The sequence below is a fragment of the Proteus sp. fly-1089 genome (assembly GCF_040138965.1).
Lineage (GTDB): Bacteria > Pseudomonadota > Gammaproteobacteria > Enterobacterales > Enterobacteriaceae > Proteus > Proteus vulgaris_B.
The window spans coordinates 1216450-1331792 of sequence record NZ_JBEETS010000001.1; the positions used below are offsets into that span (position 1 = coordinate 1216450).

A 115343-nucleotide genomic window follows, 5' to 3' on the forward strand; every position below is an offset into this window, starting at 1 on the left:
GAGTGAATGTAGCCAACAACGCTACGGCTTGAAGTATGACGAGTAATACTCTAAATAATTTAAGATGTAGATAGGCGGCAAATGAACGAATCGCTAGGAGCATACATAAGTATGTGACTAGTGCGAGTGAATGTAGCCAACAACGCTACGGCTTGAAGTATGACGAGTAATACTCTAAATAATTTAAGATGTAGATAGGCGACAAATGAACGAATCGCTAGGAGCATACATAAGTATGTGACTAGTGCGAGTGAATGTAGCCAACAACGCTACAGCTTAAAGTATGACAAGTAGTGTGACTAGTGCGAGTGAATGTAGCCAACAACGCTACGGCTTGAAGTATGACGAGTATGACAAGTAACATTAAAGTTTTTGATTCTATAGCCGATATAAAGAACCAAGATGATAGGCGAAAACACATAGGTTGTTTTACAATGGCTTCATCTGACTATTAATTGATGCCTAACAAAGGATTTTCCTATGAGTATTGAACGCGCAAATCCACTGCTTCCGATTAACGCAATTGCACAACGTAACCCAGGTGAAGTTACACAGGGCTCACGTAAATCGGGAACAACTGAACAAAAAACTGCAACAGGTGACACTTCGGTTAAATTAAGTGAAGCACAGAAAAAACTTGTTCAGCCTGGAAATAAAGACATAAACGTTGAGAAAGTTGCTCGCTTAAAAGAAGCAATTGCCAACGGAACCTTAACCATGGACAGCGGTAAAATCGCGGATGCTCTTTTCCGTGAAGCTGCTGAAAGCATAACTCAATAATATTTTAATGATTATGATGGAAGAACTCCGCCAGACTTTAGATCTTCAATTATCACAGCTCAATACTATTGCCAGTATTCTACGTGCTGAACAGCAGTTATTGTGTGCAGGTAACATTGATATCAATGCACTTCACGAAGTTACTGAACAGAAGAATTTTGTCTTGTCGGCTTTAGGTCATACAGACCAACAGCGTCATACGCTAAGCTTACAAGCCGGTGTAGAAAAACCTTACACCGGGTTACCATTCTTATCTGATTTATGGATACAGATAATGGATATTACGGCGGAGCTAAAACATCTTAATCAACATAACGGATTACTATTAGAGCAACATATTTCTCGTAATAGTGATGCTATCCGTTTTTTGCAGAAGAACCACAGCCCAACCCTTTATGGTTCTGATGGTCAAGCACAGCGCTCTACATTAGCTGGGCGAAAAATTCAGGTTTAGGTTTTCTCGATAATTATTAGAATTCACATGATACGCCATCAATCTTGATGGCGTTTTTCTTTATTGATAAAACGTTATTAACTTTAAGCCACTATACATCACTATTATCTATCTTCTTCTCGTAACACTTTATTTCTCTTATCTACATTTTCACTATTAATTGAGCCTTTATTTCTTTATTATTCAAATTATTACTACACTTTTCATAACATCATCAAACCACCTATTTATTGATGTACCAGCTTTACCCTTTATCATAAATAAAAGCGCGAACACATCCCTCTTCATGTCTATCAATATAAAAAAGGCCACTTAATAAAGTGGCCTTAGCGGTAGATAACGGTATATCAACGAAAATGATTAATGTGGTTGCCCACCAATCATTGATGTCATACGGATCCGACGACCTTCACTAATTTCCATATTCGATAACACCGCCAATTGAGGCAAACTACGCCTTAAGAAGCGTGAAAGTAATGAACGCAATGTGTGATTCACTAATAATACTGGTGCACCACCAGACATCTCTTGATGGCGTACAGCATCTGCCGCTTGTTGTTCAATATTTTCAGCAAGACCCGGCTCTAATCCACCACCACTTTGCATTGCTTGAACCAAAATACGTTCTAAGCTTGCATCTAAACCAATCACCTGGATTTCATCTTGATCACCAAACCAGTGTTGTGTAATCGCACGGCGAAGTGCAACACGAACCACTGCCGTTAATTCGGCCGGATCTTTTTGTTCTGGTGCATGCTCTGCTAAGGCTTCTAATATGGTTCTCATATCACGAATAGGCACTTGCTCAGAAAGCAGATTTTGCAATACCTTATGCAACACCGTGAGTGAAAGCATATCTGGGATCATATTTTCTGTCATTTTAGGGAGCTCTTTACTGACCCTATCAAATAACATTTGTGCTTCTTGGCGACCAAATAGTTCTGATGCGTATTTCGTTAATGCATGGTTAAAGTGCGTTGCAATAACGGTACTTGCCGCAACAACGGTATAGCCTTGAACCTGAGCTTGCTCTCTTAAACTGTCATCAATCCAAACCGCGGGTAAGCCAAAAGCTGGCTCTTGAGTGATATCACCGTCTAAAGAGCCGACTGCATTACCCGGATTAATTGCTAGCCAACGCCCCGGATGCGCTTCTCCATGACCAATTTCAACCCCTTTCATCAGAATACGGTAAGAAGAAGGTCTTAACTCCATATTGTCACGAATATGAACAACAGGAGGAAGGTAGCCTGTCTCTTGAGCAAACTTTTTACGAATACCACTAATTCGTCCTAATAACTCACCATTTTGGCGGTTATCTACCATTGGAATTAAACGATATCCCACTTCCATCGCTAATGGATCTTCCAGTTGCACATCTTCCCATGACGCTTCAACAACACGGTTTTGCTTCTCAACTTCTTCCATCTCTTTTTGTTGTTGCACTTCAGGGTTAGCGTTACGACGTAAAATATACCAACCCAATCCACCTAATGCTGCAGTGAAGAAGAGGAAAACAAAGTTAGGCATTCCCGGGACTAAACCTAACAAGCCTAACACCCCAGCTGTTAACATCAGTACACGAGGATTATCAAATAGTTGAGTCACCATTTGTTGCCCAACATCTTCATCTGTTGCAACACGAGTAACAATAACACCCGCTGCTGTTGAGATAATCAATGCTGGGATTTGAGCAACCAGACCATCACCGATGGTTAAAAGAGTATAAGTCGTTGCTGCATCGTTTAACGCCATTCCGTGTTGAGCGACACCGACGATAAGGCCCCCCACCACGTTAATCACAAGGATCATTAAGCCTGCGATGGCGTCACCACGAACGAATTTACTCGCACCATCCATTGAGCCGTAAAAGTCAGATTCTAATGAAACTTCTTTACGACGTTTTTTAGCTTCATCTTCGTTAATAATGCCCGCATTCAGATCAGCATCGATTGCCATCTGTTTACCCGGCATTCCATCTAATACAAAACGAGCACCCACTTCAGCAATACGTCCCGCACCCTTGGTGATAACCATAAAGTTAATCAAAATAAGGATGATAAAGACCACAATACCGATAGCAAAGTTACCGCCAACAAGGAAATGGCCAAAGGCCTCAACAACGCGCCCAGCTGCTTCTGGCCCTGTATGTCCTTCCATTAAGATGATACGCGTTGAAGCAACGTTTAATGATAAACGTAACAACGTGGTAAACAGCAAAATAGTCGGGAAAGCAGCAAAGTCTAAAGTACGCTTTGTAAACATTGCCACTAACAGCACCATGATCGAAAGTGCGATATTAAAGGTAAATAATAAATCCAATAGAAAAGGTGGCAATGGCAATACCATCATTGACAGTATCAACAAGATAAGCACTGGCCCTGCCAGTATCTGCCACTGAGAACTTTTCCAATTTCCCGGCAAGCGGAGTAATGAGGCCAAATTAGCCATGACGATTATCTTCTCCAGCAAAGTCCAGTGCGGGAGGCACTGGCAAGTTCATAGGTTGTTTAGGTTTTAAACCACCTTCGGTTTTCCATCGTTTCAGTTGATAAACCCATGCAAGTACCTCTGCAACCGCGGCATAAAGGGTTGAAGGTATTGCATGGCCTATTTCACTGTGACGATATAACGCCCTAGCAAGCGGTGGTGCTTCTAGAAGCGGAATTCGATTTTCTGCACCAATCTCTTTAATTTTTAACGCAATCGCCCCGGCACCTTTCGCTAACACTTTAGGTGCGGTCATTTTGTCGTTATATTGCAATGCGACAGCATAGTGTGTTGGGTTCGTAACAATGACGTCAGCCTTCGGTACATCAGCCATCATTCGACGGCGAGACATAGCATGTTGTTGCTGACGAATACGCGCTTTAAGTTGAGGATCACCCTCTTGCTGTTTAAATTCGTCTTTAATTTCTTGGCGCGTCATACGTAGCTTTTTCAGATGGCTACGGATTTGGAAAATAATGTCGAATGCCACCATCGGGATCAGCATAAAAACCGTAATATAGACAGCAAAAATCAGCAATTGCATCGCATTGGCTAATGCACTAAGCGGAGGAAGTGTGATCAGATGAAGAATATCGTTCCAGTTGTGCCATAAAAAAACGGTTGCAGCGATCCCCACAAAGGTTGATTTTAGTATCGCTTTAAATAACTCTGCTAACGCATTCATTGAAAATATGCGTTTTAACCCAGAAATAGGGTTCCATTTTTTCGGATCAAACTTAATAGATTTACTACTAAAATTAATCCCACCTAATAAAGCAGAACCACCAATTGCCACAAGTACTAAACCAAAAAATACAGGTGATAACGCAAAAACAGCTTGTTTAATCAAGCTACCAAATCGAGGGATCAACAAATTCTCATTACCAATAAGGTGATGATTAAACGTAAATCCTTCCGTTAACATGGCATGTAGCCCACGAGTGATAAATCCACCACTCATCCACAGCAAACTCACACCACCCAAGATCATTAAAACGGATGAAAGCTCTTTAGAACGGACAATTTGTCCATCCTTTTTAGCTTTTTCCCGTTTATGGGGTGTGGGGTCTTCTGTTTTTTCGAGATCGCTATCTTCAGCCACAGTCTGTCCGATTTAGATAATGAGATTAAAAGCATGAATGAAATGACTCTAAGCATGACAAATTCAGAGGAAATTGATGGGCTGAACAATCGCAAATTTACGGGGCTTTTTGGGCTATGGCGGTAGGAGATTAGAAACCAATCTAATGATAAAAATAACAATAAAGGCAGTATTATCACTAATTATAAGGAAATCAGCGAAATTCACAGAAAATAATGTACTTTCTTATATTGTTCCTGATTTAAGCAACATCGAAAGCCGCTTAAAAAAAGCGGCTTACATTTTCTTCAATAGCGTGGGCTATCAAAGCGTTATTACGTGATTTTTTATCCATAAAGTACACCATCCTAAAAGAGCAGAGCATAGAGCGAATGCGTCCTGCATATCTCAACGTCCTTATCGCCCTAAAACTCATCACAGGTTAAAAACCTAGACTTTCTAGCAAATCATCAACTTGATCTTGGTTTTTGATCACACCAGCGTTGTTTTTATTAACCTGTGGACCATTTAATAAAGAATCAGTCTCTTTTTTCACATTAGACTTTTCAAGTTGCTCTGGTGGCAGGTTTTCCATTAATACCATCACGAGTTGCTTTTCAATTTCTTGAACGACACTCATCATGCGCTTAATCACCTGACCTGTCAGATCTTGGAAATCCTGTGCCATCATAATTTCCAGTAACTGACTGTTAGTAAAAGCCGTACTCTCAGGGATATCCCGCAAATAATTGCGGGTATCTGTTACAAGAGAGCGTACATCTTTCAGCTCTTCTGGCTGTTCAAACCATTGGTCCCAACGTTCAGTAAGCTTAGTCGCATCGGCACTTAACGCATCCTGTTTAGGCTGCGCAGCTTCGACACAGTTCAATGTACGCTCAGCTGCCTGAGCGGTCATTTGAGCAACATAATCCAATCGTTCCCTAGCGTCAGGGATGGCTTCTGCTGCTTCGGCTATTGCTTTATCCAATCCTAATTCTCGCAAACTGTCGCGCAACATCCGCGTCAATTGTCCGATCCGGCTGATAATATCAGATGTCATTTCAATATTATCTTTCGGCATAATTGGATTCCCACTCATTGCGACTCCTTAGATGCCCAGTTTTTCAAAAATTTTATTTAGTTTTTCTTCAAGAATTGCTGCTGTAAAAGGTTTAACAACATACCCACTCGCACCGGCTTGCGCTGCTGCAATGATATTTTCTTTTTTAGCTTCAGCGGTCACCATTAATACTGGTGTTGCTGCAAGTCCCGCATCACTACGAATATTTTTAAGAAGCTCTAGACCATCCATATTTGGCATGTTCCAGTCTGTTATCACAAAATCAATTGCCGAATTGCGTAATTTAGTTAACGCGTCAGCACCATCTTCTGCTTCTTCTACATTCGTAAATCCTAATTCCTTTAGCAAATTACGAACTATGCGGCGCATTGTTGAAAAATCATCAACCACTAAAAATTTCAGATCCTTACTTGCCATTGAAAACTCCTTCAAAATATATCGGCAAATTACTGTGTTGCTTTTTAAACTGAACTTAATCAGATACGCAATGATTGCGTGCTACTGATTTTCATCAGTACCGCTTTACTCATTGAGCTTATACTTTTCACCTCATCAACTGCGCCTATTTCAACCGCAGCTCGAGGCATACCAAAGACGACACAACTCGCTTCATCTTGTGCAAAGGTATAACTTCCTGCTTGACGCATTTCTAATAACCCAGCAGCACCATCACTTCCCATTCCAGTTAAAATAACGCCAATGGCATTACGCCCCGCATATTTTGCAACTGAACGAAATAGCACATCGACTGAAGGACGATGACGGTTTACTGCGGGTTCTTTATTAATGTGGATCTGGTAGTTAGCACCATTGCGACGAAGCTCCATGTGATAATCACCCGGCGCAACATACGCATGCCCTGGTAATACACGTTCTCCATCTTCAGCTTCTTTTACACTGATTTGACATAAACGATTTAATCGTTCTGCAAATGAGTGTGTAAACCCTGCTGGCATATGTTGTGTAATCAACACCGCTGGGCTGGTAACGGGTAATGGTTCTAGAAAATTACGAATAGCCTCTGTGCCACCAGTTGATGCACCTACAGCAATCAACTTTTCACTCGAAATCATCGGTGTAAATGACAATGATTTAGAAGGCACTACTTGAACTTCGCGCCGACTAATTCGAGCAAGAGCGGCTGCACGAATTTTCTCTGCAATCAGTTCACTATAAGCGAGCATACCTTCACGTAAACCAAGCTGTGGTTTAGTCACAAAATCAACAGCACCCAGTTCTAACGCTTTTAGCGTTACTTCTGAGCCTTTAGCTGTTAATGATGAAACCATAACGACAGGCATCGGTCTTAATCGCATCAGTTTTTCCAAGAAATCAATACCATCCATACGTGGCATTTCAACGTCTAACGTTAATACCTGTGGGTTGTACTTTTTTATTAAGTCACGAGCCACTATAGGATCTGGTGCACAATCAACAACTTCCATATCACTATGACTGTTGATGATTTCTCGCATGATTTGACGCATTAGCGCCGAATCATCAACACAGAGTACCGTTATTTTATTCATAACCTCTCCTTGCTGGTGTCAGCCCGTAAACGGTATGCCCATGCAAGTAGAAATCCTTGCTAAGCTGGCTTACATTTTCAGAATGCCCAACAAACAGCATTCCGTCTGGTTTAAGTAATGAGGTAAAGCGGTTAAGTAAGGTTTGTTGTGTCGTTTTATCAAAATAAATCATGACATTACGACAAAAAATCGCATCAAAACTGCCTTCTAAATCCCATTGCTTGTCGAGTAGATTCAAATACTGAAAAGAGACCATCTCACTGATTTGTGGTCTAATTTTCACGTATCCTTCAAAATCGCCGACACCTTTGAGAAAATATTTTTTCAAATATTCATCATTTAATGTTTTAAGCTCTTCTTGTCGGTAAACACCTTTTCGTGCTTTATCCAACACATTTGTATCGATATCGCTGGCAATAATTTTGGTTTTATAAGGGTTATTCCCAAAAACATCGCGTAAAGTCATCGCAATTGAATAAGGCTCTTCTCCAGTAGATGCTGCTGCACACCATACTCGGTAGACGCCTCCTGCTCCTGCTCTTTTTCTGGCATGTTTTGCCAAAATAGGAAAATGATGTGCTTCCCTGAAAAATGCAGTGAGATTCGTTGTTAAAGCATTAACAAACTCTTGCCATTCAGGGTTGCGTACATCACTTTTAAGAAACGCAAGATAGTCACCAAAGTTATTCATCCGTAATTCACGTAACCTCCTAGTGAGACGGTTATAAACCATCTCCCTTTTGTTGTTAGTCAGCACAATACCTGCCTTTTGATAAATCAATTGGCATATAGATTGGAACTGATCATCGGACAACATGAACCGTTGAGTAAAAATATCCAACGGTTGAGCAGCGATATCTGATAAGACTTCAGTAACATTACGTTTCATTGTTTTTTAATGGGTCTTTTTAAAAAATGATTTTTTATCTGCTTTTTTCAACCCATTACCTTCTAGGGATGAAGAGGTATTACTCTCATCCGTGTCAGGCAACTCGAATGCCGATACAGCATCAACAAGGTTATTAGCCTGATCTTCCAATGCTGCGGCAGCAGATGCTGATTGCTCCACCAAAGCAGCGTTTTGCTGTGTCACCTGATCCATCTGACTGACTGCATCAGCGACTTGGTGAATACCTCTACTTTGTTCATCAGAAGCTGAGGCGATTTCTGCCATTAATTCAGTGACTTTATTTACTGATGTGACGAGTTCCTCCATTGTCTGCCCTGCATTATTAACGAGTTGAGAACCTTGAGAGACTCGTAAAACAGATTCATCAATCAATAACTTGATTTCTTTTGCAGCATCAGCACTACGTTGAGCAAGATTACGAACTTCTCCAGCAACAACAGAGAATCCTCGTCCTTGTTCGCCTGCGCGTGCAGCTTCAACAGCCGCATTAAGTGCTAATATATTGGTTTGGAACGCAATACCATCAATCACACTGATAATAGCTCCTATCTTTTGAGAACTTTGTGTAATCGCATCCATGGTTTCAACAACACTATGCGTAATTTGACCACCACGCATGGCTGTCTCAGAAGCAGATTCTGCGAGCTTACTTGCTTGTAGGGCGTTATCAGCATTTTGTTTTACCGTTGCTGTTAACTCTTCCATGCTTGCTGCAGTTTCTTCTAATGAAGCAGCTTGTTGTTCAGTTCTTGAGGATAAATCCGTATTTCCTTTAGAAATTTCTTGAATGCCAGAATGCATAGCGTGGCTGTTATCTCGAACAATACGAATAGAACGCGCTAGCTCACCACGCATATCTCGTAATTGTCTAAACACATCCCCTATTTCATCGTCCGTAAATACAAGAATTTCACGATTTAATTTACCAGTCGCAACATCATTAAAATAACGGCTTAAACTTGCGAAAGGTTTAATGATATTAAAACTTAGCCAACGGTGAGCCGCGATTGACACAACAATAACCATCGCTATTGCGCCGATAAACATTAAGATAGCGATAGTATAAGAACGATGTCCTTGCTCTATCGATTCTGTAATTTCTGTCTGCACATAATTCATATAAGTGTTAAATGAATTTTCCATTGCTGTTTGATAACGTTCCGTTGGTTGGTCTAAAAAACCTTGGAAATTATCGTTTTTTAACATGTTATGTAATTCAGTTAATGCACCATATAAAACGTGGTAATCATTTTTCACCGCTTCAACGATTTCTTTTTCTTCTGTCGGTATTGCCTCTTTATTTATTTCAGCAAGGAAATTTTGAAAATGAGTATTCGCCGTTTCCAAGCGTGAAAGTGCTATTGATTCAATAGATTGAATATAATCCGTTGACTGTTCAGTTTTCACTGCGATAGCAACACGATTAATCGCATTACGTGTTTGTATTAAAGATGCCCAACTTAATCCTAACTCATCTCGCTTAGATGTATCTAAATCAACTCTGGTGATCTGTTCGTTATTCAAATGGACAATCCCTAGCGAAATACCACTAGAAATCATCTGCATAACGCAAAACATCATCAGTAATAAATATAGACTGGTGGATATCTTTAATTTGCGAAACCTAAACATGCCTTCACCTCGTTTAAAGCGGTGGTAAAAAGCCACCGCTTGTCAGCCACTTGTTGTTGTTAGAAAGTTTCCCAGTTAGCGGGATCTTCAACACTGCTGCTCTTTTTCTTTTCTGAGGTTCCTGGTTTTATAAGTGGAGCAGCGGCTTTAACTACAGGGGTTGCATCCGATTCCTTTCTTTCTAGCGTTTTTTCTTCCTGACCCGGTAATTTGAAGATTGAAACTAAGCGGGTTAATGCAACTGCTTGATCTTCAAGACCAGCAGCAGCGGCTGCAGATTGTTCTACTAAAGAGGCATTTTGCTGAGTGACGCGATCCATTTCAGACACCGCAAGGCCAACTTGTGAAATACCTCGGCTTTGTTCATCTGATGCAGAAGCGATTTCGCCCATGATGTCAGTAACACGAGTTACGGAGTCCACAATACGCGTCATCGTCTCACCCGCACTTTCAACGAGCACAGAGCCAGTTTCAGTACGACTTACAGAATCTTCAATCAGTGTTTTTATTTCTTTAGCAGCTTCTGCACTTCTCTGTGCAAGGTTACGAACTTCACCGGCAACTACCGCAAATCCGCGACCATGCTCACCGGCTCTTGCTGCTTCAACGGCCGCATTCAGTGCCAAAATATTGGTCTGGAATGCAATACCATCGATAACTGCAGTAATATCGGTGATTTTCTGAGAACTTCCGGCTATGTCGTGCATTGTTTGCACCACATTAGCAACAACTTTTCCGCCTTGACGAGCGATATCTGAGGCATCATTAGCAAGGTTACTTGCTTGACGAGCGTTATCTGCATTCTGTTTTACGGTTGCCGTTAACTGTTCCATGCTAGCAGCGGTTTCTTCTAATGAAGCCACTTGCTCTTCAGTACGTGCAGATAGATCATTATTTCCAGCCGCAATTTCACTCGTGCTGTTATAAATATTTTCTGTACTCTGATAGACTCCACGAACAGTTTGAATAAGCTCTTGTTGCATATGCTTTAAGCCATTTGCTAACAAGCTCATTTCATTACGGCCATTCACTTCAATATTTGGGCGTAAATCGCCTTCAGAGAAGGTTTTAATACTTAATAGAAGTGAATTTAATGGTCTAATCAAGGCATTACGTAACGCAAACCAGCATAAAATTAATGCAGAGATAACGATAATGGCTAAAACAACCATTGTGATAACAGTACGTTGGTGAGAGGCTTCTAATGCCACGTTTAATTCATCATTAAACTTCTCATTACGCATAACGTAGGCAAGATATTCTTTATAAAAAGCATCTTGATAACCTGTCGTTGGTTGCTCAAAAAAATCTTTTAAATTCTTATCTTGAAGTAAAATTTCCAATTGATTTAATGCAGAGAAATATTCGATAAAACGCCCTTTTAGGCTACGAACATCATCTTCTGAGTGAACTTGATAAGCGGTAATGTTTTTTTCAAATTCTTTAAATTTCTCATCTGCGCGAGACATATTTTTACGAGCAAGACCCGTTAGATAGTCAACAGAAAGAGAATCATCCACATTCAGGTTTTTATCTTGTAATAAAAAGCTAATTGCAGCGCGATTAATATTATTACGAGCTTGGAGTAAATTAGCCCAACTTTCGTCTAGGCGCTCACGTTGATCCTGTATTGTTAGTGTTTTATTCAGGTCATTTCTTGTCTCAATAATATTTGAGTAAAAAACTCCCCCGGAGATAAATTGCAAAACACCAAACAACAGAAGAATGGATAATAATCCAGTCACTATTTTCATTCGGCTAAACATAGTTTCCCTTTTTTATAATAAATGGTAATGAGCAAGTTATCGGCAGACTTAAGAGAAACTTTATAGGTTTCATTTCATCTTAGTCACGTTTTTGCCCCATTAAAAAGCGGTGGTAATACTTGTTTTTAATTAAAATTATAAGTATAAAAAACTTTATATTTATTTCCGTCAGTAGAAAAATATTACAACTAGGTGATAGCTACTTATAAATTAATAAATAATAAATTAGAACTTAACTCAAATTAACAGTTCTTTTTTATCTTTAAATTTACCTTAAAGTTAATTTAACTCTTTAGCACTCGCTAATAAAATAAAAAAGACAGAAATAGCTATTCCGGCAAGCTTACCGGAACAGTATTTAGATTATTTTTTAAAAAATAAAAACTTATTTAGCTTGAATTGTTGCGCTATCAACTAATTCCATTTCTTCACTATTGAGTAATTTCTCAATATCAACGAGAATAAGCATTCTTTCATCTAAAGTACCTAAGCCTGTTAAATACTCTGTAGACATTGTGACCGCAAACTCCGGCGCAGGGCAGATTTGCTCTGGCTTTAGTGTAAGAACGTCAGAAACGCCATCAACAACAATTCCTACAATTCGATTTAATAAGTTAACCACAATAACAACAGTATTGTCATTATAAGTCACACTTTCTTGTGAAAATTTAATACGCAGATCAACAATCGGAACAATAACGCCCCGTAAATTTGTTACCCCTTTAATAAAGCTAGGTGAATTAGCAATACGAGTAACTTGATCATATCCACGAATTTCTTGAACCTTTAAAATATCAATTCCATATTCTTCGTCGCCCAGCGTAAAAATTAGAAATCCTTGTCCAACAGTTTCACCGGATAATTTCTCGAAATGTTCCGAAGCCATAATCTTATTTTATCCTCACTATTAAATGACTGCGCTTGCAGTTGTATTCTTTTTCTTATTTGTCATTTGTGTATGACTTAAGCGTTGTAATTCTGGTACATCAAGAATTAAAGCCACACTACCATCGCCCATAATTGTTGCGGCAGAAATACCCGGTACTTTTCGGTAATTGCTTTCTATATTTTTAACGACAACTTGATGCTGACCAACTAATTTATCTACCAATAAAGCATAACGGCGTCCGGCACTTTGTACGATAACCGCAATCGCTTGAGTAATATCTGTTTGAGCACCTTCAATATTAAAAGTACGATGCAATTCAATAAGAGGTAAATATTCTCCTCTTACTTGCAATAACTTCTCATCACCAGCTAATGGATAAATATCATCCTCTTCAGGTTGTAAAGAACTGACCACTGTACCTAATGGCAGAATAAAGACCTCGTCTTGTACTTTAACTGACATGCCATCCAAAATAGCTAATGTAAGTGGCAGTAAAATACGAATACGAGTTCCTTTGCCCACTTCAAAACTAATTTGAATTTGACCACCCATCTCTTGGATATTTCGTTTCACAACATCCATACCCACACCACGACCAGAAACATCAGTCACAACTTCTGCGGTTGAGAACCCAGGTGCAAAAATAAGCATAGCAACTTCTTCGTTGCTCATATTTTCAGAAACTGAAAGCCCTGAAGAAATGGCTTTTTTCAAAATTCGTTCGCGATTTAATCCTGCACCATCATCAGTCACTTCAATACAAATGTTGCCGCCTTGATGCTCTGCAGACAATGTTAATTGTCCTGCTTCTGGCTTACCAACAGCAACGCGATCTGCTGGCATTTCAATACCATGATCGAGGCTATTTCGGACTAAGTGAGTCAGTGGATCGATAATTTTTTCAATTAAACTTTTATCAAGTTCAGTCGAGCTACCAATCATGTTTAGCTCAACTTTTTTATTCATTTTTCCTGCTAAATCACGTACAACACGCGGGAATCGGCTAAATACATATTCCATTGGCATCATACGAATCGACATCACAGATTCTTGCAGATCACGAGAATTGCGTTGCAGTTGTGCAATACAACTTAACAAATCGCTGTATATAGACGGTTCAAGGCTATCGCTATGCTGAGCCAACATTGATTGTGTGATAACCAATTCACCAACTAAGTTGATAAGTTGATCAACTTTTTCAACCGCAACACGAATACTGGTTGATTCTGTTTTAGGTGTTGGTGCAGTGACTGGCCTTTTTGCAGGCGCAGATACTGTCGCAGTTGGTGTTTTAACTGGTTCTGATGGTGTTACTTTCTCAGCAATAACAGATTGAACGGGCGCTGGTTGCTCAACTTGTTCTTCAATATGAGCATCATCAGCAGATATTTCACACTCTTCTGATGTCGCAATATGTTCTACCGTTTCTTCTGTCGCTGTATTTTGTCTAAACGAGATTTGTTCGGGTTCAATCACAAAACAGAGTACCGCACTAATATCTTCTTCGGTTGCGGTTGTTTTTAATATTGCCTCAAGGCCATGATGTTGTTTTTCAACTTGACTGACTTCCCCGAGATGTTTTAATTCATCAAGCATTAAATCAATATCGGTCTCTTTAAGATCAGACAAAATAATGTGATGGTAATAATGTCCATCAGCAGCCATTTTCGATGTTTCTGCTACTATGGCGTCATTTTGTACACTATCAACATCCGATGATGAGGCAGAAGTTTCAGTCTCAGTGACATGTAAAACTGAAGTTTCAGATCCAGCAACGGCCTCAACATGAGGAGCTGATTGTTCTTCTTTTACATCGAGAGCCAGCTGACGCAACTTCTCACAAATATAGTTAAATGTTTCCTCATCAGGTTCTTGTGAGTTTTTATGTGCATCCAATTGCTGTTGCATAATATCTTTCGCTTCCAGAAACAGGTTAATAATGTCGTCGGTGAGCGCCATCTCATGACGTCTTGCACTATCGAGCAAGTTTTCAAGCACATGAGTGGTCTGTTGAAGTTTAACGAAGCCAAATGTTGCAGCTCCTCCTTTTATGGAGTGTGCACTACGGAAAATCGCATTCATCTGTTCTTGATCTGGATTTTCTGGATCAAGTAACAGTAAATGCTGTTCCATATCAGCTAACAACTCATCTGCTTCATCAAAAAATGTTTGATAAAACTCAGTAATATCCATCGTTACTCATTCACCTTTACGCGATTACCAACAAATTAAGGGGCTGTTCCCTGTTTTGTAGTAATATTTGTCGATTGTGATGGCAAACTTTCCCCAGAAACTCCTGTTTCAACATTTTCCTTTTTTGATTCGGGAAGCTCAGATGCAGAAGACACAGACGACCCCGTCTGTGTATTTGCTGCTTTTTCTTGTGGGGTTTCTTGCCCTGAAAGTAGAGGCTCAATTTCAATAGCTTCTGTTACTGTCGGTGCAACCCGCTCATTCTCTTGTACAATTTTTTGTTCTGCTTGCTTCGTTAAGACCAAAATACTGATCCGTCGGTTAGCTGGAGCAAAACCATCCTCTTTAACTAAATGAACTGTTGATGCCATACCTACAACACGCAACACTTTCCACTCACTTAATCCTGCACCAATTAATTCCCGACGAGAGGCATTAGCGCGATCGGTTGACAATTCCCAGTTACTATATTTAAAAGCGCCACTTGCATAAGGAATATCATCAGTATGACCTGATAAACTGATTTTATATGGTGTGTCATTTAAAATAGGGGCAATTGCCGTCAAAATATCCTTCATATAAGGTTCGACGGTGGCGCTACCAACTCTAAACATTGGGCGATTTGCTTTATCGATAATTTGAATTCGTAATCCTTCATCCATCATGTCTATTAATAAATGAGGCTTCAGATCTTTTAATCTAGGATCATTTAAAATGACTTGTTCTAAATTATCTTTTAGTCGGCGGAATTGTTGCTTTTCATTGAGCTGTTTATCTTCCTCGCCTTTTGGCAAGACATCACCTTCGTTATAGACAGGATCACGCCCTCCTCCAGGAATAGGATTTGTTGCATCTCCACTAAATCGTCCTTTTTCAATCGCGACTTTTAACGGTGTACGAAAATATTCTGCTACACGAGTTAATTCTTGTGGACTAGAGATTGAAAGTAACCACATCACAAGAAAGAAAGCCATCATTGCAGTCATAAAGTCAGCATAAGCTATCTTCCATGCACCACCGTGAGCTTGATGTTGCTTTCTCCCTCGCTTTTTAACTCGAATGATTTGTGAATTACTCTTCATAATTACTCTTCTTTCATTGCATCAGGATTTGCCTGCATCGGTGTCCGTACCTGACGTACATGTTCTTCCAATTCAATAAAAGAAGGTCTGTCTGCCAGAAAGAGGGTTTTACGTCCAAACTCAACCGCTATCTGTGGCGCATATCCATTCATGCTAGATAACAGTGTTGTTTTTATACACTCCATCATTTTCATTTGTTGACTAGAGCGCTGTCTGAGTCGAGAAGCTAATGGTGAAATAAAACCATATGCTAATAAAATACCTAAGAAAGTCCCGACCATTGCATGACCAATGAGAACGCCCATTTCACCAGCAGGTCTATCAGCCGCACCTAACGCATTAACGACACCCATCACCGCAGCAACAATACCAAATGCAGGTAATGAATCGCCCATAGCAGATAATCCCGTTGCAGGAACTTCACTCTCTTCCTCAAAAGTTGCAATCTCTTCATCCATCAGAGATTCAATTTCATAAGGATTCATATTTCCTGTCACCATGAGACGCATATAATCCGTAATAAAACTGAGCATATAGACATCTTTCATAATGCGAGGATATTGGGAAAAAATATCACTTTGCTGTGGGTTTTCGATATCTCTCTCTAATGCCAACATGCCGTTTTGACGCGCTTTTGACAACAAACGAAACATGAGTGCCATTAAATCCATGTACATCGCTTTATTGTAATTGGTACTGCGAAGTAATTTCGGTAGGATCTTCATTGTCGATACAATTGCTCTACCATTATTACCTACAATAAAAGCACCGATACCGGCACCAAAAATAATTATAAATTCGGCTGGCTGGTATAAGGCACCTAAACTACCACCGACGAGAAGATATCCCCCGATGACGGCGCTCATAACCACGATATATCCTAAGAGTACTAACACGCGATATCCCTTTAGCTAATTTCGTTATAGAGAGAATGGCGAACATAGCAGCAAGAGATAGGAGTGGGAGAGGAAACGGCTCAGGTTATAGATAACTAAGCTCTATAACCTGATATTTAACTTTCAATCTCGAATCACATTGCAAACTGTTCAAGACCATCCAACAGTTGTAAGTTAATATCGGCAGGATTGGCGGAAAGTTTACGTTTTTTTATTGCGCGAGAAGGAGGCTGGCAAAGACTACAAACATAATTGCTAGCAGGTTGGTGTGCGTGTGTAATAAATGAACCATTACATTTGGTGCAAACTGAAAGTTGTAACATACCACTTTCAACAAAGCGTACTAATGTCCATGCTCTTGTTAGTGCTAAAATAGGTTCTTGATCTTTAACAGGTGGACATTGTTCTAAGTATAAACGATAAGCTTTAACAACTGCCTCAACACCTACACATCCCCCATTTTTCAATAAAAAACGGTAAGCATTGTAGAACATCGAGGAATGGATATTTTGTTCCCATGTCATAAACCAATCCGTTGAAAAAGGTAACATTCCTTTTGGAGGGGGGCTCCCTCTTAATTCTTTGTATAATTTAATTAAACGCCCCCGACTTAATTGAGTTTCACTTTCAAGCATCTGTAAGCGGGCACCCAAGGTGATTAATTCCATTGCTAAGCGAATGTCTTTCGCTTCTCGGACGATACTTTTCTCACTCATTGTTATGCCCGTTTCTTTGTTGCAGAAGTATCTTGTTCCGCTAACTGACGAAACAAGTTTGAAGAAAGAAGAATTCCAGTATGGATCTGTTGTAAATCATCCACTCTAGATTCTTTGGTGAGTTGTTCTATTGTTTCGCTGTCTTCAAACCGGAAATTACAGATTAGTTGGTTTGTTTCAGCCAACTTAACCAATTGAGGCAATGTAAGCTCTGCAAGAGCATCAGCCATAGAATCACTAATACCAAGCCTAAACATTGCTGAAGCCTTTTCTTGGTTAATTAACCTTTGCGCCAAAAGCAAATACGATAAATTTATGTCATAAATATGCTTAAGCAATTCAACCGTACTCATCTCTTTACATCCCGTCCGATTATATTGAACAAAGAGGATCTCTCTAATGAAAGATCCCGAGGAAATTAATATAAATGTAATATTAAATTTCCAGGCCCCATTTTATGAACATGACTCGTAGTAACACTACCTTGTATTACTTAGTTACGGTCATTTTCAAAAGTAGCGAAAAAAACATTTAAATTAAAAGTAAACTTTAAATGCTCGCCAATATAGCTCGTTAAGAATAATCCTAACGCGACAACTTTACTCCTTAATGATTAAGTTATTCAACGGATAAAGTAGTCCAATTTAAATACTATGTGAGTCACATCACAAAAAGATAATCATTATTATGGAATTAGTTCATTAACTATTCAAGTGATAAAAGTAATAAAACTCTGTGTAAATTAATAAGCTTATCTACCCAAATTAAAATATTAATGATAATTTTTTATTTTATACGATCTATTAAACTTATAAACCTAAAAATACAGCATAAAAATTTGACAAATCCACAATTGAAGATTTTTTTGATCACAGTAACATATATTGCAATATCTACTCCTCATCTTTATCTAAACAAGCTCTTCCAGTTTAATAAATATTTCTACAGATATTATTTTTTTCATCATTTACTTAAACCCTCAGAAATGATCACTTTTTATTTACAATTTGTTTAAAAAACAAGCTATCATAATTATTTCTAGTTATTCTTTTTTTCATCTTAATTTAACTAATTATTTTTTTCTTTTAAATCATAGTGATATATTCATGCTTTTATGATTCAGAAGGATAAGTCATATAAAATTAAATTCTTAGTTATGCACCATCACCCTCAAATCATTGAATATTTATTTCCACATCATTAAAGTTTCATACGTAATAGTATAAATATATTTATATTTAAAGATAAGCTTTTAACACTTAAATTACAGAACTCTTAATAAGAGTTTTATTGACTGTAAATTAATCATAGCTAAATAATATCCTCATATAAGTAAGTTTTATTTATGATTTATAGTCTATTTTATAAACAGATAATATTTATATTAGTGGGGTTTTTAATATTAAAAATAGAAAAAAATAAAAAATAAATTTAATAAAAAATAATCTCAAACTAACCGAGTTAATAAAATAGTATATATATATAATACAATATTTAGCTTAAGAAAAATGTAAAAAAAAGAGAGTTAATTTATAAAAATAAGCCCTATTTAATAAAAATGTAAAACAATAATTTAAAAAAATAATTGAAAGTGTAGCTGCGTAAATTGGTAAAATAAATAGAAATAAATTATATACATTATATTTAATGAAGAAAAAATAAAACATTAAGATTGTTTTAATTTTTTATATTATAAAATATCCTCTTTTTATTATAAAAAACAGACTAAATTTGAAATATTAATTTCAGTTTTATAAAAAAAAAGATTTGGAGATCCCTAATATAAAGTAATTAATCCATAAAGGGACAAAATCGAATATAAATTTTGTTTCTTTTATTTGAGATTACAGCTAAATGCTGAAAACGTCTGTGCAGACAAACACACCACGTCATGCTTAACACTTGTATACCCATACCTTTTCAATGTAAACAAAACAAAATAAATACGATCAAAATAACATCTTATTGATTACTCCATTATCATCAATACAAACTATAAAATATCAAATGTTACTTTTTATCACTGAAACTAACTTTTATCGTAATTTGTTTTGCTCCTAAAAATGATGAGTATTGTTTCACTTTCCCTTCCCTTCTGTGTTCAGAACCTTCATTTCAACCTAGCTAGCACAAGTCTTAATGCATTACAGAGCCAAAAGTGCTGATATTAAGTAACACCATTGCTTAACAAAAGTTGATGTTGACAGAGTTAGGCGCAGACTGACATTTAAATATCGTTATATTTTTATTTAGATAACTAAAATACATATCTAAATATTCAGCTCCACTTATCACTAATTTAACCCTTATTATTACCCTTTTTTGAGTAATTTTAGGTTTAAAAAGGCATTTCCTCTTCATAAAAAGGTAATAAAAATATTGATATATCTAAGTAATCTAGATCTATATCTCATTTATTAGATCAAGCTTAAAAAGCAATAACAAGGTTCCATCATTTACGCCACAAAAGTGTTCTGTTTTTCGTGAAAAGAAAAATCAGTAAAATATTGTAACTTTATTTTTCAAATCGAAAATAATTGAGATTATTCATGCCGTGAATACAAATACTTTGTGTATTGCTTTCAGTTCTATTGAAATGAGCCTATCTTTTTGAGATAGCTATCGTGAAATGTTTATCAACTTTTTTTTGATGACATACTTTTTTAATTAATTGTAGTTCGAACTTGTTTTTATCTTTTTAAGTAAATCAAAAAAGGTCAATATCTAATAATCCTTTATATTTATTTTCGGAATAAATGACAATGGCATAGCTATTTCACTCTAAGATAATTCTCTTTCTGTAATAAGTAAGATTTACATCCTTGACAAAGTTACAAATAATAAACTCATGAAATTATTATTTTACACTAAGAAATGCTTGGTATGCCTTTTCTATTCTCATTATAAGATTACTTATTGGTATCATTTTTTCTACATGCTTTTTACAAAAAAAATTACATTCTTTCAAAAAAATTTGCACATCACTGATGAGCAATTATAAACAACATTACTCGGCCATTCATCAGCTTTGCTGTAGCGGGTAAAACTAGCCATTTAACACCTCTTGGCCTACTTTTTCTTAACACTAATTTGGTTAAATTAAAAATATTACTCAAAAATTGAAACTTAAATCAAACCTGATAAAAAACATTGATATATATTTCGCCAAATACATTGAAATAATTTGAGAGTATTATTTAGGTATTAAAAAAATTCCTAGTATAATCAATAGAAAACACGCTTTTCGATCCGAAATTCTATACTGCACTAAGCCCCTTAATAACGATTTTTTGTCCTACAATACACCTAAGTGCCTCATTTAATAAGTAAATAACTAGTGGCAAACGCTTACTTGATTTTGATGCTCATCGTTTATTCAAAATAAAATAAAGAGTGATAAATCAAACCAATCTGAAATCAATAATTAATAAAAAAGAGAAACCATATCAAATACGCTTAAACTCTATTCAGTCATTTTCGCTTAAAATTCACAATATACGGGTTAACCACAATATAAATAATTGCATATTAATCAAATTACATAAAAATGAGTGTTTAAAATAAAACGAAAATAATTCCCTTATCTTACTGTGTCTTCTTAATTAACCAGTTATGAATAAAAAAGTTCTATTTTTTTATCCCATAGAGTAATAGTTACATTGATAATAATTACATTAATAAAATACTTTATTTCTATATATCAGTAATAATACTTAATAAATGATACAGATCTCACTATTCTTCAATAAGGTGCTTAGTTTTAAAATTAACCATTACGTCTATTTGCTCACAAGAAATATGGTTATATGCTTATAACTTTCTATAACATTTATATTCTCTTTAAATTATTTTTTAATATCTTCCCTATATTAAGGAACAAAAAACTCCCTATATAGAATATAGAGAGTCATCATAAGAGATACATTTACTCAAACTATTGTCAGTTAAGCAGGGTGTTCAGCTGCAATTTTCCAATTAATCGCACTTACACTTTTTTCTAAGCTAACACGACAAACAATGGCTTCTATCTCTTTTTGTTCAACTGGAGTTGCCAGCAACTCTGCACAAACTTCTAGCTGGCTAGGCATCAATGTATCTGCACTACTCAAAGATTGTAATCGAACATGTAAACCATTTATTGCTTGTAGAATAAGGGTTCTAACCAAAACTTCATCTTCTTCATGACAAATAATTCGAATTGAGTAACGTTGCTCAATATCTATTGCTTGGTGTTGTGGTTGAGCATTAATACGTTGAGCGGCTTCCCGTAATAAAATATTGGCACAAAGTATAAGAAGTGTTGCTATAGTCGCCAATTGATACAAACCTAAACCGCATAACACACCTATTCCCGCAGAACACCAAAGTGTTGCAGCTGTGTTTAATCCTCGAATATTCATTCCTTCACGCATAATTACACCTGCGCCCAAAAAGCCTATTCCCGAAACTACTTGAGCCGCTATTCGGCCTGGACTATCAGGTGAAGTCTCGATTGAACTTAAGATAAAAACAGCCGCTCCGGTGGCAACGAGTGCATTCGTTCTTAAACCAGCCATTCTTTGTCGCCATTGACGCTCAGCCCCAATCAAAGCACCAAGACACATGGCAATCACCAAATTTAAAATATAAGGTGTCATCGTCATGTTTATTTCCTCTACATGATGATTAAAAAATAAGTATGAAAATTTATCTCTAAATGTTCAGAGTATTAGAATTAATGTATCAACCTAGGTGGAGGAAATAGAGAGAAAAAAATGTAGCACATGCCTTTACCTTGTTTATTAGTAATATAAAGGAAACTTTTTGGGTAAGTGCAAACACAGAAATATGTAAGAAAGGAATATTGCAATGCACTGCCCACCAAAAATGGTAAGCAGTTTTAATGAAGAAAACAGCCTACCTATCGATTTGAATAAATTTATTTTGAGTTAACTGAGTTACCGTTAACCTACAACTTTGCGTATCCAAGGTGACTTCTCCTCACTAAAATTTAGCAAAAGCATAAGTAGCTGATTTAAAATTGTAAATGAACCGAACCTAAACACAAATCACTTTTCTTGTATTGGCCTAACAAATGTCCCTTCACCACCCTCTTTTTCATTAAAAAACCAAATTCCTTTTGGATATTCAGGGAGTGATACTAAATACATAATACCTTCGTTAAATTCTTCAATAAGTAGGATGATCCCTTCACGATCGTCAACACCATCCGTTTTCACAACAACCTTATCATTAATCTGCATTTTCTCTCCTGATAAATATTATCATTCTCTTTTTGTTTATTTTACCCATAAAGAAAAAGCCTGCCACCATAAGGTGACAGGCTTGAAGAAAATTTTTAAAAGGCTTTAAATTACAGAGCTGTTACGTTAGCAGCTGCTGGACCTTTTGCACCGTTTTCAATTGTGAATTCTACGTTCTGACCTTCAGCCAGAGTTTTGAAACCGTTACCTTGAATGGCAGAAAAGTGAACGAATACGTCTTTGCTTCCGTCTGCTGGAGTAATAAAACCAAAGCCTTTAGACTCGTTGAACCACTTAACTTGACCTTTCATTTTGTCAGACATGTGACTTTCCTATATATCAATAAAACGTTGCCTTCTCGGCATCTACTGGCCTGAACTACCTATAACTTATGGGCACACATGAAGAAAACGGTCAAAAAGCGATGCTGTTTAAAACTCATTAACTTAGAATGTCAATCATAAATCAGGTCTGTATTGAGGCCTTACTCATTAACGCATGAGACAAGTTTAATAGCAATAGTTTTATGCGTCTAAAGATTAAAAAAATGCGAATTGCACATTAAAAATACAATTCTTCCTCTATTTTTATCACTGTGTATAAAATTTATTTGATATTTTATCTCTATTATTAACAACAACTAAGAATAATCTTAATGGCATTACAATAACAGTTAATCTCAGAATTTAAAAAAACTGTTCTACCTGCTTATCTTGTCTCCGTGATAATCTAGCAACAAGAAACAAGTTTGCAACATTCATCTCTTAAGGTGTTTACAATGAATGTATTAAAAGAAATCTTAGAGCGTGATTTAGACCGGATCAATAAAGCTGAAAAAAGAGACGGAAAACCACACTTTAATAGTCAATTTTTGAAAAACCATATCTGGTTATGTATCAGCATGGTTCTCTCTTATATATTACTTGCCGCATTACTTATCTACTCTCCTTATTTTGGCATTATTTCACTGGTGCTTTTTACTTTAATGTTCCTAGTGATGGCTGGAGTATTGCTATTTGATATTAAGCCTATCTATAAATTTGAAGATATTGGCGTACTTGATTTAAGAGTTTGCTATAACGGTGAATGGTATACCTTTGAGAAACTGTCTGATGAAGCAGTAAATGAAATTCAGCAACATCCCGCAATTTCACCAAAGATAAAAGAAGACATTCGAGAAATTATTAGTAAAAAACAAGAAATTCATTTTTATGATGTCTATTTGATGGCATTCGATCCTGTCCAACAATCTATTTCGGCATCACAATTATCACCCCAATCTTGATCCATTCTCCGTGTTAACCGTAAAGACACGGAGAATAACTTCTATTATTTAACCACTTTGTCGATAAACCAACCAAACAGATATTTAATCTACTTTTAGCGTTGACACCCTGATATATCATCGTTATTATGCGCCTCGTTCTCAAGAAGAACACGCTTCCTCCATAGTTCAGTCGGTAGAACGGCGGACTGTTAATCCGTATGTCACTGGTTCGAGTCCAGTTGGAGGAGCCAAATTTAGAAAAGCCCGCACTGTCATAGCGCGGGCTTTTTGCTATTAGCTATCCCATCAATGTTTTCTATTAAAGTCAGCCACGTTTCCTCATCTTTTAATTTATCTTTTTCATTTCTACCGCATGTGGCTGTTTAGACCTCTTGTAAATAAGAAATAGCCAATAAATACACTTGGCTAAGTTTAATGATACAAACCAATAATTTCTTGTTCTAAGTGCTTTTTATACGCCTGAATATCTTTTTCAATTTGTGGTTGTTTTACCACATCAAACATTCCGAAGGTTTTCAATCCTTCCATGCCTAAAAACTGATTTGCTTTGTGGAATGGAAAATACACAGCATCAATACCTTTTCCTTCAAAGAATTGTTCTTGTTCTTCAAAAGATTCAAATGGCGCATTCCAAGTCACAGAAAGTAAGTATTTTTTACCTTGTAGCAACCCTCCCGAACCATATTTCTTTGAAGGATCTTTTCGTGTGCGACCATCATCAATAAATAGTTTATCGCCACCGGCACTAAATACATCATCAATATATTTTTTTAAGATCCAAGGACCTTCCATCCACCATGCTGGCATTTGATAAATAATAACGTCAGCCCATAAATATTTATCAACTTCTTCATCATTATCGTAGCCATCATCAATACGTGTTGATTGCACATTTATCTGATGTGAAGATAGCAATGTCGTCGCAACTTGCGTTAAATGATCGTTGAGTTTTCCTTCAGAACCATCAAATTCTTTTGATGCATTAATAATAAATACGTTAGCCACTTCAAACTCCTTTATATACCAATATCTAATAGCTGACTGTAACGTAATCATTCATTATTGCTTTAACTCATTTCTCCATTATTCTTGCCTAATAATCCAAAGATACCCTTTCAGTGTCAGATTCTTTTAATCGTTGGATATCTTTTAAAGGAGCTAGACCAAATAATCGATGATATTCACGACTAAATTGTGATGGGCTTTCATATCCCACTCTAAATGCGGCTTCAGAGACGTCTGCCATTTCAATTAACATAATGCGTCGGGCTTCATTAAGGCGTAGCCATTTTTGATATTGTAATGGTGTCATACCCGTTCGGTTTTTAAAGTGGAAATGAAATGAAGAGGTACTCATTCCTACTAATGTGGTCAAATCTTCAATGCGAATAGTGTCTCGATAATGCAACTTAACCCAATCAAGCGCATGATTAATTTGACGGCATTGAGGGTGTTGCGATGTTAATAACTGCTGCCTAGCCCCACCATTTGATCGTAATAAGTAATAAAGGATCTCTTTTTGGATCAAAGGAGCAATGAAAGGCACATCCTCTGGTGTATCAATCAGTTTAATAAGCCTAGTGACTGCTTGTAATATTGGTGCTGTGACGGGAACGACTTGTTGAGCTCTATGTTGATTGCTTTCTTGCAATAATTCAAATCGATTTTCAGCTAACAATTCAGGCAATAAAGAGAGATCTAATTTAAGTAAAATAGCTAAAAATGGTGCCTCTTTAGAGGCTTCACAAACTTTAGCAAAAGTAGGTATATCAGATGATGTCAAAAGCATATTCATAGGGCGATAACAATTTGTTTCTAAGCCTATTGTTATTTGTTTTGCACCTTGAGCAGCAATAGCCAAACTTGGCTCATACATCCACCCTTCTGATTCTGTCGTTGCTGTATAATGACACAACGCTAATCCAGAAACAGCCGTATCCCAACCTCCTTCCTTATCTTTTGTATAGGAAAGGAGTGTTTTTTTAAATTCCTCAAACTCAATTAAAATTGGCGTTGATAAATCGGTGATGTTCATTGTCTCTGGATCTTCTCTTTAACCTCAGCATTCTTTACATTGTATTATTAAACAGTATGAAAAACTTTCTTTTGAAAAGACCTCTTTTTGCTTCTTATCGACTTTAGAATTACACCGCATAATAGAGACCACAGCATCTACTGATAACCATTTATTTTTTATACATTTTTATCAAAAAAGAAACAACTTGATGCAGTCTTGAGCAAACGGTGTTTTTTTTCATTTTTTTACTTTACAAGGTAGCAAAGGATAGCTATTATTCGCCTCGTTCTCACGAGAACACGCTTCCTCCATAGTTCAGTCGGTAGAACGGCGGACTGTTAATCCGTATGTCACTGGTTCAAGTCCAGTTGGAGGAGCCAAATTTAGAAAAGCCCACACTGTGATAGTGTGGGCTTTTTGCTTTCTAGCCTTTTATTTTCTTCTTTGGTTTTACTGGCCTCTTTTTCTCTAAGTTTTATCAATAGTTTTCTATAACTTAATGACTAATAAAAACACTCGTTTTCATGTTTTCCATTTTACCTAGTGTGATTTATTGAATATTTTTATCTTAAAGTAGCCTTATTTGATTTAAAACCTATAAATTAGTTATTTTTTAACCACTTAAACTATTATTTCACTTTTTTTACTTTACAAAGCTCATCACCCTCGCTATCATCCTTCTCGTTCTCAAGAGAACACGCTTCCTCCATAGTTCAGTCGGTAGAACGGCGGACTGTTAATCCGTATGTCACTGGTTCAAGTCCAGTTGGAGGAGCCAAATTTAGAAAAGCCCGTGCTATTATAGTGCGGGCTTTTTGCTTTCTATCATCAGCATGATCCAATTTCCTCTCTTTTCCGTTAATGTATTTTTTTAAGATCTCTGTTTTTTTACTGTTAAACACTTCATCTCCTTATTTTTATTCGTTATTGCAGAAAACCCCACCTCTTTATCAGAGCATCCGTTTTAGAAACGTACAAAATGTTGCTTATCTACGCACTTAAACAAATATCGAGGATTGTCCTTTGACATATCAAAACTACCGCTATATGATACACGCCACTTAGTGTTATTCCTCCATAGTTCAGTTGGTAGAACGGCGGACTGTTAATCCGTATGTCACTGGTTCGAGTCCAGTTGGAGGAGCCATTTCTATTTGTGTCACCCTCGTAACCTTTTGATTTTATTCTCTGTTTTCCCTTACAACATTCTATAATACATAATAAAAAATACGATTAAATGGTAGCTATTTAATCGTTTTCGTATTAGCATTCGTTTCCGGCTTGACTACTTAGTCCAATCCAATCCTTGATCTTTCGATTTTCCTAAGACACACGGAGCCGGTATATGACCACTGCACAACCTATCACCCTCACTATTCGCCGTCCTGATGATTGGCATGTTCACTTTCGTGATGATGACATGCTAAAAACCGTTGTTCCTTATACCAGTCATTATTTTGGCAGAGCTATTGTCATGCCAAACCTCGTTCCACCAGTTACAACTATTGAAGCAGCTCGCGCTTATCGTGATCGAATTAAAGCAGCTATTCCTGCTGGTGATAACTTCGAACCTTTAATGACTTGCTATTTAACAGATAGCACACTGCCTTCAGAAGTTGAACAAGGTTTTTTACAAGGTGTTTTCACTGCCTGTAAGCTTTACCCAGCAAATGCAACAACGAACTCAAGCCATGGTGTATCTGATATTACAAAGATTTATCCAATATTAAGTGTGATGGAAAAAATCGGTATGCCATTGTTGATCCACGGCGAAGTCACTGCTTCACATATTGATATTTTTGATAGAGAAGCACGTTTCATTGATAACGTCATGTCCCCTGTACGCAAACAATTTCCTGAGCTAAAAATAGTTTTTGAACATATTACAACCAAAGAAGCGGCTCAGTATGTGCTAGAAGGAAATGAATTTCTCGGTGCCACCATTACTCCGCAACATTTGATGTTTAACCGTAATCATATGTTGGTTGGTGGTGTTAAGCCTCATCTCTATTGTCTACCAATTCTTAAACGTAATGTTCACCAAGAAGCATTAAGACAAGCAGTAGCATCTGGAAATTCTCGCTTTTTCTTAGGAACAGACTCTGCACCTCATTTGCAACATCGAAAAGAGTCCTCTTGTGGCTGTGCGGGTGTATTTAACGCCCCTACTGCATTAGCCGCCTATGCAACCGTGTTTAAAGAACTTGATGCATTAGCGCACTTTGAAGCATTCTGTTCACTCAATGGTCCACGTTTTTATGGGTTACCTGTAAATGAAGGCACCATTACGCTAACAGAAAAAAACATTGAAGCACCTGCGCAAATTCTTTGTGGTAATGAAGCACTTATCCCATTTCTAGCGAATGAAAATGTTCACTGGGATATTAGTGTCGATTAATCTCACCCCTTGATATTCTTCTAAAATGCACCATATAACATTTGTTCGGCTGTTAATGGTGCATTACTCTTTTATCAGAGCCAGCACACATTTTTTTGTTACAACAAAAATTTATCTTTTTAATCATGATAAATCTCGTATACTGAAAAGTAACCACATTGCGTGGGAGCTTCTCTCTTAGTCAAAACCGGCTGTATGATTAGGAGGTATTATGAGTAGAAAAAATGAAGTTATACAGACACATCCTGTTGTAGGCTGGGATATCAGTACCGTTGACATCTACGATGCCATGATGTTGCGTTTACATTATCTTCCTGAAAACGAACATCATCCAGAAAATGCAGTTGTAGATAAGACACTTTGGCTCACAACAGACATAGCTAAACAGTTGATTCATATTCTTCAAGCAGGTATTGATAAAATTGAGTCATCTGAAGATTCTGTTTCAGACAACACCAAGCATTAATAAAAAGATCGACAAAAAGATAGCGAACGCAAAGCAGGAGTACAATGTACTCCTGTTCTCATTTTTATCATTCCGCATAATAATTTCTTATATATTATCTATTCATAATTTTCATATTATGAGAAATAACTAACAACATTAATAAATAAATCATCATTTAATACGAGAGTAATAATAATTATTTTATTCGATATATCTTAAAAAAAATAACATATAAGCCGAATTGACATAAAATGAAGTTATCTTTATTTTAATAAATTAATAGAATAGCAACAAACAAGGAAGTTATTTGTGAAAGTATTAATAATTGATGAATGTTTCTTTACTCGTAACGGTATAAAACATTATTTCTCCAAAAGAAATATAAGACATGAAATTATTGACGCATCATCTATACAAGAAGCTAATAATTATATTAATCATTCTATGCCTGATATTATATTCATTGACCTTACCCGATATTGCCGAGAAATAGCACACTGCCAACATTTGCAACTCTTTTTCATTTCAACAAGAAATTGCCGACTTTATCTCTACATTGATGCAAACTATCCTGATAAGGAAAGACCTATCGCATTGACAAATAACTGTTTTATCCTTCCCAAAAGAGTACTTCCTTGGGTGCTTGAAAAAACGTCTTTATTCACATCGCGATGCCAAGTATTTTTTCCAACATATAAACACTCTATGTGTTCTATTTTCAGCACACAAGAGCAAAAAATTATTAATTATTGGATGAACGAATTGCCTAATCACCAAATAGCTAAAAAGCTACGTATTAGCAATAGCACAGTATATTCACACAAGAGACATATTACTGAAAAAATTAACGTAAAAAATAGAATTGAGCTATTTTTCATATATAACATTTTAAAATACATATATGAAAAGTAGTCTTATCCCTTTAAATTATAAAATAAAGAAAAGAAAAAAGGAGTCCGATTCCTATTATTACTCTCTGTAAATGTGGTGACGAATAGGCGTGTTGGCCACCTTAAATTTATTATAATACTATGTATGTAGGGTACATATGATATTAAAACAATTAAACTAATATTATGTTTATTTTATAATGTAAAAAAAGCTATTCACTTTGTTATCACTACACTCTCCATCTTAAAGAGTGAAGTGATAGATTAAAGTTCAAGAGAAATAATTAAGCGATACGTTCAATTTTAGCAGGTAAACCTTGACGAACAGAGGCACCAGATACCCAGTCTAACCAAGTGTTGGTTATCTCTCTTGTTGGATCAGCAAACCCTAAATCATTAAGATTGATACCATTACCAATATCTTTATCCATCGGTAAAGGTTGTTCATCTAAGTAATGTTGACGAGAGCCTAATTCTTGATGCCCATAACCATGTTCAATCGCTAAAACACCTGGCATCACACCATCGAGTAAACTAATCTCAGCTTCAACTTGCCCACCAGGTGTTACAATACGAACCTTATCACCATGATTAACTCCCCATTTTTTACCATCTTGAGGATTAATTGCGACCAAATTACTCGGTTTCACCATTCGTAAACGTTGTATCATACCCGTAGAACTACTCACGACATGAGACTTAAAGGACATTAGTTTTAATGGCCATTCATTTTCAGGATAGTGCTGGTGAATATCACTACCATCTGAAAGACGTGGTGGATAATAAGTTGGGCAACCACTATAACGCTCACCCGTTATTGCATGATGATTTTTCGCAACTTCCTCATTCCAAATTTGTAATGGTTTCTTCCACTGAGGTCCAGTTTCATCACCATTCCATGCTTTGTCATAAGGAGCAAAACGACCGCCACGTGTGTAAATATATGCAACACGCAATACTTCTTCATTTTTTAATGTGGAAGTTATTGCTGGCAAAATTCGATCAACACCACTCAGTAAAATATCTTCATTAGTTGCAGGTGCAACCGGTTTTTCACCCATAAAAGCCATATTAGCCGCAACACGTAAATAGTAATCTTCTGCACTATTGATGGGATAGAAATTTCCATCCATATCTTCAATAGCTTTATCACCAAAGCCGGGTAAATCTAAGGCTTTGGCAACAGCAATACAGAATGTTTCCATTGAGATTGGTTGGCCTTCCGCTGTTTTAGCAACTCGAGGTTCAATAATCGGCCAACGTGCGGTACTTGCTTTCACTTGAACACCAGACCAAGGCGCACTAAATCCCCAACTTTCAAAATTGTGAGTATCAGGCACGATATAGTCTGCCAGCGCGGTTGTTTCATTCATAAAGGCATCAATGCCGATAATTAAAGGCAAATGCTTCGGATCTTTAAGACGCTCTTCCATTACTTGACGAATACCAGCGATCCCATAAACAGGATTGGTCATATTCGTGATCCATGCTTTTAATGAATAAGGATAACCCGCTAATGCAGAACCTAGTTGCTCAGTTAATTGCCCTGCTGCAAACGGATACCAAGGTGCTTTTGCCGGATATGGAGATTCCCCTTTCTCTACACGCTCACGATATTCATCGGATTTTTCATAGGCAGCTTTACTACGCGATAACACCATACCTTTTGGCTTCACTTTACCCTTAAAGCTATCCATTTTGTAACAAGGGCCATCTGTTGCACCATTAAATTTACCGCCACCAACAGATACCCCACCTTTAAGGTTTAAGTTACCTATTAGTGCATTGAGCATGATCACGCTCCAAGCAGTATAAAAACCATTTCCTCCCATCATACCGCCATGAGAGATAACAGCAGCTTTTCGCCCATAAGCGGTGAATTCACGGCCTAATGCAGCAATGGTCGTTTCTGGTACTTTACAACGCTCGCTATATTCAGCCAGTGTCATACGTTTAGCCGCTTCATCAAGTAATTGGAAACTTGATTTTACCGTCACTTCAGCGCCTGTTTTTAAAGTGACTTTATGCGTAGCAAATAATTGTGCTTTATCGACTTGTGTCGCAGGAACTAATTCACCATCTAGTGATAACACTAAGTTTTGCTCTTCCCCCTCAGCAATATCATTAAAATGTGCCGTGGTGAGCATTTGTCCTGAAAGTGGATGTTTTTCATCACTGATCACAAGGTGAGTCGCATTTGTCCAGCTCTTCTCACCCACATTTTTCATTGAAACTTCGCTTGGTACTGACAGATAGTCTGCATTGTAGCGCTTATTTTCAATGATCCAGCGGATCATTCCCATCACTAAAGCAGCATCCGTTCCTGGTTGAACAGGAACCCAATGCCCATGATCGTTAGCTAATGTGGTTGTTAACGGTAAAGCAGGTGCAACAACCACATAATTAAACGAGTCACGAATACGTGCATTAGCTAATTGGCGACCTTGGCGCTTAAATGGATTACCTGATTGTGCTGGTGATGTTCCTAAGAACAGTGCAAATTCAACGTAATCCCAATCTGGTTTAACGTGGGCGTTTTTATCTAAATCGTTCATTAGCGCACCAGAACCAGCACGATACGCTAATCCACAATAAGAGCCATGAGCACCAAAGTTTTTACTACCAAATGAATTTTGAGCAAAGCGACGAATAAACGTATCACGCCCATCATCACCCGCATTTGTCATTAATAATTGGTTAGCTTTAGGGCCTAATGAGGGTTGTTTGGGATCAATAAGAGTGTCTAAATCACGGATCGCACGTAAACCATCAACATGACCTTCTCCAAACAAATCACCACCTTCAACAATTTCTTGGATCAATTGTTCAAAGCTAATGCGTTTCCATTTACCTTCACCCCGTTTACCGACTCGTTTCATCGGTTCAAGAATACGAGTTGGGCTATCAAGGCTTTCCATCATGGTTGCACCACGCGCACAAGCCGTAGAGCGATTTTCTAACCCACTTTCACCCCCCATTTTTTCAAATGCTTCTTTAATTGGCATGTTGTAGCCAAAATGATGATCATGAGAAAGTGGATGATAAGGGTTACCTGCAATACGTAATACTTTATTGTTTGCTCGATCAACACGGGCACGAACACCGCATTGCGTCCAACAACCAAAACATTGGGTCATACAAACAGATTGATCAGTATTCGCTTGCCAATTGCTCTCTTTAACAACCTTACCTTCAGGTAATAACGAGTTACCATTGATCCTATCAAGTGTCACTTTACCCGATGTGCCATCAACTAAACCATCTACGGCACGTTTAGCAACATCACGGTAGCTGGCAGCAAATGCGGCAATACCACCGATAACTAATCCACCTTTAAGCCATTGACGTCTTGTAAATTTAGCCATGCTGCACTCTCCTGACAACCCAACGAATACTTTCTCTAAAGATGATGGTTAACGCTATCCACAATCCAAATGTTCCAACGATTGCCATCAGTCCATCATTGCCTAGCGTAAACTCATAAGGATTTGTAATAATGTTATATTTTGGAAGATACTGCGCACCCATCAACATTAACCAGCGTAATACCCACGCAAGCCCCATTGATACAAATGCCATCATGGTAATAAATGCAACCGAACGGGCTTGTTTTGCCATCAAAAGTCCCATTGCAACAGAGATAGCCCATAGTGCGATAACGCCCATAGCACTCCACCAGCCAAGACTTCCCATTGCTAATTGTTGTCTAATGGCCTGGCCTGAAATAGTATCGCCAGCAACCCAAAAACCCGTACATACTGCTAATAACATTAATGAACTTACAAACCACATCGCTAATTCACGTTGATGTATAGGTTCACGGCGCGTTCCTAATGCCAACAATGTTGGTAGTACTTGCATTGCACTAAAGAACAGAAGGATCGGTAACCAATAGGTATACAGCACAGGTCTTGCTTTTAAGATAGAGGCTTCGCGCCCTGTATATAACAGCAAACCAATTGCAGTTAATGAGCAAGCTAATGCAACCCAACGTGTTAATTTATATTCACGTTTCCACACTAAGCGAACAACCATTGCCGCAAAGTAAAGCATGCTAAACGCCGAGAATAATGGCAATAATATTGAACCCCATGCCATCCACGACCACGGTGTTGGATAAGCATAAAAGTGCCATACACGCGCGGTCTGGTGTAAATCTGCAGTTAAAGCAAGCGGTGCTGTAATACCCGCGGTTACTGCAATAAATACCGCAACAGCTTCTAAACGTTGATTACCGGCTCGGCCTTTCCAACACTGCCAACAGGCGTAAAGTGTTGCACTGCAAGCAATACCAATAAAAAAGAAATACTGCACAGCCCAAGGCAACCAAAAATATTCTTGCGGGATAGCCATGACTTCTTGAATTTGAGAGACTTGCGAGATCATGAGTGAACCTCCTGCTGCCATAATGCCGGTTGTCCTTGACCTGCTAACGGTTGTACAAATGCATCATCGAGGCCGAGATAGAAAACTTGTGGCAATGTGCCACTTTCTGGTTTTAATACTTTCAGCTCTTTTTCATGTGTACGCAGCATTTTGCTGATAGTGCTATTAGGATCTTTCATATCACCAATGATACGCGCGCCGCCAACACAAGATTCGACACAGGCTGGCAATAAACCGACTTCAAGGCGATGTGCACAGAAAGTGCATTTATCCGCAGTTTGTGTTGAGTGATTAATAAAACGTGCATCGTAAGGACATGCTTGAACACAATAAGCACAACCAACACAACGTTCATTATCAACAACAACAATGCCATCTTTACGTTGGAAAGTTGCTTGGACAGGGCAAACTGGGACACAAGGCGGTTCATCACAATGGTTACATAATCTAGGTAGCAAGACGTTAGTTATCCCTTCTTGCCCCTTGATAGCAACCTGATATTGGTTTACTGTCGTCCTAAATTGCCCTTGGGGTGTTTGATTTTCAATATTACAGCTCACAGTACAGGACTGGCATCCTACACAACGGCGTAAATCAATCAGCATGCCATAGCGTTTATCTTCCGAGCCTTCACGACGCTCAGGTGATAATTTAATGCCGGCTTCAGCTAAAGGAACCAGTGAAGCACCTGCAGTAAGGACCCCTAATTGTTGTAGAAATTTTCGTTTTCCAAGATCCATATTTGTCTCCAGCATCACTCAACAACACAATCTCACAATGAGTGAAGGAAATAGAAAGTAAAAAGTATGTGTTTTGTTATAAGTGCATTGTAAAAATTACTGAAGACAACACCTATTGTGGTTTACCACATACTGGGTATGAACTTGATCCAAAACAATATTTAACATTAGATATTTATGACGATAAAACAGACAATTGGGATAAGAAAAGCAGTAAGTATCGGATTATTGCTACTCTTTTTTGTACTACCTCTACATGCCATTGCAAAAGAGTGGAGCATTGGCGTCTTAGCTTTACGGGGGGATGCTTCAACACAAAGACACTGGTTGCCTCTTGTTCAAACATTAAATGAACAATTTCCTTCAGAAAATTTTGTGTTAGTTCCCTTAAATCTGGAAGAAATGAAGCTAGCAGTAGCGAAAAAAAATGTTGATTTCTTGCTAACAAACCCTGCGCAATTTATCCAATTAGATAATGCTTTTCCATTACGCTGGTTGCTCTCTTTACGCTCTGGTTATGAGCCTGACAACACAACACGAAATGTGATTGGTAGCCTGATTTTAGTTCGTAATGACAGCCCAATTACGTCTGTTCACGAGCTAATAGGAAAGCGTGTTGGTGCCATTGCTCCTGATGCTTTTGGTGGTTATCTTTTAGGTTATAAAGCACTACGCGAAGAAGGTATTGATCCCGATAAAGATTTCACATTACGTTTCACCGGTTTTCCCGCCGATGCCTTGCTTTATCTCTTACGAGATGAAGATATTAACGCGGCAATTATTCCCGTTTGCCTACTAGAAAATATGGATAATGAGGGATTGATTCGAAAAAGTGATTATCGCCCAGTGATTTCCTATCAAACTAACACGCCGTGTTTAACCAGTACCCCCCTATATCCTAATTGGTCATTCGCAGCATTAGACACTGTGCCTGATGAGTTAGTTGATAAAGTAACTCGCATTTTACTCACAGATGACAGTAAACCCATGAAATGGGGAGCTCCTGCGTCACATACACAAGTTGAAAACTTACTCAGAGAAGTCAACCAACATCCTCGACAACGACAACTTTGGCAGGATGCAAAAAGCTGGGCAATTCAGCACCAATTTATTATTGGTCTTTCGTTGGCGGCTATTCTTTTTCTTATTTTAAACCAAGTGTGGATTAGCTATTTAGTAAGACGTCGTAGTCAACAATTAGAGCATGCACATAATCGATTAAGGCAGCAAAAAGAAGAATTAGAACATGCTCAACGCTTAAATATATTGGGGGAGATGGCTTCAGGATTTGCCCACGAACTTAATCAGCCTCTTTCTGCCATAAAAAGTTATGCACAAGGTAGTGTTATTCGCCTTAAAAAAGAAAATGAGTCACACCCACTATTACCTGCATTGCAACAAATAGACAAGCAAGCACAACGCGGTGCTGATATCATTAGAAATCTACGTTTATGGGTTGGAAAACAGACACCTAACACAGATACAATTACGCTTTCTCATCAGAATATCGCAGAGTGTATCCACCATATTTGGAAACTTTTACGTGTAGAAGAAAAATACCCACAAGTTTCACTGAAAACACATGTTGATGAACATGATACTCTGTGTTTGCCTGAAACCTTATTAGAGCAAATTTTATCTAATTTAATCACCAATAGCCTGCAAGCAGGTGCGAAGCACTTGAAGATAAGTACACACAAAGCACCGGATAGATTGCTTGTCGTTATTGAAGATGATGCAGGCGGAATGAGTCATAGTCAGCTTGAACAACCTTTTTCTCCATTCCAAACAACAAAAACGGAGGGGCTTGGATTAGGTTTAGTGATTTGCCAACGATTACTACTTTCTCAAGGTGCGGATATTCACATTGAAAATCAACAAAATGAGCAAAATAATGTCGGATTAAAAATCACACTTATTTTCCCTAATAAAAATAAATAACGGAGAGAAAATGCCCACTATTCACCTTGTTGATGATGATCTTGCAGTCACTGATGCTTGTCAGTTTTTATTAGAAAGCTTAGGTTATTCAGCCCATGTTTGGAATGATAGCGAATTTTTTATCAACAATGTCAATCTCTACCAACAAGGGGTTGTGCTATTAGATATGCGGATGCCAAAACTTGACGGTAGACAAGTCCACCAGCATTTAATTGATAAGCACAGCACACTTTCTGTGATTTTTTTAACGGGCCATGGTGATATTCCTATGGCTGTGGAGGAGATCAAAAAGGGAGCCATTGATTTTTTACAAAAACCCGTTGATAGCAATGCACTGCTATCTGCCTTAGATACCGCATTTCTTGAAACAAATATCCGTTTTACAGCACATGATATTCGTCGTCGCTATGCATCATTAACCCCTAGAGAAAAAGACATTGCTTATTATGTTATTCAAGGTTTAATGAACCGAGAAATCGCTGAAGTTGCTTGTGTTTCAATAAGAACTGTTGAAGTTCATCGAGCCAAAGTGATGGATAAAATGGCCGCTAAAAATATTGCTGAATTGGTGACTGCATTACAAGGCATTGAAATAATTTCACCTAATTTATGACAAAATTTCTTATCTGCGCCAAAAAGTGTCACAATATAAGATATTCATTGGAAAAATAGTAAATAGATAGGCTTATGATAAAGTCACCTCCATTTAAAAAATCATTTTTGCAGCCTAAGTATTGGCTAACTTGGTTTGGGATCGGATTACTCTATATTCTGGTTCTGCTTCCTTATCCTGTCATTTATTGGCTAGGTACGCGCCTAGGCCGTTTCTCTAAAGTTTTTTTAAAAAAACGTGTCCAAATAGCGGAACGAAATATTGAACTTTGTTTTCCACAAATGCCAAAAAGTGAACGCGAAGCTTTAGTTAATAAAAATTTCGAATCCGTTGGTATGGGATTGTTTGAGACTGGAATGGCTTGGTTTTGGCCTGAATGGCGAGTTAAGCGCTGGTTTAAAGTCAGCGGACTTGAAAACATTTCAGCGATTCAAGAAAAAGGACAAGGCATCTTACTTATTGGGATACATTTTCTTACTCTTGAACTTGGTGCTCGTATTTTTGGTATCTATAACCCAGGAATTGGTGTTTACCGCCCTAACGATAACCCTGTTATGGACTGGCTACAAACATGGGGTCGATTACGCTCTAATAAATCGATGATCGACAGAAAAGATGTCAAAGGCATGATACGTAGTTTAAAAGCGGGTGAAATTGTTTGGTATGCACCTGACCATGATTATGGTCCACGGAAAAGCGTTTTTGTACCTTTGTTTGCTGTTGATAAAGCGGCAACAACAACAGGAACTTATATTCTGGCAAGAACCAGCAAACCTGCATTAATTCCATTTACGCCCAAACGCTTACCTGAAGGTAAGGGTTATGAGCTAATTATTTCTCCGGCTGTTGCTGATTTCCCCGTTGATAATGAGGTAAATACTGCTAAAGCGATGAATAAAGTGGTTGAACAAGAGATTTTACGTGCGCCAGACCAATATATGTGGCTGCATCGCCGCTTTAAAACCCGCCCAGAAGGTGATGCTTCTTTATATAACGAAATAAAGAAAGTACATTAATCACAAAGTGGCTGTTTTATTCCAAAGCAGCCACTTTGTAATATAACAACACGCTGATACAACAATAATAAAATCAACAACAGCACAAGCTGTAAACTCCTGCAAAAAACATTATAAGAGCAAGACCTATCGCACTTATTCTGTATCATGGCTATATTCTTATTCACTATAAATAAGAAAACCGATGCGTTGTCATAATATTCAACGTCACCACGGTTATGTTCAGCCTATTTTCTTGGTTTACTCTCTCGTTCTCGGCTAAAGGAGTAACATGGATCTCAAGCCCCGAAATAATTCTTGGAAACGTAATCTTTATATTGTCTGGTTTGGTTGTTTTCTAACCGGCGCAGGTTTTAGTTTGATTATGCCTTTTCTTCCTTTATATGTTGAAGAATTAGGTATAACCGATCATGAAGAACTTAACCTTTGGACGGGTGTAGCATTTAGTATTACTTTTCTTTTTTCTGCTATCGCCGCCCCTTTCTGGGGAAAATTATCTGATAGGAAAGGTCGAAAATTAATGCTATTACGCTCTGCCCTTGGCATGGCCATCGTCATGGTATTAATTGGTTTTGCACAAAATATATGGCAATTATTGGTATTACGTGCCTTGCTAGGTGTATTAGGTGGCTTTGTTCCTAATGCTAACGCATTAATTGCAACTCAAGTTCCTGTCAAAAAAAGTGGTTGGGCATTAGGGACCCTTTCAACAGGTGCCGTAAGTGGCGCTTTAATTGGTCCTTTAATTGGAGGGATGCTTGCTGACCTCTATGGTTTGCGCCCTGTATTCTTTATTACTTCAGCGGTTTTATTTATTTGTTTTTTAGTCACCCTCTTTTTTGTGAGTGAAAACTTCACGCCTGTTTCTAAAAAAGACGCACTAACCACAAAACAAGTTTTTTCATCGCTTAAAAACAAAAGACTCGTTGTATGTCTATTTTTCACCACAATGATAATACAAGTGGCAACGGGCTCTGTTACGCCTATTTTGACACTTTATATCCGTGAATTAACAGGATCGGTCAGTAACCTTGCCTTTATCAGTGGCGTTGTTGCCTCTGTACCTGGTATTGCTGCACTTATTAGCGCCCCTCGCTTTGGTAAGCTAGGCGACCGAATTGGCCCTGATAAAGTCCTTATTTTTACCCTCGGACTCTCTATTTTTATGTTAATTCCAATGGCGCTGGTCAGTAATTATTGGGAACTTGGTGCGTTACGATTTTTACTTGGCGCAGTTAATGCGGCCATGTTACCTGCAGTACAAACGCTTATTCTCTATAACATTACCCCTGCTATTGCTGGTCGAATTTTTAGTTATAACCAAGCACTAAGAGATGTTGGAAATGTTACAGGACCGTTAATGGGTGCTTTTGTTGCTGCAAGCTATGGATTTAGAGCTGTTTTTTATTTCACCGCAGCTGTTGTCTTTTTTAATCTAATTTATTCTTGGTTAAGCTTTAGAACGCCACAAGAAAAGTAGTCAAAAAATCCACAAATAAGATCAGTTAATAGTTTTTTTTCTTCAAAAAATTACACTTTTACATTTAAAGGCCTAATTGTTACTTTTTTTATTCTATTTTTTGTAATTTATTGTTTATTAAGAACATTCTTAACCCCCATTTGTTAAGACCTCTAAAACTTTCTTGTCCTCTTTTTTCAAAAAATTGCAAGGTTAACTATTGCAAAATGAGATTTTTATCGACTTTTGCACCAAAAAATGGTTTATAAAGTATTAAATATACTTTTAGTCGCTAAATTCTGACAAAAGTATGTTAAAAATATATTAATTAAATGCAGTGAATACTGATAACAGAATGAAATAATTTTGTTTCATCACTTGCTAATATTTTGTTCTTTTTACTTGCAAACGACCTGTAGAGGTTTTTTTTGGGAATTTAAGATGCAATCTACTCACTCAAAATCTAGCCGAACTTTCTTTGGCCACCCATATCCATTAAGCTCCCTTTTCTTCACTGAAATGTGGGAACGCTTTTCTTTCTATGGTATTCGCCCATTATTAATTCTATTTATGGCGGCAACCGTTTATGAGGGTGGCATGGAAATCCCCAGAGAGCAGGCTTCTGCTATTGTGGGTATTTTCGCCGGTGGTGTTTATTTAACATCGCTACCTGGAGGTTGGCTCGCTGATAACTGGTTAGGTCAACGCCTAGCTGTATGGTATGGCTCTATCTTTATCGCATTAGGGCACCTATCCATCGCACTTTCTGCGTTTTGGTCACAAGATCTGTTCTTTATCGGTTTATTACTGATTGTATTAGGTACAGGGTTATTTAAAACCTGTGTCACAGTGATGGTAGGAACCTTATATAAAAGGGATGATACTCGCCGTGATGGTGGATTTTCCTTATTTTATATGGGTATCAATATGGGCTCATTTATTGCACCACTCATCACGGGTTTCTTAGTACGTGATTATGGCTGGCATTGGGGCTTTGGTATCGGTGGGATTGGTATGCTTGTTGCGTTACTGATTTTCCGCTTTTATGCAGTACCGACCATGCGTCGTTTTGATAGCGAAGTTGGTTTAGATTCAAGCTGGGATCGCCCAACCGTTGTTCGTCGTAATGTCGGTCAATGGATTTTAGCATTATCTGTCGTTCTTATGGCAATTGTTGGCCTTATTATTTCTGGTGTTATTCCTTTTAACCCAGTTGCTGTGGCTAACTTTATGGTCTATGTGATTTCCGGTAGTGTTATCGCCTATTTTATCTATTTATTCCTATTCGCTGGATTAAGTAGTAGTGATCGTTCTCGCTTATTTGTTTGTTTCCTTTTATTGGTTTCAGCCGCCCTTTTCTGGTCTGCATTCGAACAAAAACCAACATCATTTAACTTATTTGCCAATGACTATACAGACTTAAACTTTATGGGTTTTGAGATCCCAGCAGTTTGGTTCCAGTCTGTAAACGCGCTGTTTATTATTGTTCTTGCTCCTGTCTTTAGCTGGTTATGGCCAATGATGGCACGTAAGAATATGAATTTAAGCAGCATCACTAAATTCGTGATTGGTATTTTATTTGCAGCAGGTGGCTTTACCGTCATGATGTTTGCATCTGAGAGCGTTATCGCAACAGGACAAGGTGTTTCACCACTTTGGTTGATTGGTAGCATCTTATTGCTGACATTAGGTGAATTATGTCTAAGCCCAATTGGCCTTGCCACAATGACTATTTTAGCTCCAGCAAGAATGCGTGGGCAGGTCATGGGACTATGGTTCTGTGCAAGCGCATTAGGTAATTTAGCTGCTGGTTTAATGGGGGGGAATATTCGTCCAGACAAATTGGATGTTATGCCTGATTTCTTCTCTCATGTTTCTATCGCTCTGGTTATTTGTGCCATTGTTCTTGCTGCACTGATTATTCCAGTTCGTAAGATTTTACAAAGCGCAGATAGCAAAGAGAAAGCACAAGCTTAATTTCACTTACTCGTTATTGAAGCCATGCCTCATCTACTTTTAGGCATGGCTTTTTGCTTTTATACCCTGTTATTTAAAGGTAACTTTTATATATTGCACCTAGTATTTAAAACACTTAATCTCATTATCTTCTATTTATTGATAGTTTATCACTAAGGTAATGAGATGACTGTTTTTCCTATTTATTATGTTAATGCCTTTTCCTCTACACCTTTTTCAGGAAACCCCGCAGCTGTCATTTTGTTAGAAGAATGGTTGCCTGATGCCACCTTAATTGCACTTGCCAGTGAGATTAATTTACCTGAAACCGCCTTTTTAGTAGATAATCACATTCGCTGGTTTACACCCAAAATAGAAGTACCATTATGTGGGCATGCCACATTAGCCACCGCATTTGTATTAAAGACGATTAAACACGTTCCAGATAATTTATTTAAATTTCATTCACTTTCAGGTGAGCTCACCGTCTCTTGCCAAGACTCATTTTTTACGCTTGATTTTCCAACCATTCCTGCGACGTTAAATAACAGCATAAAATCACAACTCGAAACACAACTCAATTTAACCATCAATGAAGTTTGGCAAGCGCGTGATAGATATGTTTGCTTTTTATCTGATCCAGATCCAGTGATTAATTATCAACCTAATTTTTCTCAAATAGCACAGTTAGATTTACCTGGCGTTATTATTACTGCAAAAGGGGATAAACCTTTTGATTTTATTTCTCGTTTCTTTGCACCAGTAAAAGGAGTAAATGAAGATCCCGTTACTGGCACGTCTCACTGTGTCTTAGCTCCTATTTGGAGTGATAAGCTCAATAAAAAACAATTACATGCAAGACAAGTCTCAAAGCGAGGTGGAAATATCGATTGTGAATTAAAAAATGGTCGTATTCTACTTACTGGTGATGCTACTCTTTTTCTAAAAGGCAAAATTACCTTTTAATTACTGACGACATTATCAGCCATTCATCTACTTTGCTTTCAATTTACTCTATTTTATACTGTGGGGAATATTTCCCTACAGTATCAAAAAGAAGAAGGCTTTATTGTTATGTCTATCTCTGACTTATCTCCTGAACTGCAAGATAAAATCAAAAATTCAGTTACTCGTGTTTCTAAAGTTATCTTTCCAACCACTACTAATCATCACTCCACACTCTTTGGTGGTACTGCATTAGCTTGGATGGATGAAGTCTCATTTATTACCGCCACACGCTTTAGTCGTAAACGCCTAGTGACTGTTTCAACCGAAAAGATTAACTTTAATCACCCGATCCCATCAGGTACGATTATTGAACTTGTAGGTGAAGTTATTCGTGTTGGACGTACTAGCTTAACTGTTAATGTCTCTATTTTTCTGGAAGATATGTACGCAGAAGGACGAGAAGAAGTGATCCATGGCCAATTTAATTTTGTCGCTGTCGATAATGCCGGTAAGCCCACGCCATTATTCGACAAATAACTTCGTATAAAGAGTACAATACCTCTTTTTACCTTCCTTAATTAAAAAGTACATGATTTTATTATGTCGTAAATTATTATTAATAATAACAAGATATTAAAATAATTAATTCAAATGGATATTTTTCAATCAAAGAAAAATCTTCAATGAAATCAACATCAAATAAGATTATTAACATGTAAGGCAAGAGTTATCCACAGTTAATGTGGATAACTACATTAAGTCAAAACCTAGAGAACACAGATTTTGACTACCGCAAATTCAATCTGACAAACAGTTAATTTTTTTCCTTTATCAGAACTCTCTGCAATCACAATATCGATAGACTGTAAATATTTACGCCCTACTTCCTGAGCAAATTCAATTGAAGGCTCTATCAACAATATTGCACCTATAGCATCAAGTTTATTTGGGAAATCAACAGGTGAGGCTATTTCTGCTACAGATTTCATTTTACTTTCTGCTATTTCTTGCGCTTTATCTGTTGCAGCTTGATTAACTCTTATCTGCTTTTCATAAACGCCACCGCCAGAATGAATATAGATCATAATTTACTCGTAATATAAAAAAAGGTTGTCATCTTTATTATTCAAAGCTACAGCATAAAAGCCAGCTTATAAATAGAAAAATAACAACCCTATTTCAGCTTCACGCCTAAACGGCACGATATAACATAAAGTTACCAACCATAAGAAACACCACCACCCACAACACCGCGATCTTCTGTATTCCATGAAGCTGAAACACGAATAATGGCACTTTCTGTTATTTGATACTGGGCGCCTGTTGCAAGTGCATTAGCATCTCGATAATTACCAACCCCCACACCTAAGCTAAAAGTGTGAGCCGTCATATAGGGAATATTCGCCATAGCTGCAACGGAAGCAATACCAGCACTTGCTCTCTTATCTGCCTTATCAATTTTATTATCCATATTTTTCAGTGCAACATCGTTATCAATAAAGATGTTATTAATTTTATTATTGGTATACTCATTCGCAATAGAGATAGAGTCATGTTTTGATCTTTCGATATATTCCTTCAACGATTCATCTCTCTCACTAATAATGTTATTAGTGATGTTAATATACTCATTTCCCTTTTGAGTAATATACTTCTCACGCTCCTTTGTTATTTTTTCATTATTTTTACCAATAAGTCCTTCCATTCCCGATGCTATTTTACTAATTTCTATATCCGTATAACTATTAGCACTTTTTTCTGATGCTTTAACTTTCCCTTCTGTTGATATCGTAATTTCATCTCTAACATTACCAATGTGCTCAACTATTTTTATATCATGCTCATTAATTTTAAAATCAGTATACTCTTTACCACTATTTTCAATTTCAATAAATCTATCATTTGTGTAATTTTTAATATTACTTTCAGACTCACTAATTTTATTATTAGTATGCTCTTCTATTCCTTTTTTTATATCATTGACTTTATTATCAGTATAAGATTCCACACCAGCTTTCATTTCTGAAAGCTTATCTTCGGTATAAAGATAAAATTCATTTTTTTCTTCATTAAGATAATTAATAATAGTATCTTGATGTTCTTTTATTTTACTATCGGTATATTGATTCGATTTTTTATTTGCATCATCAGCTAATACCTTTGCTTTAGATTCACTTTGTTTTAATACAGCTTCACTTGCTTTAGAAATATCATTTTGTATTACTTTATTATTTTCATTTATTTGAGTTGTGGTTGCTTTGAGTAACGCATTTTTTTCTTGCTCAATTTTATCATTAATAACAATATTATTGTCATTAATGCGCTTATCAGCTTCAATTAGAATATTATTTTTCTCTTCTTTCAGCTGAGAAACATTCACAGCATCTGTATCTTGTGTTCCTGCTGCAACATTAATAATTTGTCGTTGATTTGTATCACTCCCTATCGATAGCGTATTATCTCGATTATTACTGCTTTTATCGCCTAATATAATTGCGTTATTCGCTGTTCCTGTTGACTTACTTCCAATAATCACAGAATTATCTGCACTATTAGAAAGACGGCTACCACTTCCTAAAATAACACCATTTTCAGCATTATTTATTGCACCTTTTCCTATACTAATGGCGTCTTTATTTTCACTATATGCCTGAGAGCCAATAGAAAGAGATCCTTCACCAATTGCCATAGCTCCACTTCCTAATGATAATGCATTATCACCAATTGCTGTACTTTTATGTCCAATTGCAGTTGCATTGATCCCTTCGGCACCCGCATTAGCACCAATTGCCGTTGATTGGTCTGAATGTGCCCACGTATTATATCCAACTGCTGTCGATTCATTACCATCTGCTTTACTATTTCCACCTAATAAAGTGGTATTATTGGCATAAGAACATGTAGATGAAAATAATATAATAGCCAATAATTTTATTTTGAAACTGATATTACAAATCATATTTATATCACTCCATAATTAATAAACTCATATATAGAGTAATATGTATTTTATTTTTTACACATTATATATTTTAAAAAAAAATTAATTAACTTAAGAAACTCAATTATAAATGAATAATAACTTTATTATATAATTAGAATATCAATTAAAAATTAAATTATTATTTTTTTATTTTTAAAATAAAATCAATCACTAAAGAAAAAAGATAAGAAATAAGAAAAAAAGAAACAAACAGCATATTAAAAATAAGAACAAATTTAATAAAATTAAAATATTTTAAATTTTGAGATAAAGATCAAATAATAACAACGTTATTTTTTCATATTTTATATAGTATTATAAATCTATATTAAAAAAACAACTAAGTAAAAACCCCTAAATATTTTTATATTTAGGGGTCTATGTTTATTCAATAAAATTTGCTTCTGCGATTAATAATTTATCAATTGAGGATTGACATAAATAAGGCCTAAGCGCTTCAAATTTCGTCTCTGACCATTGATAAATTTTTAACAATAAAAGTTGCTCAATCACATTTGGATCAAAACGATATTTAAGATGTTTTGCTGGTGTTCCACCTACAATGCTATAAGGTTCCACATCTTTGGAAACAACACTATTAGCAGCGACAATAGCCCCTTCACCAACAGTGACCCCAGGCATTATCATTGCACGCATTCCTATCCATGCACCATCCTGAATATGAGTATCACCTTTACCTATATAAGCCTCTTCAATTTTATCCATATAAGGATAAAGTGAGAACCAATCGAGACGATGGGTATGATTTCCGCCCATTAATATAACGGCTTGTGCACCAATACAAACATAATCACCGATATATAATTTATCAATTTCCCATAATGGTTTCCATTGCAAGCTAATTTCATCACCATAAAGATAGCGCACAACCGAAGCTTCAAAACCCTCATCCCAACAATCACTGTAATAGCTATGTTGTCCTTTAATGATAATGTTTTTATTTTTTACTGTTTCATGCAGATATTCTACACGTGACCAATGCTTATTTTTCATAATATGACTCGCTATAAATTAATGAGTCATCAAAGAATGCTTAATTCTCTGATGATGTGTTCGCATTCAAAACACATCGTCTTAAGCAATCCTAGGTTGAAGCAATAAAGGATTTATTTTCATTTTACTTTATGATCCGATCTCATTATTCAATAAGCTTACACCACTATTATTCTCTATCATGAGAAGCTTTATTGACGAAAAAACCACGGATAATCTACATAACATTTATGACTATCCATGGCTTAAAAAATAACTATTTAAAAAAATCTTTACTACCATGAGGCGCACAACGTAAATATTGAGGTGCAACTTTTATAGTTTGTTTCAGTTTTTCTGCCGCATGCCAAGGCCAACGAGGATCGTATAAAATACCTCGACCTAATGCAATAAAGTCAGCTTGCTCTGTTAATAAAATAGCTTCAGCTTGTTCTGGCTCAGTAATAAGTCCAACCGCAATAACTGGCAATTGTGTTTCATTATAAATAGCCTGAGCAAATGGCACTTGATAATTAGGGCCTAGTTTAATATTTTGCTTATCAGATAAACCACCAGAAGAAACATGAATATAATGGCAACCTAATTCTTCAAGGTGTTGTGTTAAAGCAACTGCACTTTCAAGATCCCAGCCACCGTCAACCCAATCTGTTGCAGAAATCCTCACACCAACACAAACATTATCAGAAACAGCATTTTTCACACCAACAAAAACATCTGCTAATAACCGACTACGATTATTAAAATCGCCACCATACTGATCTGTTCTATCATTTGATAATGGGGATAAGAATTCATGCAATAAATATCCATGAGCGCCATGAATTTCAATAACATCAAAACCCGCTGATTCTGCTCTTTTCGCCGCATCAATAAAGGATTGTTTTATCTCTTCAATTTCTTCAATCGTCAGGGCATGAGGCTGATGATTTTTTCCAAAAGGAATTGCTGAAGGTGCAACTTTTTGCCAACCATGAGGAGAATCTGGTGCTAATGATACACCGCCATTCCAAGGTAAATCGGTTGATGCTTTACGTCCTGCATGGGCGATTTGTATACCAATTTTAGCAGAGGAATATTGCTTAATATTATCAACCAATTTTTTTAATTCACTGCCATGCTGATCAGACCAAATACCTAAATCTTTATAGCTAATACGGCCTCTCGGCTCAACAGCAGTAGCTTCCACAATCACAAGCGAAGCACCTGATAATGCAAGCTGCCCATAATGCATAGTGTGCCATGTCGTCGGATAACCATCTTGTGCCGAATATTGGCACATAGGCGCAACAATAATACGATTATCTAACTGATGGGGGCCTAATTTTTTAGGGGAGAACAACAAACTCATATAAAGCCTCCTGCTACCAATAAGAATTTATGCAAAGAAAACTACTTCGCTTATAAATAAATGGATTTAATATACAAGTTTAAGGCTATCGGATCTTATCCATCAAGGCGATGCTCTACTTCACATTGTGATGATAAATACTCTATTTCTTAGTTATTATGTATTCTGACTTAAACCTTATAGTTATTAAAAGAATGCAAGAGTTACTCAATAAACTATCACGTTATTTTAATCTTCTACAATGTCATAAGATATTATTTGAAAAAATAAAACAAAAAATGAGTGTAATGAAAAAGATCAGCACCGAACGCTGATCTTTTTTCTAATTAGTTATTCGATTTTGCAGGCTTAACCAGTAACAGAGAGAAACGTCTTGCGATAGGCAATACAAATAAGACTGTTGGAAAAGCAATCATCCAAGAGATCCCCCAAGAGCTTAACCATGGGGAGATAACATACATACCCATTCCTAACGATTTGATAGTACTAATAAAAGCAACAATACCTGACATAATAAAAGAAAGGAAAAAAGGAACAAGAAAAACCATTGCTCGGGTAGGTAGTTTAGGAATACCTAAAAAGTAATTTTTGTCATGAAAAGACATAATGAAAGACTCCAATAATACGATTGTACAACGGCACATAACTGCCAATACAACAGGCTAAAAATAAGTTATATGCGTTGATTAACGTAAACGCTTACGAGTCTTATAGACCAAACTGTAGGCTAGTTTATTAATAAATATTTTTTTGTCAACTAAATTATTCTATTCTCGCCTAGATAATAAATAGCATAAGATAAATATAAGTTACTTTTATTTTATTTATATAAATAGATAATTAAAAATAATAAAAATGAGAAAACATTACCTTGTTTTCTCATCCTTTTTTACCAATCTCTTGTTGCAATTAATTCTTCTATATCAGCATCTTTAAAACCATATTCATCAGCAATAATACCAAAATCTTCTGCAATACACTCTCTTGCAACAGTTTCAATATCACTACCTTCTTCACAAAAAGCCTCAGCAAGATCATTAAATTGATCTGTTGTTTCTTGAGTTAAAACATAAAGTTCTGATAAATCTTTAGGTGAAGTTGCTTCAATTTTCAAACACAGCGTTTTAAGTAAATGTTGTCCTTTTTTTACAAGGTGAGCAGGATAATATTCATCATTTTCCATCTCTTTTAAAAAAGGGTATGAAGCTAAGACTGAATTTTTAATCATGGTGAAATCCTATTTAAGTATATTTACCTTAATGACATAAAATACATGTCCTTTTTCTGGTAAAAGTATATTACCTTCTTTAATTAAATGATTCATTTCTGTTACACTAAATTTATACAACTTTAAGAGTAAATAGAAAATAGGCAATAAAGTAAAATGACTATAAAAACACGACTGATTTTTCTTTTTTTGACTATTGCTTTACTTTCTTTTTTTATTTTTAATGTCTATTTTAAGCACACCCCCTTAGCAACATGGAAATTTTATGGCAGTAATGATGAATACATTACAGGCCATTACTATCCACCAGCCAAAGACAGTGCAACAGACCTCATAATTTCAATTCCAGAAGTTCCAGAAAAAAACGGTTTGAAAATAACAAAATGGGATGGTTGTCATTTAAAATTAAACAACAATAACAAAATATTGGATATCTCCTATTTTACAAATGGACTCGTTCAAGCCTCATTTTCCACAGATAATCCAATTTATATACCTCTAATAGAACTGAATTTTTATCAGCCTGATGATATGCATTGGTCGATAACACGTTTAACTGATAGCACTTATAAAGGCTGGATCTGGGATAATGTCGCTAATCAATTAATTCCCGTGCATTACCAATCTGATAGAAAAACATTAATTAAAGGCACTAATTATACACTGGTGTCTGGTAGTTATTGGCTATTTCAGCGTTGGGACGATGAAGTATTAGTGGAAGAATACAACTTAGATGACTTACCAGCAAAAGATAACTTTATTCCTGAAAGTGATAAACAACGTTTAGAACACGCAAAATCAGAATTTCAAAATATAGCGAGTGAACTAGCAAAACCGTTAAATTTACCATTTGATTTAAAATTATGGGATGACTCATTATGTGAGTAATAACGGCCATGTGAAATGCTCCCAGAGGGATGGGAGCATTTCTGACACAGAATGATTTAATTTATACTAAATAACACAATCTAATTTCATATAAATTCCTTTTAATAAAATTTAAATTCCTTTTAAAATACGGAGTTCAACTGTAAGAGTATAGATGAATAGAGTAAATAATCTAAATATAATAAAATGTTGCACAACAGGGATATAATAATCCTATTATTTTATTTCAATAAAACAATAAAGCATCATTTTAACAGACATATTAATCAATGAAATTATTTTTTTATATTTACATTATCTCAAATACACTGCCACATTTAATTACTCTCAATTAAAGTTATATTTTATTTAAAAATAACAAGTATCTTAGATAAATCATTTAAGTTAACTTAACATAATAGTATGGTAATATACTGGTTATAGAAAATCAAAAACAACGATTCTATCTTAATTCGTTTTTAAAAATTAACATTAAATGCCTTGTAATGAAAAAATATAAAATAAGATTATCTAGACACTCCATTTATAATAATACTTTCTTTTTAAAGTCTCTTATTTTTAGTAAAAAAACATATTAAATAAATTTTTATCTTACATTAAGAGTTCATTAATCAAACCTAATTTTACATTTTATTATATTGCTCAATTTTTATTTGGCTCTTATACTTTCTTTAGACGATTTTAGATAGGTATTATTATGAATATTTTATTGGTTGAAGACGATTTACAACTCGGTAAAGCGCTTTGTCGTGGGCTTGAAATTGCCGGTTTTCACCCATGTTGGGTTAGGTTACTTGCTGATGCTCGTGTTCAGCTGAGTCAGCGCCCTTTTGATTTAATGCTATTAGATTTGGGTCTGCCTGATGGTGATGGGCAAGATGAACTTATTGCACTTAGAAAGAACGGTGAAAAAATTCCGATCATCATTTTAACGGCCCGAACTCAAATCGACAATTTAGTACAAACATTAGATTCAGGGGCTGATGATTTTTTACCGAAGCCTTTTGCTATGCCTGAACTTATTTCCCGTGTAAAAGCAGTTAGCCGTAGAATGGCGGGTTTTTCATCACAAATATGGTCTATTGGGGATTTACAGCTTAATCCAGCAAACCATCAAGTCACCTTAAATGACGAACTACTTTTATTATCAGGTAAAGAATATCAGTTGCTATACGAATTAATGCGTAATACTGACAATGTAGTGCGTAAATCCGAGTTAGAACAACGCTTATTTGGTCTAGATGATAAAATTGAAAGTAATTCACTTGAAGTCCACATGCATAATTTACGTAGAAAAATAGGAAAAGAGCGAATTATCACGGTGCGTGGTGTGGGTTATTTATTAAAAAAAGAAGCTAACTAAATGAAGATCCGTTCTTTCTTTATTTACACCATTGTTCTTCAAATTATCTCTATTGTTATGCTTTGGGGCGTATGGTTAGCTTGGATACAATTTGATTATCTTGCTGAATTTGAAAAAATTTATAATAAACAGCAAGAAATTATTGCTGAGGGTTTTGCTAATACTCTAGAGAGTGTTGCTGACCAACCTGAAGTACTCAAAGAAATTGCACATAACTTACAAGGTATGTACATCGACGCTATGCTTAATGGTGAAGATGATGAATTACAATATTTACCTTGGTTTATCGCCTTAGACGAAAATAATACCCTAATTTATACTAATCGCCCTGAATTACCTATTCCAACCAGAGTGCTTTCATTAGCGTCAGAAAAAGTCTCTGTTGCAGGAGAAAAATGGATACTCTCTTTTAGTTGGGGAGAAAAACACAAAATAAAAGTGTTTATTGGTGAATCCGTTGAAGATAGGGGCCATGTTATAGGTAACCCTGTTGAAGGAACATTTGTACCCTTTTTGTTTATTCTAGCAACGGTTATTTTTGCTATTTTAATTACAGCTTATTTTAGTTTACGCCCGTTAAGACAAGCTGCAGAACTTATTTCTAATCGTAAACCTCGTAACTTAACGCCCATTAATGTCGGTCAACAATTTAAAGAGATACGTCCAATCTTTAAAGAATTAAACCAGTTAATGGCAAGAATTGATGCAGCGAATATTCGTGAGAAACAATTTATGGCAGATGCTGCCCATGAATTAAGAACACCTATTGCAGCGGTTATTGCTCAATTACATTTACTCTCTTTAGTCGATGATCAACATGAACGCGAAGAAATTATTGATGATATGAAGCAATCGCTTGATAGAGCCGCGGCTCTTTCTCATCAATTAATTGATTTAGCCCGATTAGAATGTGATGATTTTCCACTTAAAATAGAAACTCTTGATATCTATAACATCATTGGTAATGCAATAGCACAACGTGTTCCATATGCAATTAGTAAAAATATCGAATTATCACTAAATGAAGGGCATCCATTACCCCTTAAAACTGATAAACAGGCATTACTCTCTATATTTAATAATCTACTTGATAATGCTATTAAATATTGCCCTAGAGGTAGCCAAGTAGAAGTCACTATTGAGAATAGGTATGCAGAAGGGATTAATATTTTTGTGCGTGACGACGGACCTGGGGTGGCAAAAGAACATATTAATGCCCTTTTTTCACGTTTTTATCGTGTTCCTGGTTCAAATGAAACTGGTAGTGGCTTGGGGTTATCCATTGCACAAAATCTTGCTAATAAAATTCAAGCCTCATTAATTGTGACTGAAGGACTTAATAATAGAGGTATTGGTTTTATTATCACACTACCATTAGAAATCAAATTATCAGAAAATGACTAATCGTCTGTTAATTAAAAAACTATTAGAAAGGAGGCATTAACGCCTCCTTTCTCTTTTATCATCGTAACGTTAATTGTTGGTTTATTCCCAAAGCTTTATTAGCCAACGTAACCCAGCAGTCACTATTGCTGCACTAAGCACAATCATAATAAATGGCTTTTTTTTCCAAGTTAAAACTCCAGCTACTCCAACACCAATAATTTTTGATATATCAGCAAGCTGATCGCCATCAAAAAATGTTGAGGTCGTTGCCACTGAAAATAAAATAACAATTGCTGATAATGAAAGTATCTCTTTTACACGAGGCGAAACACCGGACCTATTATTAAGTAATATTCCGGAAAGACGCATAGCATATGTGCCAACAGCAAGAATAACAATTCCTGTAATAATAGATACTGTGGACATTATATTCTCCTTAACACAAATAACACGCCAACTAATGACAATAAAACAGGTATCCCTACAGGTAAAAATAACGTTGTTATAAGAGCAATGGCACTACCAATAATCGCAGCATTACGTGTTAGTTTATTTTTTAATGCTGGCAAACTTAATGCCAAGATAATAGCGGGGAACATCGCATCTAACCCTAACATCTTAATATCAACAATAAATGATCCTAAATAAACGCCTATCATGGTTCCTAAAGGCCAAACAAGTAAAATGCTCAACCCACATGCCCAAAATGCAAGTTTATTCTGTTCAGCTGTGCGTTGAGATAAGCCAAATACAACACTTTCATCATTTAATATATGAAAGCCTAATAATGATTTAAGTCCTTTTCCGGGTAAATCTTTTACAGCCATACTGAAGGGAATATGTCGTGCATTAACCATTAATCCAGCAATCGCTGCATAAATTGCACTTCCTCCCATCGCCACCACACCAATAAAAAGAAACTCAGAAGCACCAGCCAAAACGAAAATGGATAACACTAATGGCACCCAAAAATCAAACCCTTGTGTATGAGCTAAAGCACCATAAGAGATACCAACAATACCATCTGCTAATGAAACAAGCAGAATGTCTCTAAGTACGTTATTATCAAGCCGACTGTTAATTTTCATAAAATGTCGTATTTTTTATTGAACATATCGTTCATTATGTTGAACGATCTATTTTTTTGCAAGATGATTTTAAAGGAAGCTATGATGTCATCGCCTTGTGCGCCTATTGAAATTATTTCTCAGGCCCTTGCCCGAGAGAGAAAAAAAGCAGGCCTTTCGCTTGCTGAAATTGCAAGACGAGCAGGTGTTGCAAAATCCACATTATCTCAATTAGAAGCAGGCCAAGGAAACCCGAGTATTGAAACACTTTGGGCGATTTGTGTTGCATTAAACATTCCGTTTTCTCAACTTATTTCAGCACCACAACCTGAAGTCAAAGTTATTCGCAAAGGTGATGGTTTTAAAATTAGTGCAGAAAAAGCGTATTACCATGCTTTTTTACTTTCATCCTGCCCTATGGGGGCAAAGCGCGATATATACACCGTAATTGCTCAACCGGGAAAAGATAGGGTGTCAGATCCTCACAGTAAAAATGTGACTGAACACATTATTATTATTAGTGGTAGTGCAATGGTGGGAACGATAGATAATCAACAAGAATTGCAACCCGGTGATTATATTTGCTATCCCGGTGATGTTACTCATATATTCCGGGCTTTAGAACCAGATACAACCGCTGTAATGATTATTGAACATCATAATTAATACAATGAATAATAAATTTACCGCACTGTTATATTGCAATAAAAATCTAAAAACAGTGCGATAAATTTTATTAAGTATATTTGTCTATTCAATTATTTTTTAAGTGCTTTATCAAGGTAGATCTCTCGTAGACGTTGAGACAAATGCCCAACTTCCCCCTGATTTATCTCTTCATTATCTATTGAAATTACAGGCCAAATTAACGTGGTAGCCGAGCTAATAAAAGCTTCTTTTGCTTTTTTAGCTTCATCAAGCGTAAATAAACGCTCAATGACTTTAAGCTCTTCTTCTTGCGCTAATTGAATAATTGCTTGGCGCGTAATCCCCGGTAAAATATCCTGACTCAGAGGTCGTGTAATAATTTCATTATCATGATTTATAATAAAAAAATTACTTGAACTACCTTCCGTTATATAGCCATTTTTTATTAAAATAGCATCATCAGCACCTTGTTGATGTGCATAATGTTTCGCTAAACACGCGGCTAATAATGCAACGGTTTTAATATCACAACGCTGCCAGCGAATATCGTCAACACTAACTACTGAAATACCTTTTTTGGCATTGGGGTGATTAATTACGGTGGAGTGTTGAACGAAAGCAACAATTGTGGGAGAAATAGATGAAGACGGAAAATCAAAAAAGCGAGATGAATCAGTACCTCGGGTTATTTGTAAATAAATAAGCCCTTCATGAAGATGATTGCTTTCAATAAGCTTCTGATGAATATCGATTAATTGCAATTTCGTGATAGGAAGGGATAATCCTAATTCTTTGCACGAACGCTGTAAACGTTGGAAATGCTCGTCAAAGTCAATGAGTTGACTATCAATAACTGCGGTAACTTCATAAACCGCATCTGCAAATAAAAAACCACGGTCAAAAACAGATATTTTAGCCTGCTCTTTAGGTACAAACTGATTATTTAAATACACAACATCAGACATTTTACCTCCGCTATAACTTTTATTAACATTTTACCTTAGCCACTACCTTACTCCTTCAATTTTATATTTCAAAGGTGATTTATCACCTTCTCTACCTCTTTTTAATTATAGTTTTATTTAAAGAAGTCATGTTATATAAGCAAAAATTGCTATAATTTAACTTATGTCCAAAATATAAGCATAAAGAGGTTGCTATGTTAGATATTAATAAAAATAATTTATCTCAGCTAACAGAGAAACTGGTTAAAAGACAATGTACCTTAATGAATATTATCGCTACATTGGGCTTTATTGCAGGTTTTATCTGTATTATTAACCCTCTCTCTTCAGGTGTTGTTATCAGTGTATTACTCGGCATCGTTTTCTTTGCCTGTGCAATATCCAGTATTATTGGTGGCTTCAATTCTCAAGTCTCTTCAGGCTGGTCAATGCTCATCACTTTATTAGCGGGTTTTATTTATCTTTTACTTGGTTATATTTTTATTACCGATCCGCTAAACGGTATGCTTAGCCTAGCTTTTTTTATCGGCTTTCTCTTTATTTTTGCAGGGATATTGCGTCTAAATATCGGCTTCAAACAAATTAAAGATAACTTTTATGGCTGGTTTAATATCTTGGTAGGTTTTTTAGATCTCGTTATCGCCTATTTTCTACTTGCGTTTGGGCCTGAAACATCCGTAGCTCTAGTAATGGCATTGATTGGTATACAGCTTATTTTAAGCTCACTCACCATTTTATCGATAACTAGTGCAATAAAAAGAATGACTCGTTAATAGCCGATAAAATAATAATATTCCTATTAGTTTTTGCTAAGTAAAGAGCCACATGATGTGGCTCTTGAGTAGAAACTAGAATGGAGTTGTATTAAGCACAAGGTAAACGCAGAGATACCGTATACATATTTTCTCCACAGAGGTAACAATTTCCTGTTTTTTCAAAGACCATTACCTGAATACCGAGTTGCCCTACTTCAATATTAGGCAATGCATCAGCCAAAATACTCTCTAATGCAGGCTCAACGATTTCAACCATATTAATAGGCTCATTATTAGGAGTTGTATCGTGCAAGAAATCCCCTAAACGAGGATCATCGGCGTAGATTTCTAATGTTGAGCGATATACCAACGTTCTTTCACTACTATTTACCTTAGAATAACCATTAAAGATGATAACCATTTTTTGGATATTCATTTTCGCTACACGGTTTTTAATTTGTAAACATAAGGAAGGAACAAGCCTAATATTGACGGAATTAAAGTAGCGATCACAAATCTGTGGAATAGTGACACTAATGCAAGGTTTTGGCGCAATATTTTTAATTTGCTTACTACATTCCCCCGTTAAAGAGTTATCAACAATAATACGCTCACGTCGAGAAAAACAGATATTATCGAAGATATCAACCGTAAAGAAAGAAATATAATGAATGCCATTTGTTAATGACTGATTTTCTAATCTCACAGAAACTGCTGATTTATCAGTACATGGCAACATCTTAAGTTGATCATTAAAATAAAATCCAACTTGAGTGCTTTCACTAATGTCACGACCTAAAATTAGATTTGCGTTAACGCAATAATTTTCACTATGGTAGCTGAGAATACCATTTAATGTTGCAGGCACTTTAGGAGAAGGTAATTTCTCCGTTGTCATTTCAACATAATAATCTCTTGATTTAATTGGCTTCGTTGGTTCTTCGCTATTTTCAGTTTCAGCATAGAATATAGCGACTTGTTTAGGTTCACTATTTTTAAATTTGACTTTAAAGTTTGCAATACCGTATTTGTTAGTTTTGCCAATATTGATTTTCTCGCCATCAGAATTATAAATTTCAGGCTCAACAGTTAATGTACTATTATCTACATCGTAAGCTAATTTGATCTCTTTATTTTGAACATCCTCACCTTCTTTATCTTGAAGATGTACTACAAAACTTTTAGATATACTTTCCCACTGACTTGGCCATTGCATAGATTCTGAACGTATTGTCAACAAGTCATCAAATTTTTCACAATGAGTCGATGAACAGTCGGTATTAGGATTGGGTTTAGGTGGGGTAACACGAATTTGTATCGGCGTTGCGTAATAAACAATATTTTCATCATCTTCATCTTTTAAAATTAATTGTAATGACGCCACACCACTTCGATTGCCCGTTAACGAGATCTCTGTTTTGCTGTCATCTACTATCGTAATGTAGACATCTTTGTTATTTGGCAAAATTAAAATGCCTTTTGGGCTTGTACGCCATTCAGCCAAACGTAGATTAATTCCCGTGACAACCACTTCATATTTGATAACTCGATTCATTTTGACTTCGTTATCAGGATCATCAGGAGATGATTTTATCTGATTGAATTTAATTTCCACATCAGCATCAATAACGGCTTGAGCACGAGCACCATATACAGGAGGTGTCAGTGCTATTGCACCTTTCTCACCTTGTAAGATTTTTTGTAAACGTTCTTCTTTTGTTTCGATATTCATTGAGTGATTTCCTTTCTTTTTTCGATTCCATTTTTAGCTTAAAGCAAAAAAAACAAGTGAAAATCACAATAGAAAAAAGTCAACTGAGCATTGTTAACCAAAAGAAATAAAAAAACTTAATAAACAATAAGATAAAAAAACTCACCAATAAGACACCACTGATTAAATAAGCAAAAAATGCCTTTTGCATAAAAAATAATTTAAAATTTAAAATATTTTTGCATAAAGCTATTGACTGTTATGAGAATGTGATTAAAATCAATCTTAGAAAATATTTGTGACGTAAATCACATTTTATTAATAGGATACTTAATATGAAATCAATGACTTCTTTTATTACTCACTTGCACCAAGTTGTTGTACAATTATCATCAACTAGATTACTGTAATTATTTGATTTAAAATAATAAACAGCTCAAAGCCAGAAATAGCCCCCTCATCGCAAAAAAGACTATTTCTGGCTTTTATTCTATCTATTTTCTTTTTCCTCACCTTATTTACTCGCGCACCTTTCGTAACAAAAAATTCACCTCCTTGAACTAAGATCTCTTTTCTGTACTCTTAATACACAATACATATTAACTATGAGGATATTTTATGCAGCAGCAACTGCTTACATGGATACGTCAATTCAATGAAGAATACGCTCAAGTCGCTTCTTTATTACTCGTTTTAGCCATTATTTTTCTTGTTGCCCTTGTTCTTCATTTTATTTTACACAAATTAGTCCTACCTCGAATTTCGAGTGCCATCAATCAATATGACCAAAAGTGGCAAGTTTCATTAGAAATAAACAAACTATTTAGTCGTTTTGCTTTTTTAATCCAAGGTGTCGTTGTTAATATCCAAGCACTTGTTTGGATGGGTTCAGGTAAAACACAAGAAATCCTCACCACCAGCGCACAAGCTTGGTGTTTGATTTTCGGCTTATTGATGCTTTTCTCTATTATGGATCTCTGTATGCAGATCATGAGAAATTCATCCTCCTTTGGCCGATTACCATTAAAAGGTATTTTTCAAAGCTTAAAACTCGCCGCCTCTGTACTGATTGGGATAATGATTATTTCCCTACTTATTGGCAAATCGCCTCTTATTTTACTCAGTGGTTTAGGCGCCATGACGGCTGTATTAATGTTGGTGTTTAAAGATCCTATTATGGGATTAGTCGCCGGCATTCAATTATCTGCAAACAACATGATAAGCCTTGGTGACTGGCTAGAAATGCCTAAATATGGTGCTGATGGTGCCGTCATTGATATCAGTTTAACAACCGTGAAAGTGCGTAATTGGGATAATACGGTTACGACCATTCCAACTTATTCTCTAATTTCAGATTCCTTTAAAAACTGGCAAGCAATGACAAAATCAGGAGGACGTCGTATTAAACGAAGCCTTGCTCTTGATATTAATAGCATCCATTTTTTAGATAAAAAACAACTTGATGATCTAGAAAAGGCCCATTTATTAGCTCCTTATATCAAAAATAAGGAAAGTGAAATTAATCAATTCAATGCAACTTTAGGCAATGAATGTCAAACACCATTAAATCAACGGGGCATGACCAATATCGGAACCTTCCGCGCATATGTTGAAGCTTATTTAAAAAATCACCCTAATGTTCATAAGCAAATGACAATTATGGTAAGACAATTAGCACCAACCTCTGATGGGCTTCCTATTGAAATTTATGCGTTTACCAACACTACTATTTGGGTACAATACGAGGCGATTCAATCTGATATTTTTGATCATATTTTTGCTATTTTGCCCCAATTCGGTTTAAGGGTGCACCAATCCCCAACGGGAAATGATGTAAGAGCACTGAGATTTCCTGTAGAGAATAATCAGCAATAAATCATTTTTTATCGAAAATCAGAAAGGAGATAAACTCTCCTTTTTGATTTTTTGTATTAACAAATATTTTTAATTTTTTATTTTGTTACCATGTTAACAATCTTGTTTTATTATAATGTACTAAAAATCGATATATTATTTTTTATATATCGATTGATTGTTAAATCCTATTTATTTGATATTTTATTTACCACTAAAGTGGTATTTATCAAAAAATGTAACCATTTGTTTAATAATTATTTTTTTAGATAACGTTATTAACATTTTTTATATTGATATAAATCATTATAGGTAGAAGGGTTATAACTTAACATATATATACAACTTTACTTGTTGTGAAAAATGTTAGGGTAATGTCAATGTCAAAAATTAAAAATAATACTTCTATTACTGAAATGAGTCGGCGTGGATTCATTCAGTCAGCAGCAGTTATTTCTGGTGCTGCCGCTGTTGCAGGAACGGTTTCATTACCATTCGCTGCTAATGCTCAAACCCCCCAGGGTATTCGTCCTGATGAGACTTCAGAAACTATCAAATACAGTGCATGCTTAGTGAACTGTGGTAGCCGTTGTCCATTAAAAGTTCATGTGAAAGATGGCGTTATTCGTCGTATTTCTAATGAAACTATGTATGACGATTCAACATTCGGTCTTCACCAAATTCGTCCTTGTCTGCGTGGTCGTTCTGTTCGTTGGAAAACCTACAATCCAGACCGTTTAAAATATCCAATGAAGCGTGTTGGTAAACGTGGTGAAGGTAAATTTGAACGTATTTCTTGGGATGAAGCGACATCAATCATCGCCGAAAAATTAAAATACACCATTGAAAAGTATGGTAATGAAGCAATTTATTATCAATACGGTACAGGCTCTACAGGCGCAAATTTACACGGTAGAACCGCATGTAAACGTTTATTAAGCACTGTGGGTGGCTTTTTAAGTGACTACGGTACTTATTCTTACTCTCAATTAACAGGTATCGTTCCTTATGTTTATGGCGATATGTTGGAATCTCTGTTAACAGAAATTGAGAATTCAGATCTCGTTGTAATGTTTGGTCATAACCTTGCAGAAACACGTATGTCAGGTGGTGGTCAGTTCTATGAAACGCTAAATGCGTTAGATAAGAGCAAAAGTAAAGTTATCATTATCGACCCTCGCCGTACTGACAGTGTGACAACACTGGGTGCAGAGTGGATACCGATTTATCCAGGCACCGATGCCGCATTAGTTGCTGCATTAGGTTATGTGATGATCCAAGAAGGTATCACCGATGAAGATTTCTTACGTGAATATTGCGTCGGTTGGGATAAGCAAACACTTCCAGCATCAGCACCTGAAAATGGCTCTTATAAAGATTATATTTTAGGTAATGGTCCTGATGGTATTGCTAAAACCCCTGAATGGGCAAGCAAACTAACCGGTATTTCTGTTGCACGTATTATTCAATTAGCACGTGAAATTGGTAATGCAAAAGCCGCATGGATCTCTCAAGGTTGGGGTATTCAACGTACTACCAATGGCGAACAAGCCTGTCGTTCTATTATGATGTTGCCATTAATGTCTGGTCATATTGGCCGTCCAGGTACAAATACTGGCTGTTGGGGCGGTAACGTTGCTTATCCTGTAGCAAGCTTTGCACTTCCTAACCCTGTAAAAACGCTGATCCCAACATTTATGTGGTCTGAAGCGATTGCACGTGGCGAGGAATTAACGAGTAAAAATGCAGGTGTTAGAAATAAAGATAAACTCGATACTGGCATTAAATTTATGTGGTGTTATTCCAGTAACGTGATTGGTAACCAACATGCAGATCTAAATAAAACCCATGATTTACTGCAAGATGAATCAAAATGTGAGTTTATTTTAGTGTGGGATAACCACATGACACCTTCTGCAAAATACGCAGATATTCTACTACCAGATGTGACAACAGTCGAAACAAACGATCTTATCAATAACTCTTACGCAAGTGGTGCTTACCACTATGTTGTCCGCTTACAAAATGCGATTAAACCGCTTTGGGAAAACCGCCCTTGCTATGATGTCTTAACCGATATTGCAGAAAAAATGGGTACTAAAGCGCAATTTACAGAAGGCCGGACTTACGAAGAGTGGATTGAGTATTGCTATAACCAAATGCGTGAGAAAAACCCTGCATTGCCTACTTTTGCAGAAACCAATGATATGGGAATTATCGATCGTAAATTACCTAATCGTAATCAATACGTCGCACTTGAAGCATTCCGTCAAGATCCTATCGCTAATCCATTAAAAACAGCGTCAGGTAAGATTGAAATTTATTCTGAAAAATTAATGCAAGATACTGAAGGCTGGGTTTTACCTGAAGGCGACCGTATTCCTGCTATTCCAGAATATTGTAAGAATGAAGAAGGTGTTGAGAACGTTAAGCTTAAAGAGAAATTCCCTCTGCAAATGACGGGTTTCCACGATAAAGGTCACGTCCATTCGAGCTATTATAACGTTGCCATGTTACGTGAAGCTATCCCACATCAATTCTGGTTAAACCCAATTGATGCGCAAGAACGCGGATTAAAATCAGGCGATATCGCTGAAATTTATAACGGACGTGGTCGCTTAAATATTCTTGTCAAAGTTACTGATCGTGTATTACCTGGTGTGATTGCAGTACCGCAAGGTGCATGGCGTTCACTTGATACAACAGGTGTAGATACTGGTGGATGTATTAATACATTAACAAGCTGGCACCCATCGCCGTTTGCTAAAGGAAATCCGCAACATACAAACCTTGTTGAAGTGAAACGTGCATAAGGAGTTAACTCATGAAGCAATATGGTTTTTATTTTGACTCCACTAAATGCACTGGCTGTAAAACATGTCAAGTCAGTTGCAAGGATGAAAAAGATTTAGATTTAGGCCCTAAATTCCGCCGTGTTTATGAATATGGCGGTGGTAGCTGGGCAAAACAAGACGGGATCTGGACACAAAATATCTATAGTTATTATTTATCCATTTCTTGTAACCATTGTTCAAACCCTACTTGCGTTGCAGGTTGCCCAACTGGCGCTATGCATAAACGTGAAGAGGATGGTTTAGTGGTTGTTAACCAAGATATTTGTGTTGGTTGCCGTTATTGCGAATTGCGTTGCCCTTATGGTGCGCCACAATTCGATGAGAAGAAAAAACTCATGTCTAAGTGTGATGGTTGCTATGAACGTGTAGCACAAGGCATGAAACCGGTTTGTGTTGAGTCTTGTCCTCAACGCGCACTTGATTTTGATGATATTGAAGTGATCAGAGCGAAACATGGCACAGAGTGCGGTATTGCACCAATGCCAGATCCAAGCCTGACTAATCCAAATATCGTTATCAAAGCACACAAAGAAGCAAAACCTTCTGGTGATAAAACCGGCTCAGTTCAAAATGCGGCGGAGGTATAAACCATGCATGAACTTCCTCTAGTCTTTTTTACTGTTTTAGGTTCTTCAGCAGCAGGCCTGTTTCTTATTGCTTATATCAGTAAAAAATTAGGTCAGATTGATGATAACCAACTACGTAATGCCAATATTTTAGCCTTAGTCTTAACATTAATTGGCTTAGGTATTGGTGGGTTACACGTTGGTCAACCACTGCGTTTTTTCAATATGCTCTTAGGTGTTGGCCGTTCTCCAATGAGTAACGAAGCCTTTCTAAGTGGTGTGTTTACGGGATTTGCTTTTGCAACTGTCGCACTCACTATAATGAAAAAATGGAAAGGATTACGTGAAATTTGTAATCTGCTTACCGTTGTTTTTGGTTTAGCTTTTGTTTGGTCAATCCCTCAGGTTTACCACATTCCAACTATTGCTAACTGGAATACAGATTACACCACCTTGCAATTTTGGATGACCCTCTTAGTGGGTGGCGGTGTACTGGCAATGGCAACAGGCGCAAGACGTTTAGGCGCATTGTCCTTTATTATCGGTGCTATTATCACTTTTGCTACACGCTCAGGTTATGTGAGCTTCCTAGGCTTTACAGGCCCTCAACTGAGTGCTGATCAATCTCTTTTCTGGGGATTCCAATTAGCGGTATTAGCATTGGGTATTGTTATCGTAGGATTTACTGCCCTAAAAGCACAGGCATCAAAAATGGCACTAGTCACTTGTGCTACTGCGGTAATTATTGCTGAATTATCAGGCCGTATCGCTTTCTATAACTTATGGCATATTACAATGTGACCTCGATTTTATGGCTGATTAATCAACCATAAAAAAGAAACAAAAATGCATACCTTTTCTAGGTATGCATTTTTTTTAGAATGAAGAGCCAGGTTGCTGTAAAAATTCTAATTCTTCTCAGGTGTCGATGTACGGCCTAAGATTTGATTACGGTGAGGATAACGGCCATATTTATCGATAATCTCTTTATGTCGTAGTTCATATTGATACGTATTTTCGTCATTAAGTTGAGAAAATAATACGACGGCATCTTGGTGTATTTTAGGTGATTCTGAATGCATAAATGGCATTATCATAAATTTACGCTTAACGGGGGTTAGCGTTAGATATTCAGGTAAACGAACAGCTTCTTGCGCTAAAATTAAAGCCATATTATCTTGTGCAAAGGCTTTTGGCGTATCACGCCAAATATTACGTGAAAATTGGTCAAGGATAATTATTTCAGCTAAACGCCCTTCTATAGTTTCACGCCATGACGCAAGTTCACCACGACTTGCGCTTAAACATAATTCACCAAACCTACGGTTAATTTCTTTATCAAACAGCAGATCTTTTTTAAACCATTGCTCTGGTGTGCACTCTTCAAACCAAAACGTCAAAGTTGATTGATAAGGGATCATAAAAACCACCACGCTAATTGTTTATTAATCAAAACAGCGTTTATTTTCATCAAAATAAACGTCATTGACGGGTTACTACTTTGGTAAGTTACCATTTTAATATAGTGACGGCTATTAATCCCTATCCAAAACAGACATAAAAATAAATCCCCTTTAAAGATTGAAAAGGGGATTTAAAATGCTTCCTAGCTAACGCTTAAATCCATTAAGTCGCGCCATCCATAAGCTAATTTATCTACAAGTATGTATAAAATGGTATTCATTCCATTTGTTACATTCTGTTGATATTATGATGTAATATAATTAACCTGCGTATTTTACAAACATATAGTTTACCTCTGCATCACTACCGTGCCTTAAAAATCATCATTTGCAAATTTCAATTTTTATAGTGAAGTCGCTAAAAAAGATCTATTCCGTCTTGTTTTATTTTTTAGTAAACATCATCTAAAGACAATAAAGATTGTTATAAATAATAAGTTAAATCAATCCACTACATTTCATTATTTTAATTTTTTGGATTTAATCTTGTTATTATCTTGTATGTTCACCCCAAAAGAAACCAGCGATCAAAAGTGAGATGAATGTTTAAAATTTGCACATTAGTAATGACATTTATCGAAAAGTTTGCCCTATTCCTCTGTTTCTTTAACAATTTTGGAGTACAATTACCACAGTCTATTTACTGAATGATTCGTTATGTCTGCTATCTCTGTTATTGGAATAAGCTACCTTATTGGCGCTGTGTTCTCGTTTATTATTACTTTCTTTTTAACTAAAGATCCCAGCGTTGCTATGCGCCTTTTAAGTGCATTATTAATCGCTTTAACTTGGCCTCTTAGTTTTCCGATGGCTCTTATTTTCTCTATTTTTAGTTGATTTTTTTAAATTAAGCTTAATAACAGTAGTTATATTCTATTCAATTCGCCTTTTAACTATTTATTATTCTATTTTTAAATAAATAGATTAATAGTTTTATAAAAATAACATTTTTAGCTTAGATTTTTGCTCAAAAAGACTATCTAATTACTCGTTCATCCTTTCTAAATAAAAATGCTTCTCCTTAAATATCAACAAGTTAAAATTAATCATTTATTTTATTAACGATGGCGTCTTATTTTAAACCTAGATAATGATAAATATTTTTATAAATTTACAATCACCAATGAATTCATTACAGTATCTTATGTAAATTTATCAAATACCCGTATTGTTTTATATCACCAATTATAATTTTTTAATTAGAGTTAAAATATGTTTAGCGAAAATGTCATTACAGATATTATCTATTGGATTGAAGAAAATTTAGAGAAAGATCTAAAACTTGAAAATGTTTCACAAAAATCAGGATATTCTAAATGGCATCTTCAACGCATGTTTAAAGAACAAACAGGGCTTACATTAGCCTCTTATATTCGAGCTAGACGTCTTTCTTGCGCGGCGGTTGAATTACGCTTACAAAGAACCCCCCTTCTTGATATTGCATTAAAATATCGGTTTGATTCTCAACAAACATTCTCAAGAGCGTTTAAAAAGCTGTTCAATATGACGCCTTATAATTATCGTAGAAAAGAAAATTGGTTAGCACACGGCTTTACCTTGCCATTAAGAAAATTTAAGGGTTTTAACTTAGATATTGAAATCGTTACAATTAATTCCCTTTCACTAATAGGAATAGACCATATTTATAAAGCTAATGTTATTGACTGGAATTTCATTACTGAAAAACCACGTGAATTCTATTGGAAAAATTTTTTTAAAACAGCAAATTACAAATATGATCGTGTTTTTGCTACACATAATATTTTATCAAAAAACAATAATGAATTAACGGTAAAATATGCCACGATGATAGAAAATAAATCTGATTTTTATAATCCAAATTTTACTAATCAAGCTAAAATTGAGAATGTAAAATATTTAAAATTTAGTATTCCTGAAGAATTATTAAAACTCGATTATAAAGACATTATTTATAATATTTATGGTATTTTACTTAAAAAATTAAATGTACCAAGAAAGAAAGGATTAGCTGATATTGAGGAATATATTTTTAAAGATAAGTATGTAATTGAACACCTTATAGCTCAACCAAGCGCTCTGCTAAAAGACGTTAATTATTACATTCCGGTTGAGATTACAGAACAATGCGAATGCAAAACACAAGCATAGTTTTTATATTTTAATAATAAGCCATCTACTTAAGATGGCTTTTATTGTATAAAACAAAAAATAACTTCAGGATCGTCTTCATCAAGATTTTCAATACAACCACTTTTAATAAATCCTAGCTGAAGCAGTAAATTCTTCATTTTAGTATTGGATTGATTCGTTGACGTAAACAATTTTTCTGTTGTTAGTTGTTCTTGAAAAAATAAGATCAATGCTTTGCCATAGCCTTTTCCGCGCTGATCGTGAGCTATCATCACAAGTTCAATAAAAGGATAACCAAAAAAGTGAGAATGGATCACCCCATAACCCACTACCTCTGCGTTAACTTCAATAAGATAAATAGCTTGGCTAGATAGCCAAGCTTTAATTTCTTCAATACGCGAAGAATTTTGTTGAGCATAAGAGTCTAACTCAATAAGCACAGAAAAGTGATGGTGTGTGGCAAGGGTGATTTTCATGGTATTTTTAATAGTAATCGTTGGATAGCGTTATATTACTAAGTCTGTTGATATAATGTAAGCACTCATAATCATGACATATAGCTGACACTTCGTCATAACTATGTCTATAAAAAAACACCTGTACATACAATAAGATCACCCATTATTAATACACTCTTGGCGAATGTAATCCTGTAAACCTAAAATGATCTGCTCTGACTGCGCAATTCGTTCTCTGAGTAACCAATAATTTCGGATAGCGGAGTCAGTAGGTCTGGCGGCGTTTGCATCATCCAAGCCGGTGGTGGAAGTGGCAGAGACTTTTGGACATTCGGCATTGACGTACACCCGCTTAGGATTGTGTTCACTAAGATCACGCAGCTGAGCAATTTCTTTTTTTGCATGAGTAAGTTCCTGTAAATGGCGACTATCCAGTTGATTAAGTCGATTAATTCTTAATTGATATTCTTTATTCTCTGCAATTTGTTGAATAAGAGATTGATAAATATCATCGTATTCATTTTTCAAAGATTTATTTTTATCAATCAACCAAACCAATCCTGTGCCTAGGCATAAAATAACTATTACCATTATTCTAGATGAAGAAATCATAATAATAACCAAGCATCTTCAAAGACTTTTTCAGAATAGGGTTGGTAGCCAAGTTCAATATTAACAATCGCTATTGCTAAAGGAATAATGACATTTTTTAATTGTGTATTAATAGGTATGTCAATTTCGATACCTATTTCTTTTGAAATACGATTAATATAGCCTATTGTATTATTTTCGTTAGGCGGAGCATAACGATTGATAATGGTTTTAATCGTATTTAAACCATATTTTTTTTGGTACGTTTGTAATAATTTGTAGATGGCTCGTATTCCATACTCAGGTGAAATAAATTGGCAAAAGTCTTTATCTGTTTGTTCAGCAGATAACCCTTGCCATTTCGAACCATGCCGGATATTACCAGGGTTATTATTACGCTCACCTCGCGCTATTTTAGCCATTTTTAACTCCTGCTCTTCCTTTTAGAAGTTTACTCACGGAATCTACTCCGATATAACCAATAAATACACTGGCTAAATAAGCAAACTCATGATTAATATTAAATAAAATTAGAATATCTTTAATGAACCAAGCAAACATTGCACACATCAGCCCATCTATAGAGGTTTGTTTCCATCCTCCGCCGTTATATAAACCTCGAAGAATAGCCATTCCTCCAGCTAGAGAGGCTGATATTCCTTGTTCTTTCATTGAAGAAATAGCAATAAATATCTGTTCCCATAAATCTGGATTTTCTTTCATTGTTTCTCATGGCTTACCTCCAATAGGAGGAAATGTAATAAATAAGATACTCATCTGCCGTACTTAAATTTAAACGCGGTTTTAACATGAGTATGTTTATGTTTTATTTATCTAATTAGATAAATGGCGGATATAAAAAAAGACCACATTGTGGTCTTCAATTGACAATAAGCGTTAACAAATATTGTTACATTATATTCGTTAAGAAAATGCAGATACAAAAAAGCCTCACTTTAATAAACTGGGGTCAATTCATTAAGTGAGGCTTTTTATATTCTGTTGTGAGGTCTTTAGATACAAATCTCTCACTGTGGGGATATAGTATGTTTATTTTTTCCAAAAGTCAATAATTAAATTCTATAAAAATGAATAAGTATAGAAAATTATTACCTAATAGTCACTTCTTGAAGAATTTTTTCTGATAAAGACTCTTCTTTAAAGCATTCTTCCACTAAATGTTCAAATAATGCCTTATAGTTACTGTATGCAACTGTTTTAGAAACACTCACCACCGTTTGTACTTGCGCTAATACTTCACTGAATTTTAAGCGAGGATATCCGCGCCCTGCGCATTTACTACAAGGTTTAAAAACTGATATCCCCTGCTTTTCACTCTCTTTTTTATCTAAAACTTGCCCACGCCCATGACAACGGCAGGCCAAGCGAATTTCAGCTTTCCCTTTACAAGTAGGGCAAACAATTCGAGTTGTCTCTCTCACTTCTCGGTAAGAAGTGTTACCTGTAGGTTTGGCTTTAAGTTCATTTTTAAGATTTCGCTCAAAGCCTTTAACTGGTTTTGATGTATAGCTTTTGGTAGTAAAAACGTCAACTTCAATAAATCCATTGCTGCAATCAGGGCAAACCTTTTTGCTTGCTGCACTTCTTGCATAATCTTGAAAGGCATAATTGGCAATAATATGTAAAACCTTGGCTTTATCATTTTCAATTAGTTTATCAATGGCTTTATATTGGTATGCCTGAGTTAACGCATATTGATAAAGACTTTCTATCGCTTCATCTGGGTGACTAATATTATGTTTAGCTAAAAACAACTCTATGCCCATACGCCCTTTTCGCGTAACTAGGCTAATTGATGTCATCACATCAGTCACAGAAAGCGAATCTACTGCTTTAACAGTTCCTACATCACTGAATACAATGCTTTTTGGTGAAAAGTATTTAGGCAAGTCTGCTAGTCTCATTTAATGCTCCTTTTGATTTCCTATCATTACTAACTTGGTCATCCATTTACCACGACAAGGCATGGCATTTATGCATCTAAATCACCCGCATTTTACGGCGTTATCTCAACGTGATTTTTACTTACCACTCTTGTATTGGTTTATTTAGTTACTATTTTGTACTTTTCGCACTTTTATTAACTAGTAGTTAATGTTATATTTTAACCAACGTGGCGTCAAGCGGCAAAGGAAATTAACCAATGGTTAAAAATGATAATAAAGCGGAGTTCACAAAACGGCTTCAAGAAGCTTGTTTAGATTCAGGGATTGCTGGTCGTGGTCTGGGTAAAAGAATTGCAGACGCGTTAGCTCAACAAGGCATAAAAGTCAGTGCACCCGCAGTCTGGAAATGGTTAAACAGTGAATCGATTCCTGATCCAACTAACATTTTAGCATTAAGCCAGTGGTTAGATATTCGACCGGAATGGTTAGAGTATGGGCGAGGAGCCAAAAGAAATGATGGCGTTTCAGTAAATGAAATGACTCCAGTTGATGATTGGGATAATAATACACCAATAGAACGAGATGAAGTTGAAATCCCCTTCTATACTACTATTGAATTAGCTGCCGGTTTCGGAAGTTGTACCACTGATAATCAAAAGGTGGAATTGTTGAGATTTTCTCGTTCTACATTTAATCGCTACGGTGTACAACCTAGTGATGCCGTTGCTTTTAAAGTACATGGCGACAGTATGTCTCCTGTTATTCCTGATGGCTCTATAGTGACTATCAGCACAGGACATACAAAAATTGTTGATGGTGGTATTTATGCAATTCAACAAGGTGATCTTTTAAGAGTTAAAATTTTACATCGGCTCCCCAATAACACTATTATCATTCGTAGTTATAACACGGTTGATTATCCTGATGAACGTTCCACATTAGAAGAAGTGAAAATCTTGGGGCGAGTATTTAACTGGTCGGTTATGGGCTGGTAATCATTATAATCTCTAAAAACACCACTATCTTTTTATTAATGTGGTGTTTTTTTAGTACATACATGCTTTAGCATTAAGATTTAATCAAAGAAAAAACCCGCTATCTCTTACGAGATAACGGGTTCTTATATGGTGCCGGCTACCGGAGTCGAACTGGTGACCTACTGATTACAAGTCAGTTGCTCTACCAACTGAGCTAAGCCGGCTAATTCTGGCGGAAGGATAGAGATTCGAACTCTAGGATGGTTTCCCATCGGCGGTTTTCAAGACCGCTGCCTTCAGCCACTCGGCCATCCTTCCATAGCGCCGAATTATGCCTATCTCTGACCCCGCTGTCTAGTCCTGATTGTAAAAAAAATGACTTTTTTATCCGTTTGCTCAATTCTCAGTCTTTTTTTGCTTAAAAAATGCTAACCCATTAATATGGTGGTTAAATTTTGATAATTAAAAATAATAAACAAGAGGGTATTGTGAGATATGTGGAACAACAAAGAAGGCAAAAGACTTAAAAAGATGATGGTGAAAATATGACAGTAAATAAAATAGAGATAAGAAAAAACCCGTTATCTCTTACAAGATAACGGGTTCTTATATGGTGCCGGCTACCGGAGTCGAACTGGTGACCTACTGATTACAAGTCAGTTGCTCTACCAACTGAGCTAAGCCGGCTAATTCTGGCGGAAGGATAGAGATTCGAACTCTAGGATGGTTTCCCATCGGCGGTTTTCAAGACCGCTGCCTTCAGCCACTCGGCCATCCTTCCATAGCGCCGAATTATGCCTATCTCTGACCCCGCTGTCTAGCTTCTATTGTGAAAAAATCTGTTTTTTTTGTTTGTTTGCTCAAAGTTCATCCGAATATCCCTTTTAAAGCGATAACCTGTTAATATAATGGCTGAATAATGGTGATTGTTTATTCAACTTTTCTTTTTTAACTACATTGTCTCTTAAAGGCTCGCAAACTGAATGCGTACATTGAACCAACTCAAGCCAAATACACTAACTCGCTTATATGTCCTGTTTCTTCTTTTTATGGTCATATCACTTTTTCTATACGCTTACAGCTATTTTGATACTTGGCTCGATAGTAAAAAGAATGCTATTAACAACACGACTCATAAATTTGCTTTGCAGGTTGAAGATTACCGTTATCACTCTAATCAGCTTTTTCAGTTATCAAATAAAATATCAGACACGACCCTCTTTCCATCTTTACCACTAACTCCAATAAAACTACGCTCTGATGTCTTTTGGCTTGAAGGTCGAGATCAAACTGTAGATGCCATTATATTTGGTAAACCTAACGAACAAACGTTCCAGCTAGCACAACGCTTTGCTAATTCACTCGAAATTATCTGGGGTGTACGTAATGATTACAGTTCACTTTATTATCTAAATGGTAAAGGAAATGATCTTATCTTAATTACGACTCACTCTATCCTTAAACCTGAAATTCGTTACAAAGAAAGCTACCTAACGCTAACCGCTGAGAACAAACGCTCTGAGCTGTTGATGCAATCAACCGCTTTAGATGAAAAAGAGAGTCTTTCTCCTATTAGAAAGATGTCTACAGAAAATATCTATTACTATACCTACCGCATTATGTTTAATGTGCCAGGGCAACTTACTAGCGTGGTCGCTTTTGATTTACCTATCAATAATTTTTTACCTTCAGAACTATCGCCGCACTACTTAAGATTACTGCCAACAGGCCAACAGTCGGTTTACGATAAAAATAGCATTGAAATTTCAACCGATGGCTCTTCTTTGATTTTTTCTCAACCTATTGTGGGCATTCCCTATTCACTTTCTTATGAATATCCGTTGAAATTAATTATCAAAGAGATTGCTTATAAAAACATCTGGTTATTAATTAGCCTACTTGCTTTTATTTCAGTTTCTGTTTTCGGACACATCTATATACGTAACAAGTATGTTTTCCCGTACATCTCAATGACTCGTAATCTACGCATCAAAGAAGAGATGACTAACGACATCATTTCTAATCTTCCAATCGGGTTATTGGTATACAATTTTTCTTCTAACCATAAAATTATTAGCAACAGCCATGCTGAAAAACTATTACCTCATATCGATTTATCAAAGATCCGACAGATGGCGATTGAACATAACGGCTTAATCCAAACAGCGATCAATAATGAGATTTATGAGATTAGAACCAGCAATAACAGCAATATTGATAATACGTCATTATTCATATTTCTGAATAAAGACAACGAAGCACTTATCAATAAAAAATTACAACTTGCACAGCAAGAATATGAAAAAAACACCATCGCACGACGTAAGATCTTATCTAATATGTCATTAGAATTAATGCGTCCTATCAAAGATATAAATGAGATGGTTTATCAATTCAAAGAATTATTGCCCGAAAGTGCCCATCAGCAATTGCTTAGCTTATTATTAGAAAAAACAAATTACATTTCCGAATGGATAGAAAATATTACGTTAATTAATAAGTTAGAAAACCAAGAATGGAAAATTCACAAGGATGAATTTGAGCTTTCAACATTAGTTGAATCTATTTTGATAACTGCATCACCATTTATGATAAGAAAAGGTTTAACCCTTTATTTCCATAATAATATAAGACCTGGTTTACTTTTAATTAATGATGGCCCCGCATTAAGTAAGATTATTTTATCATTGATTAATTATGCCATTAGTACGACTAACTATGGAAAAATAACTGTTAATCTAAATTTAGTTAAAAATAAAGATAAAGAAGAAATACTTATTGATATTATTGATAGTGGAAGTGGGCTAACACCACAAGACATCGCTAATATAAAATACCCATTCCTAGGGCAAGCAATGGGAGATAAATATTATTCCAATTCTGGGATTATTTTTTATTTATGTCATTTGTTGTGTAATAAAATTCAGGGTGAGTTAACAATTAAGAGCCAAGAAAGTATTGGTTCTCATTTCCGAATTGCACTCCCATACCAGCATATAGATACGGAAGAACGAGCTTTTAACGTATTATTGGAAGGAATAAGCGCAAAACTCGCCATAAAAAACCCTGAAATAGAAAAAATCATCTGCCGACAACTTGATAAATACGGCGCAACATACTTTGATAAAAATAGAGAGAATCTTTATCCCGAATACGATATCATACTTAAAGATACTCCGGATGATAGCCCTGAGTCCCCAACAATATTATTAATGAGCTCTATTGTTGGATTTGAAAAAATATCAAAAGATTTAATAAAGTGTAACTATAACTTCGGTGATCCTTTAATAGAAGCTGTTACTTATTTAATTGAAGAAAATGAGTCATTTTCTCTAGATACAACTGAAGAGAGTATTTTGGATGAAAATAATAACCTTGATAATTACGAAGTAATTCTTAATAATTATAGGAAGAAGTTGAATGGTAGTGATTATAAGGAACTATTTATCAGTACTGTTCCTATTGATGTTGAGAAACTACACTTAGAGGCAACAAATAAAGACTTTCATTCTCTAGCCCAAACAGCTCATCGTCTAAAAGGGGTTTTTGCCATGTTAGATTTAGAATATCTCAGAGAAAGCTGTGAATATTTAGAACATGACATAAAAAATCATAATGAATTAGAGATCAAAGAACGTATCACTCAACTGGATAAATGGATTCAACAGTTGCTGCAGCAAGGTAACAATTAAACATGAATAACCTTAATATTATTATTGCCGATGATCACCCAATCGTTTTATTCGGTATTCGTAAATCTTTAGAACAAATTGAATGGGTCAATGTTGTCGGTGAATTTGAAGATTCAACGTCACTTATCAACAACTTACCTAAGTTAAATGCAGATGCATTAATTACTGACTTATCTATGCCTGGTGATAAGTATGGTGATGGTATTACACTAATTAAGTACATCAAAAGACATTACCCGAATTTGTCGATTATTGTACTTACCATGAATAACAACCCAGCTATTTTAAGTGCCGTCCTTGATCTTGAAATTGAAGGTATTGTACTTAAACAAGGTGCTCCAACGGATCTACCAAAAGCATTGGCAGCGTTGCAAAAAGGCAAGAAATTTATGCCTGAAAGTGTCGCGAAGCTACTTGAGAAAGTCAATGCAAATGGTTATGGCGATAAACGTTTGTCACCTAAAGAAAGTGAAGTACTGAGATTATTTGCTGAAGGCTTTCTCGTCACTGAGATCGCAAAAAAACTTAATCGTAGTATTAAAACTATTAGTAGCCAGAAAAAATCAGCAATGATGAAACTGGGTGTTGATAACGATATTGCATTACTTAATTACTTATCATCAGTAACTATTGATAAAGAAATTAACGGCCCAGATTGATCTTTTCAAGCGACCGTTTGCAGTACCGATAAAATCAGGAAGCTCAACCTATTTTGGGAGCTTCTCTGCTTTTTTGTCTTTATTCTTCGCAGTATCCCACCCAGTAAGCATTAAACCGATGTAATATCTTATAACTCATCCTTTATCTGATAATGCCCTAAAAGCCATAGAATGTGTTATTTACGGTATCATTCTTTATGTCTACCTTATCCATACAATTAAACTTAATAAATAGAGAAGAGATTAATCTCTTCTCTATTTGTTCATTTTATGATGGCGCATAAGCTACTTTTTCTGTATATGTCCTACCAGAACTTCTCTTAAAATAGAAAGCGATACAGGCTTAGACACACAATCATTCATTCCGGCATCAATACAACGTTGCTTTTCTTCTGCTATTGCATTCGCTGTTACGCCAATGACTGGCATATCGCTCCCCATTTCTCGTATGTGAGTTGCAAGCTGATAACCATTCATATTCGGCATGTTGACATCAGTCAGAATAATATCGATATGATTTTTCGCTAAATAGGCTAATGCATCACACCCATCTTCTGCAGTTGCTGTATTAAAACCAATTTTTTTCAGTTGATCGGTCAGTAATAAGCGATTTATTGGATGATCATCAACAATCAAAATGGTCAACGCTTGTAAACCACAATCTGTATTCAGCTCAGCCATATCAACACAATTTGCTTCAATTTTGCTTTGCGGTAATTGTAGTATTATTTTTGTTAATTCATTTAACTTATAAGTACTACATACCCATATGTTCTCTGCTATCTTTTTGGATGGCTCGAGGTAGTGTTCATTGAGCCTAATAAATTGGCAATGATGCTTTCTCGGATAATCAAAGTCTGTGATAATAAAATCCGTTGAAGACAGTGTTGTTTCTTCTGTTAATAATTCACAGTTCAACCCAAAGTAATTGAGATATCGCCCAATAAATCCTTCTAAATAAAGGTTTTTGATATTAATAAAACAACGAACAGTGCTCTCTTTATACATATCCTTTTCAGTAGCAAGTTCTCTCTCTTCTAACGCACCATAAAGTGGTATTCGAACTGTAAATCGACTACCAATATTTTCTTGTGAAACTACACTGATATCACCATCCATTAAGTTAATGAGTTTTTCACAAATAGCTAAACCTAATCCTGTCCCTTCAGATGCACTTTCTGTATTTTGTGAAACTTGGAAGAATGGTTCAAAAAGCTCATGTAATGCCTTCTCACCGATCCCTCGTCCTGTATCATGAATATCAAAATACAGGTAATACTCATCTTTATAAAGATGTAAAGTAATACATCCTGTCGTAGTGAATTTAATACTATTATTCAATAAATTAGAAATAACCTGTTGTACACGAACAGGATCACTATTTACAATTTTAGGTACATCTGGTTCGATAAAGCAGTAGATAGCTAAATCTTTTTTCGCAATTAAAGGTAAATAGTTAGAAATAACAAAAGAGAGTACTTGGCGACAATTAAACGGTTTAATCTCAATTTTTAATTGTTTAGATTCAATTTTTGAGAAATCGAGAATATCACTAATAATTTTTAGCAGTAATGATGAGGAGTTATCCATCGTTTTTAATAATCGACTTGTATCATCATTTTGCGCAAAGGATTGTAATAACTCTAAATTACCAATAATGCCGTAAAGTGGTGTACGTAATTCATGACTCACCGTAGCTAAGAACATTGATTTTGCTTGGTTAGCTTGTTCTGCCGCTGTTGCCATATTTTGTAGCGAACGTTCCATTTTAACACGAGCACTAATGTCCACTAAAACACAGATAGCCACATCTTCATTTTGATAGCGTGAATTAACAAAACTAATTTGTAAATGATTGCGGTTATTCGTTACCACATCAACCATATTGCTACTTTTCTCAGCAATAATAGATAAAATATTTTGCTTATCACTGTGACTAAGTAACCGAAAATAGTTATGTGCTAATTCGTTACTTAAAATGATCATACCATCGCGTATTCTCAGAATACTAATTCCGACAGGCGCCGATGCCACAATTTTATGGTTAAACTGTTCATGCTCTTCTAATCGGGAAGCGTTATTTTCTGCTGGTGAGAATATTTTTCTTTCGAAGATCCACACAAAAATAAAAATAAAAATGGCAGAAATAATATTTAAAATCAGAGCATTAAAAATAGTGAATTTAAATTCATTTAGAATTTGCTTTAGTGGTAATGAGTACACCACACTAAAAGAAGATGGCAATAGTTTTCGTTTTGCAACTAACTCACTGAAATCTTCATCAAAACCAAAATAAGGTGCACTCACATCAGCAACTTGCTTAACAGAACGATAAGTATTTTCTGCAGGATAGCTTAATACTGTAGTATTTCGGCTATTTAGAAGATGGATAGAAATTACTCTATCTTTGGCTGGAGAGAAATATTCAAGACGAATTGCTCTTTCAATACCAATTAATCCAATAAATTTGCCCGAAGCATAAACTGGTGACATAACATATAAAATGCCACTATCCCCTTTTGCATCAGGAACTATCCAGTATTGATTAACTTCTTTGCCTTGCGCCCGTTGATTAATGTAATTACGTGTATTTTCGTAAACCATCTTTTTCAACATTTCAGTATCTACTGGTGATGCGCGCAAAGGGAAATTAATCATGCACATACTGTGCGAGCCTACCATGAAAACTTGGTTTATCCCTTGTAATGCAGGAGTATTATCTTTCCAATAATATAAGATACTGTTAAACGAACGAAAATAGTTATTGGTTTGTCCCTTAAATAATTCACAATTCGCCGTTTCATTGAGTTTATGAAGTGAAAATGGCCCTTCATAAAATAAGGAATTTTTTATACCTGGATTTAAATTAATTTGCTCTTGATGACGTTCTGCAAGGTATTGTAAATCACGGATGGTGCCAGAAGTTTGTCGAAAAAAACTGAGGAGATTAGTGTAGTTATTACTATACTCTTGCCTAATATCTGACTTTGTATCATTAAATATATTGATGAGGTAAAACATTGTTAATAATGCCCCCATCGCCCACAACATGATACCTAATACGCGAAAAAGGTAGCGGGAAATTTTTAACGATGTTTTAAAGGACGAGAGATATCTCAAACAACCACCCTAATCAATATTCCTACCGCTTAAGAAACTTATTCTATTCTAGCAGAAGTTACTGTATGTCTGAATAATATGATCTTTATCATCAGGATAATTATTTCTGATGATGCACTGATCCTACCACCATAAAAAAAGCAGGCAATTATGCCTGCTTTCTTTTATTTATACATCACAATAATGATAAATATTATTCTTCGTCTGCATCATTAGCTAAATCTGATCCAGGCTCTTCAGGTGATGCCTCGTTAATAACCTCATTAACCTCATCATCATCTAATGCGTCATCTTCATCTTCAACACGCTGTAAGCCAACGACCAACTCATCTTCTGTTGTACGAATTAAGGTAACACCTTGTGTATTACGTCCAACAATGCTGACCTCTGAAACACGAGTACGAACTAATGTACCTGCATTAGTGATCATCATAATTTGGTCAGTTTCTTCAACTTGAATTGCACCTACCACTTTACCGTTACGCTCACTCACTTTAATAGAGATAACGCCTTGTGTAGCACGATTCTTCGTTGGGTATTCGCTTTGTGCAGTTCGTTTACCATAACCATTTTCAGTGACAGTTAAAATATCGCCGTCACCACGAGGAATGATCAGAGAAACGACTTTGTCGTCATCAATCAGTTTCATACCACGAACACCTGTCGCAGTACGACCCATTGGACGAACACAATCTTCTGCAAAGCGAACCACTTTACCATCAGCAGAGAACAGCATAACTTCGTTCGTGCTATCGGTTAAGTCAACACCAATTAGCTCATCGCCTTCATTTAAGTTGACTGCGATAATACCTGCGCTACGAGGACGGCTAAAATCTTGCAGAGGTGTTTTCTTCACTGTACCGCTTGCCGTTGCCATAAAGACAAACTTACCTTCTTCATACTCTCTCACTGGCAAAATAGCCGTAATACGTTCATTTTGCTCAAGAGGTAATAAGTTGATAATCGGACGACCACGAGCACCACGACTTGCTTCTGGTAACTGGTAAACTTTCATCCAATAGAGACGACCACGACTTGAGAAGCATAAAATGGTGTCATGGGTGTTAGCCACCAGCAGACGATCAATAAAGTCTTCTTCTTTAATTCTTGCTGCAGACTTACCTTTACCGCCACGACGTTGCGCTTCATAATCGGTAAGTGGCTGATATTTAACGTAACCCTGATGAGAAAGTGTAACAACCACATTTTCTTCATTAATCAGGTCTTCAATATTAATATCTGCTGTATTTTCAGTGATCTCAGTACGACGTGGATCGTTATATTGATCTTTAATCGCATTTAGCTCTTCTCGAATGACTTCCATCAAGCGCTCAGGGCTTCTTAAGATATGTAGTAATTCAGCAATTTGAAGCAATAAGTCACGGTATTCATCTAACAGTTTTTCATGTTCAAGACCGGTTAGTTTCTGCAAACGCAGATCCAAAATAGCTTGAGCTTGTTGTTCTGTAAGATAGTATTTACCATCATGCACACCATATTGTGGCTCTAACCATTCAGGACGAGCAACATTGCTGTCACCAGCACGCTCTAACATGGTTGAAACACTACCTAAATCCCAAGGTTGTGCGATTAACGCTGCTTTTGCTTCTGCTGGGTTTGGTGCTTGGCGGATCATTTCAATAACAGGGTCAATGTTCGCCAATGCAACAGCCAGTGCTTCTAAGATATGAGCACGATCACGCGCCTTGCGTAATTCGTAGATAGTACGACGAGTAACGACTTCACGACGGTGACGAATAAAAGCAGAAATAATTTCTTTTAGATTTAATAGCTTTGGCTGACCTTGGTGAAGTGCAACCATATTAATACCAAAAGAAACCTGCATTTGTGTTTGTGAGAACAAGTGATTTAATACTACTTCACCCACAGCATCACGTTTGATTTCAACAACAATACGCATGCCATCTTTATCAGACTCATCACGTAATCCGCTAATACCTTCAATGCGTTTGTCTTTGACAAGCTCTGCTATTTTTTCAATTAAACGCGCTTTATTCACTTGATAAGGAATTTCCGTTACGATAATTGTTTCGCGACCGGTTTTCTCATCAGTTTCAATATCAGCCTGAGCACGGATATAAATTTTTCCGCGACCAGTACGGTAAGCATCTAAAATTCCTCTGCGACCATTAATAATAGCGGCAGTCGGGAAATCAGGCCCCGTGATATGTTCCATCAACTCTTCAATAGTGATGTCTTCGTTATCAACATAAGCAAGACAGCCATCGATAACTTCGCCTAGGTTATGTGGAGGAATGTTTGTTGCCATCCCCACCGCAATCCCTGATGAACCATTGACTAGCAAGTTTGGAACACGGGTTGGCATAACTGCCGGAATATGTTCTGTTCCATCATAGTTAGGAACAAAATCAACCGTTTCTTTTTCCAAATCCGCCAGCAGTTCATGGGCGATTTTCGCCATACGAACTTCGGTATAACGCATTGCAGCCGCCGAGTCACCATCAACTGACCCGAAGTTACCCTGCCCGTCAACCAACATGTAGCGCATAGAAAAAGGCTGTGCTAAACGAACAATCGTTTCATAGACAGCACTGTCACCGTGCGGGTGATATTTACCGATAACATCCCCAACAACACGGGCTGATTTTTTATAAGGTTTATTCCAATCGTTTCCTAGTACATTCATCGCGAAAAGAACTCGGCGGTGTACTGGCTTCAGTCCGTCTCGAACATCGGGTAATGCGCGTCCTACAATAACTGACATCGCATAATCCAAATATGAGCTTTTCAGCTCTTCTTCGATATTAACTGGTGTGATTTCTCTGGCAATGTCGCTCATGGAGCCACTGTCCCTCATACTACGGATTCAAAGGTTTAGAACTATACCACAAATCGCCAATTTTTGGAAAAAGGAAACAACTAAATTAATGATCCTTTCGCTATTCTCTTCGATTTCACCGTCTAACGTTGGTAGAATCATGGCAATATAAAAATAGGAGTAATACTTTCTGATGAATGATAAAACAACCTCTTTACATGCTAACGTGGATCAGCATGAAATCGACAAGTTTGAAAGCGTCGCATCACGCTGGTGGGATCTTGAAGGTGAATTTAAACCATTGCACCGTATAAACCCACTAAGACTTAACTATATCCAAGAACGTGCTGACGGCTTATTTGGAAAAAAAGTCCTCGATGTTGGCTGTGGTGGCGGTATTTTATCTGAAAGTATGGCATGTGTCGGTGCCGAAGTTACAGGCCTTGATATGGGCACAGAGCCATTACAAGTTGCACGCTTGCACTCACTAGAGTCAGGTATTCCTGTGACTTATATTCAAGATACCGTTGAAAACCATGCGAATGATAACCCACATGCTTACGATGTTGTCACCTGTATGGAGATGTTAGAACACGTTCCAGACCCTTCTTCCGTCGTAAGAGCCTGTGCAAAATTGGTAAAACCCGGTGGACATGTTTTCTTCTCAACCATCAATCGCAATAAAAAAGCATGGCTAATGCTGGTGGTAGGTGCGGAGTATATTCTAAATATGGTACCTAAGGGCACACATGATGCTAATAAGTTTATTCGTCCATCAGAACTGCTCAGTTGGGTTGATGAAACCGACTTACGTAGCAAAAATATGATTGGCTTACATTATAACCCAATCACTGACAAATTCCGATTAGCGCCAAATGTCGATGTGAATTATATGGTGCACACACAATCGACACATAACTCGAATTCGTGAAACTGAAAGTTTGATTTGGTTTAATAAAACATCAAACGATCACATTTTTTAAAATTGACTTTACATCATTGTCACTTGAATTTGAGTTTCTTACTGCCTGTATTTATGCAGGGTACGGGCAGTTATTAAAAAATTTATCCCCTATTTATCCACAGAAACAATCAGATTTGTACACTTGATCAATCTCTCAATTACCTTTATCTTGTTATCACCATTTGAACTAACCCCTATATATTGTGTTTCCTTAAATTTCACACCACAAGACTCCTTGACACACATTGTCATCGGGAGCGTTTTTTTGCGGTATAAAATTTCAGGTAGCACTAATGCAAGAAAGGTGCATCGCTCATGAATCACAGCCTGCTCGTCACAAAACGTGATGGTCATAAAGAACGCATTGACTTAGACAAAATTCACCGTGTAATCGCCTGGGCTGCTGAAGGCCTAGAAAATGTCTCTGTATCACAAGTTGAATTACGTTCTCAGATTCAGTTTTATGATGGTATCAAAACTGCTGATATCCATGAAACACTGGTAAAAGCTGCTGCAGACTTAATTTCAGGTGAAACTCCTGATTATCAATATCTTGCTGCCCGTCTTGCCGTATTTAACTTACGTAAAAAAGCCTATGGCCAATTTGAGCCACCAACGCTCTATGATCACGTTAAGAAATTAGTTGATTTAGGTAAATACGACCGTCATCTTCTTGAAGATTACACCCAAGAAGAATTTGAACAGATGAATAATTTTATTGTTCATCAACGTGATATGAACTTCTCTTACGCTGCAGTTAAACAGTTAGAAGGTAAATATTTCGTTCAAAACCGCATTACTGGCGAAATTTACGAAAGTGCACAATTTTTATATGTTTTAGTTGCGGCTTGCTTGTTTTCCCGTTATCCACAAGCAACACGTATGGACTATATCGAACGCTTTTATAATGCGATTTCTACTTTTAAAATCTCATTACCAACGCCAATTATGGCTGGTGTCAGAACACCAACTCGTCAATTTAGCTCTTGTGTATTGATTGAATGTGACGATAGCCTTGATTCTATCAATGCTACATCAAGCGCTATTGTAAAATACGTTTCTCAACGTGCAGGTATTGGTATCAATGCGGGACGTATTCGTGCATTAGGCAGTGCTATTCGTAATGGCGAAGCGTTCCATACAGGTTGTATTCCTTTCTATAAACACTTTCAAACTGCGGTGAAATCTTGCTCGCAAGGTGGTGTTCGTGGTGGAGCTGCCACACTGTTTTACCCATTGTGGCATTTAGAAGTTGAAAGCCTGCTAGTACTGAAAAACAACCGTGGTGTTGATGATAACCGTGTTCGTCATTTAGATTACGGTGTGCAATTAAACAAATTAATGTATGAACGTTTAATCAAAGGTCAGGATATTACCTTATTCAGTCCTTCTGATGTTCCAGGTTTATATGATGCTTTCTTTGCCAACCAAGATGAATTTGAACGCCTATATGTACAATATGAGAAAGATAAGAGCATCCGCCAAAAACAAGTTAAAGCGGTTGAGCTATTCTCATTAATGATGCAAGAACGTGCATCTACAGGTCGTATTTACATTCAAAACGTTGACCACTGTAATACGCACAGCCCATTTGATCCGGCCATTGCACCTATCCGCCAATCAAACCTGTGTTTAGAAATTGCACTACCGACTAAACCATTAAATGATATTAAAGATCCTAATGGTGAAATTGCACTTTGTACCTTGTCGGCCTTTAACTTAGGCGCAATTGAAAATCTTGATGATTTAGAAGAGCTAGCTCGTTTAGCTGTTCGCTCACTGGATGCGCTATTAGATTACCAAGATTATCCGATCTTAGCCGCTAAACAAGGTGCTATGGGCCGTCGTACCTTAGGTATTGGTGTTATTAACTTTGCTTATTACTTAGCAAAACACGGTGTTCGCTACTCTGATGGTAGTGCAAATAACTTAACTCATCGTGCATTTGAAGCAATTCAATACTATTTATTAAAAGCATCTAATGAATTAGCGAAAGAACAAGGCGCATGCCCATGGTTTAATGAAACCACTTACGCTGAAGGTATTCTACCTATTGATACCTATAAAAAATCATTAGATGTTCTGACAAAAGAACCTCTACATTACGACTGGGAAGGCTTACGCAAAGATATTAAAGAGCACGGTTTACGTAACTCAACATTGTCTGCACTGATGCCATCAGAAACCTCTTCTCAGATTTCGAATGCAACCAATGGTATCGAGCCACCTCGTGGTTATATCAGTATTAAAGCCTCTAAAGACGGTATTTTACGTCAAGTGGTTCCTGAGTATGAGCGTTTGAAAGGCGCTTATGAATTACTGTGGCAAATGCCAAGTATTGAAGGTTATTTGCAGTTAGTGGGCATTATGCAAAAATTTGTTGACCAAGCGATTTCAGCGAACACTAACTACGATCCTACTCGTTTCCCTAGCGGTAAGGTTCCAATGAACCAACTGCTGAAAGATTTGCTGCTCGCTTACAAATATGGTGTGAAAACACTTTATTATCACAATACCCGTGATGGTGCAGATGATGTACAGGGTGATCTGGAAGAAGTCGTTGAGACGGAAGATTCAGATTGTGAAGGCGGCGCGTGTAAAATTTAATTGAGGAAGCTATGTCCTATACTACTTTTTCACAAGTTAAAAATGATCAAATGAAGGAGCCCATGTTTTTTGGGCAACCTGTTAACGTAGCGCGTTATGATCAGCAAAAATATCCTATTTTTGAAAAGCTAATTGAAAAACAACTCTCCTTCTTCTGGCGTCCAGAAGAAGTGGACGTTTCTCGTGACCGTATTGACTACAATGCGTTACCCGATCATGAAAAACACATTTTTATCAGTAATTTAAAATATCAAACACTGTTGGATTCGATTCAAGGTAGAAGCCCTAACGTAGCATTCTTGCCTTTAATCTCGATCCCTGAGTTAGAAACATGGGTTGAAACATGGTCATTCTCTGAAACCATTCACTCGCGCTCTTATACTCATATTATCCGTAATATCGTTAACGATCCTTCTGTCGTATTTGATGATATCGTTGAAAATGAAGAAATTTTAAAACGTGCGCGTGATATTTCTTCTTACTACGATGAGTTAATCAGATTAACTAACCTTTATCATATGTATGGTGAAGGTGATCATCATGTTCAAGGCAAAACCGTTAATGTGACTTTACGCAAATTAAAGAAACAACTTTATTTGTGTATCATGAGTGTTAATGCGTTAGAAGCAATTCGTTTCTATGTGAGCTTTGCGTGTTCATTCGCCTTTGCTGAACGAGAGTTAATGGAAGGTAACGCTAAAATCATTAAATTAATTGCGCGTGATGAAGCATTGCACTTAACTGGCACACAACACATGCTGAATCTACTGCGTTCAGGTCAAGACGATCCTGAAATGGCAGAAATCGCCGCAGAATGTGAACAAGAATGTTATGACTTGTTTGTTGAAGCTGCAGAGCAAGAAAAAGAGTGGGCTGAATACCTGTTCTCAGAAGGCTCAATGATTGGTTTAAATAAAGAAATTCTCTGCCAATATGTTGAATATATTACAAATATTCGCATGCAAGCAGTAGGTCTTAAATTACCATTTAAAGCACGCTCGAATCCTATTCCATGGATCAATGCATGGCTAGTGTCTGACAACGTTCAAGTAGCACCTCAAGAAGTTGAAGTCAGTTCTTATCTTGTGGGTCAAATTGATTCACAAGTTGATACTGATGACTTGAGTAATTTTGAACTGTAATACCGAGAAATAACACTGATACGTTATGGCATCTCATAAAGTGACCCTGCATCAGCAGGGTCTTTCAATACCACTAGAATTTCATACTGACGCCCACCCTTCATTGCTTGATGCTTTAGAGCATGGGAAAGTCCAAGTCGAATACCAATGCCGTGAAGGTTATTGTGGCTCTTGTCGTCTACGTTTAGTGAAAGGCAAGGTTTGCTATCGCAATGAACCTTTAGCATTTATCCAACCCGATGAAATCTTACCTTGTAGCTGTCATCCTATTAGTGACATTGAAATAGAAATTTGCTCTAAATGATTTGAATTATCTTAATTTTCCCTTTTTTCTAACATTGTTGCCCATCATTGACTAGAATTAAATTACATTGATGAAAAAGGAAAAATATTATGAAATTAAGTTCTATTTTCTCAGTTGTTGCTATCTCTACATCACTTTTATTAGTTGCGGGTTGTTCAACTCCACAAAAAATAGAAACAGTAAATGGGGAAACGATTTTAACAACAGATAAACCCCAAGAAGATGAAAAAACTGGATTAATTACCTATAAAGACGCAGAAACTGGGCAATTGAAACAAATTAATCGCGATCAGATAAGACGAATGGTAGAGCTTGACGATTAATATCCTTAATTAATCCCTCTTTTAAGCGCCAATTGATATTTATTAATTGGCGTTTTTTTATTCACACTTTATTTTCTGTAAAGATATGATTACAGTATACGTAATTAAAATTTGACAGATATTTACCATTCTTATACTCTGCATTTTATATAAATAAAATAGCAAGCAAGCAGAGGACTTAGTGAAAAATCGCACTATAGGTAGTGTTTTTATTGTTGCAGGAACAACAATTGGGGCAGGCATGTTGGCAATGCCACTGGCTGCGGTGGGTATTGGTTTTGGTACTATTATGCTATTACTCGTAGGACTGTGGTTATTAATGAGTTATACCGCACTCTTGCTAGTGGAAGTTTATCAATACAACGATCCTCATACTGGTCTTGGTTCAATTGCTAAGCGTTATCTTGGTGTTGGTGGTCAAGTGATCACTGGACTTGCTCTACTCTTATTGATGTATGCATTGACGACAGCTTATATTAGCGGTGCTGGTGAATTGCTTTCATCTACCCTATCTTCATGGATTGGTCATGAACTCTCTGTCACACAAGGTATTATTATCTTTACAGTGATTGGCGGTGCTGTGGTGGGTATTGGTACCACATCAGTTGATATGATCAATCGACTGCTATTTACAGCAAAAGTTTTCTTCTTAATCTTTATGCTGGTTGTGATGTTACCTCACGTTGAAAGCGTCAATTTAACGTCAATGCCTGTCGCTCAAGGGCTTATTCTTTCTGCTATTCCTGTTATTTTTACTTCATTTGGTTTTCACGGTAGCGTGCCAAGTATTGTAAGTTATATGAATGGTGATATTAGAAAGTTACGTATTATCTTTATTACTGGTAGTGCGATCCCTCTTGTTGCCTATATTTTATGGCAAATTGCCACATTAGGAGCCATTCCTACAAATACCTTTATGGGAATTATGGCGCAACAATCAGGTTTAAATGGCCTACTTACCGCTATCCGCGATGTCGTTGCAACGCCTCGCGTCAATATTGCGGTAAACCTATTTGCCGCATTGGCATTAGCTACATCCTTCCTTGGTGTTGCACTAGGCTTATTTGATTATCTTGCTGACCTATTTAAACGCAGTAATCGTGCAACAGGTCGTATGCAGTCAAGCTTATTAACATTCGTTCCACCTTTACTTTGTGCTCTTTATTTTCCTAACTTTGTACAAGCATTAGCTTATGCTGCCATTGCATTATCTATTTTGGCACTGCTACTACCTGCTTTATTAGTTTGGAAAGTAAGACAAGAGCAACACAGCACTGATAAATACAAAGTCAAAGGTGGAAAAGGTGCATTAGCCGTTGTCTTTACTTGTGGCTTAGTTGTGATCGGTATTCAAGTCGCCATCACTTTTGGTTTATTGCCTCAAGTCGGTTAATCATTTTTTTATACAGACAACAAAAAAGCAGGTGTTGATTGTTTCAACACCTGCTTTTTATTTAACGTTACTGCAAGTTTTGCTTAGAAACTTAAACCTGCACCAACATAGAAACCATCAGCTAATTTATTATTACTTCTATTATGTGAGTTTTCGATTTCAATCACACGATAACCTGCATTGACATGCAATGGTTTAAACACTGTTAATTGTGCGCCCACATCGGCTTCATAATAAGATTTGCTACCAGACGTTAATCCTTCAGGAGAGCCATAAGCCTCACCATAAACACTTAAAGAGGGTAAAATATCCCAGTTAAGTCCAACACCACCTGCTAAAGCAGCGCCATCATCACCATTTTTTGGTGATAAATAGAGTGCTTTACCACCAACACTTGCTGAAAAAGGACCTAAAGGGAGTGCAAATTTTGCACCAAGGCTACCTAATTGACCATCATGATCGCTACGTGCCCAGTTACCATTAAACGAAAGGCCCGCATTAGGATCACCTAGTCCTGCACGAACATCCGTATAATGCTCACCCGCTTGAATATTCATTGATACTGCATTGGCATTTGCCGCCATAAATAGTGTACTTATAGCGCCGACCAATAAATATTTTTTCATTGTTATTACCCCAGCAAATAATTGTCCTAACTTATAATTATACAACAAATTTATTAAACAATTTGAGTCAAAATTGAAAGCTAATCTGTAGAATTTTCAATCTATGTAAATAAGTTACGACTATCAATATTATTGGTCTAATTGGTTTTATTAATGAGGTTAATATTGTTAAAGTGGAATTGCAGTCAATATTAACCATAATAAGTATAAGGCTGTTTGCTTCGTTTTATTCACACATGCTATTTTTTTAGAACGTTTACTATTTCATAAACTGGAGATATGTGATGGAAAAGAAAAAGCTAACAACGGCGTCTGGTGCACCTGTTGTAGACAATAATAACTCAATGACCGCAGGCCCTCGTGGCCCAATGTTGCTTCAAGATGTCTGGTTTCTAGAGAAACTTGCTCACTTTGATCGTGAAGTTATTCCTGAAAGACGTATGCACGCAAAAGGCTCAGGCGCTTTTGGCACATTTAAAGTTACTCACGATATTACACAATATACTCGCGCTAAAATTTTCTCTAAAGTGGGCAAAAAAACAGAAATGTTTGCTCGCTTTTCAACAGTTGCTGGTGAAAGAGGCGCCGCAGATGCAGAACGTGACATTCGTGGTTTTGCATTAAAATTTTACACTGAAGAAGGTAACTGGGATATGGTGGGTAACAATACCCCTGTTTTCTATCTTCGTGATGCGCTGAAATTCCCTGACTTAAACCACGTTGTAAAACGCGACCCTAAAACTAACCTACGCAATATGGCATATAAATGGGACTTCTTCTCTCATTTACCTGAAGCATTACATCAATTAACCATTGATATGAGTGACCGTGGTTTACCACAAAGCTACCGCTTTATTCACGGCTTTGGTAGCCATACCTACAGCTTTATTAATAAAGATAATGAGCGTTTTTGGGTTAAATTCCACTTCCGTTGCCAACAAGGCATTAAAAACCTTATGGACGATGAAGCACAAACCCTTGTAGGTCAAGACAGAGAAAGTTCACAGCGTGATTTATTTGATGCTATTGAACGCGGTGATTTCCCACGTTGGAATTTACAAATTCAAGTGATGCCAGAAAAAGAAGCATCAACTGTACCTTATAATCCTTTTGATTTAACCAAAGTTTGGCCTCATGCGGATTATCCATTAATTGATGTGGGTTACTTTGAGTTAAACCGTAATCCTGAGAACTATTTTTCTGATGTTGAACAAGCAGCATTTAGTCCTGCTAACATTGTTCCTGGTATCGGATTCTCTCCAGATAAGATGCTACAAGGCCGCCTATTCTCTTACGGTGATGCTCATCGTTATCGTTTAGGTGTTAACCATCATCAGATCCCAGTTAATGCACCAAAATGTCCATTCCATAATTATCATCGTGATGGTGCAATGCGTGTTGATGGCAATAGTGGTAGCGGTATTACTTATGAGCCAAATAATGGCGGTATGTTCCAAGAACAGCCTAATTTTAAAGAGCCACCATTATCGATTGAAGGTGCGGCAGATCACTGGAACCATCGTGAAGACGAAGATTATTTCAGCCAACCTCGTGCACTGTATGAATTACTGAGTGATGAAGAGCATCAACGTATGTTTGCTCGCATCGCGGGTGAATTAATCCAAGCAAGTAAAGATACACAAAAACGCCAAATTGCCTTATTTAAGAAAGTCCATCCTGAATATGGCGCTGGTGTTGAAAAAGCAATGAAAGCTTTAGCAAAAGCAGAAGCTAAGTAACTGCATAATAAGAAGCCTTGTGAGCAACTCGGCAAAACAATAAGGCGCCTTCGGGCGCCTTTCTCATAAGAAACCTGTTCACTATCCCCCCTCTTTATCGACGCTTTACATTAACAATATAGATTTTGAGAGAAAATGTGAAAAATAAATATCAACTTAACAATTGCCCTTTCACCCATTCTTGCACTTGTTTACGGGAGATTTTTATTCCCCCATTTTTAAGACTTTCAGGAAGTTGTAAGCAAGCAACAGGTCGTTGAAATCCGGCTAATTGGGAGTGATACCACTGTGGTAATTGATTGATTATTTCAATATCAGCATCCACAACTGCGACTGGGCGTTGTCCAAATTCAGCATCATCGATAGGAACAACAAAAGATTGGCTAACACTTGGATGTGTATTAAGGATTTTTTCAATATCTTCTGGCTGAATTCCTTCACCCGCACTGAAAAAAAGATTGTCTAAACGGCCTAAAACACACCACTCGCCTGCACTAAAACAGCCTTTATCTCGTGTTGAATACCAGCCATCAGCCGTAAGCGATAGCGGTTTTAATTTACTATCAAACCAATACCCCAGAGCAACACTGTCAGACATTATCTGGAGTTCATTATCCACTAACCTAACTTCTTTGCCTTTTAGTGGAAGTCCTACTCCTGCTTTACCATCTGCACGCTTTGCACAAATAGTAGAAGCCATTTCTGTCATTCCATAACCACACCAACACTGAATTCCACGATGTTCTGCATCTTGTGTTAACTCAATAGGGATCATCGCTCCACCTAATAAAACAGATCTTAAGGTAATAGACTGTTGATTATCTTGTTGAGTACTACTTTGCAAGAAACGCCAAAGTTGAGTAGGTACCAAAGAAGCATGAGTGCAACCTTGTAGCGCTTTTTTAAAAGGATGCATATCACGTACCACTAGCGTTGCACCACGTAACAACCAACGCCAAAGAATACCTTGCCCAGATACATGAAATAGAGGTAAAGAGAGCAGCCAGCTATCATTTTTTTCAAAAGGTATTAATGATAGAACACCCTCAGCGCTACAAAGATGCGCTTCAAATGTATGTACAGCAGCTTTAGGTAAGCCAGATGATCCAGAGGTCAAGATCAGTGTCGCCATACGAGAAGGCGCCCATGATATATCCCAAATTTCATTTTTATGCTGGCGTGATCTGTTATCAAACTCAACACCATTAAGATCAAGCAAGGTAGCCTCTAGATCCTGTATTGATTCACTCAGATCAGCATAAAAATCAATGTTTAAATGGGGCAGTAAATCATCCAATAAGGACTTAGGAAGTTGTGGATTTAGAGGTAAAACCTTCGCACCACATTGAAAAATAGCGAGTAGTGTAAAAACAAGATTGATATGATTTTTGCCACGTAACAATACTGTGCTTTGGGTATTAACACCCTGCTTAATAAAATGTTTTGCTAATTGATTAATATGACAACTTAATTGTTGCCATGTAATAGACGAATTGCCTGAAATGATGGCCGTTTCATTTGGGCTAAATTGTGCCCAGTGATGCCACGGCCATTGTTTAAATGGAGCTACTGTTGCCATACAGTCTCTAGCTGTTCAAGAGAGATAAGCGGAATATCCACATCTGGCCAAGGACGAATAAGCTGTTGCTTAATTAAATCAACGGTATCCAGTCCTGGAATACTATTTGGCGTTAACCATTGTGCAATTCTTGCTAATTGAGTAAGCCCAAAGCTACTTTCAATGCTTGAACTAATAATAGCATCAAGCCCTAAAGCATGTGCTTGCTCAACTAAAGAGCGACAACGTTCAAGGCTTCCCACCAGTGTGGGTTTTATCACAATGGTAGTAACACTAGGTTGTGGTTTTATTTCAAACCCGTCATCTCGTACTGTTTCATCCCAAGCAATATTAATTCCTGTTGCTTGCGAAAAAGCCAGCGACTCTTCTGGTGTTTTACAAGGCTCTTCTAAGAATGCAATGCGATCGCGCCATGCAGGGTTTACATACTTCGCAAATCCTTCTGCTTTAGCTGGTGTCCAGCTTCTGTTCGCATCCAATCTTAATTTTAAGTCTGGAATGGCTTCTAATAGCAGGTTAACAACTATTCCATCACGTACCGCTTCATATAATCCCACCTTGATTTTAGCGACTTTCTCACCTTCCATATCATTAAGGCTTAAAATCAAATCATCAGGGTCGCCATTACATAAAGGTGCCGCGCGATAGTTTGCCTCTAGTGGCAATGTGCCTTCAAGCTCTGCTAATGCACAACTTAGGCCAAAAGCCACGCTTGGCAGTTCACTGTGCTCTGGGTTTTCCCCCGCACACCACGCAGTTAACCAAGATAGTGCGGCTTCTTGGGCTTGTTCTAAAGTTTCACGGCTAAACTCAGGAAGAGGTGAAATTTCACCCCATCCTTGTTTGCCATTTTGCTCTAAACAGACAAGAAAACCATCACGCGTTTTTAGCCTTTGATAGCGCAGAACAACGCCTGCATCTACAGGTAGGCTGAATGAATAGAGTTTGGCGTTTCTCATTATGGGTTACGTTTAAATCGAGAGAAATCAGGTTGACGTTTTTCGTTAAAGGCATTGCGACCTTCTTGACCTTCATCCGTCATATAAAACAGCATAGTTGCATTACCGGCTAATTCTTGCAGGCCTGCTTGACCATCACAATCAGCATTTAATGCTGCTTTCAAGCAACGTAATGCCATTGGGCTATTTTCAAGCATTTCACGACACCAACGAACGGTTTCTTTTTCAAGAGAAGCATAAGGAACAACAGTGTTAACCAAACCCATCTCTAATGCTTCTTTTGCATCATATTGACGGCATAAGAACCAAATTTCGCGTGCTTTCTTTTGACCAACAATGCGGGCCATATAAGAAGCACCCCAACCACCATCAAAAGAACCCACTTTAGGGCCTGTTTGGCCAAAAATAGCGTTTTCTGCCGCGATAGTTAAGTCACACATCATATGGAGCACATGACCACCACCAATAGAATAACCAGCGACCATTGCCACAACCGGTTTCGGACAAGTACGGATTTGGCGTTGGAAATCCAACACGTTTAGGTGATGTGTACCGCTATCATCGCGATATCCGCCGTAGTCACCACGAATTTTTTGGTCACCACCCGCACAGAATGCTTTTTCACCCGCACCCGTTAAAATGATAGTACCAATTGTGTCATCATAACGTGCATCAGCTAATGCTTGGATCATCTCTTTCACTGTCAAAGGACGGAAAGCATTACGTACTTGCGGGCGGTTAATCGTAATTTTTGCAATACCATCGACTGATTTATGGTAGAGAATATCTTCAAAACCTTCAGAACAATCTAACCATTCAATCGGTGCATATAACTTTTCTTCGCTCGGGTAAAGCATAATTAGGTTCCTTTAACCAAAGAGGGATAAAACATGATTTATCACCGCAGCATAAGCCGCTGGCTGTGCCTGATGCGCATTATGCCCAGCTTGCGGGATAGTTGTTAATGGTAGCGAATATTGCTGCGCTATCGCTTGAAATTTTCTATCTTTCTCACCACAAAGCCAAATAAATGGCAAAGTGAGTTGCTGCAATTCAGAGACTAGCCAAGGCTGATGGCCTAAAGAAAGCATCTCTAAACTTTCTGCAATACAAAACCCCGCATTATGACGACGTTTTTCAACCAATAATCGTCGGTTTTTGTCACTAAGATCAGCAAACACGGGTTGTTGATACCATTGTGTTAATACATCATAAATAGGTTCATTACGAAAACGCTCAGCCCAACGTTTATCATGTGCAATGCGACTTTGCCTTTCTGTTGCATCATATAAACCTGGGTTGCCACCTTCTACAATCAATCCCATTAATCCTGTTGTATCACCAAAACATGCATGATACATCGAGATCCTGCCACCTAACGAGTAACCAATTAACCAATAATGATCGATACGTTGCTCTTTTAATGTGTCAGTTAGTAATGTACTAACTTCAACAAAATCCTTCGCACTGATAGATGCAGAACCACCATGACGAGGCAAATCAATCACAAGTGATGGATATTCATGGCAAGCCTGGATGACAGGCTCCCATTCACAACCTTCACCTAATAGCCCATGCAACCAAACTAACCAAGGCCCTTCATTATGGGTATTATATCGCTGACATGCTAAAGTCATGAGATGTTACCTGTTTTACCAGCTGATTTAATGTTTTTGCACCATCAGTATCATCAACAATTAATTCAATTAATGTCGTTGTTGGCGCCCCTGTCCAGCATTCCTGAACAGTCGTTAACAGTGAATCCCAACTTGTTGGTGATACATAATGCAAGCCAAACATTGCGGCTGCATGTTTGAAATTTAATGAGTGAGGCATACAGTAAAAACGTTCTCGCTCTGCCTCTGGCGTGGGTAACATAGAAAATATTTGTCCACCATTATTATTCACCACGATAATAACATTAGGCGCATAAACTTGTTGATGTAACGCTAAGCTATTCAGATCATACAGTGCCGATAAATCGCCCAAAATTGTTAATGTTGGCTTTTTTGTCGCGCGGTGAACACCCGCAGAGGTTGAAATCAAACCATCAATACCACTTGCACCTCGGTTACTCATTACAGGATAACCTTGTGGTAATTGAGCAAATGCATCAATTAATCTAACAATCAGACTATTGCCAACAAATAACTGTCCATCACTAGGAAGTAATTTATCTAATTGATGTGCAACTTGAGCTTCACCAAAATAATTCGTTATTTCACTTACCTTTTGATAGGTTTGTGTAGCTATACCTGTTAATGCTTTAGTCCAAGGTAAATTATCAACAGCCTGATGCGCCCTTAACCATTGCATGGGTGATAATGTAAATTTTTCACCTTGATGATGCCCGGGATCTAAGCGCCCTGGAATAGAGTCAACAATCCAATAAGCGTTGGGAGAACATCCCACTTGCCATTGCAATAAACGTTTACCTGTTAAGCTTGAGCCAAATTGAATAACGATTTCAGCGTTATTGAGTTCTGATTTTGCTTGCGAGTTATTCAACCATAAATCGACACAAGGTAGCGGTTGTCCAGTTTGGGACAATACATCACCTAATAAAGGCCAACCTAATTGTGATGCCCATTTTGTGACTTCCCTCCCTTCTTCTGGGCTAATACGCCCAGCGATCACAACACCTTTTTTCTGACGTAATTCATTCCATTGAGGATGTGTTGAAACGGCGTTAAAACGAGTTTCTTGTAACCACGGTTTATCATTTTTCCACCAATTTCCTAAAGCCTCAGTCCATGGCATTGATGTTTCAACATCATCACCATATAACGGCTCAGCAAAAGGACAATTAACGTGTAATGCGCCATGAACCAATGTATTCATCGCATTATCAAGTGTAGAAACTAGCCAACTTGCGGGAATATCCGTTGTCGGTCGTGGTAAAGAGAGTGTTTGTGAAGGATGCGTTGCAAAGATACCTTGCTGACGGATAGCTTGATTTGCACCGCAATCAATTAATTCCGGCGGTCGGTCTGCGGTTAAAAAGATAACACGCTCCCCCGTTAATCCCGCTTCAATTAATGCCGGATACAAATTAGCGACAGCGGTACCTGATGTCACAATCACCGCCACAGGCTCTTTTGACGCTTTTGCTAATCCCAAGGCTAAATGCCCAAGCCCACGTTCATCAAAATGCGTATGACATATTAATTTTTGATTAGCGGCAGCTGCAAGTGTTAAAGGAGTCGAACGAGATCCGGGTGCGATACAGATATGGCGTAAACCATGACGAGTCAAAGTTTCGAGTATAACTTTAGCCCATTGGCGATTAAACGAACTATTAGACATTGATCATCCCAACAACGAAAACCTGCAATTGCTATTATAATATCTGTTCCTAAATACTTTTCCTTAGCCTAGTTCAATGAACAGAAGTTTTCGTTAAATAAATCGTTAAAGAAAACACTCAAAGAGTGCATTATTTAGGCAAATTGTCCGCCTTATTTTCAAAGCGCTCTTTTTTATCATTAAGAATAAGAATAAATAACGCTACAGAGCTAAAGAATAGCATCAATTAATTAACAACTAGCAGTGGTTATTTGAAGAGTAGCACTAAATTACTGGCTTAAAAAAAACTCATCAAATTATGATTGTTATTGCTGATGCTATTTATTTGAACTCCGATTTTCGGTAGAAAATTAACTCTCTTTTTCCAGCAACGTTCGTAAACCTGCCGCTTTATTTTCAATTTCTACCCACTCTTGCTGTGGATCAGAGTCGGCCACAACACCCGCACCCGCATATAGCGTCAAGGTATCATCATGCAACTCACCGCAACGCAAGCTTACTGCAAATTCTGCATGAGGAAGCGATAAATACCCAGCGGATCCAGCATACCAACGGCGCTCAAAAGGCTCATGTTTACGAATAAAAGCGCGTGCAACACTTCTTGGTAATCCACACACCGCCGCAGTTGGCTGTAATCGTTTTAAACAATCAATATCATTTGAATTAATTAATTTTCCATGAATATAACGACGAAGATGCTGCACTTTCCGTAAGCGGATAACATCAGCTGGAGAGACATCAATACCGTCAACACCACCTTGTAATCGTTGACAAATATCATCAACGACAACCAAATTTTCATGCTGATTTTTTTTGTCATTCATCAGCCAATCTGCAAATACTGTTGCTTGTTGCTCATTATCCGAACTCGCTACGGTTCCTGCTAACGCTTCGGTATACAGCATCAACTCATCACGTTTATATAATCTTTCAGGTGTTGATCCCATAAAGGCATCTGAAGGTGAAAATGCCAACATATAATGATAGCAATGATGATTGACATCACGACTTGCTTTCATAAATTGAATAGCTTTAAGTGGATTATCCAATGTTAAGCACGTAGCCCTTGCTGGCACCACTTTTTCAAATAAGCCTTGGTTAATTTCATCTAATGCAATATTAAGATAATGAGTCCACTGCTCTTGCGTTAAAGAGTGATTAACTTGAGTCACAGAAACAGAGAGAGGCTCAATATCTAGCGATTGATTTAATGTTTGCAGAAAATCTAAGGTGTCTTTTTTATCAGCGTCATCAAGTAAATTTAAATGAACAGAAAGCTCTTGCTGGTGGCGTCTAATTTCAATCCTAGGTAAAAAAAGATAGGCATCATCCCCGTTTATCTCATCTATACGGCCAGGAATAATGGTATCCCACGCATTTAAGCCCCAAATACGCACATCATCAATATTTAGACCAGACTGATGCGTTGCTAAAAATTGGCGAGCGTCTTGAATATGATTAAAGCAACATAATTGCCCACACACTGCCACTTCTTCACTCTCATCGCGGTGCTGCCAATAAAATTGCGGATAATACACCTGAGCAGCAAGCCATGAGAGCAATGAGAACGAAACATCTGACGGCAAGGCGACTTTCAAATGTAAAAGATTACCTTGTGCTGTCAGATTTATTTTTTTAACTTTTTCGTACAGTGTCGAAAACACAGGATTAACCTTTTCCACTCCAAATACCCACAACTAATTAAAAAGGAGATTATACGTCTCTATAAGAATTATCAAAGGACTGATTAATTATAACCTTTGTCATTTATCAAAGTTTTGTATTTTTCATGTTACAAAGTAGAAGCATTAATCTGTAAATTCTAAATAGTAAACAAATCATTCTAAAAACATGCTGTATAGATAAAAAATCATTATACATAAGAGAGGTTATATGGATACAACCATCTTTGAACAGGTTGATCAAATTATTGAATCACCGGATATCCCTAAAGTTGCACTCGGCTTAATATTAGGAAAGGGTATCAAAAATGGTCGATTACCTGGCATAGTTACTTCACATGATTTAATTAAAATAAAATCTTATGTTAATAAAACACTTTCCCTTCCTTTCACACAAGAAGATGTTATCGATTTTGTTGGTTATAATGAAATAAGTGTACCTCAACTCTCTCCGGATAATATCTTATCCCTTTTTGTTAGAATGCGTGAACATGCTTTTGAGTGGAATAAAATTGAGTACAATATAAAACAGCAAGCAATAGATCTAGAAATTATGGGTAGAGAAATCACGTCTACGGGTGAAAAAATAATATCATTTATTAACCAAATGCCATTACTAGTAAAAATTGACACTTTAGTTAGCGATCTTTCAGATAAAGAATTAGAACAAATCCAATATAGCGATCAAGATAAACAAGTAACAACTCAGCTTATTCATATATTAGAAAGTATGAAAAAAGATATAACAGAAGAGAAAAAGAAAACATTAAAAATAAAAAAGAGCTTATCAATATTTAGAAATAAAATTGTTGGCGGAGTGGAAAGTAAAGAGACGGTACATCATTCAATATATCATGAAATTCTAAATAAAAAGAAATTTTTGAATGAGTTTTATAATAATGATCGTAGCTCACTTATTGAAGAGAGAGACCTGCTTATTGAAGATATTTCATTACTCAAAGAGGAGTATAAAAACTACGTCGGACTTGCCTTTACAGGGCTTGCAGCAGGTATTATTGGAGTCATTATTACTGGTGGTATTTTTGGGGAAAAAGCGGAGAAAGTACGCAAAAAGAAAAATGAATTAATTGAAAAGGTAAAAAATCTTAATGATAATATAGATAAGTATACCAGTTTATCATTTTGCTTAAGCTCTTTTTATATTGAATTAGAAGAAATTGAACAGCTTATTGAAGATACGAATATGGCACTTGAGCATATTGAATATATTTGGCAAGCAATATTAACTGAAATAGACGTTTCTCTTGCTAATTTCAATAAAATAAACAACGCATTAGAACTTATTAAATTTAGTATTTATTTTGAAAAAATTATTTCTCCTTGGTATATGGTTATTGGTTACTCTAAGGAAATTCTACTTTCTTTTGATAATGCACTCTCTTCTTTTTACTCATCAAATTAACAAAAGGAATTGTTATGAAAAACAATGATAACTCTTTAGTATTAGATTCGTCCTTTGAACACAATAAATTATTTCATGCTTATCGTAATATCCTTTATTTTGGCAATAACAAGTGTTACACAGAAGATAAAATGAATAAGAATATTACACTTTTCTTAGAAAGAAATAATAAAAATATTGAAAAAATCATTTATTTTTCACTATTATTAAAAAGCAGATTGCGACAGAAATTACTCAATGGAACATTTAGAACAATTAACGAAATTAACAATGAAATTGATAGTAATAAAATCAGTCTTGAGCTAAAAATAAGACTGGAAGAAGAAAAAAAAAGTATATTAAATATCTATTCTAATGAAATTGATGAAACAATTAGTACTATTATTGAACACTGTGTATTCATCTCTTCAGAAATTGCCTATTTAAATACACAATTTATTCTTGATGAACTCATGCCTTCTATCAAAGAGAAAGAAAGATTAATTAACTCACTTACACAAGAGCTTATTAGCTTAGATAACATTTGTCTTGAAACCAAGAAAGAACTCGATATTATACAAAAAAGCGAGATTATTTTACATGAGAAAGGTTTTCTCTATCTTTTCACAAATTCGTTTCCCTCTAAAGAGAACATTGAAAATCTCGATATTGAAGTCAATGATAAAAACATACTAAACACGTTGATTAATATACTCTCAAAATTATTCTCTATTTTGGATAGTGGTTTTTCTTATACAAATATTGTTGATGCTCGTCATCAATTAACTGACCTTTATCTAAAGCAAATTAAAGAGATAAGTAGGCTAAAAAACAAAAAACAAAATATCCTCTTTGAATTAAAACATTACTACGCTTTAACAGATATTGATCATTTTTTAAAAATATTCATTAATCAAATGCTTTTATTAAACGAGTACTGGCTTGTTATTCAACAGCAACTCATCGAATTAAAAGAAAATATTTCATTAACTGAACACTTTATCATTCCTCTATTCTTATTTTTAGATAATTTCTCCTTATACTATGGTGATAATAAAAAATAATGAATGATAAATAAATATATCGATAAAAAAACGGCTCTATCACAAGAGCCGTTTTAATATTTGAAGACGTTTTTTATCAATTAGTTTGCTACAGGTGCAATAATCGCAAAATTCGTCAATTCAATTAATGGTTGTGGCCATACACCTAATGCAATCACAACAATCGCACAAATTAATGCAACAAATGTCGCCATATTTTGTGATGTTGTTGCAATCGCAGGCGTATTGTCATTATCTGGTTTACGTAAGAAGACAATTGCAGCAGCGCGTAGGTAGTAGAATAAACCAATTGCACTACCTAACACGACCATACCGGTTAACCACCATAAGCTTGAGTTAATACCTGCAATAATCACATATAGTTTACCAATGAACCCTAAGGTAATTGGCACACCAGCCAGTGATAACATCATCAGAGACATAACCACAGCAACAACAGGGCGGCGCCAGAATAATCCACGGTAATCCTCTAGTGAATCCATTTCGCTTTCGCGATAAGGACTTGAAGCTACCGCGATTGCACCAAATGCACCTAAGCTTGCAAATAAGTAACCCGCTAAATAGATTTCAGCCGTTTCTTGCGCCAGCACAGGACTGTATTGCAATACAATTAATGCTACTAGTAGATAACCAAGATGTGATACCGAAGAGTAACCCAGTAAGCGCTTCACGCTTTTTTGCGTTAACGCCATAATGTTACCAAACAGGATAGAGGCAATTGCCATGAAACCTAAGATCATTCGTAAAGTTTCACTATCTGCCGCCGGCGCTTCAAGGAATAAACGCATCACAACCGCAAAAATACCAATCTTACTTGCTGTAGCTAAGAATGCCCCAGTTGGTGCCGGCGCACCTTGGTAAACATCTGGTGTCCATAATTGGAATGGGAATAAAGATAATTTAAATCCAATTCCCACCAACATCATGCCTAAACCTGCAAGCACTAATGGTTTATGGATATTGCTATCACTTAAACTTTGTCCCATGGCAGTAAAGGAAAGGTTTCCTGCTTCTGCATAGAGAAGTGCCATACCAAACAGTAAGAAAGAAGACGCAGCTGCTGAAAGCAACATGTATTTAATGCCCGCTTCCAGTGATGGACGTTGTTGGAATGCATAACCGATAAGACCAAACAGTGGCAATGTCAGCAATTCAATACCAATAAACATCGATGCGAAATGATGAGCAGATGAGAGTAAAATTCCCCCCACTACTGCAATCGAAATCAGCAAGTAAAACTCTTCTTTGTTATCTTGATAGCCTTCTAACCAAGGATAAGCAAAAGCGATAGTACCAATACCAGAAAGAATAACTAGCGCAGTAAAGAAGCTAGAGTATCCATCAACATGGTAAAGCGTGGTCACGTCAACGACGCCTAATGCATTAACGTAATAGAGTGATCCCAACGCAATAATGAAACCCGTTGCTGTCAAAGTGGCAATGGTGAAATGATCGCGTCGCCACGCAATGGACAGCATCACAACCACCACCGTCAATCCGACGATTAATAGCGGTAGCATTGCGATCAATTGTTCAGGAGTTATTGTCATGGCGAATTACGGCCTTACTGTTGAAATAGAAGCGGAATACCAAGTCTGGAGATTTTCCATCGCTGATGCCGAAGTGTCTAATACAGGTTGCGGGAAGAAGCCCAGAATAACCAGTAAAACCACCAAGGTGATCAGGATAAAGAATTCTCTCAGATCCAACCCTTTATAGGTTCTTTCAGCTGTTTTCGGTGAACCGTAGTAAGCCTGTTGCATCATCCATAGTGCGTAAACAGATGCAAAGACTAAACCAAAGACCGAAATAATCGTGATCAGCTTAAAGTTGCCATAAGTACCAAACAGGATCATAAACTCACCGACGAAGTTACCTGTTCCTGGCATACCTAAAGAGGCGACCGCAAAGAACAGCGAAAACGCTGGTAAGAAACGGATGCTTTTCCACAATCCACCCATTTGATTCATATCACGTGTACCTAAGCGCTCATATAGCATGCCACACATGATAAATAGACCTGCAGCTGACAAGCCGTTAGTGATCATCTGAATGATAGCACCTTGGTAAGCCAATACAGAGCCAGCATAAATCGCAATCACGATAAAGCCCATGTGAGAAATACTACTGTAAGCCGCAAGACGTTTAATATCTGTCTGACGAAATGCCAGTAGTGCTGCATAAAATACGGTAATTAAACCTAACCACATTGCCACAGGAGCAAGCAATGCTGATGCTTCTGGGAATAGTGGTAAGTTAAATCGTAATAAACCGTAAGCTGCTGTTTTTAATAAAATACCGGATAAGTCAACAGAACCCGCTGTTGGTGCTTCTGCGTGCGCATCGGCTAACCAGCCATGAACAGGAACGATTGGCATTTTCACCGCAAATGCAGCGAAGAAACCTAACATCAGGATAAATTGTAGCTCAGTACTTAATACGGTGTGTGCTTGTAATAAGGTGTCATAGCTAAACGTCCAAATACCTGTTTCACGGTAGAAAGCAACCGCTAAACCGATAATAGCCAGCAACATTAACAGGCCACTTGCCTGTGTATAGATAAAGAATTTCGTTGCTGCACTGACGTGTGCTTTATCACTACTTCCTTTGTGTCCCCATAAAGAAATCAGGAAATACATTGGGATCAACATCATTTCCCAAAAGAAGAAGAATAAGAACAAGTCCGTTGCTAAAAATACTCCCATTACACCCGCTAAGATCCACAGCAGGTTAAAATGGAAAGCACCTTGTGATGGTTGGTTTTCACTCCACGAAGAGAGTACCGCTAAAATACCTAAAATTGCGGTTAAAACAGCCATCAGCAATGACATACCATCAAGTGCGAACTGGATGTTTATCCCTAATGCAGGTATCCACGGCACAAAGTAATACTCTGTCCAGCGTGGCGCTCCATCAGCACTGAGTAGTTGATAATCGCCTTGCAACCATAGTTGCACAGAAATAACGAGTGTTAACCCCATCGTCAGCAACGCAACCCAGCGAGGAACTTGCGAGCCGATTCGTTCAGCCTGCCAACTTAGCAGGCCACCGATGAAGGGAATAAGTATTAGCCAGGGTAATAACATGGCGCAATGTGTCCCTTAATTAAACCAGAAGCAGCAGAGCGATAACCAGCACTGCACCTAAACCGAGAGAAGCCGCATACCAACGTGCTAATCCATTTTCACTGAAACTTAATCCTTTATTGGTGCCTTTAAGCAAGCAACCAAATAAATTAAAGAATTGGTTCACAGGATCATTTTGGATAAGCCACGCCGCCCCTTTATAAGGTTTGACAAACAGCACTTCATACAGTGCATCGAATCCCCAAGCATGGAACCACCATGTTGAGAAGAAACGACCGGTACGAGTATTGGCAACCTTAGAAACACATTGACGCTGTTTCAGGTATAACCATGCTGCAATGGCAACGCCTACAATCGCTACCACACCAGAAAGTATTTCTAACACATACTTACCATCATGAGATGCATTTACTTCAGGGAAAACAGCACCTAACGGTTGAGTAATTAATGCACCGATAAACGTTGATAACAGTGCTAATACCGCTAATGGGAAAGTATGTGTAAAACCTTTAACTTGGTGTGCTTCGGTTTTGGTTTCACCATGGAATACGATGAAAATCAAACGGAAGGTATAAAGTGACGTAAATAACGCACCAATTAACCCTGCTAGCATTAAATTAAAATGCCCGTTTGAGTACGCACCCCATAAGATTTCATCTTTACTGAAGAACCCTGCTGTTAACAGTGGTAATGCGGCTAATGCGCCACCACCAATTAAGAAACAAGCATAAACAAATGGGATCTTCTTACGTAACCCGCCCATCTTAAAGATATTCTGTTCGTGGTGGCAGGCTACAATTACCGAACCTGCGGATAAGAACAGTAATGCTTTAAAGAAAGCGTGAGTCATTAAGTGAAAAATTGCCGCATCCCATGCTTGAGCGCCTAAAGCCAAGAACATATAACCAATTTGGCTCATGGTTGAATAAGCAAGAATACGTTTGATGTCTGTTTGTACTAAAGCTGCAAAACCCGCTAGTACTAATGTAACTGCACCGATAATACCGACTAATTCTAGTACTTCTGGTGCCATTAAGAATAGCGCATTGCTACGTGCCACTAAGTACACACCCGCTGTAACCATGGTTGCGGCGTGAATTAATGCAGATACCGGTGTTGGACCTGCCATTGCATCGGCTAGCCAAGTTTGTAATGGAAGCTGTGCAGATTTACCTACGGCACCGCCTAATACCATTAACATTGCCCAGTTAATGACACTTGAACCTACTGCTAATTGCTCAGGAGCAAGCTCTGCCATTTCACGGAAGCTCAATGTGCCTAATTGATCAAACAGGATAAACATACCGATAGCTAAGAACACATCACCGATACGCGTTACAATAAACGCTTTCATCGCCGCTGCGCCATTAGCTGGATTGCTATAATAGAAACCAATTAACAGGTAACTACATAGACCAACCCCTTCCCAACCCATATACATCAGCATCATGTTATCAGCCAGTACTAAAACAACCATACTTGCGATAAATAAGTTGGTATAAGCAAAGAAGCGAGAATACCCTTCTTCGCCACGCATATACCACGATGCATACATATGAATAAGGAAGCCAACCCCAGTAATAACACCCAGCATGGTTAATGAAAGACCGTCAAGAACCAGAGTGAACGGAATATTAAAATTCCCTGCTGACATCCAATTCCATAAAGTCAGAACATAAGTTTCTTGCCCATTGGCAAAGAAATCCATACCAGCCCAAAGTGCAACTAAAGCCGATAAACCAACCGAACCTGTACCAATCCATGCTGATACGTTTTCAGACCAACGACCACGTGAGAAAGCGAGCAGTAAAAATCCCAGCAGTGGTAGCAGAATGGTTAAATAGAGTATATTCATCCGCGCATCTCACTGACTGTATCAATATTGATGTTTTGGCGATGTCTATGAAGCTGTAACAACAATGCCAGACCAATACTTGCCTCTGCCGCCGCCAAGCTGATAGCCAGAATATACATTATCTGACCATCTGTTTGACCCCAAAAGCTACCACCGACAACAAATGCCAGTGCAGCCGCATTAATCATAATTTCTAGTCCGATCAACATAAACAACAGGTTGCGGCGAAGTACTAAGCAGGTAAAACCTAACACAAACAGTACCGCAGCCAAGATCAAACCATGTTGAAGAGGTATCATTTTTGCTCCCCTGCATTTTCGTTTTCAACGATGTCGTTTTCGACGAGATCGTCATGGCTCTGATCACGACCAATGTGATAAGCAACTATTAACCCTGACAATAAGAGAACAGATGCTAACTCAACAGCCAGAATATAAGGCCCAAATAAGCTAATACCGACCTCTTTCGCGCCAATTATTTCTCCAGTAATTTCACCGTGAGTGACACTACTAATTGCATAAATAAGCACGACTAATAGCATCAGAGATAAAAGTGCTGGTCCAATCCAAAACTTCGGTTGCAGCCACTTTCTTTCTTGATCAACGACGGATTTACCTAGGTTGAGCATCATCACCACGAAAACAAACAACACCATAATGGCGCCAGCGTAAACGATGATTTCTAATGCACCTGCAAAATAGGCGCCCAGCGAGAAGAAAACCACAGAGAGTGCAATCAATGAAATCACTAAGTACAACAATGCGTGTACTGGATTGGTATGAGTGATAACTCTCAATGTTGCAAGGATGGCAATCAGCCCCGCGATGTAAAATGCAAATTCCATGAATATCGCTCCTTACGGTAACAGGCTTTTGACATCGATAGGTTTAGCTTCATCATCAGCTTCACCTTTATCTTTGCCGTTAATCGCCATACCTGTTTTACGGTAAAAGTTATATTCAGGATATTTGCCGGGTCCAGAAATCAACAGATCGTCTTTTTCATAAACCAGATCCTGACGCTTAAACTCGCCCATTTCAAAATCAGGCGTCAATTGCAACGCCGTTGTTGGGCAAGCTTCTTCACATAAACCGCAGAAAATACAGCGAGAAAAGTTGATACGGAAAAATTCCGGATACCAACGGCCATCTTCATGTTCTGCTTTCTGTAATGAAATACAGCCAACTGGACAAACTGCTGCACACAAGTTACAAGCAACACAGCGCTCTTCACCATCGGGATCACGCGTCAATACAATACGTCCACGGTAACGTGGTGCAACATTGACAGGTTCTTCCGGGTACATCTGTGTTTCACGTTTGGCGAAGGCGTGTAAGCCAATCATCCAAATGCTTCGTACCTGGGTGCCGAAACCAGTCAATAACTCTTTTAAAGTCATGGTTCAATCACCCCTTATTGAGCGTTGTAAAGTATCACTGCAGCAGTTACCAGCAGATTGATAAGAGTTAACGGTAAGCAAATTTTCCAACCAAAAGACATCACTTGGTCGTAACGCGGGCGCGGTAACGAAGCACGAATAAGGATGAACATCATCATGAAGAATCCTGTTTTCAGTGCAAACCAAATGAATGACGGTAAGAAAGGACCTTGCCAACCACCAAAGAATAACGTCACGATAAGACCTGATACCGCAACGATCCCGATATATTCACCAACAAAGAACAGACCGAATTTCATACCGGAATATTCAATGTGATAACCATCAGCAAGTTCTTGCTCTGCTTCTGGTTGGTCAAATGGATGACGGTGACAAACAGCAACACCGGCAATCGCAAACGTAATAAAGCCGAAGAATTGTGGGATAACATTCCACATATTCGCTTGTGAATTCACAATATCTGTCAAGTTAAAAGAGCCTGCTTGAGCAACAACCCCTAAGATTGAGAGTCCTAAAAATACCTCATAACTTACGGTTTGTGCTGATGCACGCATTGCACCTAACAATGAATATTTATTGTTACTTGACCAACCTGCAAATAACACGGCATAAACCGCGATACCCGCAACCATCAAGAAGAATAAAATACCGATATTTAAGTCAGCAACAACCCATGTTGAGCTAACAGGTACAATGGCAAATGACAGCAATAAAGATGAAAACGCAATTACTGGTGCTATGGTGAAGATAAAGCGGTCAGCAAATTTTGGGATCCAGTCCTCTTTAAAGAACATTTTGATCATATCCGCAATTAACTGTGCTGAACCTGCATAACCTACACGATTAGGCCCATAACGATTTTGGAATAATCCCAGTAAACGGCGTTCCCCCATACTCATAAAAGCACCACAGGTGACCACGACAAGCAAGATCACCACGGCTTTTAGAACGGTGAGTAAAATCTCTGTAACTTCAGGAGATAACCAGCTCATTATGCAATACCCCGCAGTTGACGAACCGATACACCCACCAGCGATGGAGAAATACCTGCCATACCTAACGGCAAGCCAATTTGACCTTGAGTCAGGTGAGCACTGATTTTCACAGGTAAGGTGAATTCACGACCTTCGTAAGTAAACATGGCTTGCTGACCTTGAGTTAACGCTAATGCTTGTGCATCAGATTCGCTCAATGTTAAATAAGCCGTTTCCATACGAGATTGGATAACTTCTGCACGTTGTGATAATTCTTCACTACCAAATAAACGGTAGCAAGGTGCGACAGTCCATTGATTTTTCTGTGCATTAAATGGCGCAGGAATATCCGTGAAGTAGCCAAGAGTACTATCACCACATTCAATTAGACGCACACCCGGATCACCAAAGCGTAAGCTGCCACCCACTTCTGCTTGGAATTTATTCCATGCTTGAGGTGAGTTCCAACCCGGCGCCCATGCAAATGGAATTTGCTGACGAGGTGCTGTTGGGCTGTTATTACCTTCCATTGAGAACGCAAATGGGGTGTCGATATCTTTTGGTTGACGCTGTTCATGAACAGACACATTCGCCAACATGGAAGTACGACCACTGTAACGATGTGGTTCACGCGCCAGTTTTTGACCACGAATACGGAATGACGCATTCGGAGCTGCATCAACAATGCCTGCAAACTGAGGAAGGCGTGTCGCACAATGCTCAATCACATTGTCTAACTGTGTCCAATCCAGTGTTCTTTCATGCCATTGTGAATCAACCGCACTTAACCAACGCCAGCTTTCATGCATCACGACTTCTTTGTTATAGAAAGAAGGTTCGAATACTTGGAAATAACGTTGTGCTCTACCCTCTTGGCTAACCATGGTGCCGTCGCTTTCAGCAAACGAAGAAGCAGGGAGAACCAAATGTGCCTTCGCCATAATGTCTGTTTGCTGGTGGTCAATAACAATTAAGTTATCAACTTTCGCAATCGCATCATCAATCATGTCGGCGTCAAAATGGCGATATAAATCGTTTTCCATAACAACAACGGTGTCAGCTTGACCACTGCGCATGATTTTTAACGCATCATCAAGAGGTTGCGCATTCATCATGGCAAGACCCATGCTGTTTGCATCATCAGCAACGAAAGAAAGTCCCACTTCATTGCCTTTTGCTTTTAATGCAAACGCAATGTTGGCAGCAGCTTTAATAACGTCTTCACTACCGGCATGACTACCACTAATAATTAATGGTTTTTTTGCTTGAGAAAGTGCTTGAACAACCATCTCGATATGTTTATTCAGCGCGTCATCGATACCATCAACCGCAGGTGCTTCACCGTTAATATTATTGGCAATCGCAAAACCTAAGCGTGCTTGATCAACAACAGGCGCGCGATAACTCCACGCAGCAACATCATCAAGGCGAGTTTCATCAACATGAGTTACAAACAGAGGATATTTCGCACGTTGCCCAATATTCATAATCGCAGCAATTTGCCAGTCAGCGACTTTTTGAGCAGCGGCCATTTCACGCGCTTTGCCTTTCACTGCTTGGCGCACAGACAATGCCATACGAGCACCGGTTTGCGTTAAATCTTCACCTAACACTAAAACCGCATCGTAATCTTCAATTTCACGTAGAGATGGAGTATGAACGCCACCTTTTTGTAAAATCTCTAGCATTAATGTCAAACGTTTCTGCTCTGATGTAGAAATACCGCTATAGAAGTTTTCAGCACCAACAACTTCACGTAATGCAAAGTTACTTTCGATACTTGCACGCGGTGAGCCAATACCGACGATACGCTGGCTTTTCTTCAGCATATCCGCAGCAGCTTGAGTTGCTTGAACCGCACTGATCTCTAACCAGTTACTACCTAAACGTTTTTTAGGTTGGCGAGGTCTGCTTGCTAAGTTCACATAGCCATAGCCAAAACGACCACGGTCACAGAGGAAATAGCGGTTTACAGTTCCGTTATAACGGTTTTCAATACGACGTAATTCACCATAGCGTTCACCCGGGCTTGTGTTACAACCCATGCTACAACCTTGGCAAATACTTGGTGCAAACTGCATATCCCACTTACGGTTATAACGTGATGAGTGAGTTTTATCAGTAAATACACCTGTCGGACAAATTTCGACCAAGTTACCCGAGAATTCGCTCTCTAACGTGCCATCTTCAACACGCCCAAAGAAAACGTTGTTATGCGCACCAAAAACACCTAAATCAGTGCCATCAGCATAGTCTTTGTAGTAACGAACACAGCGGTAACAAGCAATACAACGGTTCATTTCATGAGAAATAAACGGCCCCAGATCTTGATTTCTATGTGTACGCTTCGTAAAGCGATAGCGACGCATAGTATGACCTGTCATTACCGTCATATCTTGAAGGTGGCAGTTACCCCCTTCTTCACAAACTGGACAGTCATGAGGATGGTTTGTCATATACCATTCAACAACGCTTTCGCGGAATTTCTTCGCTTCTTCGTCATCAATAGAAATAAACGTGCCATCAGTCGCTGGCGTCATACAAGACATCACTAAACGACCGCGGGTATCCTCAGCATTTTGATACTGCTTAACCGCACACTGGCGGCAAGCGCCAACGCTTCCCAGCGCTGGGTGCCAGCAAAAATAAGGAATATCTAAGCCTAAATTAAGACAGGCTTCTAACAGGTTATCAGCCCCGTTAACTTCATATTCTTTGCCGTCTACATGAATCGTAGCCATAGTCAGCATGCTTCCCAAAGGCCTGCGCAGCAGGCGTTAAACCTAGAATGTGTCGTGAAAAATTACCAGCGGCTTTTCAGCAAGTTAGGCTGAATACCTCTGATTAAGTTGGCATTGGTATAATCTTCTTGAATAATGCCCGCTTCAAATTCTTCACGGAAATATTTAATGGCGCTTTGTAAAGGTTCTACAGCACCCGGTGCGTGAGCACAGAATGTGTGTCCTGGACTTAAAGAACGACATAAATGCTCAAGGGTTTCGATATCACCAGGACGACCTTTACCATTTTCTATCGCACGTAAGATTTCGACACTCCATGGCAGGCCATCACGACAAGGTGTACACCAGCCACAAGATTCACGCGCAAAGAATTCTTCTAAGTTGCGAGTTAATGAAACCATATTAATTTCATTATCTACTGCCATCGCAAGCGCTGTGCCTAAACGGCTACCTGCTTTTGCAATCGTGCCAAAATCCATTGGAAGATCGAGGTGATCTTCCGTTAGAAAGTCAGTGCCAGCACCACCTGGTTGCCACGCTTTCAATTTGAGGCCATCACGCATTCCACCTGCGTAATCTTCAAGGATCTCACGCGCTGTTGTACCAAATGGTAATTCCCATAAGCCCGGATACTTCACGCGGCCAGAGAATCCCATTAATTTAGTACCCGCATCTGGGCTTTTGCCTTCACTTAAGCCGATATACCAATCTTTACCATGCTCAATAATCGCGGGCACGTTACACAGTGTTTCAACGTTATTGACACAAGTTGGTTTACCCCATGCACCTGATGTTGCAGGAAATGGCGGTTTAGAACGCGGGTTAGCACGACGCCCTTCTAAAGAGTTGATTAATGCCGTTTCTTCACCACAGATGTAACGACCAGCACCTGTATGAACAAACAGCTCAAAATCAACCCCTGAACCGAAGATATTTTTACCAAGGAAACCTGCTGCTTTTGCTTCCTCAATCGCATGGCGTAAATGCTTAGCCGCTTCAATATATTCACCACGAAGGAAAATATAACCACGATAAGCTTTTAGTGCGTGAGCACCGATAATCATCCCTTCAATTAACAGATGTGGAAGCTCTTCCATTAAGAGACGGTCTTTATATGTTCCCGGCTCCATTTCATCTGCATTACAAAGGATGTAACGGATATTCATGCTTTCATCTTTTGGCATCAGGCTCCATTTCAAGCCCGTTGAGAATCCAGCACCACCACGACCTTTTAGGCCAGCATCTTTGACTTCCGTTGTGACTTCAGTCGGTGACATGCCTTTTAATGCTTTTTCTGCCGCTTTATAACCGTTTTTAGCACGGTATTCATCCAGCCATACAGGCTGACGATCATCACGTAAGCGCCACGTTAGCGGGTGCGTTTCTGCGCTACGGATAATCGGTTTTGCTCCTGAAATTGCTGTCATGGATACTGCTCCAGTAACGTTTCAATCTCTTCAGGTTTAACAAAGCTGTGAGTATCGTCATCTACCATCATGGTAGGACCTTTATCACAATTACCTAAACAGCAGGTTGGCAGTAATGTAAAGCGACCATCTGGTGTTGTTTGACCAGGGATGATATTAAGATGCTTTTCAATTGCTGCTTGAATGCCTTGATAACCTGTAATATGACAAACCACGCTGTCACAAAAACGAATAATGTGACGACCAACGGGTTGACGGAAAATTTGGCTATAAAACGTAGCAACGCCTTCAACATCGCTAGCTGGTATCCCAAGCACATCCGCAATCGCATAGATCGCGCCGTCTTCCACCCATCCACGGTTCTTTTGCACAATTTTCAGTGCTTCTATAGATGCAGCTCGCGGATCTTCGTAGTGATGTTTTTCTTGTTCAATTTCAGCGCGTTCTTCTTCAGTTAATACAAACGTCGCTTTCTTTGAATGCGTGACATCAACAATTTCAATCTGCACTGCGTCATCTTTTTGGTTTAATTCATTTTGCATGATTAACGATCCACATCCGACATTACAAAATCAATACTTCCCAGATACACAATCAAGTCAGAAACCAAGCTACCGCGGATAACCGCTGGGATTTGTTGCAAGTGAGCAAAACTAGGTGTACGAATACGTGTACGGTAGCTCATTGTGCTGCCATCACTGGTTAAGTAATAGCTGTTGATCCCTTTAGTGGCTTCAACCATCTGGAATGATTCATTAGCAGGCATAACCGGGCCCCATGAAACCTGTAAGAAATGGTTAATCATAGTTTCGATATGCTGTAATGTGCGCTCTTTTGGTGGAGGCGTTGTCAGTGGATGGTCTGCTTTAAATGGCCCTTCTGGCATATTTTTATAGCACTGTTCCAAAATGCGTAAACTCTGGCGTAACTCTTCTACTTTCAGCATTACGCGATCGTAACAGTCACCATTACTTGCGACCGGAATTTCAAATTCAAAGTTTTCATAACCTGAATATGGACGCCATTTACGCACGTCAAACTCAACGCCTGTTGCACGAAGACCCGCACCTGTGACCCCCCACTCTAACGCTTCTTTCGAGTTATATGAGGCAACACCGATAGTACGACCTTTCAAAATACTGTTTTGCAACGCTGCTTTTACGTAAGAATCTAGACGTTTTGGCATCCAATCTAAGAATTCACGTAATAAGCGTTCCCAACCGCGTGGCAAGTCATGAGCAACACCGCCAATACGGAACCATGCGGGGTGCATACGGAATCCCGTAATCGCTTCAACAATGTTGTAGACTTTTTGACGGTCAGTAAAGGCGAAGAACACCGGCGTCATTGCACCAACGTCTTGGATAAAGGTACTGATATACAGTAAGTGGCTATTAATACGAAATAGCTCAGACAGCATGACACGAATGACTTTAACGCGTTCAGGCACTTCGATACCCGCAAGTTTTTCCACTGCAAGTACATAAGGCATTTCGTTAACGCATCCGCCAAGGTATTCGATTCGATCTGTATATGGGATATAGCTGTGCCAAGATTGGCGCTCACCCATTTTTTCAGCACCACGGTGGTGATAACCCACATCTGGCACACAATCGACGATTTCCTCGCCATCAAGTTGAAGAATAATACGGAATGCACCGTGAGAAGATGGATGATTAGGGCCGAGGTTTAAGAACATAAAGTCCTCATTCTCAGTACCGCGTTTCATCCCCCACTCTTCAGGTTTAAATGTTAGCGATTCCATTTCTAGATCCTGTTTCTGCTTTGTCAGCACATAAGGATCGAACTCTGTCGCACGAGCAGGATAATCTTTACGCAGTGGATGACCTTCCCAATCAGGAAGCATCATTATACGGCGTAAATTTGGGTGGCCATTAAAGACAATCCCAAACATATCCCAGACTTCACGCTCATACCAATTCGAGTTAGGAAAGAGAGATGTGATAGTCGGAACATTAAGATCATTTTCACTTAATGCGACTTTCAACATAATATCTTTATTACGATCGATTGATATCAGATGATAGAAAACGGAAAAGTCTGCTGCTGGCAAGCCTTGACGGTGCGTACGAAGACGCTCATCAAAACCATGCATATCAAACAGCATAACATAAGGTTTTGGTAAAGATTTGAGGTATTGCATTACCTCAATGAGTTGTTCCCGTTTAACCCAAACAACTGGCATGCCAGTACGAGTAGGCTGGAACGTAAACGCATCTGGCCCAAATTTCTGACGCAGTTCATTAACCACCTGATCATCAATATGATCGGTCGTTTCCCACGCAGGCCGAGCGCTTTTTTGCGCTATCTGATCGGTCATTTCTATTCACCACAACTTTGATCAGGGTTACTATGATCGCAACACATTGCTCTGGTTACGTCTTAGGCAAAAGCCTTTAAATTTCGTCAGGAGTACGCAGATTTTTGACTGCGATACGCTCACCGTGTTTTCTTTCTCGTTCTGATTGCATATTGGCACGGTAAACACCTTGGTCGCCGACAACCCACGATAATGGGCGACGTTCTTTACCAATGGACTCTTGTAATAACATTAATGCTTGCATATAAGCTTCAGGGCGTGGCGGACATCCAGGAATATACACATCAACTGGAATGAACTTATCCACACCTTGCACTACGGAATAGATGTCATACATACCACCAGAGTTAGCACATGCACCCATAGAGATAACCCATTTAGGTTCTAACATCTGATCGTATAAACGCTGAATAACAGGTGCCATTTTCGTAAAGCACGTACCTGCAACCACCATAAAGTCTGCTTGACGAGGGGATGCACGTAAGACTTCGGAACCAAAACGAGCCACGTCATGTACTGCTGTAAATGACGTCACCATTTCAACGTAACAACAAGAAAGACCAAAGTTATATGGCCATAAAGAGTTTTTCCGTCCCCAGTTCACAACGTCATGCAACGCATGTTCCAGTTTTCCCATATACACGCTGCGATGAACGTGAGCATCTAATGGGTCACTGACAATTTCCTGTGTTTGCAGGGGATAACGGTCATTCTCACCGTTCGGATCTATGCGGGTGAGGGTATAATCCATTTCTAATGCCTCGCTTATTACTGCTGCGGATGTTTGCCGCTGGTTAATCGAACATGGCTTTTACTCGCAGTTTCACGGCGAGAGCGAATAGGCGTCCAATCTAATGCACCTATGCGAACCAAATAGAATAATCCAGCTAATAAAATAGCGATGAAGACTGATGCTTCAATAAAGCCTAACCAGCCGACTTCACGAACGGAAACAGCCCAGGCATAAAGAAACAATGCTTCAACATCGAAAATAACGAAAAACATGGCAACTAAATAGAATTTAGCCGACATGCGCAGACGAGCGCTGCCAACAGAATCAAGACCAGATTCATAAGGAACATGCTTTGCCCTTGCCTGTGCGCGTCCGCCTAAATAGCGGGCACCCAACAACATGAGCGAACATAACCCCAATGCGCCTATGAGGAAGACAGCAAATG

The 115343-nt window shown here is 37.5% G+C and carries 95 protein-coding genes, 8 tRNA genes and 1 pseudogene (1 of these 104 running past the window's edge); 40 read left to right on the top strand and 64 right to left on the bottom strand.

Annotated elements, in window-relative coordinates; genetic code table 11:
* The first annotated feature begins 480 nt into the window (after positions 1-480).
* Together flgM and ABN080_RS05695 are read left to right on the top strand one after the other, a co-directional pair.
* Positions 481-780 (top strand): flagellar biosynthesis anti-sigma factor FlgM, encoded by a 300-nt coding sequence (gene flgM / locus ABN080_RS05690; protein ID WP_036935733.1) that lies wholly within the window; start codon positions 481-483, stop codon positions 778-780.
* 13 nt (positions 781-793) lie between these two features.
* Positions 794-1234: a flagella synthesis protein FlgN gene (locus tag ABN080_RS05695; protein ID WP_082151775.1), complete on the top strand. Its 441-nt coding sequence runs from the start codon at positions 794-796 to the stop codon at positions 1232-1234.
* A 360-nt stretch (positions 1235-1594) separates the two neighbouring features.
* Here the strand turns inward: ABN080_RS05695 and flhA are convergent, their stop codons facing one another.
* The 17 genes from flhA to cspE form a co-directional block, all read right to left on the bottom strand.
* Positions 1595-3685, bottom strand: coding sequence for a flagellar biosynthesis protein FlhA (gene flhA, locus ABN080_RS05700; protein ID WP_072068532.1), 2091 nt, complete (start codon positions 3683-3685; stop codon positions 1595-1597).
* The gene (flhB, locus tag ABN080_RS05705; RefSeq protein ID WP_072068533.1) at positions 3678-4826 is read right to left on the bottom strand and encodes a flagellar biosynthesis protein FlhB; all 1149 of its coding nucleotides are present in this window, start codon (positions 4824-4826) and stop codon (positions 3678-3680) included. Before flhB ends, flhA begins: the two co-directional genes overlap by 8 nt.
* Positions 4827-5247: 421 nt before the next feature.
* A complete protein-coding gene (gene cheZ, locus ABN080_RS05710) occupies positions 5248-5904 on the bottom strand; it encodes a protein phosphatase CheZ (protein ID WP_023581808.1) in 657 nt (218 codons plus the stop codon).
* Positions 5905-5913: 9 nt separating this feature from the next.
* Positions 5914-6303 carry a chemotaxis response regulator CheY gene (cheY, locus tag ABN080_RS05715; protein ID WP_069367460.1) on the bottom strand — a complete coding sequence of 130 codons (390 nt, stop codon included), beginning with the start codon at positions 6301-6303 and terminating at the stop codon, positions 5914-5916.
* 59 nt (positions 6304-6362) lie between these two features.
* Entirely contained in the window at positions 6363-7415 is a 1053-nt protein-coding gene (locus ABN080_RS05720; RefSeq protein ID WP_109407821.1) for a protein-glutamate methylesterase/protein-glutamine glutaminase, read from the bottom strand.
* The gene (gene cheR / locus ABN080_RS05725) at positions 7408-8304 is read right to left on the bottom strand and encodes a protein-glutamate O-methyltransferase CheR (protein WP_072068535.1); all 897 of its coding nucleotides are present in this window, start codon (positions 8302-8304) and stop codon (positions 7408-7410) included. The genes ABN080_RS05720 and cheR overlap by 8 nt, the downstream gene beginning before the upstream one ends.
* Before the next feature lie 6 nt (positions 8305-8310).
* Positions 8311-9957 (bottom strand): methyl-accepting chemotaxis protein, encoded by a 1647-nt coding sequence (locus tag ABN080_RS05730; RefSeq protein WP_349440582.1) that lies wholly within the window; start codon positions 9955-9957, stop codon positions 8311-8313.
* 59 nt (positions 9958-10016) lie between these two features.
* Positions 10017-11723 (bottom strand): methyl-accepting chemotaxis protein, encoded by a 1707-nt coding sequence (locus ABN080_RS05735; protein WP_115349987.1) that lies wholly within the window; start codon positions 11721-11723, stop codon positions 10017-10019.
* A gap of 385 nt (positions 11724-12108) precedes the next feature.
* Complete coding sequence (gene cheW, locus ABN080_RS05740; RefSeq protein WP_023581802.1) at positions 12109-12609, bottom strand: chemotaxis protein CheW; 501 nt, start codon at positions 12607-12609, stop codon at positions 12109-12111.
* A 21-nt stretch (positions 12610-12630) separates the two neighbouring features.
* Positions 12631-14805: a chemotaxis protein CheA gene (cheA, locus tag ABN080_RS05745; RefSeq protein WP_349440583.1), complete on the bottom strand. Its 2175-nt coding sequence runs from the start codon at positions 14803-14805 to the stop codon at positions 12631-12633.
* 35 nt (positions 14806-14840) lie between these two features.
* Positions 14841-15887: a flagellar motor protein MotB gene (gene motB / locus ABN080_RS05750; RefSeq protein WP_349440584.1), complete on the bottom strand. Its 1047-nt coding sequence runs from the start codon at positions 15885-15887 to the stop codon at positions 14841-14843.
* 2 nt (positions 15888-15889) lie between these two features.
* The gene (motA, locus tag ABN080_RS05755; RefSeq protein ID WP_036935706.1) at positions 15890-16783 is read right to left on the bottom strand and encodes a flagellar motor stator protein MotA; all 894 of its coding nucleotides are present in this window, start codon (positions 16781-16783) and stop codon (positions 15890-15892) included.
* Between the two features lie 134 nt (positions 16784-16917).
* Positions 16918-17499, bottom strand: a complete 582-nt coding sequence (gene flhC, locus ABN080_RS05760) for a flagellar transcriptional regulator FlhC (RefSeq protein WP_006533207.1) — start codon at positions 17497-17499, stop codon at positions 16918-16920.
* 2 nt (positions 17500-17501) lie between these two features.
* On the bottom strand, positions 17502-17852 hold the full coding sequence (gene flhD / locus ABN080_RS05765) for a flagellar transcriptional regulator FlhD (protein ID WP_036935704.1): 351 nt from the start codon (positions 17850-17852) through the stop codon (positions 17502-17504).
* Positions 17853-21443: 3591 nt separating this feature from the next.
* Positions 21444-22142 (bottom strand): MgtC family protein, encoded by a 699-nt coding sequence (locus tag ABN080_RS05770; RefSeq protein ID WP_072068540.1) that lies wholly within the window; start codon positions 22140-22142, stop codon positions 21444-21446.
* A gap of 405 nt (positions 22143-22547) precedes the next feature.
* Positions 22548-22742 (bottom strand): protein DsrB, encoded by a 195-nt coding sequence (gene dsrB, locus ABN080_RS05775; protein WP_109407827.1) that lies wholly within the window; start codon positions 22740-22742, stop codon positions 22548-22550.
* 110 nt (positions 22743-22852) lie between these two features.
* Complete coding sequence (cspE, locus tag ABN080_RS05780) at positions 22853-23065, bottom strand: transcription antiterminator/RNA stability regulator CspE (protein WP_004243573.1); 213 nt, start codon at positions 23063-23065, stop codon at positions 22853-22855.
* A 455-nt stretch (positions 23066-23520) separates the two neighbouring features.
* On the opposite strand from cspE, the gene ABN080_RS05785 reads away from it, so the two are divergent.
* Complete coding sequence (locus ABN080_RS05785) at positions 23521-24027, top strand: YlaC family protein (protein WP_196553717.1); 507 nt, start codon at positions 23521-23523, stop codon at positions 24025-24027.
* Positions 24028-24184: 157 nt separating this feature from the next.
* A tRNA-Asn gene (locus ABN080_RS05790) sits at positions 24185-24260 on the top strand.
* 181 nt (positions 24261-24441) lie between these two features.
* Here the strand turns inward: ABN080_RS05790 and ABN080_RS05795 are convergent.
* Both ABN080_RS05795 and ABN080_RS05800 read right to left on the bottom strand, forming a co-directional pair.
* Entirely contained in the window at positions 24442-25035 is a 594-nt protein-coding gene (locus tag ABN080_RS05795) for an NAD(P)H-dependent oxidoreductase (protein ID WP_196553718.1), read from the bottom strand.
* Positions 25036-25123: 88 nt separating this feature from the next.
* Positions 25124-26065 carry an AraC family transcriptional regulator gene (locus tag ABN080_RS05800; RefSeq protein ID WP_349440585.1) on the bottom strand — a complete coding sequence of 314 codons (942 nt, stop codon included), beginning with the start codon at positions 26063-26065 and terminating at the stop codon, positions 25124-25126.
* Between the two features lie 286 nt (positions 26066-26351).
* Between ABN080_RS05800 and ABN080_RS05805 the strand changes: the two genes are divergently transcribed.
* The 6 genes from ABN080_RS05805 to ABN080_RS05830 all read left to right on the top strand — a co-directional run bounded on the left by ABN080_RS05805 (position 26352) and on the right by ABN080_RS05830 (position 29805).
* Positions 26352-26427, top strand: a tRNA-Asn gene (locus tag ABN080_RS05805).
* Between the two features lie 322 nt (positions 26428-26749).
* Positions 26750-26825: transfer RNA gene (locus ABN080_RS05810), tRNA-Asn, on the top strand.
* A gap of 293 nt (positions 26826-27118) precedes the next feature.
* Positions 27119-27194 (top strand) — tRNA-Asn (locus ABN080_RS05815).
* A gap of 198 nt (positions 27195-27392) precedes the next feature.
* Complete coding sequence (gene pyrC, locus ABN080_RS05820; protein ID WP_349440586.1) at positions 27393-28445, top strand: dihydroorotase; 1053 nt, start codon at positions 27393-27395, stop codon at positions 28443-28445.
* Between the two features lie 211 nt (positions 28446-28656).
* Entirely contained in the window at positions 28657-28911 is a 255-nt protein-coding gene (gene bssS / locus ABN080_RS05825; protein WP_064720401.1) for a biofilm formation regulator BssS, read from the top strand.
* A 291-nt stretch (positions 28912-29202) separates the two neighbouring features.
* Complete coding sequence (locus tag ABN080_RS05830; RefSeq protein WP_349440587.1) at positions 29203-29805, top strand: response regulator transcription factor; 603 nt, start codon at positions 29203-29205, stop codon at positions 29803-29805.
* 262 nt (positions 29806-30067) lie between these two features.
* Here the strand turns inward: ABN080_RS05830 and ttrA are convergent, their stop codons facing one another.
* The 3 genes from ttrA to ttrB are packed head-to-tail and all read right to left on the bottom strand — an operon-like array spanning position 30068 to position 34909.
* On the bottom strand, positions 30068-33148 hold the full coding sequence (gene ttrA / locus ABN080_RS05835; RefSeq protein WP_349440588.1) for a tetrathionate reductase subunit TtrA: 3081 nt from the start codon (positions 33146-33148) through the stop codon (positions 30068-30070).
* Positions 33141-34169: a tetrathionate reductase subunit TtrC gene (ttrC, locus tag ABN080_RS05840; RefSeq protein ID WP_349440589.1), complete on the bottom strand. Its 1029-nt coding sequence runs from the start codon at positions 34167-34169 to the stop codon at positions 33141-33143. The genes ttrA and ttrC overlap by 8 nt, the downstream gene beginning before the upstream one ends.
* Positions 34166-34909 carry a tetrathionate reductase subunit TtrB gene (gene ttrB, locus ABN080_RS05845; protein WP_072068548.1) on the bottom strand — a complete coding sequence of 248 codons (744 nt, stop codon included), beginning with the start codon at positions 34907-34909 and terminating at the stop codon, positions 34166-34168. The genes ttrC and ttrB overlap by 4 nt, the downstream gene beginning before the upstream one ends.
* Positions 34910-35086: 177 nt before the next feature.
* Here ttrB and ttrS point away from each other — a divergent pair, with 177 nt between their 5' ends.
* From ttrS to ABN080_RS05880, 7 genes are all read left to right on the top strand, one after another.
* Positions 35087-36850, top strand: a complete 1764-nt coding sequence (ttrS, locus tag ABN080_RS05850) for a tetrathionate respiration histidine kinase TtrS (protein WP_197269044.1) — start codon at positions 35087-35089, stop codon at positions 36848-36850.
* A gap of 10 nt (positions 36851-36860) precedes the next feature.
* A complete protein-coding gene (ttrR, locus tag ABN080_RS05855; protein ID WP_349440590.1) occupies positions 36861-37463 on the top strand; it encodes a tetrathionate respiration response regulator TtrR in 603 nt (200 codons plus the stop codon).
* Between the two features lie 74 nt (positions 37464-37537).
* Positions 37538-38479: a Kdo(2)-lipid IV(A) acyltransferase gene (locus tag ABN080_RS05860; protein ID WP_349440591.1), complete on the top strand. Its 942-nt coding sequence runs from the start codon at positions 37538-37540 to the stop codon at positions 38477-38479.
* 271 nt (positions 38480-38750) lie between these two features.
* Complete coding sequence (mdtG, locus tag ABN080_RS05865; RefSeq protein WP_072068552.1) at positions 38751-39959, top strand: multidrug efflux MFS transporter MdtG; 1209 nt, start codon at positions 38751-38753, stop codon at positions 39957-39959.
* Positions 39960-40379: 420 nt separating this feature from the next.
* On the top strand, positions 40380-41915 hold the full coding sequence (locus ABN080_RS05870; protein ID WP_072068553.1) for a peptide MFS transporter: 1536 nt from the start codon (positions 40380-40382) through the stop codon (positions 41913-41915).
* A gap of 165 nt (positions 41916-42080) precedes the next feature.
* Positions 42081-42860, top strand: coding sequence for a PhzF family phenazine biosynthesis protein (locus ABN080_RS05875; RefSeq protein ID WP_349440592.1), 780 nt, complete (start codon positions 42081-42083; stop codon positions 42858-42860).
* Between the two features lie 108 nt (positions 42861-42968).
* Positions 42969-43379, top strand: a complete 411-nt coding sequence (locus tag ABN080_RS05880; protein WP_072068555.1) for an acyl-CoA thioesterase — start codon at positions 42969-42971, stop codon at positions 43377-43379.
* 230 nt (positions 43380-43609) lie between these two features.
* Here the strand turns inward: ABN080_RS05880 and ABN080_RS05885 are convergent, their stop codons facing one another.
* The 6 genes from ABN080_RS05885 to ABN080_RS05910 all read right to left on the bottom strand — a co-directional run bounded on the left by ABN080_RS05885 (position 43610) and on the right by ABN080_RS05910 (position 49415).
* The gene (locus ABN080_RS05885) at positions 43610-43927 is read right to left on the bottom strand and encodes a hypothetical protein (RefSeq protein ID WP_349440593.1); all 318 of its coding nucleotides are present in this window, start codon (positions 43925-43927) and stop codon (positions 43610-43612) included.
* Between the two features lie 131 nt (positions 43928-44058).
* Complete coding sequence (locus tag ABN080_RS05890) at positions 44059-45801, bottom strand: YadA-like family protein (RefSeq protein WP_349440594.1); 1743 nt, start codon at positions 45799-45801, stop codon at positions 44059-44061.
* 408 nt (positions 45802-46209) lie between these two features.
* Positions 46210-46839, bottom strand: a complete 630-nt coding sequence (locus ABN080_RS05895; RefSeq protein ID WP_349440595.1) for a CatB-related O-acetyltransferase — start codon at positions 46837-46839, stop codon at positions 46210-46212.
* Positions 46840-47095: 256 nt separating this feature from the next.
* A complete protein-coding gene (locus ABN080_RS05900) occupies positions 47096-48187 on the bottom strand; it encodes an NADH:flavin oxidoreductase/NADH oxidase (protein ID WP_196553729.1) in 1092 nt (363 codons plus the stop codon).
* Positions 48188-48513: 326 nt separating this feature from the next.
* A complete protein-coding gene (locus tag ABN080_RS05905) occupies positions 48514-48792 on the bottom strand; it encodes a DUF2798 domain-containing protein (RefSeq protein ID WP_072068559.1) in 279 nt (92 codons plus the stop codon).
* 284 nt (positions 48793-49076) lie between these two features.
* The gene (locus ABN080_RS05910; protein ID WP_349440596.1) at positions 49077-49415 is read right to left on the bottom strand and encodes a DUF5713 family protein; all 339 of its coding nucleotides are present in this window, start codon (positions 49413-49415) and stop codon (positions 49077-49079) included.
* A 156-nt stretch (positions 49416-49571) separates the two neighbouring features.
* Between ABN080_RS05910 and ABN080_RS05915 the strand changes: the two genes are divergently transcribed.
* From ABN080_RS05915 to ABN080_RS05925, 3 genes are all read left to right on the top strand, one after another.
* Positions 49572-50303 carry a hypothetical protein gene (locus ABN080_RS05915; protein WP_349440597.1) on the top strand — a complete coding sequence of 244 codons (732 nt, stop codon included), beginning with the start codon at positions 49572-49574 and terminating at the stop codon, positions 50301-50303.
* A 697-nt stretch (positions 50304-51000) separates the two neighbouring features.
* Positions 51001-51666, top strand: a complete 666-nt coding sequence (locus tag ABN080_RS05920; RefSeq protein WP_115350000.1) for a response regulator — start codon at positions 51001-51003, stop codon at positions 51664-51666.
* Positions 51667-53070: an ATP-binding protein gene (locus ABN080_RS05925; RefSeq protein WP_196553733.1), complete on the top strand. Its 1404-nt coding sequence runs from the start codon at positions 51667-51669 to the stop codon at positions 53068-53070.
* Between the two features lie 81 nt (positions 53071-53151).
* Here the strand turns inward: ABN080_RS05925 and ABN080_RS05930 are convergent, their stop codons facing one another.
* Positions 53152-53481 carry an AzlD domain-containing protein gene (locus ABN080_RS05930; RefSeq protein ID WP_196553834.1) on the bottom strand — a complete coding sequence of 110 codons (330 nt, stop codon included), beginning with the start codon at positions 53479-53481 and terminating at the stop codon, positions 53152-53154.
* Positions 53478-54140 carry an AzlC family ABC transporter permease gene (locus ABN080_RS05935; protein ID WP_349440598.1) on the bottom strand — a complete coding sequence of 221 codons (663 nt, stop codon included), beginning with the start codon at positions 54138-54140 and terminating at the stop codon, positions 53478-53480. Before ABN080_RS05935 ends, ABN080_RS05930 begins: the two co-directional genes overlap by 4 nt.
* Before the next feature lie 84 nt (positions 54141-54224).
* Here ABN080_RS05935 and ABN080_RS05940 point away from each other — a divergent pair, with 84 nt between their 5' ends.
* A complete protein-coding gene (locus tag ABN080_RS05940) occupies positions 54225-54785 on the top strand; it encodes a helix-turn-helix domain-containing protein (protein WP_072068566.1) in 561 nt (186 codons plus the stop codon).
* Between the two features lie 92 nt (positions 54786-54877).
* On the opposite strand, the gene ABN080_RS05945 is transcribed toward ABN080_RS05940, so the two are convergent.
* The gene (locus ABN080_RS05945) at positions 54878-55732 is read right to left on the bottom strand and encodes a D-amino-acid transaminase (RefSeq protein WP_197269035.1); all 855 of its coding nucleotides are present in this window, start codon (positions 55730-55732) and stop codon (positions 54878-54880) included.
* Between the two features lie 194 nt (positions 55733-55926).
* Here ABN080_RS05945 and ABN080_RS05950 point away from each other — a divergent pair, with 194 nt between their 5' ends.
* Positions 55927-56505 carry an HdeD family acid-resistance protein gene (locus ABN080_RS05950; protein ID WP_109407851.1) on the top strand — a complete coding sequence of 193 codons (579 nt, stop codon included), beginning with the start codon at positions 55927-55929 and terminating at the stop codon, positions 56503-56505.
* 91 nt (positions 56506-56596) lie between these two features.
* Here ABN080_RS05950 and ABN080_RS05955 read toward each other — a convergent pair whose 3' ends face one another.
* Positions 56597-58219 (bottom strand): hypothetical protein, encoded by a 1623-nt coding sequence (locus ABN080_RS05955; RefSeq protein WP_349440599.1) that lies wholly within the window; start codon positions 58217-58219, stop codon positions 56597-56599.
* Between the two features lie 597 nt (positions 58220-58816).
* On the opposite strand from ABN080_RS05955, the gene ABN080_RS05960 reads away from it, so the two are divergent.
* The 4 genes from ABN080_RS05960 to ABN080_RS05975 all read left to right on the top strand — a co-directional run bounded on the left by ABN080_RS05960 (position 58817) and on the right by ABN080_RS05975 (position 64274).
* Positions 58817-60073, top strand: a complete 1257-nt coding sequence (locus ABN080_RS05960; RefSeq protein WP_196553737.1) for a mechanosensitive ion channel family protein — start codon at positions 58817-58819, stop codon at positions 60071-60073.
* A 359-nt stretch (positions 60074-60432) separates the two neighbouring features.
* Positions 60433-62865: a DMSO/selenate family reductase complex A subunit gene (locus tag ABN080_RS05965; RefSeq protein ID WP_196553738.1), complete on the top strand. Its 2433-nt coding sequence runs from the start codon at positions 60433-60435 to the stop codon at positions 62863-62865.
* A gap of 11 nt (positions 62866-62876) precedes the next feature.
* Positions 62877-63494, top strand: coding sequence for a DMSO/selenate family reductase complex B subunit (locus ABN080_RS05970; RefSeq protein ID WP_023581764.1), 618 nt, complete (start codon positions 62877-62879; stop codon positions 63492-63494).
* A gap of 3 nt (positions 63495-63497) precedes the next feature.
* A complete protein-coding gene (locus tag ABN080_RS05975) occupies positions 63498-64274 on the top strand; it encodes a dimethyl sulfoxide reductase anchor subunit family protein (protein WP_349440600.1) in 777 nt (258 codons plus the stop codon).
* Positions 64275-64349: 75 nt separating this feature from the next.
* Here the strand turns inward: ABN080_RS05975 and ABN080_RS05980 are convergent.
* Positions 64350-64894 (bottom strand): annotated as a pseudogene (locus tag ABN080_RS05980) (DUF924 family protein).
* A gap of 699 nt (positions 64895-65593) precedes the next feature.
* On the opposite strand from ABN080_RS05980, the gene ABN080_RS05985 reads away from it, so the two are divergent.
* Positions 65594-65773, top strand: a complete 180-nt coding sequence (locus ABN080_RS05985; protein WP_072068574.1) for a GhoT/OrtT family toxin — start codon at positions 65594-65596, stop codon at positions 65771-65773.
* A 375-nt stretch (positions 65774-66148) separates the two neighbouring features.
* Positions 66149-67066 carry a helix-turn-helix domain-containing protein gene (locus ABN080_RS05990; RefSeq protein ID WP_196553741.1) on the top strand — a complete coding sequence of 306 codons (918 nt, stop codon included), beginning with the start codon at positions 66149-66151 and terminating at the stop codon, positions 67064-67066.
* Between the two features lie 41 nt (positions 67067-67107).
* Here ABN080_RS05990 and ABN080_RS05995 read toward each other — a convergent pair whose 3' ends face one another.
* The 5 genes from ABN080_RS05995 to ABN080_RS06015 form a co-directional block, all read right to left on the bottom strand.
* A complete protein-coding gene (locus ABN080_RS05995; protein ID WP_349440601.1) occupies positions 67108-67524 on the bottom strand; it encodes a GNAT family N-acetyltransferase in 417 nt (138 codons plus the stop codon).
* A gap of 138 nt (positions 67525-67662) precedes the next feature.
* The gene (locus ABN080_RS06000; RefSeq protein WP_349440602.1) at positions 67663-68118 is read right to left on the bottom strand and encodes a lysis protein; all 456 of its coding nucleotides are present in this window, start codon (positions 68116-68118) and stop codon (positions 67663-67665) included.
* Positions 68115-68519: a structural protein gene (locus tag ABN080_RS06005; RefSeq protein WP_349440603.1), complete on the bottom strand. Its 405-nt coding sequence runs from the start codon at positions 68517-68519 to the stop codon at positions 68115-68117. Before ABN080_RS06005 ends, ABN080_RS06000 begins: the two co-directional genes overlap by 4 nt.
* Complete coding sequence (locus ABN080_RS06010) at positions 68512-68820, bottom strand: phage holin, lambda family (protein WP_196553745.1); 309 nt, start codon at positions 68818-68820, stop codon at positions 68512-68514. Before ABN080_RS06010 ends, ABN080_RS06005 begins: the two co-directional genes overlap by 8 nt.
* Positions 68821-69206: 386 nt before the next feature.
* Positions 69207-70022, bottom strand: a complete 816-nt coding sequence (locus tag ABN080_RS06015; protein ID WP_072068580.1) for an antitermination protein Q — start codon at positions 70020-70022, stop codon at positions 69207-69209.
* Between the two features lie 239 nt (positions 70023-70261).
* Between ABN080_RS06015 and ABN080_RS06020 the strand changes: the two genes are divergently transcribed.
* A complete protein-coding gene (locus ABN080_RS06020) occupies positions 70262-70999 on the top strand; it encodes a S24 family peptidase (protein ID WP_349440604.1) in 738 nt (245 codons plus the stop codon).
* 130 nt (positions 71000-71129) lie between these two features.
* Here ABN080_RS06020 and ABN080_RS06025 read toward each other — a convergent pair.
* The 4 genes from ABN080_RS06025 to ABN080_RS06040 all read right to left on the bottom strand — a co-directional run bounded on the left by ABN080_RS06025 (position 71130) and on the right by ABN080_RS06040 (position 71762).
* A tRNA-Thr gene (locus ABN080_RS06025) sits at positions 71130-71205 on the bottom strand.
* A 6-nt stretch (positions 71206-71211) separates the two neighbouring features.
* Positions 71212-71299: transfer RNA gene (locus tag ABN080_RS06030), tRNA-Ser, on the bottom strand.
* 293 nt (positions 71300-71592) lie between these two features.
* Positions 71593-71668, bottom strand: a tRNA-Thr gene (locus tag ABN080_RS06035).
* Positions 71669-71674: 6 nt separating this feature from the next.
* Positions 71675-71762: transfer RNA gene (locus tag ABN080_RS06040), tRNA-Ser, on the bottom strand.
* Between the two features lie 202 nt (positions 71763-71964).
* On the opposite strand from ABN080_RS06040, the gene rcsD reads away from it, so the two are divergent.
* Entirely contained in the window at positions 71965-74673 is a 2709-nt protein-coding gene (gene rcsD, locus ABN080_RS06045; RefSeq protein ID WP_349440605.1) for a phosphotransferase RcsD, read from the top strand.
* 2 nt (positions 74674-74675) lie between these two features.
* On the top strand, positions 74676-75332 hold the full coding sequence (gene rcsB / locus ABN080_RS06050; protein ID WP_036935620.1) for a response regulator transcription factor RcsB: 657 nt from the start codon (positions 74676-74678) through the stop codon (positions 75330-75332).
* Positions 75333-75617: 285 nt separating this feature from the next.
* On the opposite strand, the gene rcsC is transcribed toward rcsB, so the two are convergent.
* Both rcsC and gyrA read right to left on the bottom strand, forming a co-directional pair.
* Positions 75618-78452 carry a two-component system sensor histidine kinase RcsC gene (gene rcsC, locus ABN080_RS06055; protein ID WP_196553748.1) on the bottom strand — a complete coding sequence of 945 codons (2835 nt, stop codon included), beginning with the start codon at positions 78450-78452 and terminating at the stop codon, positions 75618-75620.
* Between the two features lie 193 nt (positions 78453-78645).
* Positions 78646-81273 (bottom strand): DNA topoisomerase (ATP-hydrolyzing) subunit A, encoded by a 2628-nt coding sequence (gyrA, locus tag ABN080_RS06060; RefSeq protein WP_115350014.1) that lies wholly within the window; start codon positions 81271-81273, stop codon positions 78646-78648.
* 172 nt (positions 81274-81445) lie between these two features.
* Between gyrA and ubiG the strand changes: the two genes are divergently transcribed.
* The 6 genes from ubiG to tyrP all read left to right on the top strand — a co-directional run bounded on the left by ubiG (position 81446) and on the right by tyrP (position 87985).
* Positions 81446-82183 (top strand): bifunctional 2-polyprenyl-6-hydroxyphenol methylase/3-demethylubiquinol 3-O-methyltransferase UbiG, encoded by a 738-nt coding sequence (gene ubiG / locus ABN080_RS06065; protein WP_196553749.1) that lies wholly within the window; start codon positions 81446-81448, stop codon positions 82181-82183.
* Positions 82184-82531: 348 nt separating this feature from the next.
* Positions 82532-84823, top strand: a complete 2292-nt coding sequence (gene nrdA / locus ABN080_RS06070; RefSeq protein WP_349440607.1) for a class 1a ribonucleoside-diphosphate reductase subunit alpha — start codon at positions 82532-82534, stop codon at positions 84821-84823.
* A gap of 11 nt (positions 84824-84834) precedes the next feature.
* On the top strand, positions 84835-85965 hold the full coding sequence (nrdB, locus tag ABN080_RS06075; RefSeq protein ID WP_072068588.1) for a class Ia ribonucleoside-diphosphate reductase subunit beta: 1131 nt from the start codon (positions 84835-84837) through the stop codon (positions 85963-85965).
* A 25-nt stretch (positions 85966-85990) separates the two neighbouring features.
* Positions 85991-86269: a class I ribonucleotide reductase maintenance protein YfaE gene (yfaE, locus tag ABN080_RS06080; protein WP_349440608.1), complete on the top strand. Its 279-nt coding sequence runs from the start codon at positions 85991-85993 to the stop codon at positions 86267-86269.
* A gap of 89 nt (positions 86270-86358) precedes the next feature.
* The gene (locus ABN080_RS06085) at positions 86359-86592 is read left to right on the top strand and encodes a YgdI/YgdR family lipoprotein (RefSeq protein ID WP_196553750.1); all 234 of its coding nucleotides are present in this window, start codon (positions 86359-86361) and stop codon (positions 86590-86592) included.
* Positions 86593-86773: 181 nt separating this feature from the next.
* Entirely contained in the window at positions 86774-87985 is a 1212-nt protein-coding gene (tyrP, locus tag ABN080_RS06090) for a tyrosine transporter TyrP (protein WP_196553751.1), read from the top strand.
* 83 nt (positions 87986-88068) lie between these two features.
* On the opposite strand, the gene ABN080_RS06095 is transcribed toward tyrP, so the two are convergent.
* Positions 88069-88611: a YfaZ family outer membrane protein gene (locus ABN080_RS06095; protein ID WP_349440609.1), complete on the bottom strand. Its 543-nt coding sequence runs from the start codon at positions 88609-88611 to the stop codon at positions 88069-88071.
* A gap of 284 nt (positions 88612-88895) precedes the next feature.
* Here ABN080_RS06095 and ABN080_RS06100 point away from each other — a divergent pair, with 284 nt between their 5' ends.
* The gene (locus ABN080_RS06100) at positions 88896-90350 is read left to right on the top strand and encodes a catalase (RefSeq protein WP_072068593.1); all 1455 of its coding nucleotides are present in this window, start codon (positions 88896-88898) and stop codon (positions 90348-90350) included.
* Positions 90351-90501: 151 nt separating this feature from the next.
* Here the strand turns inward: ABN080_RS06100 and menE are convergent, their stop codons facing one another.
* The 6 genes from menE to ABN080_RS06130 form a co-directional block, all read right to left on the bottom strand.
* On the bottom strand, positions 90502-91929 hold the full coding sequence (menE, locus tag ABN080_RS06105; RefSeq protein WP_349440610.1) for an o-succinylbenzoate--CoA ligase: 1428 nt from the start codon (positions 91927-91929) through the stop codon (positions 90502-90504).
* Positions 91917-92888, bottom strand: a complete 972-nt coding sequence (gene menC, locus ABN080_RS06110) for an o-succinylbenzoate synthase (protein ID WP_349440611.1) — start codon at positions 92886-92888, stop codon at positions 91917-91919. Before menC ends, menE begins: the two co-directional genes overlap by 13 nt.
* On the bottom strand, positions 92888-93745 hold the full coding sequence (menB, locus tag ABN080_RS06115) for a 1,4-dihydroxy-2-naphthoyl-CoA synthase (RefSeq protein ID WP_036935597.1): 858 nt from the start codon (positions 93743-93745) through the stop codon (positions 92888-92890). The genes menC and menB overlap by 1 nt, the downstream gene beginning before the upstream one ends.
* A gap of 12 nt (positions 93746-93757) precedes the next feature.
* Positions 93758-94525: a 2-succinyl-6-hydroxy-2,4-cyclohexadiene-1-carboxylate synthase gene (gene menH, locus ABN080_RS06120; protein ID WP_349440613.1), complete on the bottom strand. Its 768-nt coding sequence runs from the start codon at positions 94523-94525 to the stop codon at positions 93758-93760.
* Positions 94500-96194 carry a 2-succinyl-5-enolpyruvyl-6-hydroxy-3-cyclohexene-1-carboxylic-acid synthase gene (menD, locus tag ABN080_RS06125; protein WP_349440614.1) on the bottom strand — a complete coding sequence of 565 codons (1695 nt, stop codon included), beginning with the start codon at positions 96192-96194 and terminating at the stop codon, positions 94500-94502. The genes menH and menD overlap by 26 nt, the downstream gene beginning before the upstream one ends.
* 350 nt (positions 96195-96544) lie before the next feature.
* The gene (locus tag ABN080_RS06130) at positions 96545-97876 is read right to left on the bottom strand and encodes an isochorismate synthase (protein WP_349440615.1); all 1332 of its coding nucleotides are present in this window, start codon (positions 97874-97876) and stop codon (positions 96545-96547) included.
* A gap of 211 nt (positions 97877-98087) precedes the next feature.
* Here ABN080_RS06130 and ABN080_RS06135 point away from each other — a divergent pair, with 211 nt between their 5' ends.
* Both ABN080_RS06135 and ABN080_RS06140 read left to right on the top strand, forming a co-directional pair.
* The gene (locus tag ABN080_RS06135) at positions 98088-99299 is read left to right on the top strand and encodes an alpha-xenorhabdolysin family binary toxin subunit A (RefSeq protein WP_349440616.1); all 1212 of its coding nucleotides are present in this window, start codon (positions 98088-98090) and stop codon (positions 99297-99299) included.
* Positions 99300-99313: 14 nt separating this feature from the next.
* Positions 99314-100342 (top strand): alpha-xenorhabdolysin family binary toxin subunit B, encoded by a 1029-nt coding sequence (locus tag ABN080_RS06140; protein WP_349440617.1) that lies wholly within the window; start codon positions 99314-99316, stop codon positions 100340-100342.
* Between the two features lie 80 nt (positions 100343-100422).
* On the opposite strand, the gene nuoN is transcribed toward ABN080_RS06140, so the two are convergent.
* The 13 genes from nuoN to ABN080_RS06205 form a co-directional block, all read right to left on the bottom strand.
* Positions 100423-101892, bottom strand: coding sequence for an NADH-quinone oxidoreductase subunit NuoN (nuoN, locus tag ABN080_RS06145; RefSeq protein ID WP_072068601.1), 1470 nt, complete (start codon positions 101890-101892; stop codon positions 100423-100425).
* Positions 101893-101898: 6 nt separating this feature from the next.
* Positions 101899-103428, bottom strand: coding sequence for an NADH-quinone oxidoreductase subunit M (nuoM, locus tag ABN080_RS06150; RefSeq protein ID WP_349439175.1), 1530 nt, complete (start codon positions 103426-103428; stop codon positions 101899-101901).
* A gap of 19 nt (positions 103429-103447) precedes the next feature.
* On the bottom strand, positions 103448-105283 hold the full coding sequence (gene nuoL / locus ABN080_RS06155; protein WP_115350026.1) for an NADH-quinone oxidoreductase subunit L: 1836 nt from the start codon (positions 105281-105283) through the stop codon (positions 103448-103450).
* Positions 105280-105582: an NADH-quinone oxidoreductase subunit NuoK gene (nuoK, locus tag ABN080_RS06160; protein ID WP_023581731.1), complete on the bottom strand. Its 303-nt coding sequence runs from the start codon at positions 105580-105582 to the stop codon at positions 105280-105282. The genes nuoL and nuoK overlap by 4 nt, the downstream gene beginning before the upstream one ends.
* Positions 105579-106127 (bottom strand): NADH-quinone oxidoreductase subunit J, encoded by a 549-nt coding sequence (gene nuoJ, locus ABN080_RS06165; protein ID WP_072068604.1) that lies wholly within the window; start codon positions 106125-106127, stop codon positions 105579-105581. Before nuoJ ends, nuoK begins: the two co-directional genes overlap by 4 nt.
* 12 nt (positions 106128-106139) lie before the next feature.
* A complete protein-coding gene (nuoI, locus tag ABN080_RS06170; RefSeq protein ID WP_036935576.1) occupies positions 106140-106682 on the bottom strand; it encodes an NADH-quinone oxidoreductase subunit NuoI in 543 nt (180 codons plus the stop codon).
* Between the two features lie 14 nt (positions 106683-106696).
* Positions 106697-107674, bottom strand: coding sequence for an NADH-quinone oxidoreductase subunit NuoH (nuoH, locus tag ABN080_RS06175; protein ID WP_006533300.1), 978 nt, complete (start codon positions 107672-107674; stop codon positions 106697-106699).
* On the bottom strand, positions 107674-110406 hold the full coding sequence (nuoG, locus tag ABN080_RS06180; protein ID WP_349440618.1) for an NADH-quinone oxidoreductase subunit NuoG: 2733 nt from the start codon (positions 110404-110406) through the stop codon (positions 107674-107676). The genes nuoH and nuoG overlap by 1 nt, the downstream gene beginning before the upstream one ends.
* A 53-nt stretch (positions 110407-110459) precedes the next feature.
* Positions 110460-111824, bottom strand: coding sequence for an NADH-quinone oxidoreductase subunit NuoF (nuoF, locus tag ABN080_RS06185; RefSeq protein ID WP_072068606.1), 1365 nt, complete (start codon positions 111822-111824; stop codon positions 110460-110462).
* Positions 111821-112366 (bottom strand): NADH-quinone oxidoreductase subunit NuoE, encoded by a 546-nt coding sequence (gene nuoE, locus ABN080_RS06190; RefSeq protein ID WP_006533305.1) that lies wholly within the window; start codon positions 112364-112366, stop codon positions 111821-111823. Before nuoE ends, nuoF begins: the two co-directional genes overlap by 4 nt.
* 2 nt (positions 112367-112368) lie before the next feature.
* Positions 112369-114165, bottom strand: coding sequence for an NADH-quinone oxidoreductase subunit C/D (gene nuoC, locus ABN080_RS06195; RefSeq protein ID WP_072068607.1), 1797 nt, complete (start codon positions 114163-114165; stop codon positions 112369-112371).
* A gap of 76 nt (positions 114166-114241) precedes the next feature.
* Positions 114242-114916 carry a NuoB/complex I 20 kDa subunit family protein gene (locus tag ABN080_RS06200; RefSeq protein ID WP_072068608.1) on the bottom strand — a complete coding sequence of 225 codons (675 nt, stop codon included), beginning with the start codon at positions 114914-114916 and terminating at the stop codon, positions 114242-114244.
* A gap of 17 nt (positions 114917-114933) precedes the next feature.
* Positions 114934-115343 carry the 3' portion of an NADH-quinone oxidoreductase subunit A gene (locus ABN080_RS06205; protein ID WP_072068609.1) on the bottom strand. The gene runs 43 nt beyond the window's last position, so 410 of the gene's 453 nt are visible here — the last part of the coding sequence; the start codon falls outside the window, past its right edge; its stop codon occupies positions 114934-114936.

Bases quoted from the DNA above. Each gene is read 5' to 3' on its own strand.
- flgM (WP_036935733.1), top strand. From the start codon at position 481: ATGAGTATTGAACGCGCAAATCCACTGCTTCCGATTAACGCAATTGCA.
- ABN080_RS05695 (WP_082151775.1), top strand. From the start codon at position 794: ATGATGGAAGAACTCCGCCAGACTTTAGATCTTCAATTATCACAGCTC.
- flhA (WP_072068532.1), bottom strand. From the start codon at position 3,685: ATGGCTAATTTGGCCTCATTACTCCGCTTGCCGGGAAATTGGAAAAGT.
- cheZ (WP_023581808.1), bottom strand. From the start codon at position 5,904: ATGAGTGGGAATCCAATTATGCCGAAAGATAATATTGAAATGACATCT.
- cheY (WP_069367460.1), bottom strand. From the start codon at position 6,303: ATGGCAAGTAAGGATCTGAAATTTTTAGTGGTTGATGATTTTTCAACA.
- ABN080_RS05720 (WP_109407821.1), bottom strand. From the start codon at position 7,415: ATGAATAAAATAACGGTACTCTGTGTTGATGATTCGGCGCTAATGCGT.
- cheR (WP_072068535.1), bottom strand. From the start codon at position 8,304: ATGAAACGTAATGTTACTGAAGTCTTATCAGATATCGCTGCTCAACCG.
- ABN080_RS05730 (WP_349440582.1), bottom strand. From the start codon at position 9,957: ATGTTTAGGTTTCGCAAATTAAAGATATCCACCAGTCTATATTTATTA.
- ABN080_RS05735 (WP_115349987.1), bottom strand. From the start codon at position 11,723: ATGTTTAGCCGAATGAAAATAGTGACTGGATTATTATCCATTCTTCTG.
- cheW (WP_023581802.1), bottom strand. From the start codon at position 12,609: ATGGCTTCGGAACATTTCGAGAAATTATCCGGTGAAACTGTTGGACAA.
- cheA (WP_349440583.1), bottom strand. From the start codon at position 14,805: ATGGATATTACTGAGTTTTATCAAACATTTTTTGATGAAGCAGATGAG.
- motB (WP_349440584.1), bottom strand. From the start codon at position 15,887: ATGAAGAGTAATTCACAAATCATTCGAGTTAAAAAGCGAGGGAGAAAG.
- flhC (WP_006533207.1), bottom strand. From the start codon at position 17,499: ATGAGTGAGAAAAGTATCGTCCGAGAAGCGAAAGACATTCGCTTAGCA.
- flhD (WP_036935704.1), bottom strand. From the start codon at position 17,852: ATGAGTACGGTTGAATTGCTTAAGCATATTTATGACATAAATTTATCG.
- ABN080_RS05770 (WP_072068540.1), bottom strand. From the start codon at position 22,142: ATGACGATGACACCTTATATTTTAAATTTGGTGATTGCCATGTGTCTT.
- dsrB (WP_109407827.1), bottom strand. From the start codon at position 22,742: ATGCAGATTAATGATAAGGTTGTTGTGAAAACGGATGGTGTTGACGAT.
- cspE (WP_004243573.1), bottom strand. From the start codon at position 23,065: ATGTCTGACAAAATGAAAGGTCAAGTTAAGTGGTTCAACGAGTCTAAA.
- ABN080_RS05785 (WP_196553717.1), top strand. From the start codon at position 23,521: ATGAATGTATTAAAAGAAATCTTAGAGCGTGATTTAGACCGGATCAAT.
- ABN080_RS05800 (WP_349440585.1), bottom strand. From the start codon at position 26,065: ATGAACATCACCGATTTATCAACGCCAATTTTAATTGAGTTTGAGGAA.
- pyrC (WP_349440586.1), top strand. From the start codon at position 27,393: ATGACCACTGCACAACCTATCACCCTCACTATTCGCCGTCCTGATGAT.
- bssS (WP_064720401.1), top strand. From the start codon at position 28,657: ATGAGTAGAAAAAATGAAGTTATACAGACACATCCTGTTGTAGGCTGG.
- ttrA (WP_349440588.1), bottom strand. From the start codon at position 33,148: ATGGCTAAATTTACAAGACGTCAATGGCTTAAAGGTGGATTAGTTATC.
- ttrC (WP_349440589.1), bottom strand. From the start codon at position 34,169: ATGATCTCGCAAGTCTCTCAAATTCAAGAAGTCATGGCTATCCCGCAA.
- ttrB (WP_072068548.1), bottom strand. From the start codon at position 34,909: ATGGATCTTGGAAAACGAAAATTTCTACAACAATTAGGGGTCCTTACT.
- ttrS (WP_197269044.1), top strand. From the start codon at position 35,087: ATGACGATAAAACAGACAATTGGGATAAGAAAAGCAGTAAGTATCGGA.
- ttrR (WP_349440590.1), top strand. From the start codon at position 36,861: ATGCCCACTATTCACCTTGTTGATGATGATCTTGCAGTCACTGATGCT.
- ABN080_RS05860 (WP_349440591.1), top strand. From the start codon at position 37,538: ATGATAAAGTCACCTCCATTTAAAAAATCATTTTTGCAGCCTAAGTAT.
- mdtG (WP_072068552.1), top strand. From the start codon at position 38,751: ATGGATCTCAAGCCCCGAAATAATTCTTGGAAACGTAATCTTTATATT.
- ABN080_RS05870 (WP_072068553.1), top strand. From the start codon at position 40,380: ATGCAATCTACTCACTCAAAATCTAGCCGAACTTTCTTTGGCCACCCA.
- ABN080_RS05875 (WP_349440592.1), top strand. From the start codon at position 42,081: ATGACTGTTTTTCCTATTTATTATGTTAATGCCTTTTCCTCTACACCT.
- ABN080_RS05880 (WP_072068555.1), top strand. From the start codon at position 42,969: ATGTCTATCTCTGACTTATCTCCTGAACTGCAAGATAAAATCAAAAAT.
- ABN080_RS05885 (WP_349440593.1), bottom strand. From the start codon at position 43,927: ATGATCTATATTCATTCTGGCGGTGGCGTTTATGAAAAGCAGATAAGA.
- ABN080_RS05890 (WP_349440594.1), bottom strand. From the start codon at position 45,801: ATGATTTGTAATATCAGTTTCAAAATAAAATTATTGGCTATTATATTA.
- ABN080_RS05895 (WP_349440595.1), bottom strand. From the start codon at position 46,839: ATGAAAAATAAGCATTGGTCACGTGTAGAATATCTGCATGAAACAGTA.
- ABN080_RS05900 (WP_196553729.1), bottom strand. From the start codon at position 48,187: ATGAGTTTGTTGTTCTCCCCTAAAAAATTAGGCCCCCATCAGTTAGAT.
- ABN080_RS05905 (WP_072068559.1), bottom strand. From the start codon at position 48,792: ATGTCTTTTCATGACAAAAATTACTTTTTAGGTATTCCTAAACTACCT.
- ABN080_RS05910 (WP_349440596.1), bottom strand. From the start codon at position 49,415: ATGATTAAAAATTCAGTCTTAGCTTCATACCCTTTTTTAAAAGAGATG.
- ABN080_RS05915 (WP_349440597.1), top strand. From the start codon at position 49,572: ATGACTATAAAAACACGACTGATTTTTCTTTTTTTGACTATTGCTTTA.
- ABN080_RS05920 (WP_115350000.1), top strand. From the start codon at position 51,001: ATGAATATTTTATTGGTTGAAGACGATTTACAACTCGGTAAAGCGCTT.
- ABN080_RS05925 (WP_196553733.1), top strand. From the start codon at position 51,667: ATGAAGATCCGTTCTTTCTTTATTTACACCATTGTTCTTCAAATTATC.
- ABN080_RS05935 (WP_349440598.1), bottom strand. From the start codon at position 54,140: ATGAAAATTAACAGTCGGCTTGATAATAACGTACTTAGAGACATTCTG.
- ABN080_RS05940 (WP_072068566.1), top strand. From the start codon at position 54,225: ATGTCATCGCCTTGTGCGCCTATTGAAATTATTTCTCAGGCCCTTGCC.
- ABN080_RS05945 (WP_197269035.1), bottom strand. From the start codon at position 55,732: ATGTCTGATGTTGTGTATTTAAATAATCAGTTTGTACCTAAAGAGCAG.
- ABN080_RS05950 (WP_109407851.1), top strand. From the start codon at position 55,927: ATGTTAGATATTAATAAAAATAATTTATCTCAGCTAACAGAGAAACTG.
- ABN080_RS05955 (WP_349440599.1), bottom strand. From the start codon at position 58,219: ATGAATATCGAAACAAAAGAAGAACGTTTACAAAAAATCTTACAAGGT.
- ABN080_RS05960 (WP_196553737.1), top strand. From the start codon at position 58,817: ATGCAGCAGCAACTGCTTACATGGATACGTCAATTCAATGAAGAATAC.
- ABN080_RS05965 (WP_196553738.1), top strand. From the start codon at position 60,433: ATGTCAAAAATTAAAAATAATACTTCTATTACTGAAATGAGTCGGCGT.
- ABN080_RS05970 (WP_023581764.1), top strand. From the start codon at position 62,877: ATGAAGCAATATGGTTTTTATTTTGACTCCACTAAATGCACTGGCTGT.
- ABN080_RS05975 (WP_349440600.1), top strand. From the start codon at position 63,498: ATGCATGAACTTCCTCTAGTCTTTTTTACTGTTTTAGGTTCTTCAGCA.
- ABN080_RS05985 (WP_072068574.1), top strand. From the start codon at position 65,594: ATGTCTGCTATCTCTGTTATTGGAATAAGCTACCTTATTGGCGCTGTG.
- ABN080_RS05990 (WP_196553741.1), top strand. From the start codon at position 66,149: ATGTTTAGCGAAAATGTCATTACAGATATTATCTATTGGATTGAAGAA.
- ABN080_RS05995 (WP_349440601.1), bottom strand. From the start codon at position 67,524: ATGAAAATCACCCTTGCCACACACCATCACTTTTCTGTGCTTATTGAG.
- ABN080_RS06000 (WP_349440602.1), bottom strand. From the start codon at position 68,118: ATGATTTCTTCATCTAGAATAATGGTAATAGTTATTTTATGCCTAGGC.
- ABN080_RS06005 (WP_349440603.1), bottom strand. From the start codon at position 68,519: ATGGCTAAAATAGCGCGAGGTGAGCGTAATAATAACCCTGGTAATATC.
- ABN080_RS06010 (WP_196553745.1), bottom strand. From the start codon at position 68,820: ATGAAAGAAAATCCAGATTTATGGGAACAGATATTTATTGCTATTTCT.
- ABN080_RS06015 (WP_072068580.1), bottom strand. From the start codon at position 70,022: ATGAGACTAGCAGACTTGCCTAAATACTTTTCACCAAAAAGCATTGTA.
- ABN080_RS06020 (WP_349440604.1), top strand. From the start codon at position 70,262: ATGGTTAAAAATGATAATAAAGCGGAGTTCACAAAACGGCTTCAAGAA.
- rcsD (WP_349440605.1), top strand. From the start codon at position 71,965: ATGCGTACATTGAACCAACTCAAGCCAAATACACTAACTCGCTTATAT.
- rcsB (WP_036935620.1), top strand. From the start codon at position 74,676: ATGAATAACCTTAATATTATTATTGCCGATGATCACCCAATCGTTTTA.
- gyrA (WP_115350014.1), bottom strand. From the start codon at position 81,273: ATGAGCGACATTGCCAGAGAAATCACACCAGTTAATATCGAAGAAGAG.
- ubiG (WP_196553749.1), top strand. From the start codon at position 81,446: ATGAATGATAAAACAACCTCTTTACATGCTAACGTGGATCAGCATGAA.
- nrdA (WP_349440607.1), top strand. From the start codon at position 82,532: ATGAATCACAGCCTGCTCGTCACAAAACGTGATGGTCATAAAGAACGC.
- nrdB (WP_072068588.1), top strand. From the start codon at position 84,835: ATGTCCTATACTACTTTTTCACAAGTTAAAAATGATCAAATGAAGGAG.
- yfaE (WP_349440608.1), top strand. From the start codon at position 85,991: ATGGCATCTCATAAAGTGACCCTGCATCAGCAGGGTCTTTCAATACCA.
- ABN080_RS06085 (WP_196553750.1), top strand. From the start codon at position 86,359: ATGAAATTAAGTTCTATTTTCTCAGTTGTTGCTATCTCTACATCACTT.
- ABN080_RS06095 (WP_349440609.1), bottom strand. From the start codon at position 88,611: ATGAAAAAATATTTATTGGTCGGCGCTATAAGTACACTATTTATGGCG.
- ABN080_RS06100 (WP_072068593.1), top strand. From the start codon at position 88,896: ATGGAAAAGAAAAAGCTAACAACGGCGTCTGGTGCACCTGTTGTAGAC.
- menE (WP_349440610.1), bottom strand. From the start codon at position 91,929: ATGGCAACAGTAGCTCCATTTAAACAATGGCCGTGGCATCACTGGGCA.
- menC (WP_349440611.1), bottom strand. From the start codon at position 92,888: ATGAGAAACGCCAAACTCTATTCATTCAGCCTACCTGTAGATGCAGGC.
- menB (WP_036935597.1), bottom strand. From the start codon at position 93,745: ATGCTTTACCCGAGCGAAGAAAAGTTATATGCACCGATTGAATGGTTA.
- menH (WP_349440613.1), bottom strand. From the start codon at position 94,525: ATGACTTTAGCATGTCAGCGATATAATACCCATAATGAAGGGCCTTGG.
- menD (WP_349440614.1), bottom strand. From the start codon at position 96,194: ATGTCTAATAGTTCGTTTAATCGCCAATGGGCTAAAGTTATACTCGAA.
- ABN080_RS06135 (WP_349440616.1), top strand. From the start codon at position 98,088: ATGGATACAACCATCTTTGAACAGGTTGATCAAATTATTGAATCACCG.
- ABN080_RS06140 (WP_349440617.1), top strand. From the start codon at position 99,314: ATGAAAAACAATGATAACTCTTTAGTATTAGATTCGTCCTTTGAACAC.
- nuoN (WP_072068601.1), bottom strand. From the start codon at position 101,892: ATGACAATAACTCCTGAACAATTGATCGCAATGCTACCGCTATTAATC.
- nuoM (WP_349439175.1), bottom strand. From the start codon at position 103,428: ATGTTATTACCCTGGCTAATACTTATTCCCTTCATCGGTGGCCTGCTA.
- nuoL (WP_115350026.1), bottom strand. From the start codon at position 105,283: ATGAATATACTCTATTTAACCATTCTGCTACCACTGCTGGGATTTTTA.
- nuoK (WP_023581731.1), bottom strand. From the start codon at position 105,582: ATGATACCTCTTCAACATGGTTTGATCTTGGCTGCGGTACTGTTTGTG.
- nuoJ (WP_072068604.1), bottom strand. From the start codon at position 106,127: ATGGAATTTGCATTTTACATCGCGGGGCTGATTGCCATCCTTGCAACA.
- nuoI (WP_036935576.1), bottom strand. From the start codon at position 106,682: ATGACTTTAAAAGAGTTATTGACTGGTTTCGGCACCCAGGTACGAAGC.
- nuoH (WP_006533300.1), bottom strand. From the start codon at position 107,674: ATGAGCTGGTTATCTCCTGAAGTTACAGAGATTTTACTCACCGTTCTA.
- nuoG (WP_349440618.1), bottom strand. From the start codon at position 110,406: ATGCTGACTATGGCTACGATTCATGTAGACGGCAAAGAATATGAAGTT.
- nuoF (WP_072068606.1), bottom strand. From the start codon at position 111,824: ATGACAGCAATTTCAGGAGCAAAACCGATTATCCGTAGCGCAGAAACG.
- nuoE (WP_006533305.1), bottom strand. From the start codon at position 112,366: ATGCAAAATGAATTAAACCAAAAAGATGACGCAGTGCAGATTGAAATT.
- nuoC (WP_072068607.1), bottom strand. From the start codon at position 114,165: ATGACCGATCAGATAGCGCAAAAAAGCGCTCGGCCTGCGTGGGAAACG.
- ABN080_RS06200 (WP_072068608.1), bottom strand. From the start codon at position 114,916: ATGGATTATACCCTCACCCGCATAGATCCGAACGGTGAGAATGACCGT.